The 115,343-nt window shown below is 31.8% G+C and carries 97 protein-coding genes, 1 tRNA gene and 4 pseudogenes (2 of these 102 cut by a window edge); 46 read left to right on the top strand and 56 right to left on the bottom strand.

Annotated features, from left to right (window positions below; genetic code table 11):
- From BQ4446_RS02410 to BQ4446_RS02345, 14 genes are all read right to left on the bottom strand, one after another.
- Positions 1 to 31, bottom strand: the start of a protein-coding gene (locus BQ4446_RS02410) for a substrate-binding domain-containing protein (protein WP_071026340.1). The gene continues 914 nt to the left of window position 1, outside the view; the window shows 31 of its 945 coding nt (coding positions 1-31); it begins with the start codon at positions 29 to 31; its stop codon lies off the left edge, out of view.
- Positions 32 to 219: 188 nt separating this feature from the next.
- Positions 220 to 1,974 carry a polysaccharide deacetylase family protein gene (locus BQ4446_RS02405; protein WP_071026339.1) on the bottom strand — a complete coding sequence of 585 codons (1,755 nt, stop codon included), beginning with the start codon at positions 1,972 to 1,974 and terminating at the stop codon, positions 220 to 222.
- Between the two features lie 8 nt (positions 1,975 to 1,982).
- On the bottom strand, positions 1,983 to 3,413 hold the full coding sequence (locus tag BQ4446_RS02400) for an MBOAT family O-acyltransferase (protein ID WP_071026337.1): 1,431 nt from the start codon (positions 3,411 to 3,413) through the stop codon (positions 1,983 to 1,985).
- Entirely contained in the window at positions 3,410 to 3,631 is a 222-nt protein-coding gene (locus tag BQ4446_RS02395) for a phosphopantetheine-binding protein (protein ID WP_071026335.1), read from the bottom strand. The genes BQ4446_RS02400 and BQ4446_RS02395 overlap by 4 nt, the downstream gene beginning before the upstream one ends.
- Positions 3,615 to 4,352 carry a GNAT family N-acetyltransferase gene (locus tag BQ4446_RS02390; protein ID WP_071026333.1) on the bottom strand — a complete coding sequence of 246 codons (738 nt, stop codon included), beginning with the start codon at positions 4,350 to 4,352 and terminating at the stop codon, positions 3,615 to 3,617. The genes BQ4446_RS02395 and BQ4446_RS02390 overlap by 17 nt, the downstream gene beginning before the upstream one ends.
- The gene (locus BQ4446_RS02385; protein ID WP_071026331.1) at positions 4,333 to 5,808 is read right to left on the bottom strand and encodes an amino acid adenylation domain-containing protein; all 1,476 of its coding nucleotides are present in this window, start codon (positions 5,806 to 5,808) and stop codon (positions 4,333 to 4,335) included. The genes BQ4446_RS02390 and BQ4446_RS02385 overlap by 20 nt, the downstream gene beginning before the upstream one ends.
- Positions 5,809 to 6,216: 408 nt before the next feature.
- Positions 6,217 to 7,227 carry an electron transfer flavoprotein subunit alpha/FixB family protein gene (locus tag BQ4446_RS02380; RefSeq protein ID WP_071026329.1) on the bottom strand — a complete coding sequence of 337 codons (1,011 nt, stop codon included), beginning with the start codon at positions 7,225 to 7,227 and terminating at the stop codon, positions 6,217 to 6,219.
- A 12-nt stretch (positions 7,228 to 7,239) separates the two neighbouring features.
- The gene (locus tag BQ4446_RS02375; RefSeq protein ID WP_071026327.1) at positions 7,240 to 8,043 is read right to left on the bottom strand and encodes an electron transfer flavoprotein subunit beta/FixA family protein; all 804 of its coding nucleotides are present in this window, start codon (positions 8,041 to 8,043) and stop codon (positions 7,240 to 7,242) included.
- Positions 8,044 to 8,057: 14 nt separating this feature from the next.
- The gene (locus tag BQ4446_RS02370) at positions 8,058 to 9,200 is read right to left on the bottom strand and encodes an acyl-CoA dehydrogenase (protein ID WP_071026325.1); all 1,143 of its coding nucleotides are present in this window, start codon (positions 9,198 to 9,200) and stop codon (positions 8,058 to 8,060) included.
- Positions 9,201 to 9,451: 251 nt separating this feature from the next.
- Complete coding sequence (locus BQ4446_RS02365) at positions 9,452 to 9,886, bottom strand: universal stress protein (RefSeq protein ID WP_071026323.1); 435 nt, start codon at positions 9,884 to 9,886, stop codon at positions 9,452 to 9,454.
- A gap of 92 nt (positions 9,887 to 9,978) precedes the next feature.
- Complete coding sequence (locus BQ4446_RS02360) at positions 9,979 to 11,175, bottom strand: DUF975 family protein (protein WP_071026321.1); 1,197 nt, start codon at positions 11,173 to 11,175, stop codon at positions 9,979 to 9,981.
- A 118-nt stretch (positions 11,176 to 11,293) separates the two neighbouring features.
- Positions 11,294 to 13,912 carry an S-layer homology domain-containing protein gene (locus BQ4446_RS02355; protein WP_071026320.1) on the bottom strand — a complete coding sequence of 873 codons (2,619 nt, stop codon included), beginning with the start codon at positions 13,910 to 13,912 and terminating at the stop codon, positions 11,294 to 11,296.
- A gap of 155 nt (positions 13,913 to 14,067) precedes the next feature.
- Positions 14,068 to 15,147, bottom strand: coding sequence for a SpoIIE family protein phosphatase (locus BQ4446_RS02350; protein ID WP_071026318.1), 1,080 nt, complete (start codon positions 15,145 to 15,147; stop codon positions 14,068 to 14,070).
- Positions 15,148 to 15,186: 39 nt separating this feature from the next.
- Positions 15,187 to 16,323 (bottom strand): THUMP domain-containing class I SAM-dependent RNA methyltransferase, encoded by a 1,137-nt coding sequence (locus BQ4446_RS02345; protein ID WP_071026316.1) that lies wholly within the window; start codon positions 16,321 to 16,323, stop codon positions 15,187 to 15,189.
- A gap of 144 nt (positions 16,324 to 16,467) precedes the next feature.
- On the opposite strand from BQ4446_RS02345, the gene BQ4446_RS02340 reads away from it, so the two are divergent.
- From BQ4446_RS02340 to BQ4446_RS02330, 3 genes are all read left to right on the top strand, one after another.
- On the top strand, positions 16,468 to 17,169 hold the full coding sequence (locus tag BQ4446_RS02340) for a hypothetical protein (RefSeq protein ID WP_071026314.1): 702 nt from the start codon (positions 16,468 to 16,470) through the stop codon (positions 17,167 to 17,169).
- A gap of 444 nt (positions 17,170 to 17,613) precedes the next feature.
- The gene (gene ctlX, locus BQ4446_RS02335; RefSeq protein WP_071026312.1) at positions 17,614 to 18,540 is read left to right on the top strand and encodes a citrulline utilization hydrolase CtlX; all 927 of its coding nucleotides are present in this window, start codon (positions 17,614 to 17,616) and stop codon (positions 18,538 to 18,540) included.
- Between the two features lie 53 nt (positions 18,541 to 18,593).
- Positions 18,594 to 19,955 carry an alanine/glycine:cation symporter family protein gene (locus BQ4446_RS02330; protein ID WP_071026310.1) on the top strand — a complete coding sequence of 454 codons (1,362 nt, stop codon included), beginning with the start codon at positions 18,594 to 18,596 and terminating at the stop codon, positions 19,953 to 19,955.
- A 70-nt stretch (positions 19,956 to 20,025) separates the two neighbouring features.
- On the opposite strand, the gene BQ4446_RS08710 is transcribed toward BQ4446_RS02330, so the two are convergent.
- From BQ4446_RS08710 to BQ4446_RS02300, 7 genes are all read right to left on the bottom strand, one after another.
- Positions 20,026 to 20,160: a hypothetical protein gene (locus tag BQ4446_RS08710; RefSeq protein WP_280630401.1), complete on the bottom strand. Its 135-nt coding sequence runs from the start codon at positions 20,158 to 20,160 to the stop codon at positions 20,026 to 20,028.
- Positions 20,161 to 20,913: 753 nt separating this feature from the next.
- Positions 20,914 to 22,377: a hypothetical protein gene (locus tag BQ4446_RS02325; protein WP_071026308.1), complete on the bottom strand. Its 1,464-nt coding sequence runs from the start codon at positions 22,375 to 22,377 to the stop codon at positions 20,914 to 20,916.
- A 183-nt stretch (positions 22,378 to 22,560) separates the two neighbouring features.
- Positions 22,561 to 23,409 carry a hypothetical protein gene (locus BQ4446_RS02320; RefSeq protein ID WP_071026307.1) on the bottom strand — a complete coding sequence of 283 codons (849 nt, stop codon included), beginning with the start codon at positions 23,407 to 23,409 and terminating at the stop codon, positions 22,561 to 22,563.
- 150 nt (positions 23,410 to 23,559) lie between these two features.
- A complete protein-coding gene (locus BQ4446_RS02315) occupies positions 23,560 to 24,165 on the bottom strand; it encodes a DUF4428 domain-containing protein (RefSeq protein ID WP_071026305.1) in 606 nt (201 codons plus the stop codon).
- Between the two features lie 37 nt (positions 24,166 to 24,202).
- Entirely contained in the window at positions 24,203 to 25,723 is a 1,521-nt protein-coding gene (locus BQ4446_RS02310) for a TFIIB-type zinc ribbon-containing protein (RefSeq protein ID WP_071026303.1), read from the bottom strand.
- Between the two features lie 8 nt (positions 25,724 to 25,731).
- Complete coding sequence (locus BQ4446_RS02305) at positions 25,732 to 27,003, bottom strand: SPFH domain-containing protein (RefSeq protein WP_071026301.1); 1,272 nt, start codon at positions 27,001 to 27,003, stop codon at positions 25,732 to 25,734.
- A 26-nt stretch (positions 27,004 to 27,029) separates the two neighbouring features.
- The gene (locus BQ4446_RS02300) at positions 27,030 to 27,752 is read right to left on the bottom strand and encodes a copper amine oxidase N-terminal domain-containing protein (RefSeq protein ID WP_071026299.1); all 723 of its coding nucleotides are present in this window, start codon (positions 27,750 to 27,752) and stop codon (positions 27,030 to 27,032) included.
- A gap of 237 nt (positions 27,753 to 27,989) precedes the next feature.
- Between BQ4446_RS02300 and BQ4446_RS02295 the strand changes: the two genes are divergently transcribed.
- The 3 genes from BQ4446_RS02295 to BQ4446_RS02285 are packed head-to-tail and all read left to right on the top strand — an operon-like array spanning position 27,990 to position 31,549.
- The gene (locus BQ4446_RS02295) at positions 27,990 to 29,657 is read left to right on the top strand and encodes a hypothetical protein (RefSeq protein WP_071026297.1); all 1,668 of its coding nucleotides are present in this window, start codon (positions 27,990 to 27,992) and stop codon (positions 29,655 to 29,657) included.
- Positions 29,644 to 30,933, top strand: a complete 1,290-nt coding sequence (locus BQ4446_RS02290) for a sensor histidine kinase (protein ID WP_071026295.1) — start codon at positions 29,644 to 29,646, stop codon at positions 30,931 to 30,933. The genes BQ4446_RS02295 and BQ4446_RS02290 overlap by 14 nt, the downstream gene beginning before the upstream one ends.
- Positions 30,923 to 31,549, top strand: coding sequence for a response regulator transcription factor (locus BQ4446_RS02285; RefSeq protein WP_071026293.1), 627 nt, complete (start codon positions 30,923 to 30,925; stop codon positions 31,547 to 31,549). Before BQ4446_RS02290 ends, BQ4446_RS02285 begins: the two co-directional genes overlap by 11 nt.
- Positions 31,550 to 31,717: 168 nt before the next feature.
- On the opposite strand, the gene BQ4446_RS02280 is transcribed toward BQ4446_RS02285, so the two are convergent.
- Complete coding sequence (locus BQ4446_RS02280) at positions 31,718 to 32,587, bottom strand: DUF4300 family protein (protein WP_071026291.1); 870 nt, start codon at positions 32,585 to 32,587, stop codon at positions 31,718 to 31,720.
- Positions 32,588 to 32,746: 159 nt separating this feature from the next.
- Between BQ4446_RS02280 and BQ4446_RS02275 the strand changes: the two genes are divergently transcribed.
- The 6 genes from BQ4446_RS02275 to BQ4446_RS02255 all read left to right on the top strand — a co-directional run bounded on the left by BQ4446_RS02275 (position 32,747) and on the right by BQ4446_RS02255 (position 39,587).
- Positions 32,747 to 33,766: a diaminopropionate ammonia-lyase gene (locus tag BQ4446_RS02275; protein ID WP_209019092.1), complete on the top strand. Its 1,020-nt coding sequence runs from the start codon at positions 32,747 to 32,749 to the stop codon at positions 33,764 to 33,766.
- Positions 33,767 to 33,805: 39 nt separating this feature from the next.
- Positions 33,806 to 33,937: a hypothetical protein gene (locus BQ4446_RS08705; RefSeq protein ID WP_280630400.1), complete on the top strand. Its 132-nt coding sequence runs from the start codon at positions 33,806 to 33,808 to the stop codon at positions 33,935 to 33,937.
- A 203-nt stretch (positions 33,938 to 34,140) separates the two neighbouring features.
- Positions 34,141 to 34,728, top strand: coding sequence for a TetR/AcrR family transcriptional regulator (locus BQ4446_RS02270; protein ID WP_071026289.1), 588 nt, complete (start codon positions 34,141 to 34,143; stop codon positions 34,726 to 34,728).
- 9 nt (positions 34,729 to 34,737) lie between these two features.
- On the top strand, positions 34,738 to 36,792 hold the full coding sequence (locus BQ4446_RS02265; protein ID WP_071026287.1) for an efflux RND transporter permease subunit: 2,055 nt from the start codon (positions 34,738 to 34,740) through the stop codon (positions 36,790 to 36,792).
- Between the two features lie 11 nt (positions 36,793 to 36,803).
- Positions 36,804 to 39,263 carry a YhgE/Pip domain-containing protein gene (locus BQ4446_RS02260; RefSeq protein WP_071026285.1) on the top strand — a complete coding sequence of 820 codons (2,460 nt, stop codon included), beginning with the start codon at positions 36,804 to 36,806 and terminating at the stop codon, positions 39,261 to 39,263.
- Between the two features lie 57 nt (positions 39,264 to 39,320).
- Positions 39,321 to 39,587 (top strand): GNAT family N-acetyltransferase, encoded by a 267-nt coding sequence (locus tag BQ4446_RS02255; RefSeq protein WP_071026284.1) that lies wholly within the window; start codon positions 39,321 to 39,323, stop codon positions 39,585 to 39,587.
- 58 nt (positions 39,588 to 39,645) lie between these two features.
- Here the strand turns inward: BQ4446_RS02255 and BQ4446_RS02250 are convergent.
- The 6 genes and pseudogenes from BQ4446_RS02250 to BQ4446_RS02225 all read right to left on the bottom strand — a co-directional run.
- Positions 39,646 to 40,173 (bottom strand): annotated as a pseudogene (locus tag BQ4446_RS02250) (PTS sugar transporter subunit IIC); the annotation flags it as partial.
- Between the two features lie 291 nt (positions 40,174 to 40,464).
- Complete coding sequence (locus tag BQ4446_RS02245; protein WP_071026281.1) at positions 40,465 to 41,319, bottom strand: alpha/beta fold hydrolase; 855 nt, start codon at positions 41,317 to 41,319, stop codon at positions 40,465 to 40,467.
- Complete coding sequence (locus BQ4446_RS02240; protein WP_071026279.1) at positions 41,309 to 42,493, bottom strand: iron-containing alcohol dehydrogenase; 1,185 nt, start codon at positions 42,491 to 42,493, stop codon at positions 41,309 to 41,311. Before BQ4446_RS02240 ends, BQ4446_RS02245 begins: the two co-directional genes overlap by 11 nt.
- Positions 42,494 to 42,540: 47 nt before the next feature.
- Complete coding sequence (locus BQ4446_RS02235) at positions 42,541 to 43,422, bottom strand: DMT family transporter (RefSeq protein ID WP_071026277.1); 882 nt, start codon at positions 43,420 to 43,422, stop codon at positions 42,541 to 42,543.
- Between the two features lie 94 nt (positions 43,423 to 43,516).
- Complete coding sequence (locus BQ4446_RS02230) at positions 43,517 to 44,887, bottom strand: serine hydrolase domain-containing protein (protein WP_071026275.1); 1,371 nt, start codon at positions 44,885 to 44,887, stop codon at positions 43,517 to 43,519.
- Between the two features lie 10 nt (positions 44,888 to 44,897).
- Entirely contained in the window at positions 44,898 to 46,499 is a 1,602-nt protein-coding gene (locus BQ4446_RS02225) for an ABC-F family ATP-binding cassette domain-containing protein (protein ID WP_071026273.1), read from the bottom strand.
- Positions 46,500 to 46,717: 218 nt separating this feature from the next.
- On the opposite strand from BQ4446_RS02225, the gene BQ4446_RS02220 reads away from it, so the two are divergent.
- A complete protein-coding gene (locus tag BQ4446_RS02220) occupies positions 46,718 to 48,097 on the top strand; it encodes an MATE family efflux transporter (protein ID WP_245149644.1) in 1,380 nt (459 codons plus the stop codon).
- On the opposite strand, the gene BQ4446_RS02215 is transcribed toward BQ4446_RS02220, so the two are convergent.
- Positions 48,094 to 49,788, bottom strand: coding sequence for a vWA domain-containing protein (locus BQ4446_RS02215; RefSeq protein WP_071026271.1), 1,695 nt, complete (start codon positions 49,786 to 49,788; stop codon positions 48,094 to 48,096). The two genes, BQ4446_RS02220 and BQ4446_RS02215, sit on opposite strands and share 4 nt — an antisense overlap.
- Entirely contained in the window at positions 49,778 to 50,689 is a 912-nt protein-coding gene (locus BQ4446_RS02210) for an AAA family ATPase (RefSeq protein WP_071026269.1), read from the bottom strand. Before BQ4446_RS02210 ends, BQ4446_RS02215 begins: the two co-directional genes overlap by 11 nt.
- A gap of 309 nt (positions 50,690 to 50,998) precedes the next feature.
- On the opposite strand from BQ4446_RS02210, the gene serS reads away from it, so the two are divergent.
- Positions 50,999 to 52,297 carry a serine--tRNA ligase gene (gene serS / locus BQ4446_RS02205; RefSeq protein WP_071026267.1) on the top strand — a complete coding sequence of 433 codons (1,299 nt, stop codon included), beginning with the start codon at positions 50,999 to 51,001 and terminating at the stop codon, positions 52,295 to 52,297.
- 168 nt (positions 52,298 to 52,465) lie between these two features.
- On the opposite strand, the gene BQ4446_RS02200 is transcribed toward serS, so the two are convergent.
- Both BQ4446_RS02200 and secA read right to left on the bottom strand, forming a co-directional pair.
- A tRNA-Pro gene (locus tag BQ4446_RS02200) sits at positions 52,466 to 52,542 on the bottom strand.
- Positions 52,543 to 52,754: 212 nt separating this feature from the next.
- Positions 52,755 to 55,493, bottom strand: coding sequence for a preprotein translocase subunit SecA (gene secA / locus BQ4446_RS02195; RefSeq protein ID WP_071026265.1), 2,739 nt, complete (start codon positions 55,491 to 55,493; stop codon positions 52,755 to 52,757).
- A 158-nt stretch (positions 55,494 to 55,651) separates the two neighbouring features.
- Here secA and guaA point away from each other — a divergent pair, with 158 nt between their 5' ends.
- Complete coding sequence (guaA, locus tag BQ4446_RS02190; RefSeq protein WP_071026263.1) at positions 55,652 to 57,169, top strand: glutamine-hydrolyzing GMP synthase; 1,518 nt, start codon at positions 55,652 to 55,654, stop codon at positions 57,167 to 57,169.
- A gap of 814 nt (positions 57,170 to 57,983) precedes the next feature.
- On the opposite strand, the gene BQ4446_RS08805 is transcribed toward guaA, so the two are convergent.
- Entirely contained in the window at positions 57,984 to 58,265 is a 282-nt protein-coding gene (locus BQ4446_RS08805; RefSeq protein WP_418008169.1) for a hypothetical protein, read from the bottom strand.
- A gap of 24 nt (positions 58,266 to 58,289) precedes the next feature.
- Entirely contained in the window at positions 58,290 to 58,499 is a 210-nt protein-coding gene (locus BQ4446_RS02180; RefSeq protein WP_071026259.1) for a helix-turn-helix domain-containing protein, read from the bottom strand.
- Positions 58,500 to 58,586: 87 nt separating this feature from the next.
- Between BQ4446_RS02180 and BQ4446_RS02175 the strand changes: the two genes are divergently transcribed.
- Both BQ4446_RS02175 and BQ4446_RS02170 read left to right on the top strand, forming a co-directional pair.
- Positions 58,587 to 59,606 (top strand): DNA-binding protein, encoded by a 1,020-nt coding sequence (locus BQ4446_RS02175; RefSeq protein WP_071026257.1) that lies wholly within the window; start codon positions 58,587 to 58,589, stop codon positions 59,604 to 59,606.
- Between the two features lies 1 nt (position 59,607).
- Entirely contained in the window at positions 59,608 to 60,045 is a 438-nt protein-coding gene (locus BQ4446_RS02170) for a type II toxin-antitoxin system death-on-curing family toxin (RefSeq protein WP_071026255.1), read from the top strand.
- Between the two features lie 316 nt (positions 60,046 to 60,361).
- On the opposite strand, the gene BQ4446_RS02165 is transcribed toward BQ4446_RS02170, so the two are convergent.
- Positions 60,362 to 61,801: a hypothetical protein gene (locus tag BQ4446_RS02165; protein WP_071026253.1), complete on the bottom strand. Its 1,440-nt coding sequence runs from the start codon at positions 61,799 to 61,801 to the stop codon at positions 60,362 to 60,364.
- Positions 61,802 to 61,822: 21 nt separating this feature from the next.
- A complete protein-coding gene (locus tag BQ4446_RS02160) occupies positions 61,823 to 62,254 on the bottom strand; it encodes a helix-turn-helix domain-containing protein (RefSeq protein ID WP_071026251.1) in 432 nt (143 codons plus the stop codon).
- Positions 62,255 to 62,508: 254 nt separating this feature from the next.
- On the opposite strand from BQ4446_RS02160, the gene BQ4446_RS02155 reads away from it, so the two are divergent.
- From BQ4446_RS02155 to BQ4446_RS02135, 5 genes and pseudogenes are all read left to right on the top strand, one after another.
- Positions 62,509 to 62,703, top strand: coding sequence for a hypothetical protein (locus BQ4446_RS02155; RefSeq protein ID WP_004835545.1), 195 nt, complete (start codon positions 62,509 to 62,511; stop codon positions 62,701 to 62,703).
- Position 62,704: 1 nt separating this feature from the next.
- A pseudogene (locus BQ4446_RS02150) lies at positions 62,705 to 63,828 on the top strand (site-specific integrase).
- Entirely contained in the window at positions 63,821 to 64,183 is a 363-nt protein-coding gene (locus BQ4446_RS02145) for a plasmid mobilization protein (protein ID WP_071026249.1), read from the top strand. Before BQ4446_RS02150 ends, BQ4446_RS02145 begins: the two are co-directional and overlap by 8 nt.
- A gap of 117 nt (positions 64,184 to 64,300) precedes the next feature.
- Positions 64,301 to 65,781: pseudogene (locus tag BQ4446_RS02140) on the top strand (VapE domain-containing protein).
- A 336-nt stretch (positions 65,782 to 66,117) separates the two neighbouring features.
- Complete coding sequence (locus BQ4446_RS02135; RefSeq protein ID WP_071026247.1) at positions 66,118 to 66,450, top strand: plasmid mobilization protein; 333 nt, start codon at positions 66,118 to 66,120, stop codon at positions 66,448 to 66,450.
- A gap of 101 nt (positions 66,451 to 66,551) precedes the next feature.
- Here BQ4446_RS02135 and BQ4446_RS02130 read toward each other — a convergent pair whose 3' ends face one another.
- The gene (locus tag BQ4446_RS02130) at positions 66,552 to 69,548 is read right to left on the bottom strand and encodes a DEAD/DEAH box helicase (protein ID WP_083329013.1); all 2,997 of its coding nucleotides are present in this window, start codon (positions 69,546 to 69,548) and stop codon (positions 66,552 to 66,554) included.
- A gap of 17 nt (positions 69,549 to 69,565) precedes the next feature.
- Positions 69,566 to 69,781, bottom strand: coding sequence for a helix-turn-helix domain-containing protein (locus BQ4446_RS02125; protein WP_071026245.1), 216 nt, complete (start codon positions 69,779 to 69,781; stop codon positions 69,566 to 69,568).
- Positions 69,782 to 69,935: 154 nt separating this feature from the next.
- Here BQ4446_RS02125 and BQ4446_RS02120 point away from each other — a divergent pair, with 154 nt between their 5' ends.
- Positions 69,936 to 70,946 carry a DNA cytosine methyltransferase gene (locus BQ4446_RS02120; protein ID WP_071026243.1) on the top strand — a complete coding sequence of 337 codons (1,011 nt, stop codon included), beginning with the start codon at positions 69,936 to 69,938 and terminating at the stop codon, positions 70,944 to 70,946.
- A complete protein-coding gene (locus BQ4446_RS08470) occupies positions 70,909 to 71,211 on the top strand; it encodes a hypothetical protein (protein WP_071026241.1) in 303 nt (100 codons plus the stop codon). The genes BQ4446_RS02120 and BQ4446_RS08470 overlap by 38 nt, the downstream gene beginning before the upstream one ends.
- Before the next feature lie 13 nt (positions 71,212 to 71,224).
- On the opposite strand, the gene BQ4446_RS02110 is transcribed toward BQ4446_RS08470, so the two are convergent.
- Together BQ4446_RS02110 and BQ4446_RS02105 are read right to left on the bottom strand one after the other, a co-directional pair.
- Entirely contained in the window at positions 71,225 to 71,995 is a 771-nt protein-coding gene (locus tag BQ4446_RS02110) for a PDDEXK family nuclease (RefSeq protein ID WP_071026239.1), read from the bottom strand.
- On the bottom strand, positions 71,988 to 72,968 hold the full coding sequence (locus tag BQ4446_RS02105; protein WP_167632533.1) for a DNA cytosine methyltransferase: 981 nt from the start codon (positions 72,966 to 72,968) through the stop codon (positions 71,988 to 71,990). The genes BQ4446_RS02110 and BQ4446_RS02105 overlap by 8 nt, the downstream gene beginning before the upstream one ends.
- Before the next feature lie 181 nt (positions 72,969 to 73,149).
- Between BQ4446_RS02105 and BQ4446_RS02100 the strand changes: the two genes are divergently transcribed.
- The 13 genes and pseudogenes from BQ4446_RS02100 (at position 73,150) to BQ4446_RS02040 (ending at position 87,302) form a co-directional block, all read left to right on the top strand.
- Positions 73,150 to 73,392: a hypothetical protein gene (locus tag BQ4446_RS02100; protein ID WP_071026235.1), complete on the top strand. Its 243-nt coding sequence runs from the start codon at positions 73,150 to 73,152 to the stop codon at positions 73,390 to 73,392.
- 539 nt (positions 73,393 to 73,931) lie between these two features.
- A complete protein-coding gene (locus tag BQ4446_RS02095) occupies positions 73,932 to 75,221 on the top strand; it encodes a DUF2254 domain-containing protein (RefSeq protein ID WP_071026234.1) in 1,290 nt (429 codons plus the stop codon).
- A 1,008-nt stretch (positions 75,222 to 76,229) separates the two neighbouring features.
- Positions 76,230 to 77,080 (top strand): annotated as a pseudogene (locus BQ4446_RS08780) (MerR family transcriptional regulator).
- 777 nt (positions 77,081 to 77,857) lie between these two features.
- Complete coding sequence (locus tag BQ4446_RS02085; protein ID WP_071026232.1) at positions 77,858 to 78,292, top strand: MarR family winged helix-turn-helix transcriptional regulator; 435 nt, start codon at positions 77,858 to 77,860, stop codon at positions 78,290 to 78,292.
- Entirely contained in the window at positions 78,285 to 79,826 is a 1,542-nt protein-coding gene (locus BQ4446_RS02080) for an ABC transporter permease/substrate-binding protein (RefSeq protein WP_071026231.1), read from the top strand. The genes BQ4446_RS02085 and BQ4446_RS02080 overlap by 8 nt, the downstream gene beginning before the upstream one ends.
- Before the next feature lies 1 nt (position 79,827).
- Positions 79,828 to 80,559 carry an ATP-binding cassette domain-containing protein gene (locus BQ4446_RS02075; RefSeq protein WP_135100576.1) on the top strand — a complete coding sequence of 244 codons (732 nt, stop codon included), beginning with the start codon at positions 79,828 to 79,830 and terminating at the stop codon, positions 80,557 to 80,559.
- Positions 80,560 to 80,564: 5 nt separating this feature from the next.
- Positions 80,565 to 80,990, top strand: a complete 426-nt coding sequence (locus tag BQ4446_RS02070) for an alcohol dehydrogenase catalytic domain-containing protein (protein ID WP_071026229.1) — start codon at positions 80,565 to 80,567, stop codon at positions 80,988 to 80,990.
- A gap of 605 nt (positions 80,991 to 81,595) precedes the next feature.
- Positions 81,596 to 82,162 (top strand): TetR/AcrR family transcriptional regulator, encoded by a 567-nt coding sequence (locus BQ4446_RS02065; protein ID WP_071026227.1) that lies wholly within the window; start codon positions 81,596 to 81,598, stop codon positions 82,160 to 82,162.
- Positions 82,159 to 83,229 (top strand): DUF2871 domain-containing protein, encoded by a 1,071-nt coding sequence (locus BQ4446_RS02060; protein WP_209019091.1) that lies wholly within the window; start codon positions 82,159 to 82,161, stop codon positions 83,227 to 83,229. Before BQ4446_RS02065 ends, BQ4446_RS02060 begins: the two co-directional genes overlap by 4 nt.
- A complete protein-coding gene (locus tag BQ4446_RS02055) occupies positions 83,216 to 83,650 on the top strand; it encodes a hypothetical protein (RefSeq protein ID WP_071026225.1) in 435 nt (144 codons plus the stop codon). Before BQ4446_RS02060 ends, BQ4446_RS02055 begins: the two co-directional genes overlap by 14 nt.
- Before the next feature lie 164 nt (positions 83,651 to 83,814).
- Positions 83,815 to 84,912, top strand: a complete 1,098-nt coding sequence (gene serC / locus BQ4446_RS02050; protein ID WP_071026223.1) for a 3-phosphoserine/phosphohydroxythreonine transaminase — start codon at positions 83,815 to 83,817, stop codon at positions 84,910 to 84,912.
- Positions 84,899 to 86,065, top strand: a complete 1,167-nt coding sequence (locus tag BQ4446_RS02045; RefSeq protein ID WP_071028262.1) for a phosphoglycerate dehydrogenase — start codon at positions 84,899 to 84,901, stop codon at positions 86,063 to 86,065. The genes serC and BQ4446_RS02045 overlap by 14 nt, the downstream gene beginning before the upstream one ends.
- 7 nt (positions 86,066 to 86,072) lie before the next feature.
- On the top strand, positions 86,073 to 87,302 hold the full coding sequence (locus BQ4446_RS02040) for a DUF1015 domain-containing protein (protein WP_071026222.1): 1,230 nt from the start codon (positions 86,073 to 86,075) through the stop codon (positions 87,300 to 87,302).
- A gap of 111 nt (positions 87,303 to 87,413) precedes the next feature.
- Here the strand turns inward: BQ4446_RS02040 and BQ4446_RS02035 are convergent, their stop codons facing one another.
- The 14 genes from BQ4446_RS02035 to BQ4446_RS01970 form a co-directional block, all read right to left on the bottom strand.
- Positions 87,414 to 88,907 (bottom strand): helicase HerA-like domain-containing protein, encoded by a 1,494-nt coding sequence (locus BQ4446_RS02035; RefSeq protein ID WP_071026220.1) that lies wholly within the window; start codon positions 88,905 to 88,907, stop codon positions 87,414 to 87,416.
- A 182-nt stretch (positions 88,908 to 89,089) separates the two neighbouring features.
- On the bottom strand, positions 89,090 to 89,428 hold the full coding sequence (locus tag BQ4446_RS02030) for a mechanosensitive ion channel (protein ID WP_071026218.1): 339 nt from the start codon (positions 89,426 to 89,428) through the stop codon (positions 89,090 to 89,092).
- Positions 89,429 to 89,601: 173 nt separating this feature from the next.
- Positions 89,602 to 89,829: a hypothetical protein gene (locus BQ4446_RS02025; protein ID WP_071026216.1), complete on the bottom strand. Its 228-nt coding sequence runs from the start codon at positions 89,827 to 89,829 to the stop codon at positions 89,602 to 89,604.
- A 111-nt stretch (positions 89,830 to 89,940) separates the two neighbouring features.
- Positions 89,941 to 90,609 carry a uracil-DNA glycosylase gene (locus BQ4446_RS02020; RefSeq protein ID WP_071026214.1) on the bottom strand — a complete coding sequence of 223 codons (669 nt, stop codon included), beginning with the start codon at positions 90,607 to 90,609 and terminating at the stop codon, positions 89,941 to 89,943.
- Positions 90,610 to 90,617: 8 nt separating this feature from the next.
- Positions 90,618 to 91,982 carry an NAD-binding protein gene (locus BQ4446_RS02015; RefSeq protein ID WP_071026213.1) on the bottom strand — a complete coding sequence of 455 codons (1,365 nt, stop codon included), beginning with the start codon at positions 91,980 to 91,982 and terminating at the stop codon, positions 90,618 to 90,620.
- 3 nt (positions 91,983 to 91,985) lie between these two features.
- Positions 91,986 to 93,431 carry a TrkH family potassium uptake protein gene (locus tag BQ4446_RS02010; protein ID WP_071026211.1) on the bottom strand — a complete coding sequence of 482 codons (1,446 nt, stop codon included), beginning with the start codon at positions 93,429 to 93,431 and terminating at the stop codon, positions 91,986 to 91,988.
- Positions 93,432 to 93,440: 9 nt separating this feature from the next.
- Entirely contained in the window at positions 93,441 to 94,832 is a 1,392-nt protein-coding gene (gene trkA, locus BQ4446_RS02005; RefSeq protein WP_071028260.1) for a Trk system potassium transporter TrkA, read from the bottom strand.
- Between the two features lie 4 nt (positions 94,833 to 94,836).
- On the bottom strand, positions 94,837 to 95,976 hold the full coding sequence (locus BQ4446_RS02000) for a cation diffusion facilitator family transporter (RefSeq protein WP_245149641.1): 1,140 nt from the start codon (positions 95,974 to 95,976) through the stop codon (positions 94,837 to 94,839).
- A 211-nt stretch (positions 95,977 to 96,187) separates the two neighbouring features.
- Positions 96,188 to 98,476 carry an S-layer homology domain-containing protein gene (locus tag BQ4446_RS08360; RefSeq protein ID WP_071026210.1) on the bottom strand — a complete coding sequence of 763 codons (2,289 nt, stop codon included), beginning with the start codon at positions 98,474 to 98,476 and terminating at the stop codon, positions 96,188 to 96,190.
- Between the two features lie 96 nt (positions 98,477 to 98,572).
- The gene (locus BQ4446_RS01990; protein ID WP_071026208.1) at positions 98,573 to 99,814 is read right to left on the bottom strand and encodes an AI-2E family transporter; all 1,242 of its coding nucleotides are present in this window, start codon (positions 99,812 to 99,814) and stop codon (positions 98,573 to 98,575) included.
- A complete protein-coding gene (locus BQ4446_RS01985; RefSeq protein ID WP_071026206.1) occupies positions 99,807 to 100,442 on the bottom strand; it encodes an HAD family hydrolase in 636 nt (211 codons plus the stop codon). Before BQ4446_RS01985 ends, BQ4446_RS01990 begins: the two co-directional genes overlap by 8 nt.
- Positions 100,439 to 101,299: a hypothetical protein gene (locus BQ4446_RS01980; RefSeq protein WP_071026205.1), complete on the bottom strand. Its 861-nt coding sequence runs from the start codon at positions 101,297 to 101,299 to the stop codon at positions 100,439 to 100,441. The genes BQ4446_RS01985 and BQ4446_RS01980 overlap by 4 nt, the downstream gene beginning before the upstream one ends.
- 7 nt (positions 101,300 to 101,306) lie before the next feature.
- Entirely contained in the window at positions 101,307 to 102,173 is an 867-nt protein-coding gene (locus tag BQ4446_RS01975) for a radical SAM protein (RefSeq protein WP_071026203.1), read from the bottom strand.
- 35 nt (positions 102,174 to 102,208) lie between these two features.
- On the bottom strand, positions 102,209 to 103,666 hold the full coding sequence (locus BQ4446_RS01970) for a nicotinate phosphoribosyltransferase (RefSeq protein ID WP_071026201.1): 1,458 nt from the start codon (positions 103,664 to 103,666) through the stop codon (positions 102,209 to 102,211).
- 158 nt (positions 103,667 to 103,824) lie between these two features.
- Between BQ4446_RS01970 and BQ4446_RS01965 the strand changes: the two genes are divergently transcribed.
- The 3 genes from BQ4446_RS01965 to BQ4446_RS01955 are packed head-to-tail and all read left to right on the top strand — an operon-like array spanning position 103,825 to position 106,372.
- Positions 103,825 to 104,661 carry a tRNA lysidine(34) synthetase gene (locus BQ4446_RS01965; protein ID WP_245149640.1) on the top strand — a complete coding sequence of 279 codons (837 nt, stop codon included), beginning with the start codon at positions 103,825 to 103,827 and terminating at the stop codon, positions 104,659 to 104,661.
- Positions 104,662 to 104,691: 30 nt separating this feature from the next.
- Positions 104,692 to 105,156: a pyridoxamine 5'-phosphate oxidase family protein gene (locus BQ4446_RS01960; RefSeq protein ID WP_209019090.1), complete on the top strand. Its 465-nt coding sequence runs from the start codon at positions 104,692 to 104,694 to the stop codon at positions 105,154 to 105,156.
- Between the two features lie 10 nt (positions 105,157 to 105,166).
- A complete protein-coding gene (locus BQ4446_RS01955) occupies positions 105,167 to 106,372 on the top strand; it encodes an FprA family A-type flavoprotein (RefSeq protein ID WP_071026198.1) in 1,206 nt (401 codons plus the stop codon).
- A gap of 184 nt (positions 106,373 to 106,556) precedes the next feature.
- On the opposite strand, the gene BQ4446_RS01950 is transcribed toward BQ4446_RS01955, so the two are convergent.
- Complete coding sequence (locus tag BQ4446_RS01950; RefSeq protein WP_071026196.1) at positions 106,557 to 107,906, bottom strand: D-alanyl-D-alanine carboxypeptidase family protein; 1,350 nt, start codon at positions 107,904 to 107,906, stop codon at positions 106,557 to 106,559.
- Positions 107,907 to 108,031: 125 nt separating this feature from the next.
- On the opposite strand from BQ4446_RS01950, the gene BQ4446_RS01945 reads away from it, so the two are divergent.
- On the top strand, positions 108,032 to 108,586 hold the full coding sequence (locus BQ4446_RS01945) for a glycoside hydrolase family 73 protein (protein WP_071026194.1): 555 nt from the start codon (positions 108,032 to 108,034) through the stop codon (positions 108,584 to 108,586).
- Here BQ4446_RS01945 and BQ4446_RS01940 read toward each other — a convergent pair.
- A complete protein-coding gene (locus BQ4446_RS01940) occupies positions 108,576 to 109,277 on the bottom strand; it encodes a hypothetical protein (protein ID WP_071026193.1) in 702 nt (233 codons plus the stop codon). The genes BQ4446_RS01945 and BQ4446_RS01940 overlap by 11 nt on opposite strands.
- Before the next feature lie 58 nt (positions 109,278 to 109,335).
- Here BQ4446_RS01940 and BQ4446_RS01935 point away from each other — a divergent pair, with 58 nt between their 5' ends.
- The 5 genes from BQ4446_RS01935 to BQ4446_RS01915 all read left to right on the top strand — a co-directional run.
- Complete coding sequence (locus BQ4446_RS01935; RefSeq protein WP_071026191.1) at positions 109,336 to 110,046, top strand: hypothetical protein; 711 nt, start codon at positions 109,336 to 109,338, stop codon at positions 110,044 to 110,046.
- 117 nt (positions 110,047 to 110,163) lie between these two features.
- Positions 110,164 to 111,723, top strand: a complete 1,560-nt coding sequence (locus tag BQ4446_RS01930; RefSeq protein ID WP_071026190.1) for a stalk domain-containing protein — start codon at positions 110,164 to 110,166, stop codon at positions 111,721 to 111,723.
- A 199-nt stretch (positions 111,724 to 111,922) separates the two neighbouring features.
- Positions 111,923 to 113,227, top strand: coding sequence for an MATE family efflux transporter (locus BQ4446_RS01925; RefSeq protein ID WP_071026188.1), 1,305 nt, complete (start codon positions 111,923 to 111,925; stop codon positions 113,225 to 113,227).
- A 15-nt stretch (positions 113,228 to 113,242) separates the two neighbouring features.
- Positions 113,243 to 114,448, top strand: coding sequence for a hypothetical protein (locus tag BQ4446_RS01920; RefSeq protein WP_071026186.1), 1,206 nt, complete (start codon positions 113,243 to 113,245; stop codon positions 114,446 to 114,448).
- A gap of 634 nt (positions 114,449 to 115,082) precedes the next feature.
- Positions 115,083 to 115,343, top strand: the 5' portion of a protein-coding gene (locus BQ4446_RS01915) for an ACT domain-containing protein (RefSeq protein ID WP_071026184.1). Its footprint extends 9 nt past the window's final position; 261 of the gene's 270 nt are visible here — the first part of the coding sequence; the start codon lies at positions 115,083 to 115,085; its stop codon lies beyond the right edge, outside the window.

Below are 115,343 nucleotides of genomic sequence, written 5' to 3'. Positions count from 1 at the left end.
TAGTCATCTTAGTTAATTTTACTAATTTCATTTTTTTCCTCTTCCTTTCAAAAATATTTTTTTGATTTGTTTCACTTGTATTATAGGAATGATATGTAAAGAATCAAAATAGGTATTGTAAATTCTCTGTAAAAGATTTTACAATACCTATTTGCTGCTATTGTGGGGATTTCTATAAAATTTTTTAAATGTTTTTACAAATTTATCCCACAATTTATTTTATTTTAATTCATTTAAATCTCGATTTTCATCAATATTTACTCTTTTTAATTTTTTTAAAGACTCTGGCAGATTTTTTACAATTGTATTTTTGCCTTCATCTGATGTAAGTGTTATTTTATATCCCTCTTTTTCAACTATAAATTCTGAAAGTTCATCATAATCCCCTTCAGGATAGGCTAAAGTTATTAAATTTCCCCTTCCAAAATTTTTATAGAGGTCTTTAAACTTTTGAGAATCCTCTTTAAAGGTCAAAATATACTTATTCTCACTTTCTCCTTCAAGTCTTTTTGCAGTTTGCCTAAATTCAAGTTTTGGATTTTCATAACTTTGGTGCAAGAAATATGTGTGAGAGCCGTATTCTATAATACCATTCATCTCCCTTGCCTTTTCTACTGAATAGTGGGGAAACATTTCTTTTTCAAGGCCTGGATATTTCGAAAGGCCCATAGTTCTTCCTATAGGGAAGAAATTTGCTCTTTGACCATATTTTTTTAAAAGAGGATAGGCATATTTATAATTTGACTCATAGCCATCATCAAATGTCATAAGGCAAAATTTTTCAGGAAGATTTTTTCCTTCATTTACATAATTATAAAGGTCCTTAAAATTTATGGCCTTAATTTCATTTTCTTTTAAAAACTTTAAAAATTCTTCAAATCTTTTAGGGCTTACCACATAAGGGTTTGAAGGATCTGGATTTTCTGAAATATGGTGAAAAGCATAAATATAAAAAGATTTTTCATCTATTTCTCTTGCAGGAGTTACTGGCTCTACCTCACCCTTAACATATCTTCCAAAGTCATCTCGTAAGCCATAAATTCTTTCTACCATCATCTTGCCAAGGGCATTTCTAAAATGGGAGGAATCATAATAAAATCTGGGATCATAATCATATTTTGTACATGTAAAGTCCCAAAAATCTGTGATTTCTGACAGCTTTTTATAAAAAGTTTTTATTTCATTTGGGTCATATCTTTTATTTTGTTCTTCATACATGGGGCATAAAAGAAATGTTATTTGGCAGTTCCTTTCTTGGCAGGATTTTTTTATATGTTCAATTGCTCCCATGGCTTCATCCATGTGATCCATTTTAACTGGAAAACTTTCTATGTTGAAACCCTTGTCCCTCTTATAATCTTCTATTGAGCCAATATATTCAATATCCCTTTTTGATTTGTCATAGGATCCATCTTCCTTAAAAGTGTCAAAAGGCTCCTGAACATAGGACCTATTAAAATAGGATTTAATTTTACTAAAACCATTTTGAGGGCTTGCAAGTAAATATTTTAAGTAGAAATTAATTTTGCTCTCTCCACTCACATCAGGATTCATATAATAATTTAGAGAAGATCTTTCTTCGTTAAATTTTGTGGCAGATGGAAGACCTAAGGGCATAATTATGGATTTTGGCTTATAAATTTTTAAAAGATAGTCCACATTTTTTTCCACTACATAGAGGTCTGCCCCATAGGAAAATAAATTAAAATAATCTCTCCCGGTGTATTTTTTTAAAAGATCACTTGGAATAGATGAGGCTCCACTTGCCCCAACTATAAAATTTTCATAGCCCTTTCCCTTAATATATTCTATTTTTGCCGTTCTAGGATTTTGGGTGAAATCATAGGTGTACCATTTCATAAGCCTATCGCCAAAAACATTGAAGGGATCTGTTAAAAAATTTAAAAGACCAATAAATAAAATTATGGCTCCAAAAATTATAATAAAAATTTTATTAAATCTTTTTTCTTTCATAATTGCTCCTAATAATTCCTATAAATAAATTCTGCACCCGTAAAAGACCTTTGGAAAATGCCGAAGTATAAAATAAAGGCAAGGACCATAAAAATTAAAATTCCTTGGCTTATAGGACTTAAAGATAAAATTTCTTCTTTCACATCTTCTCCTCTTTCTTCCTTAAAGGAAATTATAAATAGAAGCAGAACCGAAATAAATAAAACTGTATAATCAATTCTTTCAAGGCCAAATTCTCCATACCTAAAAATCCTGTCTGCAAAAGTTTTTTTGAGCATGAAAAGTGCAGTTTCAAGATCCTTTGACCTAGTAAAATATCTGGCAAAGAAAACCAAAAGAGATGTCCTTAAAATTTGAAAGACTTTAAAGGATTTTGAATCCTTAGAAATATTTAAAGAACTTTTTATTTTTTTTAAAAAGTCTTCAAAAATTAGGCCAAGACTTATTAAGCTGCCGTTAAAAATACCAAAAGCCATAAAATTAAGACCAGCACCGTGCCAAATGCCTATTATAAAATAGACAACAAAAGTTGAAATAGTGAGGGTTAAAAATTTCCCATATTTTCTCCCCAAAACTTTTCTGGATTTTTTATTAATATGGGCAAAGACCTTTGAAAGGGACATGGGATAAAATACATAATCCCTCATCCAAGATCCCAAACTTATATGCCACCTTCTCCAAAAATCTGTAAGAGATGTTGCAAAAAATGGTCTTTTAAAGTTAAGGTCAAGTTTAATGCCGAAGAGATAGGATACTCCCCTTGCTATGTCAATGCCTCCTGAAAAATCTCCATAAATTTGTATTGAATAAAAAATAATTGCTATAAAGACAAAAAGGCCTGAAAATTCATCAGGATTAGAAAAAATTTGGGCCGTTAAAACACTGGCCCTATCTGCAATTACAAGCTTTTTAAAATATCCATAAGCCATAAGCATAAGGCCATAGGAAAAGTCCCCTGAATTTGGCTTTGGATCAAAAAGCTGCGGTCCAAGAGAATCGTAGCGATTAATTGGTCCTTGCACCATTTGCGGAAAATAGCTGACAAATAGGGTGTATTTTAATAAATTTTTGTTAGCAGGATATTTTTTTCTATATACATCAATTAAATAAGCTGTCGAAATAAAAATATAAAAAGAAATGCCCAAGGGAATAAGATTTTCAAAAAGAGTGAAATCTGTAAACTTCACAAAAAATAAGCTGGAAAAATTTATAAGTAGGCACAAAAATAAAAGCCAAGGATTTTTATTTTTTTCCAAATACAGGGCTGAAAAATAAGTTGTCAAAATTGTAAGGGCAAGATAGGAAAAGGCCTTGATGCTGTAGGATGCATAATAAAATACTGAAAAGGCAAGAAGGGCTTGCCACTTAAATTTTGTAAATTTAAATATTAAATATGAAATTATTACAAAAATTATAAACTGAGCTGAAGTAAAGGTCATTTCAAAGAATTAATAAGCTTTTCTATTGATAAAATGTCCTTAAAATTATCTTCTTCAAGCTCTCCAACTTCAATTTTTACAGAAAAAGCCTCTTCAAGTTCAAGCACAAGAGAAATAATGTCAAAGGAATCTAAAATCCCCTCTTCAATTAAATTTGTTGCATCTTCAACTTGTTCTCCAGTAACTTCTTCAATTATTTCTTTAATTTTTTCCTTCATATTTTCCTCCAATTAAGACTTGGGAGTAAAGCTCCTCTCTTTTAAATCCACAGGCTTCATAGATTTTCAAAGCCCTAGAATCCTTATCTGTCCAAACATTTATCCTTTTTTTGTCAGCTATATTTGAAAGATAGTGACGCAGGATTATTTTCCCATAGCCCTTATTTCTATATTTTTCATGAACATAAAAATGCAAGATAAGGTCTTGAAATTTCCCCTTTTGATATTCCAAAAAGCCTGCATTTTCAATGCCAATAAATTCTTCATTTTTTATTTTTTCTATAATTTCATCTAGGGAAAGTCTTTCTCCTGAATATTTGTCAAAAGTATTAAGACCCTCTAAGATAAAATTTTCATCCCTTAAGGTTACAACCTTTGGACAGTAAAAATCTTCCTTTTTTCTTAGCCTTAGCCTTTCCCGAATTTTATATTTTTCAAAACCCAGACCTTGTAAATCAAGGTCTTCAGGATTTTTTGTCACAATTTCTGCAAGAAAAGTTTCATTTTGCGGGAGCTTCTCATTAAAGTCCCTTATATAAAAATAAGTTTCAAAATAGCCATCTCTTTTTACTAAAATATAGAGATTTTTCCCTTCCATATAATAAAGATTATTAAAATTTTCCAAAAAATAATCTCCCTTTAAATAGTCATTTGAAAACAAATCCCTATAAGATTCTATAATTTTAAGTTCCTTTTTATCCTTAAATTTCTGAATTTTCATACATGGCCTTTAATAATTTTTTATCTATTTTAGTATTTTGACTTTTTGGCAGACTTTCAAGGTGAATAAATTTTGAAGGCAACATATATTTAGGAAGCTTTTCCAAAATATAATCCTTAAAATCCTTCCTTGAAAATTCTCTACCGCTATATATTAAAACAATAATTTCCCTTTTTTCATCATAAATGGCTGCTGCCTCATCAAGACCCATGGCATAAAGGTATCTTTCAATTTCATCAAGTTCAATTCTGTGACCGTGAAGCTTTATTTGATTGTCCTTCCTTGCCAAAAATTCTATCTCCCCATAGGAATTTAACCTTACAAAATCCCCAGTCCTATAGACAATTTCCCTATAAGACTTATTTAGCGGATTTTGAACAAAGACCCTTTCAGTTTGATCAGGCGAGTTATAATAGCCATAGGAAACTCCCCTGCCTCTTATAACAAGTTCGCCTTCATTTGAAAGCCCATTACCATCCATTATATAGGCCTCCATATTTTCGCAGGCCTTGCCAATGGGAATTATGTCATCATCTTTAAAATCCCTATCAACTTTATAATAGCAGCAGTCGCAAGTTACTTCCGTCGGCCCATAGAGATTAAAATAATCTGCCTTAACATATTTTTTCCAAATATTTAGTTTTTGAGCCGAAAGCTGCTCGCCTGCAAAGGTCACAAGTCTTAAATACTTAGGAGATTCTAGGTCAAAAACATTCGAATTTGCCAAAATATTTATGGCTGCAACCGACCATAAAATAACCGTTATTTTATTGTCATTTAAATACTTGACAATAATTTTGGGAAAAATAAAATCTTTTTTATCCATTAAATAGAGGCAGGCTCCGCTTTTTATAAATAGGCACAGTTCCTTAACAGAAGCGTCAAAGAAAAAAGGAGTTTGATTGGCAATTCTGTCATCATCCCTAAGCTTTAAAGTATTGTAAAGCCACTCCATTAGATCACTTATCATAAGATGAGAAATTACAACACCCTTAGGCTCGCCAGTTGTGCCCGATGTAAATAAAATATAAGAAGGATTGATATCTAAAATCTCACTTCTAATTTTATTTAAAAGATCTTCATCAATTTCCCTTGAATAATCAATTTTAAATTCCAAAGAATTTTTAAAAATATTATTTTTATGGAAAATTCCCATTTCAGTCCCAAGACGGCCCTCTATTTTTTCAAGCCTCTCCTCTGGCATATCACCATCAATGGGGACATAAAAATTCCCTGAATATAAGACCGCAAAAAAAGAAATAACAGTTTCAATATTTCTTGTAACTTCAACCATTATAGGCCTATTTTTGCAAGCAAATTCCTTAAAAATATCCGTAGCAAGAGATCTTGCCAGAAATCTTAGCTGAGAAAAAGTTATTGAATTTTCCTTGTCCACAAGGCAAAGCCTACCTGGAAATTTTTCACTAATAAGATCTAATTGGTCAATTAAAAGCATAAGCACCTCGTCATAAATTTTAACATTAGGCTCTATAAATTGCAAGATTCGCCGCACGTTAAGCATAAGTAAGAATTTAATAGCAATTATATATCCATATTAGTCCTTATTTTTTTAACATACTATTATAATTCAAGGGATAAATGAAAAGATTTTAAGAAAAAGCCCCTATACTTTAAAAAATTCAAGGATAATTCTACATATAAATAATTAAATATAAATAAAAAGGCACTTGTGAAAAACTGAATTTTAGCCAAATGAAAGCTTCAAAAAAACATAAAAAATTGAAATACAATCTTCAAATAAGAATTTTATCTTTTTATACCTAATAAGAATAAATGGAATCAGCAAAAAAATAAAAAAAGCTGCCTTAGTTTTCACTAAAACAGCTTCTTTAAATTATATTTGTTATTTTATTTCAGCCTTTAGAGCTTTTTCTTTCTTAATTAATTCTGTTAGTTTTGGAACTACAGCATTTAAGTCGCCTTGAACTCCAAGGTCTGCAACTTCAAACATTGGGCAGTCAGCGTCTTTATTAATAGCAATGATTAAATCAGATTCTTCCATACCAGCTAAGTGTTGGATTGCTCCTGAAATACCAATTGCGAAATAAAGTTCTGGTCTTACAGTCTTACCTGTTTGTCCAACTTGTCTATCTTTTGTTATCCAGCCTGAATCAACAGATGCTCTTGATGAAGAAACTTCAGCTTCAAGAACTTCAGCAAGTTCTTCAAGTGGTTTAAATCCTTCTGGTCCGCCAAGTCCACGTCCGCCTGATACAAGAATGTCGGCTTCTGTAATGTCTTTTTTCTTTGATTCGTGCTTTAATACGTCAATAACTTTAACGTTCATATCTGCGTCAGTGAATTCTAGTTTTTCATCAATAACTTCACCTGTTCTTGAATCATCACTATCCATAGCTTGCATTACGCCAGGTCTTACAGTTGCCATTTGTGGTCTGAAGTTTTCACAAACTATAGTTGCCATTAGGTTACCACCAAATGCAGGTCTTGTCATAAGAAGAAGATTTGATTCATCTTCTATATCAAGTTTTGTACAGTCAGCAGTTAAGCCTGTGTGAATTCTAGCAGCCATTCTTGGTGCTAAATCTCTTCCTATTGAAGAAGCTCCGAAAAGTACAATTTCAGGTTCATATTTTTTGATAATATGGAATACTGATTTTGCATATGGTTCAGTTACATATTCTTTTAGCATTGGATCTTCAATAACTATAACCTTGTCAGCTCCGTGATGAATTAATAGGTCGCTGTGTTCCCTAACATTTTCGCCGATTAACATAGCTACTACTTTTTCATTTAATCTGTCAGCAAGTTCTCTAGCCTTTCCTAAAAGTTCAATGCCGACTTTTTCAAGCTTATTATCTCTTTGTTCTATAAATACATAAATATCTTTACTCATTTTAAGCCTCCATTAGATTATATACTTTTCTTGAAGCTTAGCAACGATAGCTGCTGCTGCTTCGTCTGCAGTTAAATCTGTAAGAACAACTCCTTTGCCCTTTCCTTGTTTAGGGAAGGATTTCTTTACTCTTGTCGGTGAACCTTTTAATCCGATATTTGAAAGATCAAGCTTGTCTTCGATGTCTTTTAGTCCCCACATTGGAACTTCTTTTTGGTAAGCATCGAAGATTTTTCCTACTGTCATATATCTTGGTTCTGCAAGTTCAGCAATTGCTGTAATTAGGCATGGGAATTTAACTTCGATTACATGGTATCTGTCTTCATATTGTCTTTTAACACGAATACCTGATTTGTCGTCTAAAAGTTCAAGCCCTTCTACATAAGAAACTTGAGTAATTCCAATATGTTCAGCAATTTGTGGACCTACTTGTGCAGTATCTCCATCAATTGCTTGACGACCAGTAATGATAAGGTCATAATCTAAATGTTCAAGAGCTCCAGTAATTGTACAAGATGTTGCCCAAGTGTCAGCTCCTCCGAATTCTCTTCCTGATACAAGAACTGCATCATCAACGCCCATTGCTAGAGCTTCTCTTAAAGCTATATCAGCTTGTGGAGGTCCCATTGAAAGAGCTGTTACGTGAACATTGTCAGGATCAGCATCTTTTAATCTTAAAGCACATTCTAGGCCTGATTTGTCATCAGGGTTAATAATACTTGGAACGCCTTCTCTTATTAAAGTATTAGTTTCGGGATCAAGTCTAACTTCGTTAGTGTCCGGAACTTGTTTCATACAAACTACTATTTTTAACATCTTTATCCCTCCTATTACTTAACGCCCATCCAGCTTGAGACAACCATTCTCATAACTTCAGATGTACCTTCATAAATTTCAGTAATCTTAGCATCTCTCATCATTCTTTCAATTGGATAATCTCTTGTGTAGCCGTATCCACCGAATAATTGAAGACATCTTCTTGTAACGTCACTTGCATTTTCAGCTGCAAATAATTTTGCCATAGCTGCAAGGTGAGCATATTCTCCACCAGCACCCTTTTCACATGCTGCTCTATATACTAATAATTGAGCTGCATCTGATTTAGTTTTCATATCTGCTAGTTGGAATTGAGTGTTTTGGAATTGAGAAATTCTCTTTCCAAATTGTTTTCTTTCTTTTGTATAAGAAACAGTTTCATCAATGGCTCCTTCAGCAATTCCTAGAGCTTGTGATGCAATACCAATTCTACCACCATCAAGAGTCTTAAGAGCTAAAGAATATCCTTTGCCTTCTCTACCAAGTAAGTTTTCTTTTGGAATTCTACAATCTTCGAAAACAAGTTCGCAAGTTGATGAACCTCTAATACCCATTTTGTCTTCTGGTTCTCCAACGCTAAATCCAGGTGTTCCTCTTTCAACTATAAATGCTGAAATTCCTTTGTATCCCTTTGTTTTATCAGTTACTGCTATTACTACAAAAGTGTCAGCAAAACCAGCGTTTGTTATGAATATCTTTGAGCCGTTTAATACATATTCGTCACCTTCAAGAACTGCTGTTGTTTTTTGTCCAGATGCATCTGTACCAGCACCTGGTTCAGTTAAACCAAAGGCTCCGATTTTACGTCCTGATAATAGGTCAGGTAAGTATTTTTTCTTTTGTTCTTCAGTACCATTTTCAAAAATGGGTGCGCAACATAATGAAGTATGCGCTGAAACAATTACGCCTGTTGTTGCACATTTCTTAGAAAGTTCTTCAACAGCCATAGCGTAAGCTAAGTAGTCGGCACCTTGTCCACCGTATTCTTTAGGAAACGGTATTCCGAAGAATCCATATCTAGCTAGTTTTTTAACATTTTCCATTGGAACTTCTTCAGTTGCATCCACGTCAGCTGCAACAGGATCTACTTCATTTTCAGCAAATGCTCTATACATTTGTTGTAAAAGTAGATGTTCTTTGTCCATTCTAAAATCCATTTATAATCCCCCTAACTTTGATTATATAAAGAGTGTTATATTATTAACATAACGCACAAGGTAATTATATCATTTTCCCCGATATTTTCAAGTGTCTTATTTCTAAATAAGATATAATAAGTAAGAATATTACTAAAAGCATACAATAATTAATTTATTTAAACTAAAAGTTAAGGGAATTTTGACAAGAAAAAAACCATGAAGCCCATGGTTAAAAAAATATTTTTTTAAATTTTTTTCTAATTAAAGACTTATATATCAGCTTTTACAACTAAAACTGAAGCCTTTGATTGATTTATAACCTTATTGGAAACAGAACCTAAAAGAGTTCTCGAAAAGGCTCCCAAGCCTCTATTTCCCATTACTATAAGTTCAACTTCTTTTTCATCGGCAAATTTGCAAATTTGTGCTGCGGGATTACCTGTTGTGAAAAATGTTTCAACCTTATGGGGATAAGAAGAGAGTTCTTCTTCCGCTTCCTTTAAAATATGTTTTGCTCTTTCTGTATTTGCCTTGTCAACTTCAAGGGCATAGGCAAAATTTGTCGGATATTGTTCAAAAATTGAAGCTTCCGGTGTAACTGTAAGTACAAGTAAATCGGCATCTAATTTTTTTCCTAATTCTTCTGCTTTTTTTAGTGATGCTTTTGATGATTTTGATCCATCAATAGGTACAAGTATTTTCATAATATCCCTCCTTAATTCTTTAACTTACTTATATATTACCCAAAAAAACTATTTATGAAAAGTACTTTTACAATTATCTCACTTGTTTTTTATTATCTTTTTTTATTATCTTTTTCTATTTTTATTTCCCTTAAAAGATCTCTTAATTTGTCCCTAACCCTTTCTTCGTCATAGGCTTCTTTGACATTTGTATTTTCATTTTCTTTTTGTAAATCATCTTCTGCAAAATTTCCCTCTCTAGTCCCTTGACCTTCAAAATCTATTGCATCTTTCTCTTTTTCAAAATAATCTCCATAAGATCTATTGAAAAAGTCTTCATCTTCAGGTTTTTCATCCTTTTTCCTATAGATATTTTTGCTACCCACAATTAAATCTGCATCTTCATCTTTTTTTCTATTATTAATCACAGCATCAAGCCTATCAAGATAAAGATTTGCAAAAGATATCTCCATATAGGGATTAAGGAAGAAAAATCCAAGGCCTAAGGTTATAAAACTAACAATTATCCATCCTAAAAAAGAAAGATTCATAATAAAGATTTCAAATTTACAGTCATCTGTCATTTTTTTGCTTAGGTCAATTGCATCGCCAAGTGACACCTCTGGATAATCTGCTAAAATATATTCCACAAAAAAATATTGATAGGACTTATATATGCCCGGGAAAATTAATAATAAATGCCAACCTATTAAATAAATATTTTTTAATATAATCTTGGGAAAAACCGATAAATAATTATGTCTTAAATAGTAAAACATATCTTTTAAATTTAGGTCTCTTTCTTCATTTCTTAGTCCATCTATAATAACTTTATTTTTTCCAACAACAATGGGATAAAAGACAAAAATTTTTAATAAAAAGGATAAAGTGACAAAAGATATAAGAATAATAGCGGGGACAACAATTACAAGTTCCCTTAAAAATTTTCTCGTGAAAAAGCCATTATAGGAATTTAATCTGTCAAAATTTCTTCTATCTAAGTGTTCTCCTGATAAATTCAAAAGTCCTCCACTAAAATACTTGCTATTTCTACTTATGCCATTAGACCCAAAAGAAAAATTACTGACTCTCCATTTTGACGGAAATGAATATTCATCTTTGTTGTAGGTTTCATTAAAGCTAGCTGGATCCATTATTTTATATTCTAAATTAATGCCTGCATTAGTAAAAGACTTTCCCATTGCAAGACTTTGGAAAATTGAAAATATTAAACACAAAACTACAGCCATAACCAGGTGATTTTTAAAATATGCTTTTGCTTCTTGTTTTATTCTTACTCGATCTATCATTTTTTCTCCTTATATTTTGAATTTTTTTTATATTTAAAGGTATTGTCCCTAAAATATATAGCAAATAATCTACTTATGTATTAAAAAAGGAGCCAATTAAGGCTCCTAATTTTAAATTTTATTTCCAAACTTCTTCATCGCTAGCAGTTGTTACTTTTTGAGAAGTATGTGCATTAGCAGCATCAATGATTTGATAATATGCCCAGAAACCTTTAGATACGTCGCTAAAAGTATTTAGACTGCTTACACTTACATTTGCTAGAGAATCTACAGTAGTGTATCTGTTAAATACAGAGTTTAGTATTGTAACAGCTTCTGCTCTTGTAATATTTTGATTTGGTTTAAATGTTCCGTCAGGGTATCCGGCAACAGTTCTGTTTCCATAAACTTTGTCAATTGCTTCACTTGCCCAGTGTCCTTTAACATCTTTAAACCCACCAGTTCCTGCAAATCCTGCCTTGATATATCCAGAAATCATTTGAGCAAATTCAGCTCTTGTGATTGCTTGGTTAGGTTTAAATGTTCCGTCTTCATAACCTGCAATTAAATTCTTGCCAACAACATAATTAATAGCTTGTGAATACCAAGCATTATTTGCATCAGAGAATTTTGTTACTGATGAAGTTCCAAAGTTTGCACTTCCATTTAATAGGGTGGCAAACATTTGAGCAGCTTCTCCTCTTGTTACATTAGCTTGAGGTCTGAATTTTCCATCAGGATATCCTTTAATATAAGAAATTCTTGAGAATGTATCGCCTGTTAAAGCTGTGCCTGTAACAATATATGATGTTTGTGAATCATTTCTTGAACCTTCAGATGCTATAACTTTAATTGTTTCTCCTGCTCTTAAATTTCTATTTAAATATACTGTGAAATCTCCATCACTATCAGCTGTAGTTTGACCTAATTTATTGTCTAAGGAATCTTTTACAACAATTGCTGCTCCATTTCCTGCCTTACCTTTTACTACAGATAGGCCAGCATTTGCTTCTTTAACAACTGGGCTTACTGCGTAGTCTCCATATCTTCTTCCGTTAATATAATATTCAAGTGATCTTCCTGTTGAAATTGAAGGATAAGACCAAGTTACACTAAAGTATCCTGAAGATGAAATAACATCTGATCCTAGATAAGTTGATCCGTCATAAACATAAACTGTTTTTCCTTCATAGCCCTTTAAATATCCATTTGTTGAATAATATCCTCTTGAAACAGAAGTTGGGTAAACTCTATATCCGTCATAATAATCGTACCATTTATAAGATGGTCTGTCATAGTACCAATTTGGATAATATCCATAGATATAATCTTTTGAAGAACTTACACCATCTTTACTTGCTACTAAATATCCACTTCTGCCATAATAACGCGTATCATAATATCCGTCCCAATATCTATACCAATCATTTTCATAAACTTTATTGTTATTTATGTCATAATAATAGTATCCATTGGAATCGTGGTAAATGTTGTGTCCATTATAATAATATCCGTTATACCAATCATTGTACCATGGACGATAGTGGCGACCATTATAATAGTCATAATAGTCATAATAATCATAATAGTAAGATGTTCCTACATAGAAATTAAAATATCCATTGGCATCAGTTGTGCTGCTTGCAACACTTCCGCCACCATACGAATAGAAAGTAACTGTTGCTCCTGCAACTCTTGCTCCATTTTGATCACTTACATAACCATAAACATATCCACTACTATTAATGTCTGATGATGTAATAGAAAGACTTGTTAATACTGAAGCCTTGCCATCAAGAGCTTCTCTTGCTGTAATTAAAGCCATTTTTGCAGAATCAACTTCTTTTTGTGTTGCTTGTGCATTAGAATTAACTGTTTCAGCTGCTGTTAAAGCTTTATCAAAAGTATCTTTTTTGTCTTTATCTGCATTTTTATATTTGCTTGTTTCCTTAGTTAATTTTGAAGATACAATTTCTTTTTCTAATTCAGTTTTATTTGTCCTGTTACTGTCTAAAGCTGTTGATAAGGCAACTAATTTACCTAATGCTGCATTTATACTTTCATTTGTCGCATCATTTGCTTGGTACGCAGTTTCTAAATCTGTTATAGCATCATCAAATTCTTTTTTAGCTTCTTCACTTGCATTTTTATAAGCAGCTGTATCTTTTTTAGCCTTTGCTTCTTTTACTGCAGCTTCTGCAGCTTTTTTTGTAGCTTCAAGGTCTTGAGCAAAAACAGCGCCAGAAATTAAATCATCACTTATTTCTAGTTTTTCTTTACTATCATTTTCATCTGCTTTAAGTGGTTCCATTTGTTCTGGAAGCTCTTGTGCATTTTTAATAGCACTTATTGCATTTTCAAGAGAAGAAACTACAGCATCAATTTCATCTTGACTTGTAGCTGTTTTAAGAGTCGCTTCAGCAGACCTAATAGAACTTTCTAAAGCACTAATCAAAGATTTATCAACTTTTTTTGTGCTTGCTAAAAGTGTTTTTGCTTCAGAAATTTTTGCTTCAAGAGTTGAAGTATTGAGGATAATTTTTTCTTCAGCCAGTTCTTCTGGTGTTTTCACTTCTTCTTTTTCTACTTTTACTTCAGGTTCAGCAGCTGGAACTGCTTTTTTTACTTCTTCTGTGCTTACAACCTTTTCAACAGACGCGCCTTCTGTTGTTTCTTCAGCAAAGGCTGCTAGGGGAAGTGAAGCTAGCATTAAGCCTGCCAAAGTTAAAGCTGTAAACTTTTTCTTATAGGTTTTCATGATATTCCTCCTTAATAATATTATTAAACTAGTTTACCTAAACTTCCTGTTTTCATTATACCCCAAAAACTTAATAAATCATTAAAAAACTCTTAATTTTTACAATTTTAATATAATTGTAATATTAAGAGTTTGATTTAAATTTTATACCATTTTTACCACATACTAATTAAAACCGCTGACATATCATCAACTTGACCAACATTCATAAAGGATCTAATATCCTCTTTTAAAATTTTTATTTCATCAATGTCATTTTCCCTTAAAATTTCTATGACCCTATCCTTGCCATAGACTTCGCCTTCCATATTTTTTGCTTCTGTTATACCATCTGTCATAAATAAAATTTTATCGCCTGAATAGCATTTCACAGTTTTTTCTTGGTAGTCAAAATTTTTCAAAAAACCAGAAATCGGAAAGCCTTCTGCTTCTAAATTTTCTATATTATATGAGACTTTTATTGGAAGAGGCTGGTGGCCTGCGTTTGCATAGGTGAATATCCCCTTCTTTACATTAAAAACTCCGTAAAAGCAGGTGAAATAATTTTCTATGTTGAGTTTTAAAAGTTTAAACCTACCTGAAAGAGATTTTAAAGTCCTTACTGGCGAAAGCAAAACATCTTTTGTTAAGGTTCTGATTAATGATTTAATAAACATGGTTACCATTGAGGCTGCAAATCCATGGCCCACAGAATCGGCAATATAAATGGCAATATTATCCTTATTTATTTCAAAGACATCAAACATATCGCCTGACAAAATATTGGAGGGTCTGAAAAAATAATCTATTTTTAAATTTTTCAAAAAACCCTTAGGCGGCAAAACTGTCTTTTGAATTTTGGATGCTGCCAAAGTTTCGTCTGTCATCTCCCTATTTTTGTCAAGAATTTCCCTTTGAAGTTTTCTTTCAACAGTAACATTTCTAAAGACTTCTACAACGCCAGTTATTTTTCCTTCATCTCCCAAAATTGGCGAGCATTTAACGGAATATATTTGACCCATAACTGTTTCCTGTCTTTGAATTACTATGCCCTCATTTAAAGCACGCCTTGTGATTTCAGGATTAAAAACTGATTCATCAATATAGCAAATTCCATTTTCCCTGTCGTAGCCTAATGCTTTTTCCATGGCTTCGTTGACAAAGACAACATTCTCTTTATCATCTAAAACTCTGACAAGGTCTGCTATGCCATTTAAAATTTGCATGTCTATTTTTTCTCTTATTACGCTTGCCATAGTTTCACCTCATTCAACTCACCTAATTATTATAACAAATTATCTTTTCCTCACCAAGGGCTTGGGTCCGTAATATTGATAATAATATGTTTTTATCCTGCCGTTATAAAGTTTCCTCTTGCGGTCTGCTTTTTTGCCAAAATCTTTTTGAAAATTTTCTGCTGCCGTTATAACATAAAAAGACCATGTTGGCAAAGACTTATACAGTTCTCCCAAAGATTTATTTAAAAGTGGGGCTTCTTTTTTTGCAAGTCTTTCACCATAGGGTGGATTTGTAATTATTATCCCATAATTATCTGGAAGGTCCAAATCATTTATATCCTTTTGAAAAAATTTTATATCCTCATCAAGGCCCAAAATTTCAGCATTTGCTCCTGCTATTTCTATAGCCTTATAGGAAATGTCAGAACCTGAGATCTCAAGTTTTTTATTATAGGCTATTTCCTCATAGCATTTCTTCTTTTCGTCCTTAAAAAATTTCGGGTCTAAAAATTTAAAATTTTCAAAGTCAAATTTTCTCATAAGTCCTGGGGCAATATTTTTGGCAATCATGGCCCCTTCTATTAAAATTGTTCCTGACCCGCAAAAGGGGTCGTGTAAAAATCTGTCTTCTTTATAAAAACTCAGCATGACAAGACCGGCTGCAATTGTTTCTGTTAGTGGAGCCTTGTAATTTATTTCTCTATAGCCTCTTTTGTGGAGGCCATCTCCAGAGGTGTCAATTAAAATATATGCTATGTCCTTTGAAAAATTAACTTCAATTCTCACTCTTTCAGCAGATTTTTCAAACCATTCTCTTTTAAATTTTGTCTGCATCTTTTTAATTATGGCTTTTTCTGAAATTCTTTGTATGTCTGAAAGGGAAAATAGTTTTGATTTTTGAGATTTTGCTTCGACTATAAAATTGGAATTTTCATTAAGGATGTCTGTCCAAGAAATTTCATAAATTTTGTCAAAAAGTTCTTCAAAAGTTTCAGCCTGAAATTCACCGACTTTTAAAAAGATTCTTTCCGCAGTCCTCAGGCTAAGATTTAGTTTTGGAATATCTTCTAAGGATCCTAAAACTTCTATTTTTCCATCTTCCACCCTTAAATCTTCATAGCCTAAATCTAAAAGCTCTCTTTTTGTCAAGGCTTCCATGCCAAAATTTGTCGTTGCTATTAATTTTTCTTCCATAAAACACCTCTTTTTTATTATACTAAAATATTAGAAGACTTAAAAGGAGTATATTTCGATGTAGTCTTTATCTTGACAAGTTTTAGCCTATATTATACTATTAGTTTACTTGATTATAAATTTTATTTATAAGGGAGATAAATTATGGAAAACAATTCTAGTAATAGAAGAAAAAGATTAAGAAGAAAGAAATTAAAAAGAAAATATTTGATAAGAAGAGGACTTGCTCTTGGATTCTTGCTTTTAATAATTATTTTACTTTCAAGAGCCTGCTCTAAAAAAACCACAAAAGTCCCAGATGGAAATAGTGAAAATCAAAGAGCCGAGCTTTCAAAAAGCCCTGAAGATGAAGAAAATTCTCTTGAAAATCAGGTAAATGCCGACAACAGAAATGGAAATATTTCCCTTGGCGAAAGGACAATAAGGGTTTCTGATATTTCTATTGAATATGGGGAATCTTATATTGAAGAGGGCATCTCCAAAGAAAAGAGAACTCTTTATGTTTTGGAAGATGCTTCAGTTAAGGAAAAATTTTTAGACCTTTTAAAATCTTCAGTTTTTGGTGAAATTTCTCTAAATATGGCAAGAGATGAGGATTCTGGTTCTTATGTGGATATTTCCTTAAATTCTAATGACCACATACTTATAAAATCAAATGATCTCTACAAAACTGAATCTGGTGACATTGACGGACTTTATAGGTATATCTATTATGTAGACAAGACAAATGAAAGTCAGGGAGAGCTGAAGGCGGTTTTTGTAATTAATAATAATTTAAAGGACGAATTAAAAACTCTACTGAAAGAAAATAATGTTGAAGGTCATGATATGGAAATTGGCGAATAAAATTTATTTATAATAGAAATTTAAATTGGGCAGCTGGCTAATTGTTTTTCAATTGTCAGCGTCCTTTTTTGTTTACAATATTTTAAGGAAAACAATTCTTGGTTTTTAAAATATTTATGGGCTATTCATTTTTCTCAATATGAGAATAAAAAATAAAATGTCTAATCGTAATAAATTTTTAAATGTTTTTTCAAAATTAAAATGATTTAAAACCTCCTTTGCTTTATTTTAAATCAATATTTCAAAAATCATAAAATCTACAATTTTTTATAATTATCTTCTTTTCATAAATTATTTTATTTTTTTTAATTACTAAAGGAAAAATAATTAAATTTCAAAAGATTGTTTTTTTACATTTTATTTAGTATAACGCTTGCAAAGTTAAATATTTTATGGTAAATTTAGGGTGCTAGCAAAAATATTCAATTGAATTTAGGAGGTATTATGTTTAAACACACGACAAATGAAGTTGTAATGGTAAAACCTAAGGGATTTTTCTTTAACGCAGAAACGGCAGTAAATAATTCTTACCAACACAACGATGACGCTGATCTTGCTAAGGTTCAGGAAAAGGCTTTGATAGAATTTAATAATCTTTCACAAGCTTTGATTGACAAGGGAGTTAAGGTAAATATTCTTGAAGACACAGAAGATCCAAAAACTCCTGATAGTATTTTCCCCAATAACTGGTTTTCAAGTCATGAGGGTGGACTTATGTGCGTTTATCCCATGTTTGCTGAAAATAGACAAATGGAAATTACTAAATTTAAGGACAAGGTTACTGAAATTTGTAAAAATGCTGCTAAGGATGACAAGTTTATAAAAATTTTTGACTACAGTCAAAATCGTTCCAAGGAAAAATTTTTGGAAGGTACTGGCTCTATGGTTATAGACAGAAAAAATAAGGTTGCTTATTGCTCTTTATCACCTCGTGCCGACAAAGAACTTTTTGAACAATGGTGTAAAGATACGGGCCATTTTGGCGTAACTTTCACTTCAAAACAAGACGGAAATATTATTTATCATACCAATATAGTAATGGGCATAGGTGAAAAAAAGGCTATCATTTGTCTTGATGCTGTTGACGAAGCTGATAGGGAAAAAGTTAGAAATAAACTAATTGAAGGTGGCAATGAAATTGTAGAACTTACTTTAGAACAAACTAAGGCTTGTGCTGGCAATACTCTCGAACTTATGGGAGCTGACGGCAAGAATTTTATAGTTATGAGTAAGATGGCTTATGATTCTTTAACAAGTGATCAAATTAAGAAAATAGAAGAAACTACGGAAATCGTAAGTGTAGATATTTCTACTATTGAATATTACGGTGGCGGTTCTGCTCGCTGTATGATTGCAGAAATTTTTTCATAAAAAATAAAAATTAAAAACAAAAATCTTTTTAAAAGAAATTTTTGGAGGTTATTATGGGTTTTATTGATATTCTAGTAACAGCAGCCAATTGGTTTTGGGGTCCTCCGATCCTAATTCTTCTTGTTGGCGGAGGTCTTTATTTAACAGCTCGTTTAGGATTTTTCCAATTTAGGTATTTTGGCTATATTTTAGGTCAAACTTTTGGCAATATGTTTAAAAAATCCGAAGGTCAAGGTAGCGTATCAGCTTTCCAAGCTGCGGTAACTGCTCTTGCATCTAGTATAGGTGGAGCAAATATAGTAGGCGTTCCTGTTGCAATTGCATTAGGCGGCCCGGGCGCAGTTTTTTGGATGTGGATGACAGCCCTTGTAGGTATGGGTACAAAATTTGTCGAAATTGTTTTAGGTATTAAGTACAGAGAAAAGAATGAAAAAGGCGAATATGTTGGCGGTGCTATGTATTATTTGAAGCACTCTCCTATTCCAATCTTAGGAACAATTTTTGCTTTCTTCCTAATGGTTGAAATCGCACCGTCCATTTCTACTCAAACTCTTACTTTTATTCAAAATGTTGAACTTTTAGGAATTAATAAGTACATAGGTCTTGGAGTTTTCTTCATTATTGTTGCACTTGTTGTTTTCGGTGGACTAAAAGGTATCGCAAAATTCTGCGAAGTTTGTGTTCCATTTATGGCAGCCTTTTACGTACTTGGCGGTTTAGTTGTAATTTTCATGAATATAAGCCATGTCCCCACTGCTATTGGTTTAATTTTTAAACATGCCTTTACCCCTGCTGCTGCAGTTGGTGGATTCTCTGGTGCTGCCATTGCTCAAGCAATGAGAAATGGTATTGCTCGTGGATGTTATTCTAACGAAGCTGGTATGGGTACTGCAACTATTGCCCACTCTACTGCAACTGTAGAAATTCCTGCTCAACAAGGCCTTTGGGCTGTATTTGAAATTTTTGTAGATACAATTATCGTATGTACAATTACTGCTATTGTAGTTTTAGTATCAGGTGTTTGGACTGAACTTCCATCTGATTTAGCTGCAACAATGCCAGCCGTAGCTTTCGGTAGAATTTTCCCAGGAAATATTGGTTCCATTATAGTTTCAGTTTGTCTGCTATTATTCGTACTTTCTACTGTAATAGTAATTATATTCTTCGGAGAAAAACAAGCTGAATTCTTATTTGGACCAACAGCTGCTATAATTTGTAGATGTGTATATATGGGCTTTATAGTTCTAGGCATTGTATTTGATCTTAAAACGGCATATTCACTACTTGACTTTATGCTTGGCCTTGTAGTTATTACAAATATGATCGGTATTATTATGATGGGTGGAGAAGCTGTTGAAATGAAAAATGAATACTTCAACAATCCAAAATACTATCCTAAGGCTAAGGTTAAATAAAGAGATAATATATAAAAATTCCCCCAAGTAGAAATACTTGGGGTTTTCTTTTGCCTATGTTTTTTTGTTTTTATTTTATAAACATTTCATTAACATCAACTTTTTCTTTAATCATATCGCTGTCATACATAAAGTCTGCAGCTTTTTGTAGACCTGCTATGTCAGAATCATTGACTTTTAAATCAAAATTATATTGTGGAAACATTGCATTATAGGCTTCGTCATCAAGTTTTAATTCTGCTACTATTGCTATGATCTCCGCCTTTTCTCTGGAGTTTTACACTGCACGTTTAAGAACTTCTTTCTTCACTGCCTACTTGTCCTTTACTGTGTAGTCAAGCTCAACCTTAACTGAACATACGGACAGTTCGTAGAGAATGCGTCCTAGCACTTTGTTATAGTTTGGAAACTGTATTTCTGTTCTGTGGTGGAATTTGTACCCGATAAATCTTCATTTTTAGTCGTCATTGTAATCGCGGTAGCTTTCGTATTCAGACTCTATAGAAAAATCCTTGGTCTTTAGATCTTCGCCAGGTAGCCCAGACTTTTCTATAGCCTCTCTTAGAATCTTGGCCTTTTCTGCAGACTGTCTCACAGTTTCTTCGCAGTCCTTGTAGACGCCTTAAAATGTTATTCTTAGGCTGGTGGTGTCTGGTTTTGCAGACACACTTCCTTTTCCCGTTACTCTGATTGTTCTTATAGTTCCTCCTATTTTATATTAATTTAAAAAGTTGAATGGAAATATCAAAAATTCGCTGACAGTACGGTACGAATCATCTCTTAGCACGCGATAGTCGTATAGGAATATAGCACTGCTCTATAAGAAGAGACCACTCCCTCTCGAGTCGAATGGATTTGGTATTAAAAGTAGAAGGATTAATAAAATTATCTTCTTCTTTTTACTTAATTTTCCTCTGCTCATAAATTGCCCCTTTTCCATCGTCTATTCGCTCATTAATCAACCCACACCCATTATGGACATGATTCTATCAAACATCATTTGTGAGTAGGTTTCTTTGTTAACCAAACTATTCCAATCGAGGATATCTTCTCCGTCTTTTATTTCATCTGGCAGCATCAAACTTCCGTCCTTTAGACTGGTTGAAGGTGAGAATTCGAAAGTATCGTCTCTGTACCTGATGGTGATCTTGCCATTTGGAGCGATGTCACTTATATTTTGCATAATAAATGTGGTGCCACTACTAGAAATAGCATCTAAATAAATATTTTCAACCTCTTTTAATTTTCCATCTTCAGAAAGTTCCAGTTCCTTTAGAGAAACTGAAGCGTTTTTGTACTTAGGAATTACTAGGTAGCATTCCTCTCCATTTAAATAAGGTCTGTCGCCAACTTCGCCATCTTTCATCGAAATGAGCATCTGTGGATCTTCGTAATTAGTAAAAATACTTGTCCAAACAAATAGTTTTTCAAGAGGAGCTTTCAAAGTAGCTTCATCGTAAGCAGATCCAAGATAGATTACAAAGGCTTTGTACTTATTATCCTTTGGATCGACGCCGAGCCTTCTCGCCATTCTTAAATATTCATCGGAAATCTCACTTCTATCGAATCTATCTATCTTTAGTTTTAGAGTCGTTGGGATTAGTCCCATGCCCATGGTGGAATACTCAAAAAATACAAAGTTAGGTGTGCCCATTTCATCTATGAAAATTTGACTATTTTTGTAATCGTAACTATCCCATATATCGTTTAAAATCTTTCCTGTGTAGTTAGAAGGATTGTAGATATAAGAAGAATCAGTTACATCTCTATAATAGAGATTCGTTTCACGAGATTGTTCCTCACTAAGACCATTTTCAATCATCCCAAGGATTTCTTCCTTGTCAGTGCCAAAATTTTTCATAAGTTCTTCGTCATTTATAAATTTTCCATCTGGAAGAGAGAAGTTATACACTCCGTAAATCGGGAACTCGCCCTCCCATATATTGGAAACTTCAACCATGACGCTTAGCACATTTTCATCTTGATAAACGGAAAAAGAAGAGTAGATTCCAATTTCGAAATCTTCCATATCCTTTTTATGAGTAGCATAAAGATCCTTTATAACTTTTACCAAGCCATCAATCTCATCGTTTGCCGCTTTTGCGTCCTTGGAATCCAAAAGAATTCTAGGCAAGTGGATGCCATAATCATCCCTCTTTGCAAAATCTATGTATTTTTCATCGACGAAGTCCTTCCAAATCTCTCTGTCCTCAACGCATGAAGACATTGAGCTTATCACCGCCCCGTCAACAAGCTTTAAATTTTCCTTAACTTTGGAAGTCTGCTCCTTAGAATTTTCAACTGCAGAATTTGCATTTGTATTTTTATTTTCTACCTTCGGCGAACTGTTACCATTTTTGCAACCAGCAAGGAGAACCATCGCCACCATACAAATAATTAAAAATTTAAAATTTCTTTTCATAATATCCCTCCTTATTCTCCTTTTCGTATGGAAACATTTGCTTTATATCTTTATCTTATAAAATTATTTTCTTTTGCACATCACCCGAAAGAATGATATTTTGTGAAATTTTATAATTTTTTGTGTTTTTTTGTAAATTTTTATGTTTTTTTGTAATTTTTTAAAATTTTTGCGTTTTTTAAATTATTCTTCTACCTTTTTTCTTTTGAATAAAAAGTAAACTGCTAAGACTAGTAGGGCTGCTCCTGCTCCTGAAATTCCTATGCCCATGGTTTTGTTGCTACCTATATTGTCGACGGCGAAGTCTTCGCCACTGTGGATTCCCTTTTTTATATAGGATATGTCTAAATCATCATCTAGCATAAGCCAGTCGCCTTGTTGTATGCCGACTACGGTAAATTCAAGGGGACCTTTGTCAGCATATACTTCGTAGGAGTACCTCTGTTTGTCTACTTGGTCCTGCCACTTCATGCCCTTGTAGCCTTCGATGAAATCTGGTATATATTCATCCTCGCTTAGATAAGTAGTGTCGTCGTTTTTGCTCTTGTGGATATATAATTCATAATCACCTAGGTCTTCTTCTGTTATGTCCTTCCACTTGTCTATGGTTTCTATCTCTTTAAACATGCGCGGATCGATGTTATACTCACCTATCTTTATTGGTGCTATAAGTTTACTAGAACTAAGTTCTTCTGTGTTCACTCCGTTATTTTCACTCTCTGTATCCCAGCCCAAAGCGAACCAATCGTACTCGTAGTCTGTATTTTTAACGTGACTAAAGATTTCTGCTTTTCTATATGCGGCAAAGTATGGAATGGTTACGTCTGTTGCCGGATCTTTAAATGGTAGTTCTGGTTCTACTGTGCCTGCAAGGATTACCACTTTACCTTCGTTTTCGCTATTTATTTTGCCATCGTCTACGTATACTGCTGTGTCCAGGGTCTTTTGTATTCCTGGCTGTTCTACTAAGATTAATATTCCAAGTCCAAGTATTAACGCTCCTGCGATGATCAGTATTATTATCTTTTTCATATTTTCCCTCCCTACTCCTTTTCGTATGGAAATATTTGATTTGTATTTTTATCTTACAAAATTATTTTCCTTTGCACATCACCCGAAAGTATGAGATAGGAAAATTTTATAAACCCACCGGTATAACCAGTGGGTTTAAAATGTAATATTTTATTTTTGAATAAGGCTTCCTTCACTTACTCTTTCTGTAAGATCCAAGATGATCCATGCACTTGTTCCTGCTTCTACCTTATGCTTGCCCGTATTGGCTGCAAGCATCGTCTCAAATGTTGAGCTACTAGAACATTCAATGACATCTAGAATAGTCGTGGTGACATCATTGCCATTTGTAGTAATTGTAACCGTGTCATCTTTTGCAAACTCACCTGCTATAATCTCAGAAGTTGCCACAATTCTGTTCTTGTATGCTTTTGCACGTTTTAACCCAACATCTAAAGCCTTCGGCGCAATGGAGAAGCATTTATCAGCTTTAGCAACATTGGCATAATCGGAGCCGACATTCTCGATGATTTGTGCCTGCTCTTCTTTCATTGAACGAATCATTTCTTCAATTTCAGCTACTGTCATAACCTTCAGAGGATCACTGTTTTTTATAACATAATCTGCTCTATCAAAACCTTCAGTGATATTGAATTTACCTCGGAGCATTTTTTCACAATCACTACAGATTTGTCCATCTTCAACTTGCAAGCCGCTTAAAAATTTCATTTCATTGCCGCATATCGGACATAATTTTTTTTTACCGAATAGTCCCATCGTTTTCTCCTTTCATTTTCTAATCATTTTAATTTATTTACTGCTTGTCAATAGTTTCGTTTAGTTTCTTTTTATTTTCTTCGACTTCGTCTAAGATTCCCTTTTCTTTTGCTTTTTTAAGGTGTTTGTCCTTGGTTATGTCGAGCTTATTTCCTCTCAGTTCTCTTGAGTTTTCTCCTTCGATATAAGATTCTACAAGTCCTTTTAGATTTTTTACAAACTTATCTTCACAAACTAGGTTACTTATTTCGTGCTTGGTTTCTACTTCGTAGTGGTGTCTTTCGTCTGAGTTTCTGTACCTTGCATAGATTGTGAAGTAGAAGACGAATCCTGATACTAATAGTATCCAGAAGAAATGTCTTGAGTCTTGGAATTTTGTATCGTCAAACATGCTCATGGCAGCCACTAGATTCAATACAAATGCTGCTAGTCCTCCGAAGATTTCTACTAATACTGAGACGAAGAATAGTTTCGTGAAGTTTATAGGCACACTGCCCATGGTTTCCTTGGTCCTTGCGTTTACTGCCACGTAATGAAGGAGGTTCTTGCCATTTTTCTTTTCCATATAGCTGTAGAGCCACACTGGTAGGTAGGCTGCCTTCCAGGAATCACCTTTAACTTTGTAGTCTTCGTCATCCCATCTTACGCCTCTGTCGTATTCTTCCACAGTCTCCTTTGCCGCAAGTCTTGCCACATCGGAGCTTTGTGCAAAGACTGCTTCTCTTAGAAAATCGATATTACTATCTCTCTTCTCTGATGTGTAACCTTTCATGTAGTTTGCGTTGAACTTCACAGAGTTTTCTGTATCGAAGGGCATGATGGCGTTTATGATGTTGGTGGTCTTGTCCTTGGCTGTGTAATCCAGTTTGTCGCTGGATGATTCTATGGATAGATCATCTATAAATATATCGAAGTCCCTTTCAATTTCGTAGCTATCTGCGTCGTACTCTGTGTGTTTGTCGTCCCCTGTGCCGACTTCGTAACTATCTGTTTCTATTTGACCTTCGCCCCATAGATGCATGTGAGCATTTATATCCACCAGCATGTATGGAAGGTAGACTCCGCAGATGTTCTCTGTGGTAAACTCTCTTGTGAATTTTGGATGGGCGAAGAATTTTCTCTGTTTGACGAAGTCCTCTATTTCTGCTCTTGCGTCGCTCTTTGTGACGCTAAATGGAAGTATGACATCCGGCACTGCTCCATTCGGTATTATATTGTTGATGGAAAGTGTGTTACGGCACCAGTGGCACCTTGCCTGGGTGGTAGTCATGGTGTCTATTACTACTTCTGCACCACAGCTTTCGCATTTAACTGTCACCATGCTTTCTGCTGCTTCGTCTATGTCTGCTGCTCCACTTCCCATAGTGGTTCCTTCCAATGTGCTTATGTCTTGGTCTTCTGGTGCTAGCTCTGGTTCAAACTCATGTCTACAGAAATTACATCTTAGTTTGCCTGTCTTGGTGTTGGTCTCTATGTCTGTTGAGCCGCACTTAGGACATTTGATCTGACCGTCCTTTAAGCCGCTTGTCATATCTATTATTTTTATATCGTCTTCCATAAAATCACCTATAGTCCTAGTAATTCTCTCTTCATCTTGTCAAATTCTTCTTGGGTTATGACTTCTGCGTCGAGAAGTTTTTTCATCTTTATTAGTTTTTCTGTTGGATCTTCCGGTGGTTGGTTTTGTGGATGTCCTTGGTTTTGATTTTGACCTTGGTCATAGTAGCCTTGGTTTTGTCCTTGGTTTTGGTATCCTTGGTTTTGGTTCATTCCTCCACCGAAATTAGGTTGGTAGGAGTTTCCTGCGTTTGGCTGCTGTACTCCTCCCATGACATTTCCTGCTTGGTTCATTCCCATTCCCATAAATGCCATGTTTGCTCCGCCACCGTTTTCTCCTGCGGCTTGCATACCTCTTGCCACTGATTGTTGCATAAATGAATTGCCACGTGATCCTGAAAGTGCATCGGCTCTCTTGACATCCTTCATCATTTCCTTGGTGTCTTCGTCATATTCGATGGCTAAGATGGCTGTTTTCACGATTTCAAGACCACGGGTGGATCTCCATTCGTAACCGTCTTCTACTGCAGCTGATAGTGATTTTGCAAATCCGATTTGATCTCCTTGGATCTTGCTCATTCTATTGCCCCTGGTTGGATCGTTGGTATAGTTTGAAAATGCTGCTGATAGACTGCCAACTACTTCATTGAAGAGTTGCTCTGAAGCTTCGTTATCCATGTCGCTTAAATCAAAGGCTGGTGCTCCAGAACTTAGATATTTAACTGGAACGAAATTTTTTAAAAATAAGATTGGGTCCACGACTTGAACTGTGTATGTTCCTCTAGTTACTGCTCCTACTTGGGTGCCGAAGAAGGCATCGTCCCAATATATTTCACTTTGAGTTCCAAATCTATTGTTTGGTATTTCTTTTAGGTTTACATAGAAGAGCAGTTGGTTTGTAGCTGGTATACCTCCAAACTTAAATTTTTCCCAGGATGTTTTGACTATGGATTCCATAAGTCCGTCCCCTGAAAATATGGATTTTGAATTTGGATCGTCTGAGCTGTAAATATATCCTCCTATTTCTGTAATTATGCCGGTAATTGCTCCGTCTTGGATGGTTACTAGGGCAGTTCCTTCTGGAACGATGATCTTGGTTCCATTGGTAATTACATTGTCATTTCCTTTGTAATTTGCTCCTCTATCGTTGTTTGTTCCCATAGGTACTCCTGGAAACACTGCCGCAGTTGCCGGGACTCCTTCCATCGGTCCGTAAAAATCTTTCCATTGATCTGCGAGAGTTCCTCCTAGTGAACCTCTAAATGCTTGTATAAATCCCATGTTATCCTCCTTAAATTAAATAATTTTTAATAAATTCTTTCAAATGTGTCGTTAACCACGTCATATTTCAAGACCATAGTTCCTGTTTCGTTTATGAAGTAGTGTCCAACTAACTCTGTAAGTTCTTCGTCAAATGGATTATCTTTTCTAAGGGTAATCCAAAATCCTATCGACTTCCTGCCATGATATTCTACTTCCTCTTCACTTACTTCTACCACATATGCGTCCTTGTCCAAGACCTTCTTTTCTCCAAGTTTCTTTATAAGCTCATCTCCTGCATCGTCTACTGTGAGTAGTCCAACTGGCACAGGTTTTTCATCTATGTAGACTGCCCTCTTCTTTGCATCCCAGTTGACATCTATGTAGAAGAGTTCTGAGATGGCTCTAAGTGGAATATAGGTTCTGTTATTTTTTATAAACGCCGGTGCATCTATTGGAATTGGACCAGCTTTTATCTCATCTGAGAACCAGACCATGTCTTCTCCTATGGCTATATGGATGCTTGCATCATCTCTTTCTATGTTTACGGTCTTGTCTTCTCTATTGTATTCAACATTTGCGCCGATATCTTCTGCAATGACTCGGACTGGGACAAAGGTTCTGCTACTCTTAATGATCGGTGGCTGGTCTGATTTAATTAGCTTGCCATTTACATAGATCTTTACTTCGCTTGGTCCTTTAAATCCAGTCAGAAGTATTGCCACGAGAATCAGTAGCATGAGTTTAATTTTCTTCTGTTTCTTTGACATAGATTCCTCCTTATTGCTTGTATGGAAGTAGATTTTTCACTTTCTGCCTTTATCTTACAAAATTTTTTTACTTTCCACATCACCCAAAAGTATGATTTTTTAAAAATTTTTTGGAATTTTTTCAATATATGAAATTAGTATAAATATAATCTTTTTGATATAATTAGTTTAAGAATTTCTTTATTTTATTAGTTTAATAATCGAGTAAATTTTATTTTATTTTGAAGGGAGGCTACTATGTATCGCAAAGAAATCTTTGGTTATATTTTTTCAATCTGTTTTGTTGTAATCGCTTGTGTTTTGCACGCTTTGGATTTTTATAATTTAGTGGATTTTCCTGTGCATACCATAGTGCTTATCCTCTATTCTTTTGTAATTTTTTTGTGGATGAACAATATGATTAATAGAGTCCTTAGACATTCTGTAGCCACAAGATTTAAAATCATCGGCATACTTCTCATTTGTTACCTTACCGTGAGAACTGTGAAGTACGAAATCTTTATAAATAACGAAGACGCTGTAAGAATTATAAGAAATTTCTACTTTGTATTTCCACTGGTTTTAACTCAACTCGTGTTCTTGACTTCTCTTCACATCGGTAAATCCGAGAGAGAAGGCATAAGTAAGTATTGGAATATTCTTTGGATACCTACTTGTGTAGCTGCATTATTAATCTTAACCAACGACTACCACGAACTAGTCTTCTCCGTTGACCCGAGTGTTAGAGGTCTAAATATGTACGGTCCCGTATTTTATTTCGTAATTATCTACACAGGCCTTTTAGCTCTATGTACTTTAGTCTTTACTATGATGCCATCTTTTAAGAATCGACATCTGGCTTCGGTAAATCTTCCGATCTTCATCATATTTATATGGGGTCTTTATACTTTTCTATTCATGGTTGGCTGGGAGCCTTTCGAATATATTAAAATTATTTTTAAGAGTGCAGAGTTTAACATCCTTATGGTGCTACTATTTATTGAATCCTTGGTATTTATGAGACTTCTACCTTCCAACAGGGACTATGAATCATTCTTACAACTTTCTTCTCTAAATATCGGCATTGTGGATTTAAATAAAGAAATGATCTTCCGCCCGAAAAAGTATAAAGATATAGATCTTGCTCTCGTTGACCAAGCGATTAATAATCCCATCTTTATCGACGAAGACACTCTGCTTGAAAGTGCAAATATTACTGGCGGTACATCATTTTGGTTTGTAGATTTTACTGATTTCAACAATCTAAAGAGAAAACTCCTTTCCATGAATGAAGATATGCTGAGCGAAAACGAACTTCTAAAGGCAAATAATGCCTTGGAGAAAAATATGGTCAAGGTTGAAGAAGCAAGAGAAATCAGAGAGCACATTCACATGAAGCTTAGACCTCAGTTCGATCAGCTTAAATACATACTTATAAATCTACCAGAAGATGAGAATCTATTTGAGGTTAAACTAAAGCACGCCTGTTTTATCGATGTGTACATAAAGAGATATTCCAACCTGTTCTTGATTACGAAGAATAAAAAGACTTTGGACCTTGCAGAGCTTAAGCTTGCGTTTTGCGAATCTCTTGACTATTTAAAATTAAGCGATGTTAATACCCGTTTAGATTGGGATTTAAAAGGAAGGTTCGATGCAAAGTACTGTCTCGACCTGTATGAAATTTTTCAATATGCACTAGAATTTTACATGCCTGGTATCGACATTCTCCAGGTAAGTCTATATAGAAAAGACCGTATACCTACCCTAAGTATTAAAATTACCGGTGTAGAACCGAAATCTTTCTTAAGCAAGATTAAAGATACCTATACTAATCGCAAAATCTTGATTGATGAGGATCTAACAGAGGATGAAATAAACCTATATATATTTCTCTTGGAAGGAGGCATATATGACTCTTTTTAATCTAAGCATCTATAACCTAGCCACTCTATTTCTATTTAACACCGCTATCTTAGTCGCAAGTGTAAAGATTATTATTGATACAGCAAGTAGTAAGCTATACGCCAAGTATTTTGTACATAGTGTATTCATCTTTTTATTGAGTTTTTTCTCTACGCAAATTTTGGCAGAGATTGGAACTGGCAAACTCTACTTTGCAAAACCTATGGTAGACCTTCCCGTTTACTTATTTATAATCTTCGATTTGTTCCTCTGCACCCTTGAAATTCTCTTTGCAATAAGTTTTATAAAGACTAATAATAGTATTATAGGTAAGAACTCTATCAAGGAAAGTCTGGACAATCTTCCAGATGGCATCTGTTTTTCAAAGCTTGACGGTACGCCCCTCTTGGTAAATAGAGTAATGCAGGACATAAGCTACGCAGTCTTTGGCAACATGCTTGCAAACGACTTGGTCTGTGCGAGAGATATTGAGAACAACAATATAAAGAAGGAAGCGCGAATCTTGCATCGTGATCCTCTCGTAGTAGAAGCACTGGGAGATATTTGGTATATAAAGATACTCATTCACAACAATCTCAGAGAGACCTTGGCTTACAAGATCACCCTTGAGTGGGGTCTGTACCAAGAAATTGAAGAAAAGAATAGACAGATCGAAAAGATCAACAAAAGTCTCAAAGAATACCAAAAGAACGTGGCAGAGTACACGAGACAAAAGGAAATATTGCAGGCGAAGATAAAGATTCACGACAAGATCGGTCAGTCCTTAATCTATTTTAAATGCTACTTGGACATGAACGAAAAGACCAAGGAAGATCGAGATAAACTCATAAACTTGTGGATGGAAAGTCTACTCATGCTTGGGGAAAAAGATGATTTCCTAAGTGAAAAAAACGATTTGTCAAAAAGTAGAGCAAAATTTGAAAAACTCATCTCCACAGCAAAAGACATCGGAGTTACTGTCCATGTGGAAGGCGTTACTCCAACCAACGAAGGCGACTTGAATTTCTTGTTAGAGATTGTCCACGAAGCACTTAACAATGCAATCAGACACGGTCAAGCCAAAAATATATGGATCAAGCTTGAAGAAGGGAATTTAAATATCCATTGTAAAATAAAAAATGACGGCGTCTTATCAAAAGAGCCGATAGTAAAAAAGGGCGGACTAAAAAACATCCGTCAAAGTATAGAAAACTGTGGTGGCAAGATGAAGATAGAAGTGGATTCGGGCTTCACCTTAAATCTATCCTGGCCAAAAGGAGGAAAGTATGACATATAAAATAATGATCGTCGACGATCAATTCGTCTCCAGAGAGATGTTTAAACTATATATCGGCCAATGCCCCGACTACGAAGTGGTCTACTGTGTCGATACAGCCATGTTCGCAGACACCTATGTGATAAATAGCGATCTCGACCTGGTCATCATGGACATACTGATGCATGACGGGTCCAACGGCCTCGATGCAGCAGAAAAGATAAAGAAACTAAAACCGGAACTTAAGATTATCGCCGTAACGAGTATGCCGGAAGTATCATGGATGGATAGGGCAAAACAGATCGGCATCGAAAGCTTTTGGTATAAAGAAGTATCAACGGAGATAATCTTAGAAATCATCGAAAGGACATTAAGTGGAGAATCCATCTATCCAATTGAAATACCAGAGGTGAAACTTGGCATGGCTAAATCCACCGACCTAACCCCAAGGGAGATTCAAGTATTAAGGCTACTGACCACAGGAGAGGGAAACGGCGAAATCGCAAACAAGCTTGAAGTTTCACTAAACACAGTGAAGACCCATATACAGCATCTCTTAGGCAAGACTGGATTTGCAAGTAGGACGCAGTTGGCGATCCAAGCGAGGGTCACTGGATTTGTAATAGAAGACGATTAAAATTAAACAAAATAACGAAACCCCCGGTCTAACCGGGGGATCAAATTACAAAAAGGGCTCCTAATGGGCAATTTTTTTGTGCTATTTTTAATATTATTAAAATACTTATTGGAAAATTCTTTAACTCTAGTGTCCAAATAAACTTATAATTTTTACTAAATTTCATAATTAAATTTCTACATATTTATTATTTTCCATTATAAATGGTGGTGCTACATTAGGATCTTTGTAGTCCTTATATTTTTCCTTTAAATACTTGTAGCAGGACCCTTTGTTAGCAAATTTAACAGCCTGATAGGGTTCTTCAAAGGAAATTTTTTCTAAAAATAAGTAGCCTTTTTCAATTGGAATAAGAACTCCAACGTGACCAATAAAAAGATAGTCTCCATCTAAATTATCATGAAGTACAACAGAAAGTATTTTAACTTTTTTAGGAAAGGTAAAATTTGATAAGTAAGAAGACATAACTTCTCCTTGAATTTTTGAATCTTTGCTTGTGTTTGTAGCTACTCTTGAAAATAATTTTTTAAAACTCTTAAATTCATCATCACTAAACAAATTTGATTTTTTTATTGATTCTTCATCCATAAAAAGTAGCTCATCATCAATTTTTGTGTCTGAATTAAAATTCATTTCATCTTTTAATAGAAGAAAAGAATTTATTCTGCAATTAGTGTCTGGAAATTTATGATTTATCTTATTTCTGGCTTCAATAATTTTCCCAGCGTCATAATTCGTGTATGATTTATTTTTAAAATCACCAAAGAGCAAGTCTTTAGGTATATCTTTATTGTAATCTCTCACAAGAGATATATATTTTTCAAAATTATTTTTATTTATCTTGTTTTGAACTACATTTTTAACAAACTCAAGGCTCTTTTCGTCATTAAGATTGGAAAAAAGAATATTATTTATTTCTTTTTCAACATTTTTACTTTGAGTAGTTTCATTAATATTTTTGTTTTCTAAGTTATTTTTTGTACATCCTGATGTTGCAAGGACAAGGCAAGCTAAGAGAATTGAAAAATTTTTATTCATGTTTCCTCCTATTTTAAAATTATCAAAGTAGATTATACAATAAAAAATATTTTTTCTAAATAAAATTAATTTAAAAATAACAAGGATTAAACATAGAAAATTCATATCTTTTACATAATTATAATGTTAAACTAATAATAAGAATTGAAGGAGTGCGATATGGATAAATTTAATTTAACTTATATAAAAAATAAAAATTTTAATGCAGATATTTCCGATTTTGATTATGAGTCTGCAAAAATTGTAAATAATTTTCACAAGTCTTTTGATAGTTATGAGATACCCCCCCCTGTTGATTTAAAAAATTTGTCAAAAGAAATTGGAATTAAAGGATTTTTTGTAAAAGATGAGTCTTATAGGTTTGGATTAAATGCCTTCAAGGTTCTTGGAGCAAGTTATGCCATTGCAAATTATATAAAAGATAGAATTGGCTTGGATGAAAATAATCTAAGCTTTGATGAGATAACTTCAAATGAGACAAAGGAGAAACTTGGCAAAATAACTTTTGCTACTGCAACAGACGGCAATCATGGAAGAGCTGTTGCTTGGACAGCCAATAAACTTGGTCAAATCTCAAAGGTTTTTATGCCTAAAGGGACCTCTCTTGAGAGACTTGAAAATATAAGAAGAGAAAATTCTGATGCAAATATTATGGAAGAAAATTATGATGATTGCGTTAGACTTGCTGCAAAATTTGCTGAGGAAAACAAGGGTGTTTTGATTCAAGATACTTCATGGGAAGGTTATATTGATGTACCAAAAAACATTATGAAGGGTTATTTGACTATGGCATTTGAAGTCTACAATGAATTGAAAGAGAAAGATATTATGCCGACACATATTTTCTTGCAAGCAGGTGTTGGCTCAATGGCAGCATCTATTACTGCATTTTTTAGAAATGTATTGAAGGACAACCCTCCAAAGATTATTATTGTTGAACCAAATAAGGTAAACTGTCTTTATAGAACAGCAGATGCAAATGACGGAAAGCTTCACTTTGTCAAAGGGGATTTAAACTCTATAATGGTGGGACTAAATTGTGGCGAACCTATAACAATTGGCTGGCCTATATTAGAAAATTATGCTGATTATTTTTTGTCAGTTGATTATAATTACACTAAAATTGGAATGAGACTTTTGGCTAATCCAATTAAAAATGATAGAAAAATTATTTCATGAGAATCTGGTGCTATAACAAGTGGTATTGTTTACGAACTTATGACTGATGATGATTTAAAAGATTATAGAGAGGAAATTGGATTAAATAAAGATTCAGTAGTCCTTTGTTTTTCAACGGAAGGCGATACTTATAAAAAAGCATATAGGGAAATTGTATTGGAAGGAAAATAAGTTAAAATTTTTAACTAACTTGTGTATATAAATTATTTTTCAATTAAATAAAATAAAAAATTTAGGACTTTGCGTAAAGTAAAGTCTTTTTTAGTGTAAAAAATTTTTAAAATAAAAATAAAAAAACTATTGAACTTTGTTCACAAAAGGTTTATTATATTTCCTGCAGAGGTGAACGATGTTCAGAGTTAAAAGGAGGATACATGTTAAAGTCTGAGGAAAGAAAAAAAGAAAACGAAAATAAAATTACAGAAGCAGCTCTTTCATCCTTTAGAGACAAGGGTATAGATGCAACTTCTATTAGAGACATAATGAATAGGACTGACTTGGGGCTTGGAACTTTTTATCTATATTTCAGAGACAAGAAAGACCTAGAGGAAAAAATTGTTTTAGATATTATGATGGAATTAACTTATTGTGCAGAATCGAAGTGTAAAGGTAACGATTCAAAGGAGAGGTTAATTTCCTTTTTTGACTATATAATTGAGCATTTAATAAAGGATCAACTTGAGTTAAAACTTATTTCAAATAATTTAAACTGGGCTCTTTATGCAAAAGTCGAAAATGATGACAGGTTTAAGGAAGTAGAAACCACTCTTGATTTTATCTTAAATAAGTTTTCAAACTTATTCCCAGTAATTTTATCAGAACAAGAGAGACTTTTCATTTTGGCCTTAACCATTAGAATTGTGCTATCAACTTGTGAATCTGCATTAATGGAAGATTCAGTCCTTGGAATAGATGAAATGAAACCAGTGTTATATAAAATTGTTGATAGAATATTTAGGTAGAGTGATTAAATGAAAAAATTTACTAAATTTATTTCTCACAAGCCAAAGTTTGTGCTTTTAGTTATGACCTTGCTTTTAATTCCATCATTTTTGGGTTATAAGCTTACAAAAGTAAACTACGATATTTTGTCTTATTTGCCCAAAGATTTAAAATCTACTCAAGGTCAAGAAATCTTAGATAAAGATTTTAAAAATGCCGCCACAGGAATGTTAATCCTTGAGGGGACTGACCATGAGGCAGAAGTTTTGAGAGAAAAGATACTTGAAATAAATGGCGTAGAAGATGTCATTTCAAAATCTTCAACTATTGGAGATATGATTCCCAACGAATTTTTGCCTGCTAAGATTAAGGATATTTTTTATGCAGATGGCTCTACTTTAATGATAGTTAAGTTTAGTGATTCATCTTCTTCATTAAAGACTATGACGGCTATAGATGAAATTAGAAAAATAGAGTCAAGTCAAAAATATTTAAGTGGAATTTCATCTCTTGTAAAGGATACAAAGGATTTAATTGACAAGGAAACGCCAATATATGTTGCTCTTGCAGTAGGTTTGGGTCTTATTATTTTATCTCTTACTAATGAATCAACTATTGTGCCTTTTGTATTTATGTTAACTATAGGTTATGCGGTTTTGTATAACTTTGGCTCTAATATATTTTTGGGAGAGATATCCTATATAACGAAGGCTATTGCAGCTGTATTGCAGCTTGCCGTTACTATGGACTATTCAATCTTCCTATACCACAGGTATGTTGAAGAGAAGAAAAACTTTGACAATAAAAATGATGCCATGGATAAGGCTGTTCAAGAAACTATTTCATCCTTATTTGCGTCATCCCTTACTACTTTTGCAGGATTTATAGTTTTAATTGCAATGAGACTTGGACTTGGAAAGGATATTGGTCTTGTAATGAGTAAGGGAGTTTTAATAGGTCTTATCTCAACAGTTACAGTTCTTCCTGCAATGTTACTTGTAGTCGAAAAGTTTGTAAATAAATACAATCATAAAGTTATGCTTCCAGAATTTAATAAGTTATCAGAATTTACAATAAAGCATAAGAAAACACTCTTTATAGCTTTTATTCTACTTTTTATTCCTGCAGTTTATGGTTCAGTTAATACAAAACTTTATTATAACCTTGATAGGTCACTTCCGCAGGATTTAGATTCTATAGTTGCTTTAAATAAAATGAAAAAAGATTATGATATGGCAAGTACCCATTTTATTGTCGTAAAAGATGATTTATCTAATTCTGATTTGGAAGGGCTTATAAGTGATTTAAAGGGAATTGATGGAATTAATTCTGTTTTAAGTGCAAATTCTGTTACAGGAGTTATGGTTCCAAGTGAATTTTTGCCAGAGAAGTTACAAGAGAATTTCTCAAAAAATGGCTATCAAATGATTATGGCAAATTCCAAGTATCAAACTGCATCGCCTGAAGTCAAAAAGCAAGTTAGTGAAATGAAAAGTGTAATAAATAAATATGACGAGGAAGGATATTTAACAGGAGAAGCAGTTTTAACTGACGATTTAACAGTTATATCAGATAGAGACTTTCAAATTGTAAATATAATTTCAATTGCTGTTGTATTTTTAATTATTGCTCTTGTATTTAAATCAATTGGAATACCAATAGTTTTAATTGGGGCAATTGAACTTGCAATACAAATAAATATGGGAATTCCATTTTATTTGAATCACACGATACCATTTATAACCTCAATAATAATTGGAGTTATACAGCTTGGTTCAACTATTGACTACTCAATTTTAATGACAGATAGATTTTTGGCAGAATATAAAAAATCAAAAAATGTTGATGAATCTCTAAAGCTTTCTGTAAAAGAGACTTCAAAGTCAATAGTAACATCGGCTCTATCTTTTATGGCAGCCACAATTGGAGTAGGTATTTATTCAAAAATGGAAATTGTATCGACGATTTGTACATTTTTAGCAAGAGGTGCAATTATAAGTATGTGCGTAATAATACTACTATTGCCAGCTATTATTTCTGTAAGTTTTCCACTAATAAAGAAAACTACTAAGGGTTTAAATTAAGGAGAAGAAAAATGAATAAAAAAGTTCAAAAAGGTGTTATTACAGTTGTTTTGTCTTCAATGATTTTAACAAATACAGCTTTTGCTGCGTCAAGCGTTATAAACAAGAGTGAAACTGTATATGTATTAAAAAAGGACAATAATGTTGAGGACAAAACTGTTTCTGTTTGGTTAAATTCAGAAGAAGATATAAAAGGAAAAGACAAATCCAACTTAAAAAATGTTAAGAATTTGAAAACTGATGAAAAAATTGAAAATAAAAATGGTTATATTTATTGGGATGAAAATGTAAAGGACATTTATTATCAAGGTAAAAGTGAAGAAAATATCCCTATTGATGTAAAAATTGATTATTATCTTGATGGCGAAAAAATGGAAAATAGTGAGCTAAAGGGTAAGTCTGGTCATTTAAAATTAGTTATTTCTACCGAAAATAATAAATATGTTATAAAAAATATTAATGGAAAGAAGACTAAAGTTTATGCACCATACACTGTCATTGCTGCAATGGCATTTCCACAAAAAGTTGTATCAAATATTGAGTCAGATGATGCAAAAATTGCAAAGGATGGAAAAAATGAAGTTGTAACTTCAATTTTAACTCCTGGCTTAAAGGAAAATTTTGAGACTATTTTAGAAGATAGACAAATGGAAGAGTTTAAAAGCGAAGCTGTGGTTGAAATGGATGTAAGGGACTATAAACCAGTGGAAGCTTATGTTGTAATTTCTAATGAATTATTCCAAAATAAAGCAGACTTAGATACAATTGACAAACTTCGTGATGGTGTAAGAGAACTTGAAGATAATTCACAAAAATTAGTAGACGCTTCTACAAAATTATCTGATGCACAAGGTAAATTAAATAATGGAATTAATGAATTAGGTGACGGGACTGTTAAACTTAAAGATGGCTCCAAGGAACTTTATGAAAAGTCAGGAGAATTTCAAGACAAACTAGATGAAGTTATTGAAAAAGTTGAACCAGTTCCAGGTGCTGCACAAGAAATGTATGAAGGTGGTAGCAAATTAACTTCTGGAATTAGCGATTACACTTCTGCAGTAGGAAAGATGAATGAAAAAACTGGCGAAATGAAAGATGGAGCCAAAAAACTTCATGACGGTTCAGTTGAACTAGACAATGGACTTGGAAAGTTAAAGGATGCTACAGTACAATTAAGAGAAGGTTCAAGTAAGTTAAGTAAAATTGATGAAATGAAGGAAGAAGCTTTAAAGAAACTTGCAGAATTAAAATCTGGAATAGAAAGACTTTCAGCTGGAGCTAATAATCTAGATGCAGGAGCAGCAAAGGCAGTTGAAAGTGCAAAAAAACTTGCAGCAGGCGAAAGTGAATTTAATGCTAATTTCCAAATGTTAAATGGAAAAGTTCAAGGCATGGATGTACCTAACCTATCAGGACTTGGAAATATTAATGTTGAAGGAGACCTACAAAACATTGGTGCTAAGGCACAGGAAATTGGTGGAGGTGCACAGTCAATTGGAACATCAGCTGCTGAAATAGGAAAAGCTATAGCAGTGTTAAGGCAAAGTGATGATCCTGCAGCTCAACAAGCTATTGAAATTTTACAAGGAGCAGCAACAAACTTAGGACAAAGTGCAGCTAGTATTGGACAAAATGCACAGATTATTGGCGCATCAACACAAAAAGTTGGAAATGACCTTCAAGCGCTAAAAGGTTTAAGCAATATGGCTGGACAATTAGAAGGTTTAAATGAATTAAAGGGTGGAATGAATCAACTTGCACAAGCATCAGAACAAATAAATACAGGAGCAAGTCAACTTCCGGCAGGACTTGAACAGTTGCAAGCAGGAACAACAGACCTTTCTAATGGAGCAAATCAAATTAATTCTGCTCTTGAGAAGGCTATGTCAGAAGCAGCATCAAAACTTGATACATCTCAACTTATGAAACTTTCTGATTCTCTTGTTAAACTTGATGAAGCAGCAGGAAAATTAAAGGATGGCTCATCAAAATTAAGAGAAGGCACAGAACAAAGTGAAGATGCCGTAAATAAATTTACAGATGCAATTTCTGAACTTGACTCAAATTCGCCAAAATTAAATTCTGGTGCTAACGAACTAACTAATGGGCTTTTAGAATTTCGTGACAAATCTCAATTATTTAAAGATTTCCCAAGATTAAAGACAGAAGGAATAGTTCCAATGAGAGATGGAATTAAAAAGCTAGATGATGGAATCATTGACTTAAACTCTGGTGCAATTAAATTGAAAGATGGCGGAGATTTAATAGACGGAAACATGAAAATTTTTGTAGAAAAATTAGCAGAATTTAAACAAAGAGGAATTGATGAATTAGATAAGAAAACACAAGAATTACCAGAATTTAAAGAAATTGTGGATACAATGTTTGAACTTTCAAAAGAAGATTCATCTTTTACAGGAACTTCTGAAGGCTTCGATACTAAATATAGAATAATTGAAAAAATAAAATAATGTGATAAGTCAAAAAAGTTGGGTATTAAAAAGTAAGAACAATTTTGGGAGGTCATTATGGAAATTAAAAAAGGAAACAATTGTTACTATATAGGCGAAGATGAAAATAACTACAAGGGAATTTTAACTTTTGAAGAAGATGGTAATATAGTAGATGCAACTCACACTATTGTAAATCCTGAATTTGAAGGGCAAGGCTTCGCAGGAGAACTTGTAGAAAAACTTGTAGAAGATGCAAGAAATGAAAAGAAAAAAATAAAGGGAACTTGCTCCTATGTTCACAAAAAACTAGAATCTAGGGAATATGATGATGTAAGAGCATAAAAAAAGATGGACTTTGTGGTAACTTCATAAAGTCCATTTTTTATTAGTATAAATAAAATTATTTAAAATATAATTTCATATCGCCATCTTGAATTAAGCCCTTGCGATAAAAAATTTCATAAATTGCAAAGGTTAAAGCTGCAGGTAAAATTATGTGCATAAGTAAAACTATGCCAAGAAGTTTCATAAAGGGGACATCAGGCATTGCTGTGAAAGTAGAAATTTGTCCCACAAGTCCACTTGTTCCCATACCAGAACCAAGAGATGTATTTTTAAGCTTGAAAATCATAGTTGAAACTGGTCCCAATATTGCAGATGAAATAATAGGTGGAATAATAATTATTGGTTTTCTTACAATATTTGGCATTTGTAGCATTGAAGTACCCAGACCTTGAGCTACGAGTCCTTCCATTTTGTTGTCACGATAAGAAATAACTGCGAAGCCAACCATTTGACAACAACATCCAATAGTTGCAGCTCCACCAGCAAGAGATAAGAGGGAAAGCATCATACAAAGTGCCGCTGAGGAAATTGGAAGAGTTAAAACTATACCTACTATAACTGAAACAATTATTTCCATAAAAAAGGAGCTTTATAGGATATTTATTTTATTATTTTTGGTATCACATCATTTACAATGTACACATTTCCTTAAAACTATTCCAAACCATTGACATAGTCGGCAATAAATAGGTGTTATAAATTCCAAGACTTGATACCAATTGCCATATTATTAAAATTAATCCTAAAGTGTTTAGGGCCCTATAATTTTTTTCGTCTAACTCATTTCCTAAATATTGTTATTACTTTGACACACTACTTATGATAACTCATATCACTTAATTTTACAATATTTAAATAATTAGAAAAATTAAATTTACAGGACCTTTTCTAATAATTTTATGCACTTTCCTTTTTTATCAAAAAAGGGAGCGTGACCTGAATCTTTAAAGATAAAAACTTCAGCTCTTTCTTTAAAAGCCTCTATGTTTTCCCTAATCTCCTCTTTCGAAATAATTTTATCCCTATCCCCATAGACCATAAAAATTTTTGCCTTGATTTTCTCTATATCTTCATCAGAAAAATGAAAATTTGTCATAGCTTCCCAAATGTCAACATTATTTTTTTGGAGGAGCATTTCCCTAGTCAGCTCATCTAAAAATTCGCCATGGGGATTTTTAATATTAAATAAATAGTCCCTAAAAAATTTTTTATAGTCCTCATAATAAGGGGCAAAATTATTTAAATTTTGAAAGGGATTTAGATCTTCAAGAAAATCTATGGAAAAGGGCATAATATTTTTTAGGGAGGAATTTATGGAAATAAAGTCACTATAAATTGACTTATAGCCTCTTGACGAAATTGACGAAAGTAAAATTAAATTTGAAAGCTTTTGATTAAGGACCTTTGCCATTTCCATGGCAACTGCTCCCCCAAGGGACCAGCCGCAAATACTTATATTTTTTAAAGAAAGCTTTTCTATAAATTCAAGTAAATCCATGGCATAATCGCTAATATTTTTTGCCCTATTTTTATAGGTAGACTTACCAAAACCCCTCATATCTGGACAATAGATATTAAAGTCACCAATGGAAGAAGCCAGGTCTTCCCAAATAAAAGACGTGGCATAATTCCCGTGAATTAAAATTAGATTTTTTTCCCTTTCGGAAATTTTTTTAAATCTATAGGCTAAAACTTCTCCATTAGATAGCTTTAAAAAATCACTTTTCATAGTCTAAAGATTTTTTATAAATGGCAACAATATCATCCTTGTTTAAGGGCCAAACGCCATTAAGCCTTCCACCCCTTCTTGCAACTTGCCTTTCTGCCATTTCTTCAAAATATTTGTCATCAATCCCTAGTTCTCTTAAAGACATGGGAAGTTTTAATTCATCTTTAAAGAAATCAAAAAGCCTTTTTATTGCAAGCCTTGCATCCTTAAAATCATCACCACTGTCTTCTAGTCCAAAGGCATTTATACCAAAATTCTTAATCATTTTTACTGTCTTGTCATTTAAAATATATTCTAAAAATCTTGGTGTTAATATGGCTAGGCCCACACCATGAGTTATGTCATAATAGGCTGAAAGTTCGTGTTCCATAGAGTGAACTGTCCAGTCCGTATCCTTTCCCTTGTCTAAAAGTCCATTAATTGCCCAAGATGATGCCCACATTATATTGGCACGAGCCTCATAATTTGATCCGTCTTTTACGGCAATTGGTCCATATTTTATTATGGTTTTTAAAATAGCTTCTGCAAATTTATTTTGCAAAAAACACCCCTCATCTAAAGTTAAATAATTTTCCAAGGTGTGGGAAATAATATCAGCAGAGCCTGCCCCCGTTTGATAGGGATTAACGGAAAAAGTATATTCTGGATTTAAAATTGCAAAGGCAGGGATTAATTCTTTGCCTGCAATGGATAGTTTTTCATTAGTCTTGTCATTTGAAATTACTCCAATGTTATCAGTTTCAGAGCCAGTTGCTGCAATTGTTAAAACTACTCCAATTTTTAGGGCATCAGTGATTTTTTCTTTTTTTAAAACTAAATCCCATGGATCTCCCTTGGCAAAAACTCCCGGTGCAATTAATTTTGCACTGTCAATTACAGAGCCTCCTCCTACTGCCAAGATGAAATTTAAATCGTTGTCCCTAATAATTTTTATGCCTTCACGAACCTTATCAATTTTCGGATTGGGTTCAATTCCTGAAAGCTCCTTAAAAAATATGCCTTCGTCCCTTAAAATTTTTGTAATTTCATCATATAGTCCAATTTTTTTAATAGAGCCTCCTCCATAGGCAAGCAAAACTCTGTCCCCATATTTTTTAATATTAGTCCCCAATTTTTTTAGTTGGTCCTTACCAAATAAAACTTTCGTTGGTAAGGCAAATGTAAAATCAATCATATTTTCCCCTTTCTTTCTCTTAATTTTTTATAATAATTTTAAGTATACTAATTATAATTTGTGATTTTATTTTTATTTATCATCCTTAAAATTATAGGATAGGTTATGGCAAAAATAATTAAAAAGCCGCCAATAAATGTAAAGATTGTAAGCCTTTCCTTTAAAAATACAAAACCTATTATATTTGCAACAAGTGGACTTATGGCTGCAATAAGGCCTGCCCTTTCAGATGTCGTATATTTTTGGGCTATTGGCTGAAAGGCATAGCCAAAGGCTGTTGAAACAATGGCTATATATAAAGTATATAAGATATTTATTTTTTGACTAGGTATGGAAAAATCCTTAATAAATATAGAAACTATAAAAGATAGAATGCCAATAGTTGTAACTTGCAAAATTCCAACAAGGATTGGGTCAGAATTTTTTGAATACCTATCCATGGCAATAATTGCTCCGGCATAAAAAACTGCTGCACTAAGGCCAAAAATATCTCCTGAAGAAAAGGCAAAGCTTCCTCCTCCAAGGGTGATAAATCCAATACCTATAAAGGCAATAAGGGAAGTTAAAAGGTCTGCCTTATTAGGAAATTTTTTCTTTAATATCCCTTCAAAAATGGGAACAAAAACTACGGCTGAACATTCTAAAAAAGAAACTTTTCCCGTATCCATTCTATTTATGGCCGCCATTTCGCAGGACATTAATAAAAAGAATAAAAGGCCTATAAAGCCGCCTCCATATATAGTTTTCTTATCTATTTCCTTTAGTTTTTTCCTAAAGGCGAAAATTAAAATTATGGCCGCCAATAAAAATCTTATGGATAAAATATTAAATTGCCCCATAGTTCTTAATAAAACTTTTGAAAAAGCAAAAGCTGTTCCTCTAGCAATAACAACTGACAGTAATAAAACTTCTGCCCATTTTTTACTCATCTATAATTCTCTACTCCTATATGTAAAATACAAAATATACTAAATTAATTATATAAAAAAGGCCCCTACAAATGCAAGAGCCTGAAAATTTCGCTTATTTTATTTTTTTAATTTCTACCTTTCTTCCTTCAGCTTTAAGAATTAAATTTCCATTTTTAAAGTCCATGGGAAGGGAAAGATTATAGGCCTTAAAATCTATATATTTTTGTCCTCTTTTTTCTAAAACTTCAATGTCATGATTAAAGCAGTGGACAAAAAGTTTGCCATCCTTTTGGAAAAACTTAAATTCTCCATAGCCTGAATGCGAATATAGACCTTCATATTTTTCAAAATTATTTCCTTTAGGGCTTTCAAATTTTTCATGGTTTTCAGATTTTTGACCCCCATTTTTTAAGGCCTTTAAATAATCGTCTTGCCAATCTTTTTCAAGACCCAAAAGCTCCTCTAAAATGCTGTAGCAAATTAGTTCCGAACCTCCTGCTTCATTTAAATTTACCGCAAGACTTATGCCAATATTTTTTTCTGGTAAAAAGATGTGGTGAGTTTTAAAACCGTCAACTGCTCCAAGGTGCTGAGCAATTTGCATTCCCCTATAAGTTTCTCTAAACCAGCCCATAGCATAGGCCCTATTTGACACGTGGGGAATATTTAAAGCATTTTTATCTTCCCTAATAATTGTATTTGCCTGCAAAACTTCAAGATAAGTTTCTTTTGACGTCACATCTTCATTTCCATTAACCCAAAAGTCTAACCATTTTAACATATCTTCCATGGTAGAATAAATAGTTCCTGATCCATTGGGATATTTTGTAAATTCATAATTGTAGGACATTTCAGAAAATTTTCCATCCTTAAACTGATAGGGTCTTGCCTTGTTTTCATCTGGAGCATAGCTACCCAAGACAAAAGTATTTTTCATGCCAAGCTTATCAAAAATTCTTTCCTTTAAGAAATCGCCAAAGGACTTTCCTGAAAGACTTTCAATAATCAGTCCCCCCATTATGAAAAAATAGGATTGGTAACAAAATTCATATCTTAAAGGCATTGTTGCAGTAAGGTGACCCAAAATTTTTAAAAATTCACGAGGCTCTTTAAAATTATTGTTATACCAAGCAGAAAGGTGCTTTGGAAATCCTGTCCTGTGTGAAAGTCCGTCCCTTAAAGTTAAGTGGTCTGTCAAATAGTCATCTTCCATTTTAAATCCTTCGTATAAATCTTTTAAAAGATTATCAAAGGATAAATTTTTTTCCTTTAAAAGTATGGCAAGACCAAGGGCAGTAAAGGCCTTTGTTTGTGAACCTATGGCATAAATCGTGTCCTTTTCCATGGGAAGATTTTTTTCTAAATCTCTTTTGCCAAGAGTAATTATTTCCTTTTCTCCATCCTTAATTATACCAAGGGCAGCAGATGGATAGTGAAACTCTTCCATATAAGTTTTAAGCATATTTTCTAATCTTTCTTTCAATTTTATCCTCCTACTCCTTATCGCTTGCTATATATTTCTCTATATATTCTTCATAAGTTATGGCTTCATCTCTGTATGATCCGTCGTCAAAAATTTCTACAATTCTATTGGCAACAGATGAAATAAATTGGTGGTCAAGGGAAGTAAATAAAATATTTCCCTTATAAGATATAAGTCCATTATTTACAGCTTCAATAGATTCTAGGTCAAGATGGTTTGTTGGCTGATCAAAAATTAAAACATTGGCTGGATTTATCATCATTTTTGAAAACATCATACGGACTCTTTCGCCCCCTGATAGGACTTCAGCCTTCTTTTGAGTTTCATCTCCTGAAAATAACATTTTTCCCAAAAATCCCCTAATAAAAATTTCTGATTGTTCTTCTGAAAACTGTCTTAACCAGTCAATTAAATTTAAGTTTACATGGTCAAAAAATTCTGAATTGTCCTTTGGAAAATATTCTTTTGTTACAGTTTGACCCCATTTGAAATTTAGATGGTCAATATTATCCTTATCTATTATTAATTTAAAAAATTCAGTAATGGCAATTTCATTTCCAATAAAGCCAATTTTATCTCCCTTATTAACCCTAAGAGAAAAATCCTTTAATAGAACTCTGTCCCCATCCTTTAAATTTAAGTTTTCTACATTTAAAATTTCCTTGCCAACTTCACGAGAAAGCTCAAAGGAAACGAAAGGATATCTTCTGGAGGATGGTTTTATGTCATCTAGGGTAATTTTATCAAGAAGTTTTTTTCTGGAAGTTGCTTGTTTTGATTTAGATTTATTGGCGGAAAATCTCCTAATAAATTCTTCAAGTTCCTTAATCTTTTCTTCCTTCTTTTTATTTTCTTCCTTGGCCATCTTTTGGGCAAGTTGTGAAGATTCATACCAAAAATCATAGTTACCTATAAATAAATTAACTTTTCCAAAATCTATGTCAACCATATGGGTACAAACTTCATTTAAAAAATATCTGTCGTGAGAAACAATAATGACAATTCCTTCAAAAGTTGAAAGAAAATCTTCCAGCCACAAAACTGCACGCACATCAATACCATTTGTAGGTTCGTCAAGAAGAAGAATGTCGGGAGAACCAAAAAGGGCTTGGGCCAAAAGGACCTTAACCTTGTCAGCTTCCACTAAATTTTTCATATATAAATTGTGTTTATCCGTTGTGATACCAAGGCCTTGCAAAAGAGATGAGGCTTCAGATTCAGCTTCATAACCGCCCATTTCTCCAAATTCACTTTCAAGTTCAGCAGCCCTTATGCCGTCTTCATCCGAAAAGTCTTCCTTCATATAAATGGCATCTTTTTCTTTTCCAATGTCGTATAATCTTTTGTTGCCCATAATAACTGTGTCAATAACAAGTTCATCTTCAAAAGCATAGTGGTCTTGATTTAATTTTGACATTCTCTTATTTTTGTCAAGAGAAACAGATCCAGTTGAAGGCTCCTTTTCACCTGACAAAATTTTTAGAAAAGTTGACTTTCCTGCTCCATTTGCTCCAATTATTCCATAGCAATTTCCCGGATTGAAATTTAAATTAACATCATCAAAAAGTTTTTTGTCGGGAAAAATCACCGATACATTATTTACACTTAACATAATTGCCCTCCATATATTTTCTATCCTTTATTATATATAATAAACTGATAATTTTAAATTCTTAAGCATCTAATTATTTTAACATAGATATGTATAAATTTAAGCAAATTTCACCATAAAATAAGAAAAATTAATTTTTAGACCTTTAACTAAAAAAACATACAAAATTGACTTTAGGTAACTAAAATTATATAATTTTTAAAAAGGAGGGGGTTTTTTTGAATTTTTTAAAGAAATCACCGGCCGATCGCCGCAAAATGATTTTAGAGGGAAATATCCTCTCAACTTTATTTATCCTATCCTTGCCGACGATTATAATGGCTCTTGTTCAATCAATGATACCCGTTTTTGACGGATTTTTTTTAAATAATTATGGGGGAGTTCTCGTTGCAGGAGCTGTAACTTTTTCTGCACCTGTTATAAATATTTTAAATGGACTTTCCATGGGTCTTGGCTCTGCTGGCATGGCAATTATTGGTCAGTTTAATGGACTTGGTGATGTAAAAAGAGTTAAGCATATGTCCCTACAGCTTTTATTTTTCGGTTTAATTTTGGGAATTATTTCTGCCCCTCTTTTATATTTTTTGGCAAAAATTTTGACAAATTATGTAAATCCAGAGGTAGCTCCCTATATTTTTCAATATTTATCCCTATATTCTTTTGTAATGCCTATGCTTTTTATGGCAGCAATTTATAATGGCATAAAAAATGCCATGGGCCAGCCTGAAGCGACTTTAATCAGAATGATTATGCTCATGGTTTTAAAATTAATTTTTTCTTTTATATTTTTAAAAGTTTTTTCATTAGGGGCAAAGGGTGCAGTTTTTTCTTCTTTTTGTTCCTACACCATTATTACCCTTTGGCTTTACTATGATTTATTTATAAAACAACAGGACTATAGACTTTCTTTTAAAAATTTTAGACCTGATTGGGCATCAATTAGAGAATATATTAGAATTGGCCTTCCTTCTATGCTTGCATCAATGTTTGTATATTTGGGATTTTTCTTAATAAATATGGAAGTTCAATCCTATGGACCAAAAGTTTTGGCAGCCCAAGGCATTGCATCAAATATAAATGCCCTAACCTTTACAGTTCCATCATCAATTTCCACAACTGTTACAACAATGATGGCAATGAATGTTGGCAGTAATAATATTCCAAAGGCAAAAGATGTCTACAAAAAATCTTTAATTATGGGAGCAATACTTTCTATTTCTATGATAGTTATCATAACTCCCCTTTCAAGGTCTTTTGTAGAAATTTTTCAAAGGACTATAAGGGACGAGGAAATTATTTCAATAGCAACTCATGCCCTAAAAATTTATAACTTTTCAGTTTTTGGCTTCACTTTATATATGGTTGTTCAGGGGGCTCTTCTTGCCCTTGGCAGAACAAAAATTACTCTTGCCGCTGGCCTTTTAAGGGTCTGGGGCTTTAGATATATTTTTATTTTATTGACTAAGCATATTTTGGGAGTTAATGCTGTTTTCTGGGGCAATTTATTTTCAAATACAATTTGTGCCGCTCTCTATATAATTTTATTTTACAAAATCCCCTTTAAGTCCGATATTATTGATCTTGATCATCTATCTTAAAAAATTTTTTCTGCATAGGACTTTAAAAAAATTCCCACCATATCGTGGAACCTATATAAATCTTTTATATAGGCAAAGTCCTTGCCATAAATTTTTTTGATTTTTTCAAGGTCTTTTTCTTCGCCTGTAAAAACTCCAAAGGTATTTATACCATCAAGCCTTGCAAGGAGAACTTCCTTGGCAGTATCTTTTAAGGCCTTTTCATTTACATAATCTTCCCCATCAATTTTCCCTGAGCCCACAAGGCCTAGATTTATTTCGTCATTGGGCTTGCCGTCAGATAAAATTATTAAAAATTTTCTGGCTTCATAATTTTTTCCTATAAGAGAATGAGCATATTTTATGGCAAATCCGTCCCTATTTGAACCTGTGGGGTTATAATAAAAGATGTCCTTATTTTTAAATTTTGGGTCCCTATAGTCACGAAATTTCCTTATGACTAAATAATTATAAAAATTTTTAAAGTATAGGACCCTAGTTTTAATATTTAAATCTGTTAGGGCCTTGCTAATAATATAGGATTCACAGGCAACAATGGATTTTCTTTCAAGCTGGGAGGCAGAAGAATCTAGCAAAATATCCACAAAAATATCTTTAGATTCAGATTTTCTTCTCTTTTTAAAAACTCTCCCATCATTTAAAAATTCATTTCTCCAAATTTCAGATGGAATAATTTCGCCGCTATCTGATTTTAAATCTTCATTAACAGCGTCCCTTAAAAGAGAGCTTTTTATAACAAGGCTAAGTTTTTTTATGGCCCTATTAAAGACAATTTGATTTTTTTTATAAAATTCTAAATTTTCCCTATAAGAATTTTCCATTTCTCCTGCATAATAAGAATTTTTATTTTCAAAATCGCCGCAGGCATGAAAAATTTTAATATTTTTGTGAATACCACTTGCAATTTCTTCTTCCATTCTCCTTTGGACATAGGACACTTTTTCTTCCCTGCCAAAGTGTTTTTTTGCAATTTCATAAATTGAAGAATTACCATTAATATCTGACTTAAATTCTTCAGCCTTTGTCCTTTTTAAGTCATCATCAAAAAATCCCATAAATTCTGCTGATTCTATGGTGTATTTTTCAAGGTCCCTGTCATTAATATAGCTAATATTTTTTAAAGACCTTGAAAGATTTTTCACATCCTTTGACTTTTCTATAAATTCTTTAAAAGATGGGTTTTTAATTTCTGGCATATAGTCATTAATAGAAAAATATTTTTCAAAAATCCCATGGATATAAGTCAAAATTTCCATTATTTCATAGGATTTAAAAGACAAAATTTCAGACAAAATCTCATTTTCCCCAAAATCTTTATTAAAGAACTTAAATTCATAAAAGTTCCTTAAAATTTTGTGACTTTTCTTAGAATTATGGGACGACTTTAAAAATTCTTCAATGTATGAATTTCTCTTATCTAAAACCCCTGGCCTTTTTTTAATAAGATCATCCCACAAAATATTTTCAAATAAAATCCTAAAGAGAACAAGTAAACTGTCTTTATCCTTAGAATTCAAAAGAAAGAATGAAATATAATCATTAATTATGGATGACGGGAAATTAAAGTAAATAAAACCTTCAAGGGCTGATGTATATTCATTTGTATGAGCAAAAAGCGGACTTCTAGGATTTTCATTATAATTTTCTGCCACAGTCCAAAAAATATTTTTAAGTCTTACATCACTTAGCAAATAAATCACCTAAATTTACATTTGACGAGAAAAGAGTAGTAACTACATCCATGACAATTTCCTTTTCATAGATGTCAAAAGTTTTATCTGCAAGACCCATTTCCAAAGATGCTCTAAGAGGAAGACCAATTTCCATAAGATTTATGGCATCAATTAATCCTCTTAAATCACAAGCCTTTGATGAAATTTCAGAATTTAAAGATTTTTTTTGTAAATCTAAAAATAGCTGAGCAAATAAAAGACTGTAGTCCTTATTTAAGTGAGTATTTTCCTCTAAGAGTTTAATTAAATCCTCCCTTTCAATTATTGGCATATTAATAACTAAAAATCTGGAAACAAGAGCTTCGTTTAAATCACGAGTGCCTACATATCCGTAATTCATTGTTGCAATATATCTTGTGGCCTCGTGAAGTTTAAGCCTATCATATCCTGGCACATCAATAATTCTTCTGTAGTCAAGAGCCGAATGTACAACAGATAGGGCCTCACTTTTGGCCATATTTATCTCATCAAAAACTGCAAAACCTCCATAAAGACCGGCATCATAAACCGGCCCTCTTTTTAAAGTTACCTCACCATTTTTAAAGGTATCAGAGCCAATTAAAGATGAGGGATCAGAATTTATATTTAAAGAAATTGTCCAAAGGGGCCTTTTAAATAAATAGGCTAAATTTTCTGAAAGAACATTTTTGCCCGTTGCCTTTGGCCCTTCTAAAAGGATATGATTTCCCGACAAAATTCCTGCAATTGACCTCTCCCAAATTTCTTTTCCATAATAATGATATTTAGGTTTTGGTATCCTATACTTTAAAGATTCATCTATTTCATAAAAATTTAAAAATTTGTCAACTTCTTTTAGGAGCTTAGTGTCAACTCCTTGTTCCAATAAAAAATTTTTCATCTAACCACCTAAAATAATTATACCTTAATTTTTAAAAATTTTTACAGAAAATGACTGCCTTCTAAACTTGAAAACTTATTTTTTATGTGTTATGATAAGGAAAATTTTATAAGACTTATGTTAAGAGTAGTAGAAAGGGAAAATTTTTAGAGAGTAGCCGGAAGCTGGAAGGCTATAATTGGAACTTTTGAATCCGCTTAATAGTCAATTTATTTTAAGTGAACTTTATGTTAATTAGGGTGGCAACGCGGGCTCTCTCGTCCCTTGGGGATGGGGGCTTTTTTTATTATAATTTTTTAGGAGGAAAAAATGTTAGATATTAAATTATTAAGAACAAATCCAGATCTTGTAAAGGAAAATATTAAGAAAAAATTTCAAGATGAAAAACTTGTCCTTGTTGATGAGGTAATTGAACTTGACACAAAATTTAGGGACTCAAAAACCAAGGGTGATGAATTAAGAGGAAAAAGGAATGCAATTTCAAAGGAAATTGGCTTCTTTATGCAAAAAAAGGAAATTCAAAAGGCAGAAGAAGCAAAAAAAGAAGTTGTAAATATTAATAAAGAACTTGAAGATTTAGAAGCATCTGAAAGAGAATTAGAAGAAAAAATCAGGGAAAAAATGCTTGTAATTCCACAAATAATTGACGAAAGTGTGCCTATTGGAAAAGATGATTCAGAAAATGTTGAAATAGAAAAATTTGGAGACCCCATAATTCCTAAATACGAAATTCCCTATCACGTTGACATTATGGAATCTTTTGACGGCATTGAATTAGATGCTTCAAGAGATACATCAGGGGCTGGATTTTATTATTTAAAGGGAGATATTGCAAGACTTCATTCTGCAATCCTTGCCTATGCAAGAGATTTTATGATTGACAGAGGATTTACTTATTATATCCCGCCTTTTATGATCCGTTCTAATGTAGTTACTGGTGTCATGAGCTTTGCCGAAATGGAAAATATGATGTATAAAATTGAAGGGGAAGACTTATATTTAATAGGAACAAGTGAACACTCAATGATTGGAAAATTTATAAATACAATTACAGACGAAAAAGAAATGCCCCTAACAATGACCTCCTATTCACCATGTTTTAGAAAAGAAGTTGGAGCTCACGGCATTGAAGAAAGAGGAGTTTATAGGATTCATCAATTTGAAAAGCAAGAAATGGTTGTAATATGTACTCCAGAAGAATCAAAAAATTGGTTTAATGTTTTGTGGAAAAATACAGTGGACTTTTTCAGATCCCTTGAAATTCCTGTAAGAACTCTTGAATGTTGCTCAGGAGATTTAGCAGACTTAAAAGTAAAATCCCTTGATGTTGAAGCCTTCTCACCAAGACAAAATAAATATTTTGAAGTTGGATCTTGCTCAAATTTAGGCGATGCACAGGCAAGAAGATTAAATATAAAATTAAGGGGAGAAAATGGAACATATCTTGCCCACACCTTAAATAATACCTGCGTAGCACCACCAAGAATGTTAATCGCCTTTTTAGAAAACCTATATCAAGAAGACGGAACAGTAAAAATTCCAGAACCCTTAAGAATGTATATGGGCGGTAAAGAAAAACTTGTGCCAAAGAATAAAGAAAATGAATAATGATTTTTTAAAGATAGGGAGAAATTTTTCCTTATCTTTTTTTGCCTTAAAAAGTAGTTTTTAGTCTATTAAAATTTGATTTTAAGGTTAATATTTTGCTATAAAATTGAAATTATGATTAATATAAAAAATCTCCCACCATTTAAAAATAAATGATGAGAGTTGTAATGGTCGGGGTGAGAGGATTTGAACCCCCGGCCCCATGGTCCCAAACCACGTGCGCTACCAAACTGCGCTACACCCCGACGCCTTTTCTATTATACAATAAATCTGAAAAAAATCAAATAATTTTTACAAATTTTTATAATATTTTTAATTTTTTTTAGATTTTTCTTGAAATGGCTCTAAGTTACCTAATTATATTTTGCTATCCAGAAAGTTCATTTAATAATTCAGTACATTAAAAAAGCCTTAAATTTTTCTTTTAAGGCTTAATTTTAAATTTAACTAATTATAATTAGGCATTTTTACCATGGCAATTTTTATATTTTTTGCCAGAACCGCATGGGCAGGGGTCGTTTCTGCCGATTTTTTTATTTTTCCTTACAAAGGGTTTTTTCTTTCCATCGTCAGGATTTACTGTTTCAACTTCATTAGCAACCCTAACTCTTTTTACCTTTTCAGGATTGATCACATGATAAAGCATCTTTACTGTATCTTCTTTAATAGATTCGTTCATTTCTTCAAACATATCAAAACCTTCTTCTGCATAGGCACGAACTGGGTCAACTTGACCAACGGCTCTTAAGCCGATACCTTTTCTAAGCTGGTCCATGGCATCAATGTGGTCCATCCATTTTGAATCTACATTTTGAAGAAGAACAACTCTTTCTACCTCTCTGAATTTTTCTTCGCCAAATTCTTCTTCTTTTTCCTTATATTTTTCTACTGAAAGTTCTTCTAAAAGTTTCTTTATTTCTTCTATACTGTCATTTTCACGGCCCTTTAAAAAGTCTTCTTCAAGATCAAAAGTTTCTATTCCAAATTTATAAACTCCGTCTAGGTCAAGATGTTTTTCATTGTTGTGATCCATTTTATTATAGAAGTCCACTGTCTTATCAATAACATCTTCTTTCATAGAAATTATATCTTCTTTTAAATCTTCGCCTTCAAGAACTCTTGTCCTTTCACCATAGATTACTTCTCTTTGTTTATTCATAACATCGTCATATTGAAGGACATTTTTACGAATTGAGAAGTTATTGCCTTCTACTTTTCTTTGAGCTGATTCAATAAGTTTTGTCAAAATTCCTGCTTCAATTGCTTCATCTTCAGGTGTATCGATTTTTTCCATGGTGTCTTTAAATCTATCGCCAGCAAAAAGTCTAATTAAATCATCATCACCTGAAATATAAAATCTTGAAGAACCTGGGTCTCCTTGACGACCACTACGGCCACGAAGTTGGTTGTCAATACGTCTTGACTCGTGCCTTTCAGTTCCTATGATGTGAAGTCCGCCAACTTCCACAACTTTTTGGGCTTCTTTATCGGTTTCTGATTTAAATTCTTCAACTAGTCTTTGGTATTCATTTCTTGCATTTATTATTTCTTCATCATCAGTTTTAAAGTAAGAATCTGCAAATTCTATCATTTCATCTTCCATACCTTGTTTTTTTAGTTCTTTTTTTGCAAGATATTCAGGATTACCGCCTAAAACAATATCGGTACCACGGCCCGCCATGTTTGTTGCAATTGTAACCGCACCAAATCTTCCAGCTTGGGCAACAATTTCAGATTCTTGTTCATGCTTTTTGGCATTTAAAACATTGTGCTTAATTCCTGCTCTTTTTAAATATTTAGATAATTCTTCAGATTTGTCAATGGAAATTGTGCCGACCAAAACAGGTTGTCCCTTTCCGTGGCATTCTGCAATTTCTCTTGTAACTGCTCTGAATTTTGCAGGTTCATCTCTATAGATAACGTCATTATTATCTTGTCTTATAACAGGTTTATTGGTTGGGATTTCAACAACGTCAATATTATAGATGTCACGAAATTCTCCTTCTTCTGTCATTGCAGTACCTGTCATACCTGAAAGTTTTTTATACATTCTGAAATAATTTTGAAAAGTTATTGTTGCAAGAGTTTTTGATTCTGCTCTAACTTCAAGACCTTCTTTTGCTTCAATTGCTTGGTGAAGCCCTTCAGAATACCTTCTTCCGTACATTAGACGGCCTGTGAATTCATCAACTATAATTATTTCTCCATCATTAACAACATAGTCAATGTCGATTTTCATATTTCCCTTGGCCTTTAAGGCTTGGTTAATATGGTGAGAAAGTTCCATATTTTCAAGATCTGATAAATTATCTATGCCAAAATATTTTTCAGCTTTAGCAACACCCTTGTCAGTAAGGGTTGAAGTTTTATCCTTTTCATTAATTATATAATCAACAGTTTCTTCTTCAAATTCTCTATTAAATCTTTCAAAATTACTTTCATCTTCAGTTTTAACTCTTGAAGTCAAAGTATTAACAAAATCTCTAGCCCTAATATAAAGGTCAGTAGATTCATCACCTTGGCCAGAAATGATTAAGGGAGTTCTTGCTTCGTCAATTAAAATTGAGTCAACTTCGTCAACGATACAGAAATTTAAAACTCTTTGAACCCTTTCTTCTTTGTAGATAACCATGTTATCCCTCAAATAGTCAAAACCAAATTCGTTATTTGTACCATAAGTGATGTCACAATTATAGGCTTCTCTTCTTTCTTCATTTGACAAATCATGAAGAATACATCCAACACTTAGGCCCAAAAATTCGTAAACTTTTCCCATCCAGTCACGGTCACGCTTTGCCAAATAATCATTGACAGTTACAACGTGAACTCCATCTCCAGAAAGTGCATTTAAGTAAACAGGCAAAGTAGCAACAAGAGTCTTACCTTCACCTGTTTTCATTTCAGCAATTCTACCTTGGTGGAGAATAACGCCCCCAACAACTTGAACCCTAAAATGTTTCATACCTAAAACTCTCCATGCAGCTTCTCTAACAACTGCAAAAGCTTCAGGCAAAAGATCATCTAAACTTTCGCCTTTTGCATATCTATCCTTAAATTCTCTAGTTTTATCTTTAAGCTCGGCATCGGTAAGTTTAGCCATATCTTCTTCCAGGCTCATAACTTTTTCAACTGTAGGTTCTATCTTTTTTAATTCTCTTTGGCTGTAAGATCCAAAAATTTTATCAATCAAACCCATCTTACCACTCCTTTTTACAATATATATATTAACATTTCATTAATTTTAATTCAATTACCTACTCTTAACCTATATATTATATATTTAATTTGTCAAAAAATATAGTAAAAATCCGAATTTTATTATAAAATTATAAAAAAGACTTACGGAGGGATAAAATGATTTTAATTGTAGATTTTGGCGGTCAATATAAGGAACTAATAGCCAGAAGAATAAGAGAATTAAATATATATTGCGAAGTAGTAGCCTATACAAAAGCATTAAATGAAGCAAAAAAAGAAAAAGTTAAGGGAATTATTTTTACGGGAGGCCCCTCATCAGTCTATGAAGAAAACTCCCCTCAAATTGAAGAAGAAATATTTAAACTTGGAAAACCAGTCCTTGGCCTTTGCTATGGCATGCAGCTTATGGCCCAAAAACTTGGCGGAAAAGTTGTCCCTTCAAAGGAAAGAGAATTTGGAAAAACAGAAATAGATATAAAAGATTCAAAAATATTTAAAGGCCTTGAAAAAAATCAAAGAGTTTGGATGAGCCACAATGACAAAGTCAGCATATTGCCAGAAGGATTTGAAATAATTGGAAAATCCAAAAACTGCCCCATAGCAGCTATGGAAAATAAAAAAGAAAAACTTTACGGCTTTCAGTACCATCCTGAAGTAAATCATACAGACAACGGCAGAGAAATGTTAGAAAATTTTGCAGTTGATGTTTGTAAAGAAGAACAAAACTGGACAATGGCCAATTATGCAAAAATTGCCGTAGAAGATATTAGAAAAAAAGTAGGTGCCGGAAAAGTTCTGCTTGCCCTCTCAGGCGGAGTCGATTCATCAGTTGTTGCAAAGCTTGTTTCTAAGGCCGTTGGCAAAAATTTAACCTGCATTTTTGTTGATCACGGACTAATGAGAAAAAATGAAGGAAATGAAGTTGAAGAAGCTTTTAAAGATAGCGGCATGAATTTTATAAGAATAGATGCAGAAGAAAGATTTTTAAAAAGACTTGCAGGAGTAACAGACCCTGAAGAAAAAAGAAAAATAATTGGTGAAGAATTTATTAGAGTTTTTGAAGAAGAAGGAAGAAAAATAAAATCAGTAGACTACCTTGCCCAAGGAACAATTTATCCAGATGTAATAGAATCAGGACTAGGCCTTGGAGCAGTTATAAAATCCCACCACAATGTTGGTGGCCTTCCAGATGTAGTTGACTTTAAAGATTTAATAGAGCCCTTAAGAATGCTATTTAAAGATGAAGTTAGAAAACTTGGAAAAGAACTTGGCCTTCCGAACTACCTAGTAAAAAGGCAGCCCTTTCCAGGCCCAGGTCTTGCAATAAGAATAATGGGAGAAGTTACAAAAGATAAACTTGAAATCCTAAGAGATGCCGACAAAATATTTAGAGATGAACTAGAAAAAGAAGGTCTTGATAAAGATATAAATCAATATTTTGCTGTTCTCACAAATATAAAAACAGTTGGAGTAATGGGAGATTATAGGACCTATGACTATACCCTTGCCCTAAGAGCAGTAAAAACATCAGACTTTATGACAGCCGACTGGTCACGAATCCCCTATGAGGTTTTAGATAAAGTTTCAGTAAGAATAATAAATGAAGTCAACCATATAAATAGAATAGTGTACGACATAACAACTAAACCCCCAGCTACCATTGAATGGGAATAGTCGCAAAAAAATTAAAAACTTTGTAAAATCAACGGTTACAGAAGATGAAAAACTGTAACTGGGATTAAAATGGGAACATTTGTTAAAAAGAATAAATTGAATAATAGTTCCAAGTGGTTTACATTTGGACAAAAATTAGACCGTAGTTTTCAAGCTACGGTCTTTTATATTTTAAAAAGGCTCTTTGTCAAAACGTGTTGCTAATTAAAAATCAACTAAATTCTTCATCGGGGATAGAAATTTCTATCCCCGATGAAGAATTTTACTCGTGCTTTCAACATGGCAAGAGTTCAACTAATGAATAAGTTCAAAACAAATCCCATGAGTATAGATGTTTAAAAAGGTATTAGAAGTTATTATTACTCTCTAAAACTAAGTTAATATCAACACATTTCAAGAGTTTCCCTTGTTTTAAAGGATTTATCTCTCAAAAAGAAATAGTTGAACATATTTTAGATGCTAACTATCCTTTCAGGATGATTTATGACTTAATCCAAAATATTTTATTTGCTATTAGAAAGAAAAAAAAGACATTTTAAAAATTATTTTGCAGGAATTTAAGCCGGATGAGTTTGGAGAAAATTATAGTAAAATTAAGGCGGCTATAAGTAAAGCTATCAAACACTTAGAAAAGATTAAGAATACCATTACACAAACATAAAAATTGGAGGTATTAACAGAAATATTAAAGTTATTTAGAGGGTTTTTACGGTTACAGTTCCTTTGATAATTTTAGATTGAGAATTTTTTATGTTTCATCATAAAAAAATATATGGTTTAAGTCCTTAGACATAGACCATGTATCATTAAATTTTTATTTACCTTGACTTTGAATTTGCCTTTTTATATTTGCACGAATATGTTGAAAATAATCTCCATTATTAAATCTGACAGTTCGTATGGCATCTGTTTTGTTGCTGGGTGTTATTGATTTATCTTGTTCAACTATGTATCCCCCGAATTTTCCGTCATTACTTGACCAGCTAGCACCGTTTAGCAGCTGCAAACCTTGATTGTCACCAACAAATTCGGTTACATTCCCCCATCTACTATATCCATTTTCATCAATGCCAGCTAATTCTTCAAATAGTTCTATCTTAGTTATCTTTTTAGTTATTTATTAATCCTCCAAAAACAATTTATATGTTTCAATTTCAAGTGCATCTGCAATTCGCTGAATATTTTCGAGTGAAATACTCCTGCGATAACATTCGATAGCACTGATATATGTTCTATGCATACCGCACTTGTCAGCAAAGGCTTCTTGGGATAATCCCATTTCTGTGCGATATTTCTTTAAATTAGTGCCAAATACTTTTACAATATCCATACTTGCAATCCTCCATAATTTATATTATAATTAAAACGAATACAAAAAGTCTACATACAATAAGTAACCGTATAGGGGAGATAAAATATGTTAAAAGATTTAACAACCTCCAGAATTGATAGACAAAATATATTGAATAACGAATTAGCTGTTGCTGAAATTCAAAGAACGTCAAAAATTGATTGTATATTATTTGAAGATAAATTATATTTGACAAAAGAAATGGTGTCAGATTTCTTTGAGGTTGATACAAGGACAATTGAACGATATATTTCATCTTTTTCTGATGAATTAAAGAAAAATGGATATGAAGTTTTTAAAGGTAAAAAGCTCAAAGCTTTTTTAAATGCTTTTCAAGAACATTTTGGTACCGACATTTATGTCGGTACCAAAATCACAGTACTTGGTGTATTTGATTTTAGAGCATTTTTAAATGTAGCAATGTTGCTTTCTGAAAGTGAAAACGCTAGAATATTACGCCAGTTGATGTTAGATATTGTTATTGACTTAATAAATCAAAAAACTGGCGGCGGAACAAAATATATTAACCAGCGTGACAAAGACTTTATAGGCGCATATTTACAAGAAGAAAATTATAGACGTGAATTTACCGATGCTCTTAGAGATTATGTTGATATGGGAAATATAAAGTATGCTATCTTTACAGATATGATATATCAAAGCATTTTTAAAGAAAAATCTCGTGAATATCGAGAAATTTTAAAACTGCAAAAAAAGGAACGAATAAGAGACACTCTGTATTCAGAAGTTTTAGATCTCGTGGCTTCTTATGAATGTGGTCTTGCTGCTATGATTAAAGACCAATCAGAAGCAGTTGGTCATAAACTTAACAACTGGGAAATTCAAGACATATTTCACGCCTTTGAAATGTTGCCACATTGGAAGCCCTTGATATTTAGAGCAAGAATAAAAATGGCTAGCCGAGATTTAGCCTTGAGAGACATTTTTCATAAACAGCTTGACGAATATATTAAGCCTTTAGGCCGAGAAGAATATGAAAGGTTTTTAGGATCAGAAGGTGATCAAATAGAAAAACTCATGCTAGAGAATCAAGATGTTTTAAAACGCTTAAAGGAGCGTGAGTAGTGTGGCTGATTTATGTTATATTACTCTTGATGAAGCTATAGAAATTCATAAGCTTACAGTACAGCATAGTGGCGGAGGTACGTTAGGACACTTTGATTTAGGCAGATTGGAAAGTGTGTTGCAAAATATTCAAAACGATGATTATTATCCGAGTTTTGTCGATAAAATAACGCATCTGTTTTTCTGTGCGTGTGAATTTCATTGTTTTGAAGATGGAAATAAGCGAATCGCTATTACATTATCAGCTCAATTTCTATTGAAGAATGGCTATCTGTCTGTGGCACATTCTTTTCTGAAAGAAATGGAAAACATCAGTTATCATGTTGCTGCCGGCAAAATAGATAAAGACTTATTGTACGAAATAATGGAGTCAATTTTAAAAGGCAGCTTCGAAAATGATGAATCGTTAAAATTGAAGATAATCAACGCTATTATGTAGTGACTATAATAGCGTTTTCGTGGCAACAAAAAATCGGATGGCTTATACTTTACTGGAAATACAAAAAATATAGATACTGCTTGTAAAATTACCCATACAAATCTGTTTAAGATTGATTTACAGGGAGAGAGAATAGTAGCAAAAAATTAAAAAACCTTGTGAATTCAGTGATTTCAGAAGATAAAGAACTGTAACTGGGATTAAAATGGGAACATTTGTTAAAAAGAATAATTTAAATAATAGTTCCAAGTGGTTTACATTTGGACAAAAAAATTAGACCGTAGTTTTAATCTACGGTCTTTTTGCGTACAAATTTTTATTTAATTTCAATTACTCCATTACATAAATCTTTGAATTCTTTTTGATTATATGCGGTGTGGATTATATTTTTTTCAGCACATTCAATTAAATAATTTATAATTTCATTCAATCTATCTCCTAACAAATCAGATTTAATCAATTCCAAAATTTCTTTAATATTTTGAATTTTAACTGTATTGTTTTCGTTAATAGATTGCAAATTATCTTGTAATAAAGCAATTAAAATTTTAATGTGCTCTTTTGAAAGAATTTTAAAGAAATTATCGTAATACAACTTTGCACTTGGGGAAACACCGTTGCAATAATTAACCTCGCGTCCTATTCTACATTCTAAAAAAGTTTTTATTAATTTTGATGCTTGTTCCCCTGGTATATCTGATGATAGTTTTATATATTTCATTATTTCTTTTGCTATGGGTGGTTCATTATAATAATTATCCCATCCATGTGTTGTTAAATACAAATCATCACACAAATTATTTATAGTTAAATTTTTTTCAGTTAATGTTAGATAATTTAGACCATTGCATTTTTCAAAAAAAGTATACGCTAAGTCTTCTTTATCTTTTTCTAAATTATTTTTAAAAAATTCTTTTTTAGTACCGAGATCATATTTAGTTGATTCTAAAACGCATCCCCATAATTTCGATGAAACTAAAAGAATATTATTTCTAACAATAGTAGGAGTATCGATAGAAACATAGATACCAAATAGAGTTACTAAAAGTGCAGATGCAGTATTAGTTGAAAGATCTTTAAATGATATATCTAAACTCTGTATAGTAACATAATCTATTTCCTCTTTCAAACCCTTTATATTTTCTATAATATTTTTAGCTACTATTGCAGATTTAGATGGTTTTTCATTTATAACTTCTTTAACACAGATATCTAGCCAACCAAGTAATTCATATGCATTAATAACTGAAACATTAGGATGTGAAGCTCCAATTTGATTTCTCATATCTAAAATATGACATAGTTTACGGTATATAATATCAGAAATCCACTCTAATTTTCTACATGTGTCTAAGAGAGTTTTATCTTTTATTCCAGATAAGTCATCTTTATTAGAATATTCGCTTCTTCTCTTGTTTCCAACTGCATTATCATAAAATGTATCTAAACCATAATAATTAATTTTATTTCTTAAATTAACAATTACTTCGTTCCAGATGTAATTTAACGCTGCGTCAAATAACCCTATAGCTGAAGCTGCTACAAATTTAGATAAATAATTAGCGTTACTTTTATTTTCATTTGATATAGTAGATAAAAGTGTAGGTAGATTTTTCATTACAGCTTCTCGTTGAGATGTATCAGCAATAATATTTTCTGATGGTAGATTTAAAGTTTTTAAAAAAGACTGGAAAACTGTAGTTTCAGGTGTTAAATTATCTTTAATTATCATTATTTCATTATTGTTATCTGTCATTATTTCTCCTGTCGTAAAAAATTATTTTAAAAATCTTGATTTTTTAGGGTAAGATAACTTCCAATCTTCAAATTCTTCGTCTGTTATCTCATCGTTATAATGTTTTTTTCTCATCTCATTCCATTCTATAAGAAAATTATTGAAGTCTACATCGTTTGATAAAAGTCCAGTAATTTCTCCTTCTCCTGCTAAGGGTCTGAACTTCAAGTCTTTTTCATAATCAAAAATTATATGCATTATTTCAAAAATAGAATTAGGTTCATGATTAATTAATGCTGATATATCACAATCAAGTGCTTCAGATATTTTTTGTAATTGTTCTTTACTTGGAGATCTATTTCCAAGCTCGTAATTTCTTATAGCAGCATCTGTCAAACCAGACTTAATGGCAAGTTCTTTTTGAGTTAAGTTTCGCATAAGTCTTAACTTTTTTAATTTTTCTCCAGAAATCAAACTAACTCCTCCTTATTTAACAATAACTATAAATATTTTATCACAAAACGAACAAAAGCTCAACAAAACTGTTCTGTTGCAAATATTTGCAAGTATCTGAATATTTTAGAAAAAAATAAATAGAAAAAACTTGGCAGAACAAATATGAACTGTTATATATATCGTTCGATATTGAACGGAAATTGTAAGGCATACAAATTAATGCTCGCCTTTTTGAGGATGTAGAACCTTACAAACTATAAAAGGAGGACATTATGAAAGGTATTTTTATGAATGCAAAAGATGTACAAGAATTTCTTGATGTAAGCAGGACAACAGCATATCAGATAATAAACGATATGAATCAAGATCTACTTAAATTAGGTTATCGTGTACAAAGAGGAAAGGTAAATAGAGAATACTTTATGGAAAAGTATTGCTATAAACCAACAAATACAAAGGAGGTTTAGAGTGCCAGCATTTAGAGATGAAAGCGGGAACAAGACTTGGTTTTGTAAATTTAATTATACAAACTGGAAAGGAGAAAAATTAACTAAGAAAAAACGTGGATTTTCAACGAAAAAAGAAGCTTTAAAATGGGAACAAGATTTTTTAAATCAACATTCTGAATCAATTGAAATGAGCTTTAGGGAGTTTTTTGAACTTTATAAGAGAGATAGAAAACCAAGGATAAGAGAAAATACTTGGAGGACAAAAGAAGCAATTGTAAATCAAAAAATACTTCCCTATATTGGTGATTTAATGCTTAATGAGATTAATAACGTAACCATCATTCAATGGCAAAATGAGCTTATGAAGATTAAGGATAAGAATGGGAAAAAGTACTCTCCTACTTATTTGAGAACTATTCATGCCCAGTTATCTAGCATCTTAAATCATGCTTGTAGGTACTACAATTTAAAAACTAATGTTGCTCGTGATGTTGGTTCTATGGGAGAAAAAGAAGCTGATGAAATGCTCTTTTGGACTCAAGATGAATATGAAAGATTTATATAAGCTATTAAAGATAAACCTGAGTCATTCTATGCTTTTGAACTTTTGTATTGGTGTGGTCTTAGAATGGGAGAATTATTGACCTTAACACAAGAGAAATTTGATTTTGAAAGACATACATTAAAAATTGATGAATCTTTACAAAGGATTGATGGGAAAAATGTAATAACAGCCCCTAAGACTAAAAAAGCATTAGGATAATAGTTATGCCTGAATTTTTAAATGATGAGATTAAAGAATATATAGATAGTTTTTATAAGTTAAAACCAAAAGACTTAATATTTAATTTCTCTAAGAGCTACCTACACCATGAAATGGATAGGGGATCTAAGAAAGCTCAAGTAAAAAGAATTAGAATACATGATTTAAGGCATTCTCACGTTTCTCTCTTGATTGAACTTGGATTTTCTGCAACTGCAATAGCTGATAGGGTTGGACATGAATCGATTGACATCACCTATAGATATGCTCATCTTTTCCCTAGCAAGCAAAAAGAAATGGCTCTGTCTTTAACACAAGTAAGAAGTAATAAGGCAAATGATTGGAAAGATTTATTAGAAGAGGACGATAAAGATGTTTAGAAGACATTCATTAGATGAAATTTCTAAAAAAACGAGAAATAAAGAGAAAAATAGAAAAAGAAATCGCATTTTAAATTTCAGAGTCTCTGAGGAAGAATATGATCTAATAAACAAAAAAATAGAAATAAGTGGACTTAAAAAACAAGATTATTTTATTCAAATGCTATTAAATCACGAAGTTAAGTTAGTAAGTGATTACAGACTTTCTGATAATATAGCCAAGGAAATATTTCAACTAGCAAAAGTCATTAAAAAGTTCGGCAAACTCAATGACGATGAAGCTGATATTTTAATTTATATTTTAGAAATATATGAAGAAATCAAAAAAGAAAAAAGCCCCTACTACAAAGAGTAAAGGCATACACTCCTGTGAGAAGTGTTCTCTAGACAAGTTCATTTTACCACAGGAGTCTTATTTATACCAGACAGGAGGATAAAATGAAAAACACATATAAAACAATAAAGAGGTTAGATGATTGTAAAAAGAAAAGGAGTAAGGCTTATGACAGATATTAAATTAAAATTCCCGGAAATAGATCAGACTTACGCCTTTCTAGACTTACAAACTACAGATAAGGGGACGGTTAGACAAATTACTGGGAATATTGTAACTGCTATTTTAAATCCAAAATATTGCCAAAACCAAAAAATAATTGATGGACAAATATTCTTTGATAAATTTACTAATGAAATAAAATTCCAGGGGAAAATTATTGGAGAAAGAAATATAAAGGATAATCAAATACGACTTTGGGATGACTCTTTAAATAATAGACTAGGCTTAGAGATAGAAAAACATTTTGGAATTAATTATAACGCAAACAAAATGTGGGAAGCTATTCGTTTTGTAGCTCACCAATATGAAGTGAGTCCGCCAAAGCAATATCTTAAAAATTTAAAATGGAATAGAGATAAAAATGCCATTAGAAAACTTTTACCAAAGTATTTGGGAGCAGATGATACAGAGCTTAACAATTGGATAATGGAACATATGATATTGGGTATGATAAAAAGAATTTTTAATCCAGGAGCTAAGTTTGATGAGATGATTGTTTTAGTTGGTGGCAAGGTATAGGCAAATCGACTTTTGCAAGATACTTGTCCATAACAGATGATTGGTTTTGCACAATTGAAAACATTCAAGGCAAAGATGCCGTCATGAACCTTATGGGTAAAACTGTCGTTGAAATCGAAGAATTCGTTGCTTTAAGAAATGCAAAATCGGCTAATGAAGCTAAATCTTTTTTATCAAAATTAAGCGATAGGATAAGAATACCCTACGAAAAATATGCAACAGATGTGCCTAGGACTTGTATCTTCATAGGGACATTAAACGAAAGAACTTTTCTTAATGATCATACTGGAGAAAGAAGATATTTGCCTGTTGAATGTAACTCGAATAGAAGAGCAAGGACAATATATCCAGATAAAAATAATAAAGAAATACTTTCAGACAAAGAATATATCTCACTCATAAGAGAAGATTTTAATCAGGCTTTAGCCTTGGGATATGAAATATTTAAAAATAAGACTTACGCATGGACTATACCAAAAAATCTTTTAAAAGACTTGTATAAGGAACAAGAAAAGTTCAAATATCTAAACCCAGATGTGGAAGATATTAGGTATTTCTTGGAAGAATATAAGCCAAAAAGTGCAGATCCTAATATAACTTGTTTCAAAGAACTAACCATGCAAGGCTACCAAATAAAATCAAAGTCTTTCTCAGAGATTATGGATAATTATTTTCAAGAATGGATTCCAGTTAGGTCATCTAAGACTAAGAGAATATCACCAAGTGGGGTCTCAATTCCAGTAAAATTATATTATGAAAAGAAAGCAGAAAACAAAACTGACTTTATAGAAGTTGACAAGAATTTATTGCCAGAAGAATGGAAAAAAGAAAATCAATTAGAAATAGATACAGCAAATCAAGTAAAGATACAAATGTAACTTTGTAACCTGTAACCCATTGTTATAAATCTTCTTAAATTAGGATTACATAAATTAATGGCTTGATAATAAGGAGTTGTCATAGACTCTTAAAACAAGCTCGCCTAATTTTGGAAGTTTTTATTTTGTAAGTTACAGTTACACTTATTAATTCCTATTTAAAAAAATATTAAAAAATAAATTTTAGACTTGTTAATAATAGCAAGCACAGTAAGTGAGTACCCACTTACGAAAAAATCAAAAAATCAATAGCTTTTAAGGCTATCTAATTTTATAATTTTTACCTTGTTAGGGAGAACCCTAAGACCCCAAAAGATATGAGCAAAGGAGAAATGTATGGATAATAGAAAAAGAAAAAATCAACTTAAAATATATTTAACAGATGAAGAAAAAGAAATCTTTGAAAAGAAAATGAAACTTGCAAATTGCAAAAACATGTCTATCTTTCTTAGAAAATGTGTATTAGAAAAAGAAATTTATATTGTAGACCTGGAACCATTTAGAAATCTCCAATGGCTGCTTTCAAATGCTACAAATAACATAAACCAGATTGCAAAAGCAACTAATACAACGGGTGTTATTTACAAAAAAGATATTGACTATATGAGAGAAAAAATAGAAAAATTGGCAAAAGAAATATGGGATATACATTCGCTGTTATTAAATTGAATTAAATAAAAAAAATATAGTACTGCTTAGCTTAATTTTTTAAGCTTGTTAGTACTATATTTTAAAAAATTAATTTGTTTGTTATTAAATCTTGTGTTTAATTAGCTACATATAATTTTAACTGGCACGGAATATGTTTCTAGACAATAATCACTTGTTGAACCTAATACAGTCAACATTTCTTTAGTGATTTTAGAAGAGTCTACACCAGGTTGGACTATAAAAATTTTTAAATCAGATTTTTTAAACAGTAATTTCTTCTGTATAATATTTAAAGTGTCAATGTTACCTTCAATGATTCTACTAACACCATTTCGATTTATCCTTTTAGCATCTCTACTTTTTAATCTGTCTATCATTTCTATAGCTTTTAATTTCCAGTGTACTGATTTTTCAGCTTGTCCACAAACTTCATATAGATCAGATATTCTAGCACCAGGTTTATCAGCATGAGAATATTTACAATGATAAAATTCTATTAGTATAGATTCGCCACTATCTTTAAATGTTACTATATCTGCTACTTCTCCAGAATCATCATCATCAAAAATAACATCATAATTTAATGATTTTAATTTGCTTATAGTATTATACTGTATAGAATTTTTTATTATTTCACCTGATTTTGAAATTTGAGATTCCGTTCTTATATTAACTCCCATATTACTCCAGTTCCAGGAAATAATATTGTTAGAATTAAATAAAGTAACTTTATTTTTATTTGCAATAGTTAAAATATTTCCTTCCAAAAATGATGAATCTGTATAATATATTTTCGGAGGGTTATTATCAAAGTATATACTTAATGGAATAGGATTTTTATTGCTTTTTAAGATTTGCGGCTCTTGTTTATCACTATTTAGAAATCTAAATTTAAAATTGTTACCTTCTATTTTTAAACAATAATTATATACTTCATATCCACAAAGTAATTTGAAATTTTGTTCATTATTATGTTTTATATCTATATTAAGTTCACAATCATCTATATTAAAAATTTCAGATAGAGTTTGAATAGTTATCTTTGATTCAGAAAAAACTATGGAATCATCAAAATCTATTCTATAAGCAACAGATTTAGGTAAAGAATCTGTAATAGTTGGGATTAGCAAATTATCTAAGATACGAGAGTCATTTTTTTCATCTAATATTTTAGTCATTATATTATCACACCAGTTTTTCCAGAAAGAAATTGATTCCACCCATCTTGACCAAATTTTTCCTTTATATGAACAACCTATGCTTATTTTTCCATTGCCATCATATCCAACTCCGAATAAGTTTGATTTATATGAATTTATTTTTTGAGATTCTGCAATACCTTGAGATACATCTATTCCGGCAAACATCTTATATCTTATAGGACCATTTATAGCGGAGTTAAGTCCTATGGTTCCAAGAGATAATCGATTAATATTTGCTAAACACCTAAAAATAGGCTCCGATTTAATTTGATTTAAGTGTTCTTCATCAAAAATATTTTTCAATAAGTTATTACCAAGCTGATGATTTGTATCGTTTATACATACATATCCCTTTTCTACATTCCAATAAACGACATAAAAATTCCAGTTTAGACTTTCTATATTTCTTTGAGTAGTCCATCCTTGACATGACTTATAAGGCTCAATAACAATAAGCATTTTTTCTTCTTCATTTATGAATCCTTGACATTTAAAAGAATCAAAGCAATCTACCCATGCATTAGGATTCCATTTTCCAGTATCATTATACTTAAACACTCTCATGCTTACTTTTGGTCTGAGTTGCCTTAAGTCTATTTCTGTATTATTAACTTTAAATCCAGATATAAGTTCTTGGAGCTCGATTTTATCTTGAATATTTTGCTCTGATTTTATTGGTAATAATAAATTCCAATCTGAATCAGACTCATATAGATCTTTTAAAGAGTTCATAAAATTAACATCTGCAATATTAGCTACGATTTTAGCAGTACCTAAGTCTTTTTTACTTCTTGCAAAACGACCTATAAATTGTAATGTGATTGGTAATGATTTAAATTTATCATGTAATGCAGCTATTTTTAAATTAGGTATATCAATTCCCTCTCCAAACATGTCTACACATATTACTATTTTAGAATCTCCATTTTTTATAGATTCCATAAATTTTTCTCTATTTACTTTAGTGGTCTTACTAGTTATTAAAACTGGATTATATTTTTTATATCTAGAATATATATTTTCATACAATTGTTTAGCTCGTTCTATATTGTTTGCTCTAACTAATAAAATATGTTTAAAGTTACTTTTTAAATCATTTTCAAGAATTGAAACTGCTTTCTTAGCAATTTCAATATCAACTTTATTGTCATCATACTCTTCTATAGAAATAAAATTGATTGGTTGAAAATAATTTTGTTCTATTGCCATATGCATAGGAAAATTATATATGATTTTTCCATCAACAAGCTTTTTATCCTCCCTAAAAGGAGTGGCCGTAAATTGTAAAACTTTCTTTTTATTAAAATACATCTTTAAATTAGACCATGTTTTTGATGATACATGATGTGCCTCGTCTACGATTAATAAATCACATGAATCTGATAGATATTTTTTATAGGTTGTGTCCATTCTATCTAACAATGATATGGTAGAAATAATAATGTTGGAATTTGAAACAGCTTTTTTAAAGCTTTCAAAATCTTTCGTATTTGATTTTAACATTAAAGTGTTAGGGCAGATAGTATCTTCATCTAAACATCCAATATCGCCTAAAATACCCCATTTTTTTGCTCTATCGTAAGTTTGATTGCGTAATAACTTACTTGGAACTACAATTAACGTTCTATTTATATTTTTAGAAATAATTGTGGCAAACATAGTTTCGGATTTTCCTGTACCAGTGGGTAAAACTATAGTTGCATCATCTGTACTTAATGTCCAATGGGCTTGTATAGCATATAAAGCACCAATTTGTGGCTTTCTAAGACCGACTTCAGTATCAATAGTGGCTTCTTTTGGAATAAATTTTTGTTTATTAAATTTAGTTATATAAGAACTACTAAAGAATTCTTCATTTTTATTTATACTTCCTGAAAAAGTAAAATATCTATTTGTTTTTTCAAAAATATTCAAAATAACCTCCTTTGATATTAATGTTTATTATTGGAGTTAGTTATTTCCATGATGTCAGATATGTCGCAATCAAGAAATATGCATATTTTTAATAAAATATCAGTAGTTACATTTTCGTCTCTTTTTAACTTATAAAATGTACTTCTACTAATCCCTGTTTTCTCTATTAACTCATTATGTTTTATATCTCGGTCTATTAGTAATTTCCAAAGCTTTTTGTAGCTAAATTTCATTATTTATCCTCCGAACATTAATTTATAAATCTATACTATAGTACATTATATCATACATTTATGCGTTTTTACAACTAAAACTATTGACATTTCAAACAATAGACTATATACTGTAATTAATATAAGCGCACTGCGCTATTCGGTGGAGGTTTATATGATTAAAGTTGAAGAGAAATCATTAAAAGGATATAAATTCATTGACTTATTCGCTGGTATTGGAGGATTTAGAATTGCATTAGAATCATTTGGAGCAAAATGCGTTTATTCAAATGAATGGGATAAATATGCTCAAGAGACTTATAAAATGAATTTTGGCGATGTTCCTGAAGGTGACATAACACAAGTAGATGAAAAAAACATTCCTGATCATGACATTTTATGTGCTGGATTTCCGTGCCAAGCATTTTCTATTAGTGGAAAGCAACAAGGATTTGAAGACAGCAGAGGAACATTGTTTTTTGATGTAGCAAGAATAGTAAAAGAAAAAAGACCGATGGTAGTATTTCTTGAAAATGTAAAAAATTTTGCAACACATGACGGAGGCAAAACTCTTAATGTGGTAAGAAATACTATGAATGAATTAGGTTACAGTTTTCAATATAGCGTTCTTAATCCTGTTGATTATGGAGTTCCACAAAAGCGTGAGAGAATATATATGATATGTTTTAGGAATGATATAAATAGAGAAGTTTTCACATTTCCAAGACCATTTAAGTTAAATAAATTTGTCGAAGATTTTCTAATAAGTGATGATGAAGTTAATAGTTTGATCGTTGACCGTGAAGATTTAAGACTTAATGAAAAAATTGACATCAATTACAACTCTACATCGACAATTAGGGTAGGAACTGTTGGAAAAGGTGGACAAGGTGAAAGAATATATTCACCTAAAGGAATAGCTATAACTTTATCTGCATATGGAGGAGGAGTATTTGCTAAAACAGGGGGATATTTAATTAATGGTAAAACTAGGAGATTACACCCTAGAGAATGTGCTCGAATAATGGGATTTCCTGATAGTTTTAAATTAAATTCTAATAATAATCAAGCATATAAACAACTTGGAAATTCTGTAGTTATTGATGTACTCCAACTTATAACAAAACAAATAGGAGATGCTTTAAATTATGAATACAGTGGGATTCAGCAATTGGCTATTATCTAAAGGTCATAACAAAAAAACAACCTCTGATATAGTTAGTAGATTAAAAAGAATTGATAAAGAAATTTTATATTCTGATTGGCATACAAATATTGATGAACAATATAACTTTGACTTTTGTAAAGGATTATTGGACTTACTAAGCCGAGACAAGGATAATAAAAATAATGTGCTAAGGAATACTAATCTTCCGATTGATAAGCCTGAAATTTCGAACTACAAGACATCTTTGAATAAATATTTAAAGTACCTAGAAACAGATATCTAGGCACTTTAAATATTTATAGATTACTTATAAAATTTTTTAAATCTGCAGAGTCTTGTTCTTTAAGAAGCTGAATACTGAAAATAACATTGGCATTTTTAGTGTTAGAAAGTTTCCTTATTCTATAAATATTATCTTTCTTATGACTAAACATATAATCAGAATCCAATACTTTAAATTTCATTTTATTAAGATCTTGGCTAGATTCTATTTCGAAGTCATCTAATAGTTTGAATTTTATACTCATTGATTTAATTTTTTCTAAAACATCTTTCTGACTTCTTTTAGGAACTTTAGATGAACCACTTTTTTTAATTCTATATTTTGCTGTTATAGAAAAATATTCACCATATTTTTCTATTGGAAATATAATATAATTATCTCCTTTTGTGATAAAAAATTTAACCATCTTCTCCTTATAAGTATTTACTATCCATGAATTAAAAATTTTTTGATCTATCTCTATATCTTCACCAGTGGTTCCAGCGTTTGCATATCTTTCAAAATTTTTATTCATATATTGAATTATAAAATCAGTGTTTTCATTTTGTTTTGTTTTATTTCTTGTAGAAAATATAAACTCTTTATTCTCATAATCTGGCAAGAGAACAAATTGACCACTTTGTGCAGATGGCATTTTTGCTTCTATATAAAATAATTTTGAATTATTTTCATATTTAATATCACTCACGGTTGAATCGCTGAAACCTAGGTGTGTAAAGTTTTCACCATATTCTTTGTTTAAATAATCAGTACAATCTAGCTCAAAAATTTTCCAATTATCCATTTATTCCTCCTAAAGTAGTTAATATTGATTTTCCTATTTCTTCAACAACATTTGCTGTCATAGCATTTCCAGCTTGCATTAATAAATGTCTATTAGTAACCTTATCTTTTACTCTATCCAAATGATTTTTATTAAACCCTTGGAATAAAAGAGCTTCTGCTCCAGTTAAATAGTACATTTTTTTATTTCTTACATAGTAAATACCGTCTCTATGGGCTCTTAATGTAGGCATCCTATTTACATATAGTCTCAAATCTGACATGCGAGTATCCACTATTAAATTGTCTTGCTTTAGTATCTCATGGATATCAAATTTACCTTTGTTCTTAGTGTTATTTAAATAATCATAGTAAAACCATCGTTTTTCCTCTATTGGCATTTCATTATTTTCAGGAAACAAGAAGTCTGCAATATTTACACGAGGTTTTATTAAAGGCCATTTAAAGTCATTTTTCTGAATATGAAGATCTCCACGGAATCCTACTATGAATATTCTTTGCCTCATGTGAGGAACTCCATAATCAATACTATTCAAAACTTTATAAAAAACATCATATCCAATATCAGATAAAGCTTTCGTTATTTCTTTAAAAGTTTTCCCATTGTCATGGCTAATTAGACCTTTTACATTTTCTAAAATAAAAACCTTAGACTTGTTTTCTTCTATTATGTTCATTAGATAGTAAATTATCTGTCCTCTAGGATCTTTTGTTCCCTGTTGTCTGCCTATTACAGAAAAGCTTTGACATGGAAACCCTGCTATCAAAAGATCGTAATTAGGAAGAGATTTTGGATTTATTTTTTTCAAATCACCGTAATTTATATCTTTTTTATTAGGAAATAAAAGGTCGTATGTTGTATTCGCTAACCTACTGGTATCTGATGATCCTACACATTCCAATCCACAGTTTTCAAGACCTAATCGTCCTCCTCCTATTCCAGAACAAAAGTCAAAAAATGTCTTTATTTGCACAAATACACCTCCCATAAGTTATTACTTAGATTATATCAGCTCTAAATGTTTAATTCCAGGCAGTTAAAATTCAACAAATAGAAATCTGATGCCTTTTAAGTAAAGTTTATAAATTTTTATCCGGTACTGGGACTGGGACGGGACTAAAAATCTGAAAACGTCCTATAATTAGGTGGATTTAGTGATACTAGAAAAAATAGAATATAGTATTCTGAATGGTTTGGGATATATCGTACGTTTGGAAAAGAAGAATGGGAGTAAAACTCCCCTGTGTGGGAGTTTTAGCCGAAAAATAGTGCGGAGCACGGAGAGCAGTGAAACTGTGATTTTCGTTAGTCCCACCATATTGGGTGGAAAATGCGAAGCATTTTTCATCTCTGAGATAAGCGAAGAAGCACAGCTTCAAGCGAATCCAGAGAACTAAGCGAAGAAACTCGAAAAGAGTTTCTGAGAGGATATTGCAAGCAATATTTTTTACGTTTTCCCCATTTATCAAGGTGCGAAGCACCGCAGCATAAATGGATGGAAACCCTTCTGCAGGGAAGAAGAGCCGACGCGACGGAAAGGAGCGTTGGCTCTTCTGATTCACTAAATGGGATTGAAAGTTATGAAATAATTTTCAAGTATACTTAGGAAATAGTAAACCAAAGATGAAATGGTCAAATATACTCGTATCGAATAAACGTCATTGTGGCGTGACTCGCGTACGCCTCATATCGGATTTCTGTAATTAGTCTATTTCACCATATTTTCTCATATATTATTTTTGAATATTATATAAGTGGGTGTAATTGAGTAGTTTCTTTTAGAGATTGAACGAAGATAGATTGGGGAAATAAGCAAGAAAATCACAAAGGATTTTTCAATTACAAAAAGATAAATATACCATTTTATACTGTACAAAAATCAAGTATATGATAATATAGTTTCATAATTACAATATTAAAATAGGAGGACTGATGTATGTTGTCCAAAATTAAATTGTGGTTTTTTAATCATAAGAATTTTTTAAGGATGTCAAGATTTATAATTTTAACAGTGTCGCTACTTTTAGTTACCTGGATTTTTGATCATCAATATATTTCAATTAAATCTTATATTCCAAAACAATTACTGCTGTCGGTTGAAGTTTCGGTAAATTTCCTTTCTAATATATCTGGAATATTTTTGACTATAAGTATTTTTTGTTTTACAACTATTGTGACTGTACTTAATAAATATAGCAGTAGCATATCGCCTAGATTGCTTCAGAGTTTCATAGATAGGACAGGAGTTCTTGGTTTATATGGTATATTTGTAAGTGGTTTTTTCTATTCAGTAATCAGTATCCTATTATTGCAAGACCTTGGCCCAGACCAACATGTTGTTGCTGGAAGTTTCGGAATTGCCTATGCCATAATTGCAATGCTAAGTTTTATCGCTTTCTCAAGACAGGTTCTTGATAATATAAAGGTATCAAATATAATAGAATATATTTTTAATGACTGCGAAAAACTTATTGATAAAGAGGTAGCACTAAGAGAAAAAGCTAAGCATTATGAAGAAGGCGACGAATCTACAAAGTTATCAATTATAGCTGAGAGTTCAGGTTATTTATTTGAAATAGAATCAGATGAGATTTTTAAAGAGCTTAATGGCATAAGAGCAGAACTTACTATAGACAAGAAAATTGGTGAATATACTACCAAAGGAGAAAGCATAGGAGAATTAAATATATTCCAATGCGAGTTAGATGATGATGATAAAAAAGAATTAAAAGAAAAATTAAGTCCATTGTTTATAATAAATGCTTACAATAATAGAGAAGAAGATTATCACCGTGGAATTGTAAACTTAAGCGAAATTGCGAATATGGCCTTAAGCCCTGGCACAAATGATCCAAATACTGCAATAATGTGTATAAATAAAATGTCATCATTGCTAGGGAAACTCTTATCTACAGGCAATCATTTTGTAATCCTGAAAGAAGACGAAAATGTAAAAATAATTTATCAAAGTTATTCTGTAAAGGACGAACTATATCTTGGTTTCAGCCAGATAATTTCTTATTCAGCAGGAGATCCCTTGGTTACCAAAGCGATTTTACAAGGGATTTATATCATATACACTATGGCAGATATAAGTGCTAAAAAAAGCATAAAAAGTTTTTTTGATGATAGCTACGGAATTTTAATAGAAAATTTTACCCACGAAATTCATTTGGATATTTTTAAAAGAATAAGAAACAATATGCAAGAGCACGTACGCTTATAGGAAAATACATCTGAATACATTTGAATTTAAATGCATTCAAAATCAAATTAAAAACGTGGTCGATTAGTTTAGTATTTGTGAGCCACTTTTCGATAATAACTCTGGGCCCATTTTCGGTTGATATTTACATGATGAAATATTTACGTTTGAGCCTAATGCATTTAATATAAGCAAAAAATAAATATCTTTATATAAAAAATACGAAAAATTATTATTGAAAAACAATGATTTTGAACTTGTAGCAATATTAAAGGAAAATGGGACAATTTTTTTTAAAAAAATAGAAAATGATTCCAAACCAAAAAATCTATATGATAGATTTAATAATTACAGATCTACAAATTATAATTCTCCGGTACTGGGACTGGGATGGGACTAAAAATTTGAAAATATCCTATAATTAGGTGGATTTAGTGGTACTATAAAAATTAGAACCTAGTATTTTGAATGGTTTGAGATATATTGTACGTTTGGAAAAGAAGAGTGGGAATAGTAGCAAAAAAATTAAAAAAACCTTGTAAATTCAACGGTTACAGAAGATGGAAAACTATAACTGGGATTAAAATGGGAACATTTGTAAAAAAGAATAAATTGAATAATAGTTCCAAGTGGTTTACATTTGGACAAAAAATTAGACCGTAGTTTCAAAGCTGTGGTCTTTTTGTATACATATTTTTATTTTAAAAATCTTGATTTTATAAAACTATGTAGGTTCTTCTAAATTAGAACATTAATTGAGGTAAATAAAATATTTAAAAATATAAAGAATGTAACAGGATAACTGAGGAAATATTTATATTATATAGCAAACAAGTAAATTATGCGACAATAAAATGTCGGTTTGAGTGTCGGTTTGAATAAGACTTAATAGAAAAGAAAATAAGCACTTTACAAAAACGTTCAGGCACTGTTTTGGTTTATAGAGAAGTGGGAATTTTATATAGTGTATAGGGCTTGACCTGTCCGTTGGGGACCGTGTTATCCTTTAATCAAAGGAGGTAGATAACCATGTTAAGAAGTGAAATTCAAAAAGAAACGGGTCTAACTAGGAAGGCAATAGAGTATTATGAAGATAAAGGACTTATCCATCCTCAGAAATCTGAGAATGGTTATAGAGACTATAGTACCAAGGATTTAGAAATTCTGAAAAGGTATCTATATTTAGAAAATTGGGAATGAGTATCTCAGATATTTATCAGTGTATATCGTCAGTTGGTGATACTCTGTCTTCTGTTTTAAGGGAAAAACAACATCAACTGGAGATTGAGGAAAAAAGGAAAGCAATACTAGAAATGATTGTTAAAGGTGAAAGTGATGAACTAATCAATGAGAAAGTTTCACTACTTGAGATGAAAGAAACTATCTATGAAAAACTAGAAATTGCTTTTCCAGGATATTTTGGACAAATGTTATTTGCTGCTTATCAACCATTTTTGAATAAACCATTAGAAAATGATGGTAAGAATTCTTTTTACAAATATATAGATTATCCTGATAGGCTTCCTTCGTTTGAATTAACTGAAGAAGAGAAGAAATATATTGAGAAGATTAGCTCGCCCTTTGATATGAAAACCTTAAAGGATGCAAATCAGGCTAAACTCGATGCTATTGAGAATCCAGAAAAGTGGATGAAAGATAATGAGGATGTAATTTCTCAATATGAAAGCTATAAAAATAGTTAAGAGTATCAAAATAGCATGATGAAACAGATCCAGGATAAGCTGCAAAACTTCATGAAGGAAAATCAATATTATGAAATAGCAATTCCACTTATTAGAAAATTTAGCAAGAGCTATGATAATTACTATAAGAAGTTGCTAAAGGCAAATGAACAGTATCTAAATAATAAATATAAATAATCATAGGTAAGCACTTACTTGTACTTAGTAGGTGCTTTTTCTATGCCCAAATGTAAAGAGTTTCAAGGTTAAGAGAAATAATTTAATTGTATCAAAGACGGTTGGAAACTAGACATGGATTGAGGATTCGGTACAGGGACGGGATTAAAAATTTGAAAATGTATTATATTTAGACGGCTTAACGAAATTAAAAAAAAGAACCTTGTATTTTGAACGGTTTGAGATGTATCGTATATTTGAAAAGAAGTAGTAAAAAAATTAAAAGCTTTGTAAAATCAACGGTTACAGAAGATGAAGAACTGTAACTGGGATTAAAATGGGAACATTTGTAAAAAAGAATAAACTAAATAATAGTTCCAAGTGGTTTACATTTGGATAAAAAATTAGACCGTAGTTTCAAGCTGCGGCCTTTTTGTATACATATATTTATTTTAAAAATCAAAAAAATTCAACTAAAAATATATTTAACATATGAAGAAAAAAACTTTTGAAAAGAAAAAGCAACTTGCAAAACCATGTCCTACTTTCTAAAAAATGTGTATTAGAAAAATACCTTCTATAAAATCAACTCTAAATTTGCCAATAGATTACATTATTAAGAGTGAAAAAACTGAAAAATATATTTAGACATCACAGATATACAATTGATTGTAATATCATATAATTGTAACTTACTGCAGAGGGTAGGTAATTAATGATTAGTTGTTGACAAAGGTAATTCTATATAGTAGTATCTCCATATAAAATAGTTCTATATAGAATCTAAAGGAGATGGAAATGAAAATAGAAGGTGGATATTTAATTGGTAGAGCAAAATTCCTTAGTGGAAGAAAACTGAATAAACTGTTTTCTGAATACGGTCTTACTGAATTTAATGGTGAACAGGGCAAAATTTTATACTATTTATGGAAAAAGGATGATTTTAGCAGTACAGATTTATCCTTAGAAACGGGGCTTGCAATCAACACTTTGACGAATATGCTTAATAAAATGGAGCAAGAGGATTTAATTTACCGAAAACAATGTGATAGGGATAAAAGAAAGAAATATATATTTCTAACGGAGAAAGGAAGATCTTTAGAAACGAAATCTAAAATTGCAACTGATAGAATGAATGAGATTTTTTATAAGGATTTTTCGCTAAAAGATATAGAAACATTTGAAAATATGTTGAGAAAAATTATTTCAAATTTGGAGGAAGAAGATGATTAATAAAATTTTTGAAGAGATATCAAGTAACTCGTCGTTTTATCTAAACTTATTGAAGGAGCATATAGTTATCACATTTACAGCAGTTATTATTGCAGTAGTAGTAGGATTATCTATTGGTATATTTATTTCTCAAAAACCTAAAATCGCAGGGTATTTCATATCTGTAGTAGGTATAGCCTATACTATTCCGTCAATAGCACTTTTGGGTTTTTTGATTCCTTTGACTGGAATAGGTAATACAACAGCAATAATTGCACTTACTATATACGCATTATTACCTATCGTCAGAAGCACCTATGTAGGGATAACTAACATAGACCCTAAAATTATTGAAGCAAGTAGGGCTATGGGTAGCAAAGAATCTCAAACCCTATTTAAGATTAAGCTTCCTCTAGCGTTTCCAGTAATATATTCTTCTATTATGAATATGGTTACCATGACAATAGCTTTAGCTGGTATTGCATCTTTCGTAGGTGCAGGTGGTTTAGGTGTGGCAATTTATAGAGGAATTACTACGAATAATGATGTATTGATTTTAATAGGGAGTTTTTTAATTGCCTTATTGGCGCTAACTGTTGATGGTTTTTTAAGCTTACTTGGAAAAGTAATATCTAGTCATAAATTAAAAAAACTTGCAAATAAAAAAATGAAAATAGCATTGGTATCATTAATTATCATAGCTTTATTAAGCTCTGTTCTTTATCAGAGAGGAAGAAATGATAGCATAGAAATTGCTTCAAAGCCAACAACAGAAGGATATATATTGGCTGAAATCGTTGGAGAGCTAATAAAAAATGGCACCAGTTTAGATGCAAATATCACACATGGAATTGGCGGTGGGACATCAAACATTCACCCTGCGATTGTAAAGGGAGATTTTGATATGTATCCTGAATATACAGGGACTTCTTGGCAAATAGTGTTAAAGAAAACCAATCCTTATACTAATGAGCAATTTGATGAGCTTGAAAAAGAATATAGAAAACAATACAAATTGACATGGAAAGGAATGTTTGGATTTAATAATACTTACAGCTTGGGAATAAGGAAAGATTTGGCAGATAAATACAATATTAAGACATTTTCCGACTTGGCAAAGTATGCAGGAGATTTTATATTTGGAGCTGAATATGATTTCTTCGAAAGAGAAGACGGATATAATGCACTCGCCGATGCTTATAAATTCCAATTTAAAAAGACTGTAGATATGGATAATGGTCTTAAATATCAAGCATTATATGACAAAAAAATTGATGTTATGACTGTATTTACAACAGATGGGCAAATAACAAATCCAAGAATCGTAGTTCTTGAAGATGATCTAGGTTTTTATCCGAAATATATGGCGGGTATGGTTGTAAGAGAAGAAATACTCAAGAAACATCCTGAATTAAATGCAGTTTTAGAAAAATCAAACGGTTTAATTGATGAAAGTACTATGGCAACTCTAAATAATAAAGTTGAAATTGAACAAAAGAATCCAAGTGATGTCGCAAAAGAATTCTTGAGGGAAAAAGGACTTTTGGAGGAATAAAATGAGTAAAATAATAGAATATAAGAATATTGGTAAATCCTACAATGGGAAATGGGTAGTTAGAGATTTTAACCTCAGCATAAATGAGGGAGATTTTATCTGTATAGTTGGAACATCTGGTTCAGGGAAAACCACTCTCCTAAAAATGATAAACGGGTTACTTAAGCCTGATGAAGGAGAAATATTGGTCTCAGGAAAAAATATATTGGACGAAGATATTATCTCACTTAGAAGAAAAATTGGCTATGCAATTCAAGGTAATGGACTTTTTCCCCACATGACGGTTTCAGAAAACATAGGCTATGTTCCAAGGCTTGAAAAAAGAAATGAAAGAGAAATAAATGAGATTGTTGACAATATGCTGGGTCTTGTAGGTTTATCTTTAGATATAAAAGAAAAATATCCTGACCAATTATCCGGAGGTCAGCAACAACGTGTAGGTATTGCAAGAGCATATGCTAATTCTCCCCTTATACTTTTAATGGACGAGCCGTTTGGTGCGGTTGACGCAATAACAAGATATCAACTCCAAGAGGACTTGAAAGAAATCTATAAATTTACGAAATGTACCATAATCTTTATTACACATGATATTTATGAAGCTTTCAAAATGGGGACTCATATTTTGGTAATGGATGAGGGAAAAACTCAACAATTTGGGACAACAGAAGCAGTACGGAACAATCCTGCTAATGATTTTGTTAAAAAACTGATAGAAATGAAGAGGTTATAAAAAATATGAAAGCAGTTGTAGTTTATGAAGCTGGCGAAACAGATAAGTTAGTGGTTCAGGAAGTGCTAAAACCTAAAATCAAAGAGGGATGGTCGCTTATAAAAGTAAAGGGATTTGGAATTAATCGTTCAGAAATCTTCACTAGAAAAGGATATTCGTCAAGCTTTAAATTCCCAAGAATACTTGGGATTGAATGTGTTGGAATTGTTGAGAAGAGTGAGAAATTTCAGGCAGGAGAAAAGATAGTATCAATAATGGGAGAAATGGGCAGAGCCTTTGACGGGAGTTATGCCGAGTATGAAGATAAATCTATAATGCTTGATATGCTTGATATGCTTGGGAAGCTTATGAGTTGTGTGAGTCGGTATCACGTTTCAAAAAATAGAGGTAAATCCTTGTCTGGATGGATACTACTTACAAGTTATGATTGAAAGACGTGCTCTTTTTAACTTAATTAAATCAAATTTCAATAGCATTTTAAAAAACAATATTTGTAAATGTAATTTACAGCTCCAATTATATATTAACATTGACTAGCACAGGATATGTATCGTTTAAATTCTATATAATAAGACTGTAAAAAAAGGCACCTACACTGCCATCTCAAGCAGCGGAGAGTAGAAGAAAATAGGAAGAATATTAGATTATGGTAAAGAACGATTACCGTAGATAAAGAAATTGTATCCATTGCGGTCCTTTGTATCAAAGACAGTATTAAACTAGTACTAGTTTCCGGTACTGGAACTGGGACGGGACTAAAAATTTGAAAATGTTCTATAATTAGATGGATTTAATGATATTAGAAAAAATGGAATCTAGTATTTTGAATAGTTTGGGATATATTGTACGTTTGAAAAAGAAGAATGGGAGTAATTGAAAATACTTTGTAATTAGCTAAATATGCACAAGATAAAAATTAAACGTAACAAAATCATAACAAAGAACAAAGCATCCGATTAAACAGGGTGCTTTTTTGTTATTGACAAATGACAAGGCGTCACTTATAATGACAATGTGTCATTTTAGGAGGGGTTTTATGCCTAAGAATACTTATTTTAATTTAAATGATGAAAAGAAAAAAATGGTCTATGATACTTTAAGATGTTCTTTTGAAAAGAAGTCTATAAGGGATATTACTGTTAAAGAATTAGTTGATGAGTTAAAGATTCCTAGGGGGAGTTTTTACCAATATTTTGATTCTATTGAGGATGCTTATTTTTATGTTTTAGAGAAAGAAATTGTTGAAATTCACGATCTTTTTTTAAATCTTTTGAGGGACAATAATTTGAATCTTATTTCAGCTCTTGATTTATTTGCCAATATTCTTGCTGATGAAATTTTTAAGGAAAAAAATTATAAGTTATATAGAAGCAGGTATATATCTTTTGATACAGATCTTGAAAATAAATGGAAGGCTCTAAGGTCAAAAAATCCAGCTTGCCAAAATCCTATGTTTTCTCTCGTGGACTGTGAAAAATTAAATTTTATAAGTTCTGTTGTCCATTCTCTTGTAAAAAGGCTATTTAACGAAAATTGGGACAGGAAGGATTTTCTCGACCATTATAAGTTATATATTAATTGGATAAAGGAGGGAATAAGATGATGATGTATTTAATAGAGGTTTTTTTTGATATTTCTTATCTTTGTATAATTCTTGGCCTTGGTTTTAGGCTTTTGCTAGAAAATAATAGGGATGCTAAAAAATTTGCTTTAATGACTCTTATTCTTGGTCTTGGTGATGGTGCTCATCTTTTGCCAAGAATTGTTAGTAATCTTACTGTAAATGGATTTGAAAAATATGTCTTCTTCCTATCATGGGGTGAATTTGTAACTAGCATAACGATGACTTTTTTCTACCTTCTTTTTTACGATTACTACAAAAAAATTAGTGGGGATAATAATAGAAATAAAACTATCGCCATTTATTTTTTAGCGGCCATAAGGATTATATGTGTTCTTCTTCCTCAAAATTTGTGGAGCAGTTCTGGAAATTATCTTTTCTCTATTATAAGAAATATTCCCTTTGCAATAATGGGTCTAGTCCTAATAATTTGGACTTTCAAATTTAGGAAAAAGGAAGGTCTTGAAAATGTCAGCCTTTTAATTACAGCAAGTTTTATTTGCTATTTACCAGTTGTTGCCCTTTCAAGATTTTTTCCTCTTTTCGGTCTATTAATGATTCCAAAAACTGTTGCCTATGTTCTCCTTGTCCTAAGAGGTTTTCAATATTTTATTAAAGACTTTGAAGTTGAAAATATTTTAAAAGATTCTGTAGTATTTTTAATTATGGGTCTTTTAGGTGGAGTTTTTTATAGAGAATTTACTAAGACCTATTCATGGGAAGAGTTTACAAGCCTTGGACTTGTTCACACTCACCTTATGGTCCTTGGTTTTCTTTTCTTGTTAATTTTTTATATTTTAGTGAAAAATGATTTAGAAAAAATCTATGAATTTAAAAAGCCTTTGGTTCTTTATATTAGCGGCCTTACATGGACTATAATTTCCTTAATCTTAAGAGGAATTTATACAATAACTTCTCCCAGTATAATTATATTTCCAGACAGTGCTTTGTCAGGGCTTGCAGGAATTGGTCACCTTATGCTTGGATTCGGAATAATTTGGCTTGTGCTAAAGCTTTTAAAAAGAGAAGTTAGATATGCAAAAGTTTAATATTAAAAAATTATATATGGTACCTAAAAAAAATCTTTTAACCATTGCTGGCCTTGTGTGGTCTATGGCTGGTTTTAACGTTTTAAGGCTGGGCTTAATTTCTTACGGGAAAATCTCCATAAATTTTCTTTGGCCCTTCCTTTCCATTTGCACCTTTGCTGCCTTTGGATTTATGTTTCTTACTATGGCAAAAAAACATACAAAAAGAATTTTAAATTCTAAGGATGATTTCAAACCCTTTTGGACTTTTTTTGACCTTAAATCATATCTTGTAATGATTTTTATGATGGCATCTGGCATAGGCCTTAGAGCTTCTAATCTTTTATCCCATAGTTTTATAGGCTTTTCTTATAGCGGCCTTGGATCTGCTCTTTCCCTTTCGGGCCTTTATTTTTTGAGAAGAAGAATTAAAAATGAATAATTTAAAATTAATAAAAACTATGCCAGGAAAAATTTCCGCCCAAAAATATGTAAATTTCTAGCAAAATTTTGTATTTAGACTTGCATATTTATAAATCCTGAACTATAATATAAAAATCTAGTATTTTACTATGTTAAATTAATAGTTTATTAAAGGAGGAAGAAATGAATAGGATTTATAATTTTGCTGCCGGTCCATCTCAATTACCCCTAGATGTTCTGGAAGAAGCAAAAAGAGATTTGTTGAATTATAAGGGGAGCGGAATGTCAGTTATGGAAATGAGTCATCGATCTTCCTCCTATAAAAAAATTCAGGAAGAAGTAGGAGAGAGAATTAAACATTTGATGGGTCTTGGAGATGATTACGACATTTTATTTTTGCAAGCTGGCGGAAGTCTTCAATTTTATATGGTGCCCTTAAATTTCTTAAAGGGTGATGAAGTGGGATCCTATCTAGTTACCGGTTCTTGGGCCAAAAAAGCCTATGATGAAGGGACTAGATTTTTTAATACTCAAAAACTTGCCAGCTCTGAAGATAAAAATTTTTCCTATATACCTGAAATTAATTTAGATAATTTAGACCCAAGAACAAAATTTTTGTATCTTTGCACAAATAATACAATTTACGGAACTAGAATTAGTCCGGATTTAATACCGGAAAATCTGAAACCCCTTCTCGTTGCCGATATGTCTTCAAATATTTTGTCTGAAGTCTATGACTTTAACAAATTCGATTTAATTTTTGCAGGAGTTCAAAAAAATCTTGGCCCAGCAGGAGTTGTTATTGTATTAATTAGAAAGGGAACTTTGGAAGACCGTAATGACCTGCCAACTATGCTTGATTATAGGACCCATATTTCTAAAGATTCAATTTATAACACTCCGCCCTGTTTTAATATTTATATGTGCGGTCTTGTTGCCAAATATTTGGAAGATAATGGCGGAATTTTAGAATTTCAAAAGAAAAATGAAGAAAAGGCAAAACTTTTATATGATTATATAGATAATTCAAAAATTTTCACAAATCCAGTGAATAAAGAAGATAGATCACTTATGAATGTAACTTTTGTTACAGGTTCAAAGGACCTTGACGAAAAATTTGTAGAGGGAGCGAAAGATAGAGGCCTTGAAAATTTAAAGGGTCATAGGTCTGTTGGCGGTATGAGGGCAAGTATTTATAATTCCATGACCATAGATGGCGTAAAAGCGCTTATAAATTATATGGAGGATTTTGAAAAGGAGCATAAAAATGGCAATTTATAAAATAAAAACTTTAAATAATATTTCAGACAAGGGTCTTGACCTTTTTGATGATGATTTTATCTTTGGCCCCGATATTGAAGAGCCTGATGCAATTCTTGTTAGGTCCGCAAAAATGCATGACTATAATTTTTCAAAAAACACAAGAATGGTTGCAAGGGCAGGGTCAGGGACAAATAATATTCCCATAGAAAAATGTTCAGAACTTGGAATTATTGTTTGCAATTCTCCTGGTGCCAATGCAAATGCAGTAAAGGAAGAAGTTTTATTTGCCCTCCTTTTAGGAACAAGAAAATTTTTAGAAGCTATGGCCTGGGTAAAAAATACCAAGAGTGATGAAATTGAAAAGGAAGTTGAAGCAGGAAAAAAGGCCTTTGTCGGATCAGAACTTAGGGGCAAAAAGCTTGGTGTTATTGGCCTTGGTGCCGTTGGTCAGCTTGTTGCTGAAATGGGAGTAAGCCTTGGCATGGATGTTTATGGTTACGACCCTTTCATAACTTTGCGAGGCGCCCTTAGGCTTGACACAAATGTAACTTACCTTGAAAAACTTGAAGACCTAATGAAAATTTGCGATTTTATTACGATCCACGTTCCCTATAATGAAGGGACCAAGAATATTATTAATAAAGAACTTCTTGACCTCGCCAAACCACAAATGACTTTAATAAACCTTGCCCGTGGCGGCCTTGTAGACCTAGAAGCCTTAAAAGAAAAACTCGAAAAAGACCAAATAAATAAATATATTTGCGACTTCCCAAGCAGGGAAACTTTAGCTATGAAAAACACAATTAATATTCCTCACCTTGGCGCATCAAGCCCTGAATCTGAAGAAAATTCAGCATCCATGGCTGTAAGGCAAATGATGGACTACTTAAAAAATGGAAACATAAAAAATTCTGTCAACTATCCCGCCTCTGACATGGGCATTTGCAAGTCAATCCACAGGATTACTGTTGCTCACAAAAATATTCCCAATATGCTTGGACAAATTACAAATATTATTGCAGAAGAAGAGATTAACATTTCAAATCTAATAAATAACCATAGAAATGGCTGGGCCTATACTATGATTGATATTGATTCAGAAGTAAAAGAATCTCTAAGACATAAACTTAATGCCATTGACGGCGTTACAAGAGTTAGGCTAATAAAGTAGGTGACTTATGGTAAAATTTAAAAAATTTGAAAGTCTTATGCCAAAAAAAGAATTTTTAAAGACGATATCTGCCCTTCCCTATGACGTTTTTTCTATAGATGAAGGAAAAAGTGAAATTGTAAAAAATCCCCTTTCCTTTTTGTCTGTTGACCTGCCCCTTGCCACAATAAATGAAGAAACCTCAGAAAATGACCCTAAAATTTATGAAAAGGCCCTGGAAAATTTTAAAATTTTAAAGGAAAGATCCTATGAAAAAGATAAAGAGAAAAGACTTTATCTTTACGAGCTGACAATGAATGAAAAAAGTCAACTTGGCCTTGTATGCTGCCTTTCAGCTGATGACTACCAAAAGGGAATCATAAAACGTCACGAATTTACAAGAAAGGATAAGGAAGAGGATAGGACAAAGCACATAGAAAAATTAAATGCCCACACCGGTCCTGTTTTTCTTGCCTTTAAAGAAAATGAAAAGCTTGAAAATTTAATGAAAGCTGAAAGTCAAAAAGAGCCTTACGGAGATTTTATATCCGATGACGGAGTTAGGCACAGAGTTTGGAAAGTTAGTATTGAAAAGTCAGATGAAATTATTTCTGCCTTTAAAGATATTAAAAATTTATATATTGCCGATGGCCACCACAGGTGTCAGTCAGCCTTAAATGTCTGCCTTAAAAGAAGAGCGGAAAATTCTTCCTATGATCCTGATGCAGAATTTAATTATTTTTTAGGTGTTTGTTTCCCTCAAAAGCAGCTAAATATTTTAGATTATAATAGGCTGGTAAAGGACTTAAATTCCCTTTCTGTGAATGAATTTTTAGAAAAGATTTGTAAAAAATTTTGCTTGCAAAAGATGGGCGATAAAATGATTAAGCCTGCAAAAAAAGGTGAATTTTCTATGTATCTTGAAGGTGTTTCCTATAAATTAAAAATTAAGGAAGATTTTATAGAAGATGATCCCGTTTTGTCCCTTGACGTTTCAATTCTTCAAAATAATTTGCTTGACCCCATTCTTGGAATTAAAGATCCTAGAACTGACAAGAGAATTGATTTTGTTGGCGGAATTAGGGGGCTTGACGAACTTGAAAAAAGGACAAGGGAAGATATGAAAGTTGCCTTTGCCCTTTATCCAACATCTATGGACGAGCTTTTAAAAGTGGCTGATAGTGGCCTTGTTATGCCTCCAAAATCTACTTGGTTTGAACCAAAACTAAGGTCTGGGATTTTTATCCATGAAATTTAAATAATAGATAAAAATTTATAGCATTTTAAAGGGGACCTTCCTTACTTTTACTTGTAAAGTATGGACTGTCCCCTTTTTATTTTGAAATTTGAAAAATTTAATTCATCTTTTTTATCTTTTCCTAAGAGAGCCTAAAATCCCCCTTGCTATTTCTCTGCCAATTGTCCTTGTTATTGTTCCAAGCATAGAATCTATGCCCTTATTTACATAACGCAAATCCTTAGACCTCTTTTTTTCTAAGGCTCTTTCTGCTTTCTCCCTTTCCTTTTCTTCCTTTTCCCTTAATTTTTTCTCTTCTTCAGCTTTTTTTGCCTTTTCAAGGGCCGCATTTTCTTGCCTAATTTTTTCGCTTAAAACTTCAAAGGCTGAAATTCTATCAAGGCCTTCAAAATATTTGCCATAGAGATTTGAATTTTTAAAAATGACTGTCATCTCATCATCAGTTAATAGCTTAAAGGAAGAATGAGGCGGACGAATTATAACTTTTTCTAGGGGAAGGGGAATCCCATTTTCATCAAGACTTTGGACAAGGGCAAATCCCGTTCCTAGATTTTGCAGTTCTTCTTCAGTATTTAAATCTTGATTTTTTCTTAAACTTCCAGCAACATCTTTTAAATTTTTAACTTCCTTTGGAGAAAAGGCTCTTAGCTGATGAATAATCTTTGTGGCAAGCTGAGATGAAATTTCATCAGGAAGGTCAAGAGGACTTTGGCTTATGAAAAATATGCCCACGCCCTTGGACCTAATAAGCCTTACAACCTGAGTGATTTTTTCCATTAGAGCCTTGGAAATATTTTTAAAAAGAAGATGAGCTTCGTCAAAGAAAAATACTATTCTAGGCTTTTCAGGATTTCCAATTTCTGGCAGCTTTTCAAAAAGTTCTGAAAATAAATAAATCAAAAAAATTGAATAAAGTCTTGGAGAATTTATAAGTTTTTTTGAATTTAAAATATTTACATAGCCCCTGCCTTCGGAGTTTGTAGCAATAAAATCCATAACGTTGCAAGATGGTTCTCCAAAAAATTCATTGCCTCCTTCTTCTTCCAAAAGCAAAAGTTTTCTTTTAATGGCTGATAGGGAAGATGAAGTGATGTTACCATATTTTTTTGAAAGCTCCTCCCTTTTTTCATTGATATAATCAATTAATTGGTTCAAATCTTTAAGGTCAATTAAAAGCAGGCCATTTTCATCACAGTATTTAAAAATAATATTAATTATTCCCTCTTGGGTTTCATTTAAATCTAAAACTTGGGACAAAAGAAGAGGGCCAAGTTCTGATAACGAAACCCTAAGTTTAATGCCTTTCTCTCCATAGACATCCCAAATATTTGTGGGATAGGATTTAAAATCAAAATTTTCAAGGTCAAGATTTTTTACTCTCTTTTCAACATTCTCATTATTTTCTCCCACCTTAGAAATATTTGAGAGATCACCCTTCACATCACTTACAAAAGTTGGAACTCCCATATCTGAAAGCTCTTCGCACAAAACTTTTAAGGTAACAGTTTTGCCGCTTCCCGTTGCTCCTGCAATTATTCCATGCTGATTTAATTTATCTCCTCTTAAATAATATTTTTCCTTTCCTTTTCCTAAAAAAATACTCATATTAACCTCCAAATGGAATTTATTTATTCCTTTTCAATCCTTAAATATTGGGGCACTGGCATTTTAATTCCCGCTCCTGCAAAGGCATCAAAAAGGACATTTTCAAAAATCATCTTATTTTTTCCCGTATCCTTATATGATGTAAAATACTGGATATAAATTCTAAAACCGTTGGCTTTAATTTACCTTCTGATTATGGCCTTGACTTCATAATCTGTAAGTTCTAATTTTTTGGCAAACTTTTCAAGTTTTTCTGCCTTATCATCTTGCCTATATCCTTCAATAATTAAATTTTGCTTTTCATAGGCAACCTTGCCAGCAATTTTCATTACCTTTTCCATATCCTCATTAAAATCAACTAAAATATAGGTTTCCTGAATAAGAAATAGGTCGCCACGAGAATAATTTATAAGGGTCTTTTCAAAAATATATCTGTTGGTAAGACTAATGTATCTGCTCGTTGGCGAAAGAGAGTCCACAATGCCTCCAAGTTCCAAAAAATTAAACTGAAAAATGTCCATATCCACAACCTCGCCCTTATTTTCTTAACTTCAATAAAATCTCCCATGTAAAAGGGATGGCGAATAGATGTGTAAAAATATGCCATAATATCCACGACCATATTCTTTAAAGCTAAGGTGAAAAAAACTAAAAAAAGACCAAAGATAATGGCAAAAGCCTTTAAATCCTTAAATCAAGTAAAGGCCACAAGAGAAAGGATAATAAGACTTAAAATTGCCCTTGTTATTCTTGTAATTTTATTGGCAATTTTTTCCTTAGAAAAAATTTTGTGGGCTGCAAATTTTATTAAAAGGCCTATTAAATAGCCTACAAAAACAATTATTATGGACTGGATTAATTGAGCAATAAAGGCTTCGTAGTTTTCAACGCCTTCCTCTAAATATCTTAAATAATTAGACAAATTAATCTCCTTTAAATTTATTATAATAATAGTTTATCATATTTCATGGGCTAAATTTTTTAATAATTTAAAAATTTCTATAAAAAAAGACCCCTAAGGATCTTTAAAAAATTATTTTATTTGCCAACTTGGCGAGCTTATTCCATTTTCTTCTAAAAACTTATTGGCCCTTGAAAAAGGTTTTGAACCAAAAAATCCCCTGTAAGCTGAAAGAGGTGAAGGATGAGGTCCTTCAATGACTAGGTGCCTTTTATTTGTTATAAACTTTTTCTTGGATCTTGCGTGCCCCCCCCATAGTATAAAGACAACAGGCTCTTTTTTCTCATTAATTATTTCAATTACCCTATCCGTAAAAAATTCCCAGCCTATTTTGGAGTGGCTCATGGGCATATTTTTTCTAACTGTTAGAGTGGTATTCAAAAGCATAATCCCATCATCTGTCCACGATTTTAAATAGCCAGTTTTTGGAACTAAGCATCCCAAATCATCATGCAGCTCCTTATAAATATTTTCAAGAGATGGAGGGATTTTCACGCCCCTATTTACAGAAAATGCAAGACCATGAGCCTGACCAGGATTATGATAGGGATCTTGACCTAAAATTAAAATTTTTAAATCCTTAAAGGCAGTATAATTAAAGGCATTAAAAATATCCTCTGCCTTGGGATAGATTTCAAAATTTTTATATTCATAAATTAATAATTTTCTCAAATTTATGTAATAGGGCTTTTGAAATTCATCTTTCAAAAGATCAGTCCAGTCATTTTTTAAAAAATTCATAAGTTCTCCTAAGAAAAAATATGGAAAAAAGGTGCCCTATAATTGGGATCAATAAATTTTATAAGGTCCTTTCTCTTTTCATTTGTCGCAAAGATTACAAGTCTATCTCCATTTTCAATTTTAGAATTGCCCCTTGGTATTATGGCAAGGCCATCTTTTCTAATTATTCCGCCAATAATAATGCCCTTGGGAATTTCTAAATCCTTTAAGGCTTTACCAACGGCTGGGAAATTGTCAGAAATTGCAATTTCAAAAACCTGAGCAAGACCTCCAAAAATAAAGTTTACGGAAATTTTTGTTTCCTTAGAAATTTTATTTATAATTTGGCTGGCAATTAGGGTTGTTGGCTCAATATGGGCATAAAGACCTAGTGAATCAATCATCCCAGTATAGATATCATCTTTTAAGACAACAACAGTTTTTTTAACTCCAAGATTTTTCGCCATAAGGGAAAGAACAATATTTAGCTCATCATTTTTTGACATAACAACAAAAATACTAGATTCTTTCAAACCCTCATCTACTAAAAGATTTTTTTCTCTAAAGGATTTATTTACAACAAAGGCAGAGGGGATTTTATTTCTAAAGAAATTTGCTTTTTTTACATCCTCTTCAATAATTTTTAAATTTATATCTTCAATTTTTGAAATTATTTGATTTACAATTAAATCTCCACCAATAACTGTAACGTTCCTATTGCTTATGGATTTTTTTATCATAAAATGACTCATCTTGAAATTTTTTATATCTCTAGAAAGACCCATTAAATATAGGTAGTCGCCTCTTTCAAGGACAGTTTTTCCATTTGGTGTAAAAAGTTTCGGACCTCTTAAAATTGCAACAACAAGAATTGTGGCAAGTGATCCAATGTCTTCAAGGGCCATATTTTCAAATTCCTTGTCCATATCCACAAGGTGGCCTGCAACTTCAATTTTATCCTTGCCAAAATAATCGGCCTTATAATAATTTGTGTGGCCAATAATATTGGTGAGATACTTGCCAATTTCATAATAGGGATTTAAAACTTCATCAATATTTAAAGAATCCTTTAAATATTCTATTTCATTTAAAGAATCAATTTGATTAAGCCTTACAAAAGTTTTAACAGGAAAATTTCTAGCTACACTTGCAATTAAAAGATTGGTCTTGTCTTGATCAGTTATTGCCAAAACATAGTCATACTCTCTAAAGTCAAGGTCCTTTAAATTGTCATCCTCTAAAATATCCATACTTTTGACATTGATCCTAGAACTTTTTAAAAATTCATAATCTTGGGGGTCCTTATCTATTACATCTATGTCAAAATTTTCATAAGATAGGGTCTCAATAACTTTTGAACCCACTCTTCCGGACCCTATTATTAAAATTTTCATGGCTTATTTTATCTCCTTCAAATATTTCTTTCTTGAGAATAAGGCAAGAATTGTGAAAAATTCAAGCCTTCCAAGTAGCATTAAAAAGCTGAAATATAATTTATAAAAATTGTTAAAGTCGGCAAAATTTCTTGTTGGGCCTACTGCTGCAAATCCAGGACCTACATTTGAAAGCATTGTTGCAACTGAAGACATAGATGACACAAGATCAACTCCCGTTAGGGTTATAAGTCCAACAGAAAAGACAAAGACCATAACATAAATTCCAAAAAATCCATTAATTCCTTGGACAAGTTCTTCACTTAATATTCTGCCATTTAAAGAAATTGGTAGAACGGCCCTAGGATGGACTACTCTTCTTATCTCTCTTTTAATCGATTTTACTAAAACAACAATTCTTATAACCTTAAGTCCGCCTGCTGTTGAACCAGCACAGGAACCAATAAACATTAGGACAAATAAAATATATTTTGAAAATGAAGGCCAAATGTCAAAATCCTTTGATACAAAACCTGATGTTGATGCAATGGATGTTACCTGAAATGTTGCATCTCTAAAGGAATCAAAGGGATTTGAATATCCATTTTTATATAGGTCAAGGCTAATTAAAAATATGGCACCAAAAATTAATATTATATAAAGCCTTAATTCTTCGTTAGTTATAATTTCCTTAAATCTTTTTTTGTAAAGAGAATAATAAATTGAAAAGTTATTGCCGCAAAGGAACATAAATACGGACATTATAAATACAATTGGTGTGGAATAAGACGTTATCGAATCGTTTTTTGACGAAAATCCGCCAGTTCCCACAACTCCAAGAGTATGAACAATTGAATCAAATGGATTCATACCTGCTACAAATAATAAAACAAATAAGGCAAAAGTTATAACAATATAAATTAAATATAATTTTTTTGCCGTATCTGCAATTGTGGAGTCAATTTTTCCCTTAACGGGACCTGGTGATTCTTTTTTAAAAATTTGAAAACCCCTAATCCCAAGTTTTGGAAGTAGGGAAACTGTAAAAACTAAAATTCCCATGCCGCCAATCCAATGGGTAACGCTCCTCCAAAGGATAAGGGATTTTGGAAATGACTCTATATTTGAAATAACTGTTGCTCCTGTTGTTGTGAAGCCTGAAACTATTTCAAAAAATGAATCTGCAAAGGACATATTCATATCAACCATAAGGGGAAGGGCCCCAAAAATTGAAACTGAAATCCAGGCATAGCTAACAATAACAAGTCCATCAGCTGGTGCAAGATTTTTATGTTTTGTTTCAATAAATCTGGTTGCTAGACCCACAAGAATTAAAATAATAATTGTAAAGATAAAGCCCCTAGCAGAACCGTCCCCCATATAAAGGGCAATTATTAGTGATGGCAGCATAAAAACCGCTTCAATTATTAAGATTAAGCCAATTATTTTGGCAATTAAATAATGATTCATCTATTCACCTTAATTTTCATTATTTCCTCTAATTATATCTACAACATCTTGAAAAAATGATTCGTGTCTAAATAATTTTCTCATAGCATTAACTTCTTTTTTTGTAGCAAAAACTACAGCTCTATCGCCTTCTTTAAGGACAGTTAAACCATTTGGCACATAAGTTTCATCGCCCCTAATTACTGCAATAAATAAAACTCCTGAAGGTAAGTCCAAATCCTTTAGGGCCTTTCCACAGACAATTTGCCCCTTTTTAACAATAAATTCATTACATTCCACTTGACCATTTAAAAGTAGGGAAACTGCCTGAGTATCACTACCTCTTATTACCTTTAAAATTTCGGAAGCTGTAATATAGGATGTATTAAAAACTGCATCAATATTTAATTTGTCAATGATACCGTCATAATTTGTCCTTGAAATTTTTGCAACTGACTTATAAAGGCCTGCTCTTTTAACAACAAGGCTCATCAAAAGATTTGCTTCATCAATTCCTGTTGCCGCCACATAGGCATCAAAGGTATGAAACATTTCTTCTTCCAAAAGATTGATGTCAGTTCCGTCACCATTAATCACTTCAACTGCTGGGAGTTTTTCCTTTATATTTAAACATTTATTTTTATTTATTTCTATTACTGTAACTTCAATTCCTTCATTTATTAGGAGGCTGGCAAGATAAAAACCAACTTTTCCCCCTCCAAGGATCATAACTTTTCTTACATTTTTAACCTTATTAATCCCTGAATAATTTCTGTCAAATTTTTCAATATCTTCCGCCGTGCCCGCAAGTAAAATTACATCATCATTTTTTAGTTCCGTCATCCCATTTGGGACAATGGCCCTTCCTTCTCTTGAAATTGCAGCAACAAGAAGACCCTTAAAGGCACTAAGGTCAATTAATTTTCTGCCAACAAATTCTAGATCTTGGGCAATATTAAACTCCACAAGTTTAACTTTGCCCCCTGCAAGTTCATCAGCATATAGCTGATATTTTTTTAAGAGGTATTTGTCAATGACCTTGGCTGTTGTATAGTCGGGGTTAATTATTTTATCTATTTCAAGTTCACTTGACATAAAATCCAAATATCTTCTATATTCAGGGTCCCTTACTCTTGCTATAGAATATTTTGCCCCAAGTTTTTTAGAAATGGAGCATAAAATTACATTTGCTTCGTCATTTGTTGTTGTGGAAATTACAACGTCAAATGTTGAAATATCAAGTTCCTTTAAAACGCCAAAGTCAAGAGCATTGGCACAGACAGTAAAAACATCTAAAACATTAGACACATTTTCAATTACATCTTCATTGTTATCAACAACATAAATTTCGTATCCCTCAGTTAAAAGGGAGCCGGCAAGTTTAAAGCCTAATTTTCCGGCGCCAACTATAAGTGCTTTCATAATATTAAAAAACTGCATTGAGCCTAATTACAAATTTGTAGTCAGGAAAATATTCTTTTAACTCTTCAATTACAGTTTCTTTTAGTTCCCCCTTTGCCATATCATCTTTTATCTCTCTTGCATTATATGTTAAATCTACATGAATGTGATCTCCATCCCTAACTATATCATAGGCAGAATAGAGATTTGAATTTTCTCTAATAATTAAATTTAATCTTTTCCTTATATTTTCAATCATTTCACTAGAAGATCCATGAGGATCAGTGTGAATAATAAGTCTTATTCCCAAAAGTTCTGAAACTTCTCTTTCCACCTTATCAATAATATTATGGACCTCTTCAAGATTTAAATTATAGGCAATCTCCACATCAATAATTACAATGACATTTTCAGGACCAAAATCTGTAACAATAATAGAATGTACATTAGAAATCCCTTCATAGGCTGAAACTTTTGAAACAATTTCCCTTTTCAGCTCCTCATTTAAACCCCTGCCTATTAAAATTGAAATAGTTTCAAAAATAAGTCTTATGGCATTAAAAACAATAAAAATTGCCACAGCAAAACCGACAAAACCATCGACCTTGTAGGCAAAATATTTTTCTACAATAACTCCCAAAAGAACTACAAGTGAAATCAAAACATCAGATCTAGCATCTTCAGCCTGAGCCTTAAGTGTTGTGGAATTAATTTTTTTTGACTCCCTTAAATAAAAATGTTGCTGCCAAATTTTAACAATTATGGAAATAGCAAGCAAAATCTGGGTGTAAAGGGGATAATTAATTGAAACAGGATGAATAATTTTGAAAAATGAAGTATAGGCAAAACTTAGTCCTACAACGAGAACCATCCCGCTTACAACAAGAGTTATTAAATATTCAATCCGCCCATGACCATAGGGATGAACTTCATCTTTTGGCTTTTGAGCAAATTTTATTCCGACTATAGAAATTATTGAAGATGCACAGTCAGTAATATTATTTATAGCTTCAGATAAAATGGACATAGAATGAGTGAAAAGATAAATTATAAGCTTTATAAAAGCTAAAAAAAGATTGGACAAAAGACCTAAAAAAGATGCCCTTGCACTAATTTTTTGCCTATAATTTGCACTTTTTTTGAAATTTTTATTATTTCTTATCATATATCCACCTTATTAATTCATATTGTAACAGAACTTAGGGCCTTTTCATAGAAATACTTTAATCATACCCATATATTTTACAGTTTTTAAAGGATAAAACCTAATAAATTTATGTGAAATTTTTATGTCCTATAATTTAAAAATTTTTAAAAAAGAAACGGTGCGAAATTTAAAATTTCTCACCGAATTCTTCTTAAGAATTTTAAGCTTCTTATTTAATTTTATCAATAACACTTGCTATTTGTGCTCTTGTTAAATTTGTCTTTGGACTAAATTTCCCATCGCCCATGCCTTCAATTATATTTAACTTTGATAGCTTTTCTACAGAATCTTTTGCCCAAGTTGAAATTTCTTTCGCATCCTTAAAGTTTTTACCTTCTTTTTCTTCTTTAAGATTTAAGTTTATTAGATCTTTAAATCTTACAAGAAAAGCTGCCATTTCTTCTCTTGTCATTTCCTTATCTGGTGCAAAGGTGTCCTCATCTATTCCAAAGACTATTTTATTTTCAAGGGCCCAAGCAATATAAAGACTATAATATTTTTTGCTATCTACATCCTTGAATTTTTTAAGTTCAAATGTTGAAGGGTCAATTCCCGCTCTTCTTCCAAGGATCGTTACAAATTCTGCCCTTGTTATTTTTTCATTTGGTTTAAAATCATTTCCCTTTACTATATCCTTAAAGTAGTTTTGTTCTAGTGCATATTTTATTTGTCTTTCAGCCCAGTGTCCTTTTATATCCTTGTAGACAATTTTATCTTCTGCTTTTTTTCCCAGTTTGTTGTCTATTACATTTTGTGGACTCTCCTTAGAATTTTCCTTTGCCATAATTATTGCACCTGTTTTAACAGGATAGGTTTTTGAATGGCTATGGCTAATCCTAAAGTCATTATCCCTTCTTGAAGGAATAATTATTTGCGGCTCCTTATCCTTTGGCTTAGGATTTACTTTCTTTTCTGCTGCTTTTGTTTTTGCTTCTTCTGTTATTGTCTGAACAGCTTCCTCTGTTTTTGCTAATTCCACTTTATCTATAAAGCTTTGCTTTTCGTCGCCTAGATCTTCTAGTTTACTTATTTCTTCTTTTGCTTTGGCCTTTGCTTCTTGTAGTTTTTTTGCTTCGGCTTCTTTTTTCGCAGCTTCTTCTTTTTCTTTTTGCTCTTTTTCAGCTTTTTCTTTTGCAGTATTATTTTCTTCTCTTGCCTTAACTAATATTTCATTAACTTTAGAAATTTCTGTGGCTTCTGTAATTTGTTTTGTATATGTTTCTTTATTTTCAAGATATTTTAAGCCGCTAATTTCTTCTTTTGCATTGGCTTTTGCTTCTTGTAGTTCTTCTTTTTCTTTTTGCTCTCTTTCAGCTTTTTCTTTTGCAGTGTTATTTTCTTCTCTTGCCTTAACTAATATTTCATTAACTCTAGAAATCTCTGTGGCTTCTGTAATTTGTTTTGTATATGTTTCTTTATTTTCAAGATATTTTAAGCCGCTAATTTCTTCTTTTGCATTGGCTTTTGCTTCTTGTAGTTTTTTTACTTCGGCTTCTTTTTTCGCAGCTTCTTCTTTTTCTTTAGTTTCTTTTTCTTCTTTTGCTTTTTTGTCTTCCTTTTTTGCCCTAGCTAATATTTGTTCAACCCCATATACTGTGCCTGCATTGTCAATGTCAGATTTATAAGATTCTTTTTTATCTTTTGCAAGATATGTTAATTTTTCAATAGTATCTTTTGCCTTTTCTTGTGTTTCTTTCAGTACTTTTGCACCATCATTAGCACCGCTCGCAACATTATATACTCCGTTAACACCTATTTTGCTTGTTTCTTTATCTATTTGTTTTTTATAATATTCTTTTTGTTCCCTAGTTAAAAACTCCATTTTTTCAATATTTTTCTTATATTCTTCTTTCAAATCCTGCACTTCAGCTTTATATAATTCATCATTTACACTTGTTTCATTGTCTTTAATGCTTATTTGATGTTTATGGTCTGCCTTTTGTTTATCAGTAAGATTTTTTAAATTATCAACTTTCTTTGTTGCCTCTATTTTCTTATCTTGTAATTTTCCTTTTTTAACTACTTTATTAATATCTTTTTCACTTGTTTTGCTATTTATTTCATCTTTTAAAGTATCCCTTTGTTCTTGACTAAGATTCTCAAGCTTATCAACTTCTTCTTTTGCTTTCTTTTTAACATCTTCTAAATCTATATCATTTTTTTCTGCAAAAGCATTAAAACGCATTCCTTTGTCTACTCCAACAAAAAAATAGCTTCTAGTAGAATTTTTAGCATCTGTTTCTACTTTTAAAGTAAACTTATTATTATGTAAAATATTCTCTTTTGTATTTAAGTTTACATATTCCTTAGCTAATGAATTTTTACTTGCAATTTTTACCAAATCACAAGCCTTAATTTCATTATTGCTAAATTCTGCATATGCATCCATGCTTGTAAGTGGCAGCAGCATTAATGCGGCAGGTAAAACTGCAAAAAGCCTTGTAGTATATTTTTTCATAAATAATTCCTCCAACATTCATTATTTTTAAACTAAACTGGTTCTATCACTATTTGCTATTATCTTAGCAATGTTTTAAAAAAATTTTTGAAATTTTTATATTTTTTTCTTTTCGAGCTTTATGGATTTTTTATTTAATTTGTAGGTCGTGTATTCGGCAAGTAGGGTATAAATTGTAGATATTAATGGAATAAAAATCCACATTCCCACAACTCCAAAAAGTGATCCACCAACAGTTATTGCAACAAGAGTCCAAAGGGCTGGAAGTCCAACTGCTCCGCCAACAAGTCTTGGATAAATAAAATTTGATTCCAATTGTTGCATTATAAATACTATTAAAATAAATATAAAAGCTTTTGTTGAATTTTCAATTACAATTAATATAAAACCTACTGCTCCTCCAATAAAGGGCCCGATTATTGGAATTAAATTAGTAACTCCAACTAATACGGCAAGGGTTATGGCATTTGGCATCCCTGTTATAAAACAAATCGCAAACATTATGACGGCTAAAACTGTAGAGTCAATTACTTGTCCCTTTACAAATCCTTCAAAATTATCGTGTAATAAGGTAAAAACGTGTAGGGTTTTTTCAGAAACTTTTGGAGGAAAGACTGCAAATATTATTTTTTTAAATTGATATTCTAATGTTTCCTTTGATGACAAAATATAGACTGCAGATATTAGGGCCAAAACAAAGTTTACAAAGCCACCTAAAATGTTAGAAGCCGCTCCAAAGGCTTGTTTAAATGTTGAGTTTATTATAGTTTTATCTGAATCATTAGTCACAAAATCCCTAACTCTTTTAAAAATATTTGACCATGAAAGAGAATCATAATTTTTTTGTAGTTTGTCTGAATATTCATTTAAATATGGAACTTCACGTGTTTTATCAATTGCCTTTTGTACAAGCGAAGGAAGTGACTGTTGCAATTGGGCAAAAGAATCGATACATTGGGGCACAACTATTGACAATATTAAAAAGAACATTAAAAATATGGTCATAAATGAAAGAAGTATGGAAATGCTCCTCTTAAATTTCTGAAATTTTTTATTCTTAATCTTATTTAAAAGTTTCTCTTCATAAAAATTTAAAAGTATTTTTATTATGAAGGCAAAGGCTGCCCCTAAAATAAAGGGGAATAAAATCCCCAAAAGTCTTACAAAAAATCCATAAAGGCTTTTTTGGTTTAGAAATAGATAGCAAACAAAAGCCAAGGCAAAAAACATTAGAAAAAGTTTTTTATAAACATCATTGCTAAAAAATACTTCCTTAAAATTTAATTTTTTTCTTAACTCGCTTTCATGAGAATTTTTTCTTTCTTCAGACTCATTCATTTTTTATTTTCTCCAAAATTTCTTCTATTTCACTAAGCTCTTCAGCCTTATACATATAGCTACAAGTTTTATCTGCTTCTCCAGTAAAGATGCCTATTAAATTAAGTTCGCTTGAAAGATTAATATCTTCTCCATCTCCCGAAATTATTATAATTTTTTGATTCTCTTCTTCTTTTGAAAGCTCATAAATTAAGCTTGTTAAAACTTCAAATTTATTTTGGGGGCTTTTATTTAAATTTATGCCTTGATATCCTTTAAAATATTTTTCAAGATTCTGCATTTTTAAAATTTGGCCCACATGTAGGTTCAAAAGATTTGAAATTACATAGAGGTCATTATCCTTATAAAGTTTTTCTAAAAATTCACCTATTCCGTGGTAAATGTCAGTTTCTTTTTTGCCAACCCTATTATAAAAATCAACATACCATTTGTTGAAAGCCCTCGCTTCAATTTCTTTCATATTAAAAATTTCCATGGCGGTTTTTACAATTCCTTTTTCTAAGAAAGGAAGGAAAAATTTATCATCTGTAATTTCCCTTCCCATCATTGAAGAAGCTATTTTAAGTCCTTTAACCATGCCCCTTGTGGGGTCTATAATGTTATTTTCTAAATTTAAAATTATCTTCATTTTTTAAATAATTTGAGATATTCCTTCCAAACTTTCTCATTTATATTCAGCATTTCCTTAAAATAAAAATTCGTCATATTGAAATAAAAGCTTGCTTGTTTTTTAAAAAAGTCCCCGTAAAAGCTTGATTCCATTTCCTTATTAAAATCATTAATAATTTGGGGCAAGTTTTTATGATCATCTTTTTTATCCTTGCTGTCTTTATTAAAATCAGATGAATCGGAAGACATTTCCAAAATCAGTTCAAAGTCCTTGGACTTATCCCTTTCTCTTTTTTTATGAGGATTTTTTCTATAAGTTATTTTTATATCTTCATCATTTTTATAGAGGGCAAGTTCATTTTTTCCCCTAAGCATGGGAGAAAGTTCATTTTTTGCTTTCTTATATTCTTCTTTTAATGAATCTTCATCATTAGTTATGGTAATTTGGCCAGAATCTATATACACATAAGACTGATTGTTAAAAATTAATTCTGATTTTTCATAGATTTCCGAACCCTTAAGGCTAATAAATTTTGGTCCCTTAATGGATAAGATTACACTTTCTGGAACTTCTTTTAAATCTATTAAATAAATTTGAGCTTTTATTTCAAGACCATCTTTAAAGTCAAAGGAATCTTCAGCCTTTGCAAGGGCATAAACTTTTCCTGACCTAAGCCAAATATAATCATTTTTAGAAATATTTGAAAATCCTGAGATAAGACCCTTTAGGACCCCTTCCTTATATCCTTCTTCCCTTAAATATTCCTTAAGTTCTTCTATATCTTTTGAAGTTTTTTTGGCCTTTAAATAGATTAGGCCCGATTTTATAAATGATTTAAAATCTTCTTCCTTTAAATTATATCTATAAACTTTCATAAGCCTCCTAGAACCCCCTTAGGGCATCAGGTACATAAGACTTCTTTTTAGTCGTCTGATCAATTGCCCTTATTAAATCTTCCCTATCTTCATTTAAAGTTCCTGCTAAAAGTATATAATTTGATGCGTGATTTGACCTAAAAACCGTGCCTTCTGAATCCACATGTTCCAAAAATATTTTCATTTCTTGAAGAATCTCTTCAGGATTTGGCATAGTAAATTTTCCAGACATATAGTCATTATATAGGGGCGTGTTTCTATATATTCTCATAGTTAAGTATCCCACAAAATCAGGACTTGTCTTTGAAATAATATTTGCAGTTCCAATGGCATTTTGCTTCATTTTTTCAACTCCACCAAGGCCCGCAATTATTGTTATTGAAGTTATAAATCCAACTTCCTTACATTTTTTCATGGCCTCTATATAATCTTTTGTTGTGAGATTTTTTTGAACATCTCTTAAAATCTCATCATCACCAGATTCAAATCCTATATAAAGCATATCAAGGCCGTTTTCCTTTAAAAGTTTTAATTCTTCAATAGATTTTCTATTAATATCTCCTGCTGTTGCATAGGATGCAACTCTTTCAATATTGGGATAGTACTCTTTTATTGTCTTAAGGATCTCTAACAAGTCTTTAGTTTTCAAAACTAAGGCATCGCCATCTGCTAAAAAAATTCTCCTCCAATAAGAGCCATATGCACTCATTTCTATTAAATCTTTTTTTATATCCTCCAGTGGTCTAATTACAAAATTTTCATCCTTATACATGTAACAAAAGGTACATTTATTGTGAGCACATCCTATTGTTGCTTGAATTATTAATGATCTGGCCTCGCTTGGCGGTCTAAAAACATTTCCATAATATTGCATATTTCTCCCCTTCTCTTTCTTCTCCCTAAGAAAAATTATTGATTTTTGCCGTACTTCTTTAAAAGACTATCTCTTATAGTCCATAAATCTTCAGATAAGTCCACAATATATTCTGTTGGGTTATCAATTCTTGTAATTTCATCCCAAAGTAGACTTAATTCTTCCTTAGCCTTATCCCTAACTTGATCAAGGCTTGGCAAGTCATAAACCAATTCTCCCTTGTCATAAATTTGTACTAAAAGTTTTTTGGTGTAGTAATTTTTAAGAGTTTTTCTCTTCCATGTATAAATTGGATGGAAAATTTCATAAGAACCTTCAGGAATTTCTTCATCCTTTAAGCCAACAACATCGGCAATGGCCTTGTTAGAATCTTTGTCATAAAATCTATAGACATCCTTAAAGCCTGGTGTAGTAATTTTTGTTACATTTTCAGAAATTTTGATCTTAGGAATAATTTTTCCATCTTCACCTTCAATGGCAGTTAATTTATAAACTCCCCCAAAAACAGGTGATGATTTTGAAGTTATTAATCTTTCGCCAACTCCAAAAGAATCAACTCTTGCCCCTTGGTTTAAAATATTTTTAATGGTAAATTCATCAAGAGAATTTGATGCCATAATTGTTACATCTTTATATCCAGCATCATCAAGCATTTTTCTTGCTTTTTTTGATAAATAGGCAATATCTCCTGAGTCAATTCTTATGCCCTTAGGTCTAAAACCTTTTGGGACAACTTCCTCATCAAAAGTTTTAATGGCATTAGGAACACCGCTTTTTAAAGTGTCATAAGTATCCACAAGTAAATAGCAACTATCTGGATAAACTCTTGCAAAAGCCTTAAAAGCATCAAGTTCTGTGTCAAACATTTGAACCCAAGAATGGGCCATAGTTCCAACTGCTGGAACTCCAAACATCTTGTCCGCTAAAGTATTTGCTGTGCCAATTACTCCACCAATGTAGGCAGCTCTTGCTCCTAAATTTGCTCCTGAATAGCCTTGAGCTCTTCTAGAACCAAATTCAGAAACAGGTCTTCCATTTGCAGCCTTAACAATTCTATTTGCCTTTGTTGCAATCATTGATTGATGATTAATTGTGAGCAGCACCATAGTTTCCAGCATTTGAGCTTGAATTGCCGGCCCCTTTACAACAACAAGAGGTTCTTGAGGGAAAGCTATAGTTCCTTCTGGCATTGCCCAAACATCACATTCAAATTTAAAGTCTCTTAAATAATCTAAGAAGTCTTCAGAAAAAATTCCCTTGCCTCTTAAAAATTCAATGTCCTCTTCTGAAAAATGAAGATCTTCAAAATATTCTATAAGCTGTTCAAGACCTACTATGATTGCATATGTACCGTTGTCTGGCACATCTCTAAAGAACATTTCAAAGTAAACAGTCTTTTCTCCCATCCCTTCCTTAAAATATCCATTTGCCATTGTTAATTCATAAAAATCGGCTAAAAGGGTGAAGTTTTTTTCAATGTTGTACTTGTTCATAATTTTTTTAATACCTTCTTATTTTTTAATATGCTAATTTAATTATAACACAAGATTTGCTTTTATAGAAAATTTGGACAAATTATGAAATCTTATTTTTTTAAACTATATTTTATAAAAGTTAAAATATTAATGTGATATAATTAAAATAGATTGGTATGATTGATTATATGGAAGAAAAAGAAATTAAAAATATAAAAGATATAGAAAGATCTATAATTAAAACTTATAGAAGGGACATTTTTAAAAAATTCATTAAGGCTATAAAAGAATATAAGTTAGTTGAAGATGGAGATAAAATTGCTGTTGCCATTTCAGGCGGCAAGGATTCTTTAACTCTTGCAAAATTAATGCAGGAACTAAAAAGGCATAGACAAATGGATTTTTCTCTGGAATTTATTGCCATGAATCCAGGTTATGCTAAGGAAAATTTGGACAGTTTAAAATTTAATTGCGAAAAGCTTGGAATTCCAGTAAAAATTCATGATTCTGATGTCTTTTCTGTGGCTGAAAAACTTTCAAAGGAAGGCTCTCCTTGCTATATGTGCGCAAGGATGAGAAGGGGTAATTTATATGCCAAAGCTAAGGAACTTGGCTGCAATAAACTTGCCCTTGGTCACCATTTTAATGATGTTATAGAAACTATTTTACTTAATATTGTCTTTGCGGGCGATTTTAAAACTATGATGCCTAAATTAAAGTCCAAAAATTTTGAAGGTCTTGAACTTATTAGGCCCATGTATTTAGTTGAAGAAGAAGCAATTATAAGATTTATGAATTCCACTGGCTTAAAGGCTCTTGACTGTGCCTGCACCGTTACAAAAAAAAGGTCTGGCAACAAGAGATATTATGTAAAAAAACTTGTAGACCTTTTAAAAGAAGAAAATCCCAATGCAGACATAAATATTTTAAGATCTAGTGAAAATGTAAATATGGGACAAATTCTTGGATTTAAAGACGGGGAGGGGAAACACTCTTTCCTTGACTTCTATTAATAAAATATAAGGGGGATTTTTATGGTACCTATGAGAAGAAAAGAAAGGCTTTTAGAGGAGAAGGACTCTTACAAAATATTGGAAGAAAATAATTTTTGCCATCTCGCCTTTGTTGGAGAAGACGGATATCCGCAAAGTCTACCTCTAAATTATTTGCTTTTTGAGGGAAAAATTATATTTCACGGAGCCTTGGAGGGCCACAAGGCAAGAGTTTTTAAGGAGGAAACTCCTGCTTCAATAACTGTTGTTGAAACAAATGATTTCAAACCTAAAGAATTTACAACAAAATACAAAAGTGTAATGGCCTTTGGCACTGTAAGAATTTTAGAGGGCGAAGAAAAGGATAGAGTCCATAAAATTTTTACAGAAAAGCTTTCGGAAAATTATACAAGCCAAGAAGCTATGGATAAATATTTTGATCAAATAAATAAGTATACAAATGTTTATTCTTTAGATATTAAGGAAATTTCTGGTAAGTCAAATATTAAAAAGTAAAGGAGTAATTATGGAAAATTTAGTAACAGCTTTAATAAAAGATGATATTTATTATATCGGCACCAATGACAGACAAACTTCACTTTTTGAAGGAATGTGGCCACTTCCCAATGGAGTAGCCTATAATTCTTTTCTTGTAAAGGGAGAAAAAAATATTATTATTGACCTTGTTAAGGTGAATACAGTTTCTGTATATATTGAAAAAATCAAAGAAATTTTAGGAGATGATAAGCCTGATTACATTATTATGAATCACTTGGAACCTGACCATTCATCATCCCTTCCTTCAATTTTAGAGCTTTATCCTGACGTGGAAATAATTGTTTCGCCAAAGGCTGTAGATATGCTTAAAAATTTTTATGGCATAACAGAAAATGTTAAGGTTGTAAAAGATGGCGACCACTTAAAAATTGGCGATAGGGAATTTGATTTTTATACTACACCAATGGTTCATTGGCCAGAATCTATGGTTACTTATGAAGCATCAACAAAAACCTTGTTTTCACAAGACATTTTTGGAGGCTTTGGAACTTTAGATGGCGGCCTTTTTGACGACCAAGTTCAATTTGATAAACTGTACTTAGAAGAAGCTGCAAGATATTTTGTAAATATTGTTGGAAAATATGCAACACAAGCCCTAAAGGCATTAACAAGACTTAAAGAGCTTGACATAGAACTTATTTGCACAGTTCACGGCACAATTTGGAGAAAAAATCCCAAAAAGATTTTAGACCTTTACATTTCTCTTGCCAAGCAAGAAACCGTTAAAGGCTGCGTTGTAATTTATGGTTCAATGTACGGAAACACAGAAAGAATGGCTGAAGCAGTTGCAAAAGGTCTTGTGAAAGGAGGCCTTGATAATGTTAAAATTAGGGATGTAACAAAAACTCCTCTTTCTTATCTATTGGCAGACACTTGGAGATATAAGGGCGTAATTTTAGGATCTTGTTCCTATGACAATTCCTTATTCCCACCAATGAACTTTTTATTAACTGAAATTTCTCACCAAAGGATGAAGAAAAACTATTGGGGTATTTTTGGTTCCTACTCTTGGTCAGGAGGAGCCTTAAAAACTCTTAAAAAATATATGGAAGATGGAAAATATAATGTTTTGGAAAGACAGCCTGAAATTAAGGGCTCTGCAACAAGGGAAGACCTTGAAGAATTAATTGAACTCGGAAAGGAAATGGCAGCAAAGATTTTAGCTGAAGAATAATAAAGGTTAATTAAAAAACCATCACTTAGGATTTTTCCTATGTGATGGTTGATTTTTATATTTTTGAATAAAATTTTTATTGGCATATAATCTTTGAATTTTTTTATTAATTTGCCAGCAGCCTTTTATTTAAAATAAATCATTTGAAGGCAGCATTTCATTTGTATACAGCTTTTCTTTATATTTACTTAGCAAGCTCTATATTTCTAAAAATTTCTTCATAAATTCTTATAAATTTTTGGAGAATACCCTTTTGATAAACCTTGTCCTTAACTATTAAGTCACTTTCAAAAATAAGCTCTCCCCCTGCATAATATTTTACCTTTCCCACACTTGAGCCTGTTTCTATTGGGGCTGTAAGATTGGGATTTATTTTTATATCCTTTTCAATAGAATCCTTTGTATTTACAAGAACATAATCTTCTTTTTTTGCATAAACCGGCACCATTTCATCTTGAGAATCTGTAACTTTTATATTTGAAAGGGCCTTGGAAGTGCCTCCAATTAAAGTGTATTTATATTCTTCAAAGGCATTTGACATAAGCCTTCTTGCCGCTACATACCTTTGCCAATCTCCCCTTGACCCTGTTAAAATTCCAATTAATCTCATATCGGCAGTTTTTCCCTTAACTCCCTTTTTTATGCCAGTTTCAATTACAGTCCTTCCTGAAGCATTGGTGTATCCAGTTTTAAGTCCGTCAATTTCAGGAATTATTCCCAAAAGAGGATTTGTATTATATTCCAAAAAATTTCTCTCTTCGTCCTTTAAAAAGGCTTCTTTTGTGTAGTCTAAAATTTCAGGATGGTATTTTAAAAGCTCGCAGGAAAGAATAAACATCTCCCTTGTGGTCATCTTATTGTAATCTTCAATGGCATAATCTGTTAAGCCCGTTGGGTTTACCATATGGGCATTTTTCAGGCCTAGTTTCCTGCATTTTTCATTCATTAAAACGACAAATGCCTCTTTTGAACCTGAAATATATTTTGCAAGGGCAGTTATGGCATCGTTTCCTGAAACTATCATAGATGCCTTTATTAAATCTTCCACTGAAATATTTTGATTTTCCTTAAGTTCAAAAGTTGAGCCGCCAAGAAGGGCTGATTCTCTATCAATGGTAACTATGTCAGTTTTTGAAATTGATCCTTCAGAAATTTTATCTAAAACCACAAAAATTGAAACAAGTTTTGAAGTTGAAGCCATGGCCCTAACTTCGTCAATATTATAAGCCTTTAAAATTTTTTGGGACTTAAAATCACCAAGCAGATAGGAGGCAGTAAGATTTTCAAGAGAATAATTTTCATACTTTCTAATCTCTTGAGCTTCAGCTGCCGTTGCCTTTTGAACTCCTTCTTTAGTTGGAACTAAAATATTTTGATCCCTAACTTCTTTTGGCTCTTCATTTTCAGGATTTGCTAAATTTTCATTTGCCGCCTGTAAATTATTTTGATTAGTTTGACCTTCATTTATAGCATATGTGTTTATATTTAAAAAAAGTGATAAAATTGCAAGTAGAATAGCAATAGATTTTTTCATTTTCCACCTCTATTTTTCTATTTTAACAAATAAGAAATTAATTGTAAAATGCTGAAATTCCCAAATTTTAGAATTTCTTAAAAATTTAATTTTCTTTCTTATGCTATAATCATAAAGAGGTATATATGATTAGAAAATCTTGTGGATGTTTAATTTTTATAATTTTATTATTTTTTACTCTTGTCTTTATAATAAATATAAAATTTGAAGATAAGGAAGACTATAAAACGGCTTATTTAGATGAAACCCTTGAATTGGCAAAGTCCGTTTCAGATCGTTATGGTCTTTTTACATCTGTGGTCCTTGCCCAATCTGCACTTGAAAGCAATTATGGAAAAAGCGAACTTTCCCAAAATTATAATAATTATTTTGGCATAAAGGGAAAGGCGGGAAGTGAAGATGCCGTTTATTTTGAAACAACTGAAGTAAGAGATAATAAGGCCCAGAAAGTAAAGGAGCCCTTTAAATCTTTTTTATCTAAAAATGACTCCTTTAATTATTATGGCAAATTAATTACTGGCCTTAAGAGATATGAAAATGTTGTGGCGGCTCGTGATTTTAGAGAAGCTGCAAGAGCCTTGCAAGAAGGGGGCTATGCAACTGATCCCTCCTATGCAGATAAAATCATTTCAATTGTGGAAAAATATGAACTTGGCCAATTTGACAGCCCTAAACCTTAATAATTTTTAAATAAGCCTCTGGATCTTTAAAAATTCCTCCGCTATGTTTCGTTTCAGGAAAGGAAATAAAATCTGCTTTCAAATATTTTTCCTTTAATTTTTTAATATTTTTAAAGGACGGGTCAAGGTCTCCATAAATAAATAAAATTTTTTCAGCCTCCATCTTTTGAAATTTTGAGCCATTTATAGAGTTTAGAAAATTTTCAAGACTCTCCTTATCAATTTCTCCTGCCACAAGGCATATATTTTCATACATACCTGGATAAAGGCTCTTTATCCTATTTATTGTATTTTGGTCGCCAATAATTTTTTTAGAATAGGAGGCAAATTTTCTCTTTAAAATCTCTCTTATAATTAAATTTATTTTTACATTAATATAGCCGTCTAAAATGGCTTTTTTTACTTTTATGGCCCTCCTTGACAAAAGATCCATTAAAATATTTGCCCCATAGGAAAAGGAAAGGGCATAATAAAATTCTAAAAGTTCCTTGTCCCTCAAATATTTATAAATCAAATCACAATCCCTTTCAAAAGATATAAATTTTTCATCCCTATTTATTAAATCTGGATAGACAAAATAAAAATCAGGAAAGGATTTTTCAAATTTAGTTTTTAATTCTTCATCTATATTAAGTGGACTTACGATGAGAATATTGTTCCCGGTCCTCTGTCCAAAACCATTAAATTTCATAAGACACCTCTTTTTTAAAATAATTATACATGATATAATTTTTTGTGGGAGGGATATTTTGCCAAAATCTAAAACATTTATAACAATTTTATTATCCGCTTTTTTGCCCTTTGCTTTGGGCTTTTTTTATAAAAAACAAGATGCAAATGAAATGATTTATGTATATCTTTTTATGTGGACCATGATCAATTATTTATTCTTAACCACAACCATTTCTATTTTTCAGTCTTATAGAAAAATTTTGGCTTTGCCGGGAATAAATATTAGAAAGGCTACATATTATATAAATTTACTTTTATACACCCTAATAATTATTTTTGTAAATATTTATTTCACAAATATGCTTTATGATACGGGAAGTAAACTTATCTATAATCTTTCAAGCCCCTATATTTTAATTTCAATTTTTGTATTTTATATCATTAATCTTCAGTATGGAAATTTCCCCATAAAGGAAGATGGAAATCCAAATATTTACACAGTTCTTGCAAAAGGCTCATTTAAAAATGGTAGGGACAGATACGCAACTGTTGTTGGCTTTTATGACAAGGGCCTAGTGGTTGGAGATTATTATTTCCCCTATGAAACAATGAAATCCATTGGAACTGCCAAAAAGAAAGTTGGGATTTTTATAAAAGGAAGGGACGAAGAGGGAAATTACAGACTTAATATTGATTCCTTAAATTCAGCTGCAAGGGCAGTAATTATTTTAGAAGCTGCTGCTGAAAGGGGTAAGCTTGATAAAAATAAATTAAATTTTGACAAATAAGGAGAGTTAAGAATTCTTAATAATTTATTTAGAAAGAAAGTCAATTTGTAATATTATTGTAATTGTAGTTTAAAAATTTTCATAATATAATAAAATTATTAGACAAAGGAGGACATTATGAAAAAAAGAATTATTAGTTTAATAATGGTGTTTGCAATGATTTTATCACTTGTTGCCTGCACACCTAACACAACTGCTTATTTAGACGCATCAGCTAAGATAAATTCTTGGAAGGGTGCAAAAGTAAAAGCTGACCTTACTTATGACATCAAGATTCAAAATCCTGAAGACAAAAGTCAAAAAATTAACCTAAAGGTTCCTGCAAAACTTGAAGGAATTTCAGAAGGCCAAGACAAGGCTCAAATAAATTTAAGTCTTGATCTTAAGAGCTTAAAGGCAGAAATTGCAAAAATGGGAGAAGAAGAAGCTAAGGAAATCCAAAAATTTGGAGATAACTTATCTTTTGATATGTATGTTGACGGTGGAAGAATTATTATAAATAAAGATCTTTTCACTACTATTAACAGTGAAAGCTTTAAAGACATTAAGGAAAAATATATTGAACTTCCTAGTGAATATAATGTAAGTGGTGAGGCTTATAAATATCTTGCTTCTGAAGAATTTAAGGCAGATTTATTAGATCTTTACAAGACAGCTCTTCCTGATTTCAAACCTCTTAAAGACTATAAGGTGAGTGGAAATACTTATTCTTATGAAGCAACTTCTGATGATTTATTAACTGATGCATCAAAGGGTGTTGATTCAATTATTAAAAATTGGGATAAGACTACTGATAAGTTAGTAAAAATTCTTACTAAATTAGATTTGCCAAAGGAAACTTTAAATAAAGATGAAATTTTAAAATTAAAAGATTCTTATAAAAAAGAAGATTTAGACAAGGCTATTAAAGATTTAAAAGACCTTTTAAAGGGAACAAAAATTTCTGAAAAGACAACTTTTGAAGATGACAAAGTGTCTCAAGAAGTTAAGGTTAATTTAAGTATTAAAGACCTTATGACTTATGACATCACTATCAATTCTGTTACAACAAAAGATGAAAGTGTGAAAGTTACTATTCCTACTGATGTTAAAAAACTTACAACAGATGAATATATGAAGCTTTTCATGGGCGATATTGAACCTATTGTTAGTGTAAGACTTAATGGAAAAATTGTTGGCGATGGAGAAGGTAAAATTATTAATAACAGAACAATGCTTCCTTGCAGAAGTCTATTTGAAACTTTAGGATCTAAAGTTTCCTATGACGAAAAGTCAAAAGTTGTTACTGCAAAACAAGGAGAAAATACAATTATCCTAACTATTGGCAAAGACATTGCAAAAGTTAATGGTAAAGAAGTTAAACTTGACTCTCCTGCAGTAATTATTGAAAACAAAACTTATGTGCCTGGAAGATTTGTTGCTGAATCTTTTGGCTATAAAGTAAAATATGAAAAACAAGGTATTATTTCACTTGTTGACATCTACAATATTTCTGATGAAAAATTAGCAGAAGAAATTAAAAAAGCTGAAGCAGAAATGTTGGCAGAAGCTAAAAAAGCCTTTGAAGAAGCAAAAGCAGATGATAAAAAAGTAGAAGAAAAGAAAGAAAATGTAAGCGAAAAAATTGAAGAATCAGCAAAAAATGCTTCAAAAGCTATATTTTCAGTTCTTAGATAAGTAAAATAAGAGCCGGCTCAAAGCCGGCTTTTTTTATTTGTATAATTTAATAGGTTTTCTTAAGACTTTATCATATTTTTAAATTCAATTTTTGATTTCTTATAGGCTAAATAAAAAATAAACTTATAAATTTTTATTAAAGGCCTTTCCCGTATTTGAAAAGAAATTTCCTTATGTTATACTAGAATAAAGGTGAATTATGAAGCGATTTTTTAAGTTTACTCTCCCGTCAATTATGTCTTTATGGGTTTATGCATTATACACTATGGTTGACGGATTTTTTGTAGCAAATTTTATAGGTGAAATTGAATTTTCGGCAGTTAATATTTCCATGCCTTTAGTAACTCTTCTCTTTGCCCTAGGAATCTTATTTTCTGTAGGCACTCAGGCAAGAGTTGGATATAGGCTAGGAAAAGGAGAATATGATGAAGCTAATATTATTTTTTCAACGGGCTTTACGTCCTTATCTATAACGGGAATTATTGTCTCAATTTTACTTTTAATTTTTTTAAAACCTATCGCAAATATATTGGGGGCCAATAATCTAACCCATGATTTTGTATTAGAATATCTTGGAATTATTTTAGTCTTTGGCGTGTTTTTTATGGTAACTTACCAGCTGGAAGTTTTGGTAAAAGTTGATGGCTATCCGCATATTTCTATGATCTCTGTTGTGACGGCTGCCATTTCAAATATTGTCCTTGATTATTTATTTATAGTTCCCTTAAATATGGGAATTTTCGGTGCTGGTCTTGCAACTGGCATCTCTCAAGTTATTTCAACTCTTTTAATGCTAAGGCACTTCATTCTTAAAAAGGGAAGACTTCGCTTTACAAAAAAGGTTGATTTTAAAAGATTAAAAACCCTTCTCACCCTTGGCTTTGGAGATTCTATTTCTGAACTTTCTATGGGCTACACAACATTTTTATTTAACAACGTCCTTTTAAAAGTTTTTGGTCAAGATGGGGTTATAGTTTTTACTGTTTTATCCTATGTCCAGGTATTTGCCCAGTCCACAATGTCTGGTGTCAGCCAAGGTCTTGCTCCTTTATTTTCCTATGATTATGGAAGAGGTGCCTATGATCTTATAAAAAAATCTATTAAAAGAGGACTAGTTTTTGTAAGCCTTATTGCGATTTTTTTCTATATCTTTACCTATTTATTTAGGGTAGATGTTACACAATTATTTTTATCTGACAGCCCAAACCTGCAAATTGAAGCTGCAAATGCCATAAAAATTTTCTGTATTTCTTTTATCTTTATAGGGATAAACCTGCTTATGGTTACACTTTTTGCCAGTCTTGGCATGGGAAGGGTGGCATCTATTATATCCCTTCTAAGAACGCCAATTTTAATTTCTGTTGTCATGGCCCTATATTATTTTTATTCAGGAGGGGACAAAATTTGGTATGTCCTAAGTATTTCAGAAGGCATAACGACAGTTATTTCCCTAGGACTAATGAAAAAATATATTTTAGATGTTGCTAAGGAGAAAATAAAATAAAAAATGGGGAAGCCTATGAAAAATAAAAAATTTTATATTTTCATTTTAATAATAATGCTTTTAGGACTTGGATTTTTTTATAAATCCTATTTAAACTATCCCAAAAAAATTGTTGCTGAATCCATATACACTTTAGATGACAGCCTAATCCGTGAGATTTCAAAATTTTTCCCGGGCCTTGATATAGAAAAGACCTTTAGGGACTATGAAGAAAAGGGAACTTTCACCCTTTCATTTTTAAAAGTTGGAAGAGATGATTTTAAAAATTTTATCCTTATAGAGGACCCCTTAAATAAGAAAAAACTTTCCTATTATAGAATAGAAAACCCTGAGGATGCTAGAGAATATGGAGAAACTATTATAAATAATAATATTTATTTAACTTTTCCAAAAATTTTGGATAAATCTCTTTATATTGACAGAAACACAGCCTCTGTCATGGCAAAAAACACAAGTATTGCCAAGGATTTAAACTTTGATTTTACTAATGATTTTTTCCTCAGTCCACCAATGAGTCCCCTTGATAAAAAAACAAGACTAAAAAAATATTTGAGGGAAGAATGGACAGCATTCTTAAATTCTACTAGGGTTAAAAAGTTGGGAGAAGGTAAATATCAAATTATTATTAATACTAAGGACTCCACCAATCTTTTAAAAAATTTTGAAGACTTTTTAAAAAATGACGGTAGCCTTCCCAAAAGATATTATTCTTTTGCCGATGACTTTTTGAATATTTTTAATCAAAATCTGACTGATGAAAATATAAAAGTCTTTTATATGGACATTGACAAAAATAAGGACATTAAAAAAATTTACACATCTGACGAAAAATATGTCATTTCTTTAAAAAATCCCTTAATCATAAAATTTCCCAATCTTTCTTTAAAGGCCCGCTTAAGGACTTATGACCACCGAAATACTATAAATGCTCTTTTAAATGGTAGGTCATTTAGCCTATCTTATTATCCAAAAGACCATAAAATTTTTTCTTACTATAAGGGATGGTATTTTGACGGAGATTTTTATGACTTTAAGGCTGGCAATTATTTCAAAATTTCAGGTCTTTTAAATCATAAGGGAGAAAATAATAAAATAGCCCTTAACTTTTATAAAAATCCCAAGGAAATTAAGGAAAAAGATAAAAATTTTGAACTTTTAAAGTTTTCACAAGATGATTGGGACAAGGTAAAAGATAAGTTTATTCCTTACTTCGAAGAATAAATTATGTAAAAATAATTTACAAATCTAAAAATTTTTTTGATTTTTTTAAATTTTTTTGAAAAAACTTGTTTATTTTATAAATATTGGGTATAATAGCAATACCAAGATGCGTTAACTTAGTAGTATGATAAAAAGTTTATAGTCTTGGTAATGAAACTTGACAATTCCATTCCGATACAAAAAATCATTAAAAATTTATCAGTCTTTGACTTTAATATAGATAAAATTTAGAAGATTTAGATTTTAAATTGCTAAGAATAAAGTTTCAGATAAAAGATAAAAAATATAAACAAATATAAAATTTCAAAAACACAAATAATTGATTATGTAAAGTAAGATTGGAATTAATATTATATTTTGAAAGCAGTTTGATGACTACAAGTTTTGAGAGTTAGAAATTTGATTAATAGTATAAAAGCTAGTCTTTAGGAATATAATAAATAACAGTTTAGTCTAAAGTAAATTAGGTGATAAGAAGCGTGATTGAACCAAAAAGTTTTTATGGAATGGAAGTTGGAAAGTTTTTATAAAGAATGAATGATTATGAAAGATTATGGGAGGGCCTATAATAATAATTTATTCATTCTTTATTTTTTTGAGCTTATATTTTATACTAATATAAATGGAGGTTGTTATGAAAGCTGTAATTAATATTGTTGGTAAAGATAAGGTTGGTATTGTCCATAAATCTACAGGCCTTCTAGTAAAGTATGGTATAAATATTGTTGATATTAATCAAACTATTATTGATGGCTATTTTAATATGATTATGATTGTTGACATAAGTAAAATGTCAGGTTCTTTTGATGACCTGATTCGTGATTATGGAGAACTTGAAAGAGAAATTGAAGTTAAAATTAAAGTTATGCATGAAGATATTTTTAATGCCATGCAT

The sequence above is a fragment of the Peptoniphilus raoultii genome, assembly GCF_900099555.1.
GTDB classification, from domain to species: domain Bacteria; phylum Bacillota; class Clostridia; order Tissierellales; family Peptoniphilaceae; genus Peptoniphilus_A; species Peptoniphilus_A raoultii.
Note: the sequence above shows the minus strand (reverse complement) of the source record. Positions and strands in the feature narration are given on the sequence as shown.

Excerpts from the sequence above, each read along its gene's own strand:
- BQ4446_RS02405 (WP_071026339.1), bottom strand. The coding sequence starts at position 1,974 with ATGAAAGAAAAAAGATTTAATAAAATTTTTATTATAATTTTTGGAGCC.
- BQ4446_RS02400 (WP_071026337.1), bottom strand. The coding sequence starts at position 3,413 with ATGACCTTTACTTCAGCTCAGTTTATAATTTTTGTAATAATTTCATAT.
- BQ4446_RS02395 (WP_071026335.1), bottom strand. The coding sequence starts at position 3,631 with ATGAAGGAAAAAATTAAAGAAATAATTGAAGAAGTTACTGGAGAACAA.
- BQ4446_RS02390 (WP_071026333.1), bottom strand. The coding sequence starts at position 4,352 with ATGAAAATTCAGAAATTTAAGGATAAAAAGGAACTTAAAATTATAGAA.
- BQ4446_RS02385 (WP_071026331.1), bottom strand. The coding sequence starts at position 5,808 with ATGCTTTTAATTGACCAATTAGATCTTATTAGTGAAAAATTTCCAGGT.
- BQ4446_RS02380 (WP_071026329.1), bottom strand. The coding sequence starts at position 7,227 with ATGAGTAAAGATATTTATGTATTTATAGAACAAAGAGATAATAAGCTT.
- BQ4446_RS02375 (WP_071026327.1), bottom strand. The coding sequence starts at position 8,043 with ATGTTAAAAATAGTAGTTTGTATGAAACAAGTTCCGGACACTAACGAA.
- BQ4446_RS02370 (WP_071026325.1), bottom strand. The coding sequence starts at position 9,200 with ATGGATTTTAGAATGGACAAAGAACATCTACTTTTACAACAAATGTAT.
- BQ4446_RS02365 (WP_071026323.1), bottom strand. The coding sequence starts at position 9,886 with ATGAAAATACTTGTACCTATTGATGGATCAAAATCATCAAAAGCATCA.
- BQ4446_RS02360 (WP_071026321.1), bottom strand. The coding sequence starts at position 11,175 with ATGATAGATCGAGTAAGAATAAAACAAGAAGCAAAAGCATATTTTAAA.
- BQ4446_RS02355 (WP_071026320.1), bottom strand. The coding sequence starts at position 13,912 with ATGAAAACCTATAAGAAAAAGTTTACAGCTTTAACTTTGGCAGGCTTA.
- BQ4446_RS02350 (WP_071026318.1), bottom strand. The coding sequence starts at position 15,147 with ATGGCAAGCGTAATAAGAGAAAAAATAGACATGCAAATTTTAAATGGC.
- BQ4446_RS02345 (WP_071026316.1), bottom strand. The coding sequence starts at position 16,323 with ATGGAAGAAAAATTAATAGCAACGACAAATTTTGGCATGGAAGCCTTG.
- BQ4446_RS02340 (WP_071026314.1), top strand. The coding sequence starts at position 16,468 with ATGGAAAACAATTCTAGTAATAGAAGAAAAAGATTAAGAAGAAAGAAA.
- ctlX (WP_071026312.1), top strand. The coding sequence starts at position 17,614 with ATGTTTAAACACACGACAAATGAAGTTGTAATGGTAAAACCTAAGGGA.
- BQ4446_RS02330 (WP_071026310.1), top strand. The coding sequence starts at position 18,594 with ATGGGTTTTATTGATATTCTAGTAACAGCAGCCAATTGGTTTTGGGGT.
- BQ4446_RS08710 (WP_280630401.1), bottom strand. The coding sequence starts at position 20,160 with ATGTTTCCACAATATAATTTTGATTTAAAAGTCAATGATTCTGACATA.
- BQ4446_RS02325 (WP_071026308.1), bottom strand. The coding sequence starts at position 22,377 with ATGAAAAGAAATTTTAAATTTTTAATTATTTGTATGGTGGCGATGGTT.
- BQ4446_RS02320 (WP_071026307.1), bottom strand. The coding sequence starts at position 23,409 with ATGAAAAAGATAATAATACTGATCATCGCAGGAGCGTTAATACTTGGA.
- BQ4446_RS02315 (WP_071026305.1), bottom strand. The coding sequence starts at position 24,165 with ATGGGACTATTCGGTAAAAAAAAATTATGTCCGATATGCGGCAATGAA.
- BQ4446_RS02310 (WP_071026303.1), bottom strand. The coding sequence starts at position 25,723 with ATGGAAGACGATATAAAAATAATAGATATGACAAGCGGCTTAAAGGAC.
- BQ4446_RS02305 (WP_071026301.1), bottom strand. The coding sequence starts at position 27,003 with ATGGGATTTATACAAGCATTTAGAGGTTCACTAGGAGGAACTCTCGCA.
- BQ4446_RS02300 (WP_071026299.1), bottom strand. The coding sequence starts at position 27,752 with ATGTCAAAGAAACAGAAGAAAATTAAACTCATGCTACTGATTCTCGTG.
- BQ4446_RS02295 (WP_071026297.1), top strand. The coding sequence starts at position 27,990 with ATGTATCGCAAAGAAATCTTTGGTTATATTTTTTCAATCTGTTTTGTT.
- BQ4446_RS02290 (WP_071026295.1), top strand. The coding sequence starts at position 29,644 with ATGACTCTTTTTAATCTAAGCATCTATAACCTAGCCACTCTATTTCTA.
- BQ4446_RS02285 (WP_071026293.1), top strand. The coding sequence starts at position 30,923 with ATGACATATAAAATAATGATCGTCGACGATCAATTCGTCTCCAGAGAG.
- BQ4446_RS02280 (WP_071026291.1), bottom strand. The coding sequence starts at position 32,587 with ATGAATAAAAATTTTTCAATTCTCTTAGCTTGCCTTGTCCTTGCAACA.
- BQ4446_RS02275 (WP_209019092.1), top strand. The coding sequence starts at position 32,747 with ATGGATAAATTTAATTTAACTTATATAAAAAATAAAAATTTTAATGCA.
- BQ4446_RS08705 (WP_280630400.1), top strand. The coding sequence starts at position 33,806 with ATGACTGATGATGATTTAAAAGATTATAGAGAGGAAATTGGATTAAAT.
- BQ4446_RS02270 (WP_071026289.1), top strand. The coding sequence starts at position 34,141 with ATGTTAAAGTCTGAGGAAAGAAAAAAAGAAAACGAAAATAAAATTACA.
- BQ4446_RS02265 (WP_071026287.1), top strand. The coding sequence starts at position 34,738 with ATGAAAAAATTTACTAAATTTATTTCTCACAAGCCAAAGTTTGTGCTT.
- BQ4446_RS02260 (WP_071026285.1), top strand. The coding sequence starts at position 36,804 with ATGAATAAAAAAGTTCAAAAAGGTGTTATTACAGTTGTTTTGTCTTCA.
- BQ4446_RS02255 (WP_071026284.1), top strand. The coding sequence starts at position 39,321 with ATGGAAATTAAAAAAGGAAACAATTGTTACTATATAGGCGAAGATGAA.
- BQ4446_RS02245 (WP_071026281.1), bottom strand. The coding sequence starts at position 41,319 with ATGAAAAGTGATTTTTTAAAGCTATCTAATGGAGAAGTTTTAGCCTAT.
- BQ4446_RS02240 (WP_071026279.1), bottom strand. The coding sequence starts at position 42,493 with ATGATTGATTTTACATTTGCCTTACCAACGAAAGTTTTATTTGGTAAG.
- BQ4446_RS02235 (WP_071026277.1), bottom strand. The coding sequence starts at position 43,422 with ATGAGTAAAAAATGGGCAGAAGTTTTATTACTGTCAGTTGTTATTGCT.
- BQ4446_RS02225 (WP_071026273.1), bottom strand. The coding sequence starts at position 46,499 with ATGTTAAGTGTAAATAATGTATCGGTGATTTTTCCCGACAAAAAACTT.
- BQ4446_RS02210 (WP_071026269.1), bottom strand. The coding sequence starts at position 50,689 with ATGAAAAATTTTTTATTGGAACAAGGAGTTGACACTAAGCTCCTAAAA.
- serS (WP_071026267.1), top strand. The coding sequence starts at position 50,999 with ATGTTAGATATTAAATTATTAAGAACAAATCCAGATCTTGTAAAGGAA.
- secA (WP_071026265.1), bottom strand. The coding sequence starts at position 55,493 with ATGGGTTTGATTGATAAAATTTTTGGATCTTACAGCCAAAGAGAATTA.
- guaA (WP_071026263.1), top strand. The coding sequence starts at position 55,652 with ATGATTTTAATTGTAGATTTTGGCGGTCAATATAAGGAACTAATAGCC.
- BQ4446_RS02180 (WP_071026259.1), bottom strand. The coding sequence starts at position 58,499 with ATGGATATTGTAAAAGTATTTGGCACTAATTTAAAGAAATATCGCACA.
- BQ4446_RS02175 (WP_071026257.1), top strand. The coding sequence starts at position 58,587 with ATGTTAAAAGATTTAACAACCTCCAGAATTGATAGACAAAATATATTG.
- BQ4446_RS02165 (WP_071026253.1), bottom strand. The coding sequence starts at position 61,801 with ATGACAGATAACAATAATGAAATAATGATAATTAAAGATAATTTAACA.
- BQ4446_RS02155 (WP_004835545.1), top strand. The coding sequence starts at position 62,509 with ATGAAAGGTATTTTTATGAATGCAAAAGATGTACAAGAATTTCTTGAT.
- BQ4446_RS02145 (WP_071026249.1), top strand. The coding sequence starts at position 63,821 with ATGTTTAGAAGACATTCATTAGATGAAATTTCTAAAAAAACGAGAAAT.
- BQ4446_RS02135 (WP_071026247.1), top strand. The coding sequence starts at position 66,118 with ATGGATAATAGAAAAAGAAAAAATCAACTTAAAATATATTTAACAGAT.
- BQ4446_RS02125 (WP_071026245.1), bottom strand. The coding sequence starts at position 69,781 with ATGAAATTTAGCTACAAAAAGCTTTGGAAATTACTAATAGACCGAGAT.
- BQ4446_RS02120 (WP_071026243.1), top strand. The coding sequence starts at position 69,936 with ATGATTAAAGTTGAAGAGAAATCATTAAAAGGATATAAATTCATTGAC.
- BQ4446_RS08470 (WP_071026241.1), top strand. The coding sequence starts at position 70,909 with ATGAATACAGTGGGATTCAGCAATTGGCTATTATCTAAAGGTCATAAC.
- BQ4446_RS02110 (WP_071026239.1), bottom strand. The coding sequence starts at position 71,995 with ATGGATAATTGGAAAATTTTTGAGCTAGATTGTACTGATTATTTAAAC.
- BQ4446_RS02095 (WP_071026234.1), top strand. The coding sequence starts at position 73,932 with ATGTTGTCCAAAATTAAATTGTGGTTTTTTAATCATAAGAATTTTTTA.
- BQ4446_RS02085 (WP_071026232.1), top strand. The coding sequence starts at position 77,858 with ATGAAAATAGAAGGTGGATATTTAATTGGTAGAGCAAAATTCCTTAGT.
- BQ4446_RS02080 (WP_071026231.1), top strand. The coding sequence starts at position 78,285 with ATGATTAATAAAATTTTTGAAGAGATATCAAGTAACTCGTCGTTTTAT.
- BQ4446_RS02075 (WP_135100576.1), top strand. The coding sequence starts at position 79,828 with ATGAGTAAAATAATAGAATATAAGAATATTGGTAAATCCTACAATGGG.
- BQ4446_RS02070 (WP_071026229.1), top strand. The coding sequence starts at position 80,565 with ATGAAAGCAGTTGTAGTTTATGAAGCTGGCGAAACAGATAAGTTAGTG.
- BQ4446_RS02065 (WP_071026227.1), top strand. The coding sequence starts at position 81,596 with ATGCCTAAGAATACTTATTTTAATTTAAATGATGAAAAGAAAAAAATG.
- BQ4446_RS02060 (WP_209019091.1), top strand. The coding sequence starts at position 82,159 with ATGATGATGTATTTAATAGAGGTTTTTTTTGATATTTCTTATCTTTGT.
- BQ4446_RS02055 (WP_071026225.1), top strand. The coding sequence starts at position 83,216 with ATGCAAAAGTTTAATATTAAAAAATTATATATGGTACCTAAAAAAAAT.
- serC (WP_071026223.1), top strand. The coding sequence starts at position 83,815 with ATGAATAGGATTTATAATTTTGCTGCCGGTCCATCTCAATTACCCCTA.
- BQ4446_RS02045 (WP_071028262.1), top strand. The coding sequence starts at position 84,899 with ATGGCAATTTATAAAATAAAAACTTTAAATAATATTTCAGACAAGGGT.
- BQ4446_RS02040 (WP_071026222.1), top strand. The coding sequence starts at position 86,073 with ATGGTAAAATTTAAAAAATTTGAAAGTCTTATGCCAAAAAAAGAATTT.
- BQ4446_RS02035 (WP_071026220.1), bottom strand. The coding sequence starts at position 88,907 with ATGAGTATTTTTTTAGGAAAAGGAAAGGAAAAATATTATTTAAGAGGA.
- BQ4446_RS02030 (WP_071026218.1), bottom strand. The coding sequence starts at position 89,428 with ATGGACATTTTTCAGTTTAATTTTTTGGAACTTGGAGGCATTGTGGAC.
- BQ4446_RS02020 (WP_071026214.1), bottom strand. The coding sequence starts at position 90,609 with ATGAATTTTTTAAAAAATGACTGGACTGATCTTTTGAAAGATGAATTT.
- BQ4446_RS02015 (WP_071026213.1), bottom strand. The coding sequence starts at position 91,982 with ATGAAAATTTTAATAATAGGGTCCGGAAGAGTGGGTTCAAAAGTTATT.
- BQ4446_RS02010 (WP_071026211.1), bottom strand. The coding sequence starts at position 93,431 with ATGAATCATTATTTAATTGCCAAAATAATTGGCTTAATCTTAATAATT.
- trkA (WP_071028260.1), bottom strand. The coding sequence starts at position 94,832 with ATGAAAGCACTTATAGTTGGCGCCGGAAAATTAGGCTTTAAACTTGCC.
- BQ4446_RS02000 (WP_245149641.1), bottom strand. The coding sequence starts at position 95,976 with ATGATAAGAAATAATAAAAATTTCAAAAAAAGTGCAAATTATAGGCAA.
- BQ4446_RS08360 (WP_071026210.1), bottom strand. The coding sequence starts at position 98,476 with ATGAAAAAATATACTACAAGGCTTTTTGCAGTTTTACCTGCCGCATTA.
- BQ4446_RS01990 (WP_071026208.1), bottom strand. The coding sequence starts at position 99,814 with ATGAATGAGTCTGAAGAAAGAAAAAATTCTCATGAAAGCGAGTTAAGA.
- BQ4446_RS01985 (WP_071026206.1), bottom strand. The coding sequence starts at position 100,442 with ATGAAGATAATTTTAAATTTAGAAAATAACATTATAGACCCCACAAGG.
- BQ4446_RS01980 (WP_071026205.1), bottom strand. The coding sequence starts at position 101,299 with ATGAAAGTTTATAGATATAATTTAAAGGAAGAAGATTTTAAATCATTT.
- BQ4446_RS01975 (WP_071026203.1), bottom strand. The coding sequence starts at position 102,173 with ATGCAATATTATGGAAATGTTTTTAGACCGCCAAGCGAGGCCAGATCA.
- BQ4446_RS01970 (WP_071026201.1), bottom strand. The coding sequence starts at position 103,666 with ATGAACAAGTACAACATTGAAAAAAACTTCACCCTTTTAGCCGATTTT.
- BQ4446_RS01965 (WP_245149640.1), top strand. The coding sequence starts at position 103,825 with ATGATTGATTATATGGAAGAAAAAGAAATTAAAAATATAAAAGATATA.
- BQ4446_RS01960 (WP_209019090.1), top strand. The coding sequence starts at position 104,692 with ATGAGAAGAAAAGAAAGGCTTTTAGAGGAGAAGGACTCTTACAAAATA.
- BQ4446_RS01955 (WP_071026198.1), top strand. The coding sequence starts at position 105,167 with ATGGAAAATTTAGTAACAGCTTTAATAAAAGATGATATTTATTATATC.
- BQ4446_RS01950 (WP_071026196.1), bottom strand. The coding sequence starts at position 107,906 with ATGAAAAAATCTATTGCTATTCTACTTGCAATTTTATCACTTTTTTTA.
- BQ4446_RS01945 (WP_071026194.1), top strand. The coding sequence starts at position 108,032 with ATGATTAGAAAATCTTGTGGATGTTTAATTTTTATAATTTTATTATTT.
- BQ4446_RS01940 (WP_071026193.1), bottom strand. The coding sequence starts at position 109,277 with ATGAAATTTAATGGTTTTGGACAGAGGACCGGGAACAATATTCTCATC.
- BQ4446_RS01930 (WP_071026190.1), top strand. The coding sequence starts at position 110,164 with ATGAAAAAAAGAATTATTAGTTTAATAATGGTGTTTGCAATGATTTTA.
- BQ4446_RS01925 (WP_071026188.1), top strand. The coding sequence starts at position 111,923 with ATGAAGCGATTTTTTAAGTTTACTCTCCCGTCAATTATGTCTTTATGG.
- BQ4446_RS01920 (WP_071026186.1), top strand. The coding sequence starts at position 113,243 with ATGAAAAATAAAAAATTTTATATTTTCATTTTAATAATAATGCTTTTA.